This window comes from Citrifermentans bremense, from assembly GCF_014218275.1.
Classification (GTDB): domain Bacteria; phylum Desulfobacterota; class Desulfuromonadia; order Geobacterales; family Geobacteraceae; genus Geomonas; species Geomonas pelophila.
This window is the reverse complement of record NZ_AP023213.1, coordinates 3,827,501-3,942,843: the sequence shown is the minus strand read 5'-3', so window position 1 is coordinate 3,942,843 and position 115,343 is coordinate 3,827,501. Positions and strand designations below refer to the sequence as shown.

Genomic DNA, 115,343 nt, shown 5'->3' with positions numbered 1-115,343 from the left:
GCCGACAACCAGCCCGCCGTCAGCATCCACGTGCTGCAGGGCGAGCGCGAGATGGCGACCGACAACAAGACGCTGGGGAACTTCGAGCTCTCCGGCATCCCGGCGGCTCCCCGCGGCGTCCCGCAGATCGAGGTGACCTTCGACATCGACGCCAACGGCATCGTCCACGTCTCCGCCAAGGATCTCGGCACCGGCAAGGAGCAGTCCATCCGCATCACCGCCTCCTCGGGCCTTTCCAAGGAGGAGGTCGAGAAGATGGTGCGCGAGGCCGAGGCGCACGCGGCCGACGACAAGAAAAAGCGCGAGCTGATCGAGGCGAAGAACCAGGGGGACAACCTGATCTATCAGACCGAGAAGTCCCTGACCGAGTTCGGCGACAAGATCGACGCCTCCGAGAAGCAGAAGATCGAGGAAGGGGTCGCCGCCCTCAAGAAGGCCCTGGAAGGAAGCGACGCCGACGAGATCAAGAAGGCGAGCGACTCCCTGATGCAGGCTTCCCACAAGCTGGCCGAGGCGGTTTACGCGAAGACCCAGGCGGCAGGCGCCGAAGGCGGCGAGCAGCCGCACGCCGAGCAGGAGGCAGGCGGCGCGGCCAAGGGAGAGAAGGTCGTCGACGCCGACTTCGAGGAAGTGAAGGACGACAAGAAGTAAGAAAAGGTTGCAAACCCTGGGCGCTTTGGTAGAAGATGGCGCCTGCATGAAAATAAAAGCGCGCAACGGGCAGCGTCTCATTAGGGGACGCTGCTCTTTGTGTTACGAGGGTATACATTGGCAAACGGTGAAAAACAGGATTACTACGAACTCCTCGAAGTCAACAGGAACGCCTCCGAGACCGAGATCAAGAAGGCGTACCGTCGACTGGCCATCAAGTACCACCCGGACAAGAACCCGGGGGACAAGGCGAGCGAGGACAAATTCAAGGAGATCTCCGAGGCCTACGAGGTCCTCTCCGACGGCGAGAAGAGGGCGCGCTACGACCAGTTCGGGCATGCCGGCGTTAACGGTGGCGGCTTCTCTTCGGGGGGCTTCGGCGGTTTCGGCGCTTCCCCCTTCGGCGACATCTTCGGGGACATCTTCGGCGAGGTTTTCGGCGGCGGGAGACAGAAAGGGGCGCGCGGCAGAAGGGGCGACGACCTGCAGTACAACCTGGAGGTGACTTTCGAGGAGGCCGCCTTCGGGGCCGAGAAGAAGATCGACATTCCCTACTCCAAGCGTTGCGACGCCTGCGGCGGCTCCGGCGCGAAGCCGGGCACCACTCCCAAGACCTGCCCCACCTGCCAGGGCGCCGGGCAGATGCGTTTCCAGCAGGGGTTCTTCAGCGTGAGCAAGACCTGCTCCCATTGCAACGGCGAGGGGCGTGTGGTCGAGCATCCCTGTCCCACCTGCCGGGGCGCGGGGACCGTGCGGGACAAGAAGACCATCTCGGTCAAGGTCCCGGCGGGCGTTGAGACCGGCATCAGGCTGAAGCTCTCCGGAGAGGGGGGGCAGGGGGCCAAGGGGGGGGGCAACGGCGACCTGTACGTGGCGCTGACCGTGCGCGAGCACCCGCTTTTCAGGCGCGAGGACAACGACGTAATCTGCGAGATCCCGATCAGCTTCACCCAGGCGGCGCTTGGCTGCGAGATCGATGTGCCGACTCTCGACGGCAAGGTAGCCATGAAGATACCGGAAGGGACCCAGTCCGGCGCGGTCTTCAGGATGCGCAACAAGGGTGTCCCGGCGCTGCAGGGGTACGGGCGCGGCGACCACCTGGTGATCGCCAAGGTGGAGACCCCTACCAACCTGAACCGACAGCAGCGTGAGCTCCTGGAGGAGTTCGCCCGCATCAGCGGCGAGGACGTGAACCCCATGCGCAAGAACTTCTTCTCCAAGGTCATGGACATCTTCACTTGAGAAAGGCCCTGCATACGGGATCGGCGTGGGTGCTTTCGGCGCTTCTCTTTGCCGCCCATCCCGTCACTGCAGCACCCTTGGAGCCTGAGGGGGTAAAGGCAGCTCTTCTGGCTGACGCAGCTTACGACGGGGCGCTCATCAAGCGGGTCCGCGAGGCGAAAAGGCGCATCATCTGCGCCTTTTACCTTTTTAAGCTGGGGGAGCGCCGGGGCAACCTCCCGAAGGCTCTGGCGACCGAACTGGTAGAGGCCAGAAGGCGCGGGGTGGAGGTGACGGTGATCCTGGAAGGGGGGAAGCCGGTCGGCCGCGAGAACCTGGCTGCGGCGAGGGCGCTTGCCCGGGGCGGGGTCCGCGTGGTCATCCCCGACGGCAGGCGCGTCACCCATGTGAAGGCGGTGGTTGTCGACGGGCGCTACGTCATGATCGGGAGCCACAACCTGAGCCACGCGGCACTTGCCGGCAACCGCGAGCTCTCGCTCCTGGTGGACTCGCCGGAACTCGCCGTGCAGACCGTGAAATACCTGGAACAGATACGGTAATAAGGAGCAAACAACGTGCTTTCCGACAGGCACTCTTTCCTCAGGACCTTCAGGCACCTCATCCCCTGCGTCATCCTCCTGGCCATAAGCCTTTCTCTAGCCGCGCCCGCCCGGGCACAGATCGCCACCTACCCGCAGCTGCCGCGGGGCTACAGCTCGATACGGGTCTTCGACAACCAGCAGCGTTTCGTTGGGCGGATCATGCCGACCCAGCGCTACTGGGTGGGTATCGACCGCATCCCGGTCTTTCTCCGTAACGCGCTCATCGCCACCGAGGACGCCCGCTTCTACCAGCACCAGGGGATCGACGTGCGCGGCATCGCGCGTGCCCTGGTGAAGGACGTGGTAAAGGGAAGGCTCGCCGAGGGTGGCTCGACCATCACCCAGCAGCTGATCAAGAACAAGTTCCTCTCCGGCGAGAAATCGATTGACCGCAAGGTCAAGGAGGTGCAGCTCGCCATGGATTTCGAGAAGAAGTACACCAAGGACCAGATCCTGGAGATGTACTTCAACGAGATCTATTTCGGCAACGGCGCCTGGGGGATAGCGCAGGCGGCGCGCCTTTATTTCGACAAGAACCCGGAGGAGCTGACCGAGGCGGAGTGCTCGCTTCTGGCTGGGGTCCCGAAGAATCCGGGGCGCTACAACCCCCTGGGGGACACGGCCAAGGTGAGCGCGCGCCGCAGCACGGTTTTGAAGAGGATGCTGGACGTCAAGATGATCACCGCCGCGCAGAAACGCGCCATCGAGGCGCACCCTGCGACGGTGATCAGGGCAGGGCAGGCCCAGGGGTACCTCGACCTGGTGCGCCGGCAGCTGATGGAGCGCTACGGCGCGAAGGTGGTAGAACAGGGGGGGCTGGACGTCATCGCCGCGCTCGACCTCGACCTGCAAAAGCAAGCCGAGCAGATGCTGCGCGAGGGGGTGAAGAAGGTGAACCCAGGCCTGCAGGGGGCCCTTTTGAGCCTCGACCTCAAAACGGGCGACGTCCTGGCCGCCGTGGGTGGAACCGACGGCAAGGGAGGGTTCAACCGCGCCTTCTCGGCGAAGCGGCAGCCGGGTTCCGCGATCAAGCCGCTTATCTTCGCCGATGCACTGGAAAACGGCTTCACCGCCGGTAGCATCCTGGACGATCACCCGGTCGCCTACAACCGCGGCAACGGGCAGCTCTGGAAACCGCAGAACTACGAGCGGAAGTCATACGGCGAGCTGTCGCTTCGGCAGGCGCTGGCGCACTCCAACAACGTCATCACCGTGAAGCTCCTCGACGCCATCGGAGTCAACAACTTCGTCGGCTTCGCTGGAAGCCTAGGGCTGACCCTCCGTTCGCCCAACGACCTCTCGCTTGGGCTTGGGACGGACGAGGTTACACTGAAAGATCTCGTTTCCGCCTACACCCCGTTTGCCAACGGAGGTTTCCGCTCCGAGGCCCGGACCATCATCCGCATCTTCGACCGCAGCCGCCGTGCCTGGACCGAGAACCCGCCTGTTGTGGAGCCGGTGCTCCCGCCGGTCACGGCGTTTGTCACCACCGAGATGATGAAGGACGTGCTGGATTACGGGACCGCGAAGGGGTTGAAGAAGTTCGCAAGGCAGCGCCCCTCTGCCGGGAAGACCGGTACCACCGACGACTATCGCGACGCCTGGTTCGTCGGCTACACCCCGCAGATCATCACCGGCGTCTGGGTCGGTTACGACAAGCCGAAGCCAGTGGGGAGAGGGTTCACCGGCGGCGCCGTTTCGGCGCCGATCTGGGAGAAGTTCATGCGCGTCGCCACGGCCGGCAAGCCAGCGGTTGATTTCCCCAAGCCCGATGGCGTGGTGACTGCCACCATCGACCCGACGACCGGGGAGCTTGCCACCCCCGACTGCCCGGCCACCAGGGACGAGTTCTACATCGTCGGGACCGAGCCGACCAAGTACTGCTCCAAGCACGGCGGAGGTACCCTGGAGCATGTGGCGCCGGAGCCGCAGCCCCAACCGGAGCAAGTGACCCCGCCGGAGCAGCCTGAGCCTGCAGCCACGGAACCCGAGGCGCCGACCGAGGAGCCCGCGACACCGCCGCTGGAGCCCGGGGAGACCGCGCCCCAGGAGTAACTTCGGTTCGGGGTCGGTCTCTTTAGGGGCGAAAGATGCTGTTACAAGCAAAAGAAAAGGGGATAAGCCCATTGGGACTTATCCCCTTTTTTTGACCGATGGGTGGAGCTACCCATCCTGTGCCAGGTCTTTCAGGTAGTAATGGCGGATAGGTTTCAGATCGTGGTCCAGTTGGTACACCAGCGGGCTTCCCGTCGGGATCTCCAGCCCCACGATGCCGTCGTCGGACACCTGGTCCAGGTACTTGATCAGCCCCCGCAGGCTGTTGCCGTGCGCCACGATCAGGATGCGCTCTCCTTGCCGAAGCGCCGGGACCGCCTGCTGCTCCCAGAAGGGAAGCACGCGCTCCACCGTGTCCTTTAGGCACTCCGTGTCGGGTAGGAGCTCTTTGTGGAGGGACCGGTAACGCGGATCGAACGACGGGTGCCGCGGATCTCCCTCGGGAAGCGCCGGCGGCCGCACCTCGTAGCTGCGCCTCCAAAGTTTTACCTGCTCGTCCCCGTACTTTTCAGCCGTCTGGGCCTTGTTCAACCCCTGCAGAGCGCCGTAGTGTCTCTCGTTCAGGCGCCACTCCTTGTGCTCCGGAATCCACATCTGGTCCATCTGTTCCAGCATGATCCAGAGGGTCTTTACCGCACGCTTGAGAAGCGAGGTGAAGGCGACGTCGAAGACGAAGCCGTGCTCCTTCATGAGCCGCCCCGCGTCGCGGCTCTCCTCTTCGCCCCGCTCGGAGAGCTCCACGTCGGTCCAGCCGGTGAAGAGGTTCTCCTTGTTCCAGGCGCTCTCGCCATGCCGCACCAGCACCAGTTGATGCATCTTTACCTCCACCTATCCTGATCGTCGCTACTTCGCCCTACTTCCCGGTTCCGGCAGCCGCAGCCGCGGCGTCCCTTGCCTCCTGCAGCTTGTCCGTCACGTTGTTCTTGATCCAGGACGGGTCCCACCACTCGATCGGGTTCACCTCCTGCCCCGACACCACCACGCCGAAATGCAAGTGGTCTCCTCCGGCAAGCCCGGTGTCCCCGGTGTCGCCGATGGTGTCCCCCTTTTTCACCTCGTCCCCTTCCTTCACGCCGATCCGGCTCAGGTGGCCGTAAAGGGTCTGCAGCCCCATCCCATGTTCGATGATGACGCACTGACCGTAGATCCCCAGGTCGTCGGCATACACCACCTTGCCGCGGTTGGCCGCGGGGACCCTGGCGTGGGACAGGGACGCCAGGTCGATCCCCAGGTGGTGTTGCTGGTCGACCTCTTTCCCCTTGTAGTAGTAGCTGCGCAACTGGTTGAAGGTGCCGCGCGGGGCCGAATTGGGCAGGCGCAGGAAGTCCCCTTCCCAAAGAGGGGTGGGGGAGGTTTTCAGGCCGCACTGCTGCAGGATCTTCGCATCGCTTTGCCGCACCTCGCGGTTCACCTTCAGGTACAGCTCCAGCGGGTTCGTCACCTGGGGGAAGCGGTCCTTGAATTCCGAGAAGATCTTCTCCAGGAAGGCGTCGCTCAACTCTATGCGGTCCCTGGGGAAGGCCTTGGCCAGGACCCGGTAATAGATCCCCGTCAGCCGCTCGTTCCCCGCCTGGTCCACCGCGGTGATTTTTGGTATGAAACGCTCCGGGGGGACGTCGTAGGGGAACGGGAACAGGGAGGCGTAAAAACCCTCGGGCTGCTTATAGCCGGGATAGAAACGGTCCGCGAAGGTGACGCCGGTTTTCACGACGTCCCGGTTCAGCGCATAGACGGCGAGAGCGGAGCCTCCCGGAGAGACGTTATGCGCTGTGCTGATTACGGTGACGACAGGTGGCTTGTTCTGCACCACGAACTGAAGCGCGACCGCGGTGCTGTTGCCCGAGCCGAACCTGACCAGGGACCGGTCAACGGCAGCTATCTGCAGTGTCACCGGCCCCTCCTTGAGCCCGGGCGGCGGCGGGAGCCGGAAGACCTCTTTCGCGTCCGTGGTCCCCGCCGGGTATTCCTTATTCAGAAGCGGAAAGCTCTTTTCTCCCTGCACCGCCGCGACATTCAAGGATTTGAGGCCCGAAGCGCTGTCCCGCAGGGTCAGAACGAGGTCCGCCCTGGAGGCGATGGGACCCGGGCGACGGGAGAGCGCCAGGGCGGGGCCTGAGGTGTCGACGAAGTAGTAGATCCCGATTCCCGCTGCGATTGCTACTAAGAGGATAAATATCCCGAGGATTGCCGAGGTTCTCATTTGGGCTCCCGCTCTCAACGCTGTAGTTGCCACCCCGGTGCATCCGCCCTTGCTGTGGCAGCTTTTCCGGGATCACTGCCGGAGTATAAGTCCCGGCTAATGCACCAACGGATTTTAGCATCCACATCTTCAAAGTCCAGTCTCCACGCCGCAGTTGGGCGATGTCTTCTCAAGCAGGGAGGGTAGTTTTGAGTCATAGCGATGATGCACATGCTCAAGAAAAAAATTGACACTCTCTGTGAAAACCCTCGATAGGTGGTATAGTTAAGCACAGCTAGCTAGCTGTAACAGGATCTCGGAAAAAGGAGGTAGCAATATCGAAGGAGACTCCACCGAAGAGAATTCCCATTACAAGACAGAAGTAACCAATCCGGTGCGAGAAGCACTGGAGTGACCCCTGCAACGAGGGATCGAACAAACAAAAGGAGGCCCGCGCATAAGAGCAGGCCTCTTTTCTTTGTACCTCGCCGCACAAATGTGATAGCAGTGACTATTACCGGAAATCGGTAACGGTTTTCATAGAGAGGTTTTCCCCGCAGTGGGGGTAACCTTCACCCGTCTGCTCTTCTTCTAAAGAGGAGGATGGCATGGGAACAATTAAATGCAAAAGGAGGGAATCATGAAAAGAGTAACAGCAACGGTACTTGCCATGGTAATCGCCATGGCTTCGCTCCAGGGGTGCTACGGGAAGATGGCCTTGACCAAAAAGGTGTACCGGGTCAACGGCGAGGTGCACGACAAGTTCCTGCGCAGTCTTGTCACCTGGGTCTTCATAATCGTGCCGGTGTACGGCATAGCCGCGCTCGTCGACTTCGTCCTCTTCAACACCATCGAGTTCTGGAGCGGCAACAACCCCGTGGCGCAGGGAGAGAAGAATTTCCAGTACGCGGAAAACGGGGAACGCTTCCAGGTGAACGCCCGCAAAAACGGGGACACGGTCACCTATACCTTCAACCATTACCGGGGCGACACCCATCTCGATACGCTCTCCATCGACTGGAACGTCAAGAGCGGCAACTCGGTTGCCTCATTCAACGATCACGGCAACGTGACACAGTACCAGGCACAGCGGAGCAAAGGTGGCGTCGAGGTAACCAGCACGGGCGTCGGGGCCATGAACAACACTTCCAGAACGGCTGCACTGTACAATTGATTGAGACTCTGGAACGTCGTGGCCGAGCTGTGAGTGCAGCTGGACAGCCACAGAGAGTCCGCAGGTGGTTCAGGTACTGCATGGGCAGGTTAGCGTTTGCTCATAGACAAAGGCAGGGCTTTTGGAGGGGGCAACTGGAGCAGTATACAGGCAAAAAAAAAATTTAAACAGACTGTTTCTTTGGTGCGCCCGATGATACTGTAACACTCAGCTAGCTAGCTAAGAGAAATCTCGAAGAAGGAGGCAACCGACCATAGAGGAAACTCCACCGATCAGGATTCTCAAAACTTGAAAGCTGTAGCTGTCCGGTCCGTATAGGCACCGGCATCCACCCTTGAAAAGGGTTCCCAAATGTAGACGCTACAACCAGAGGCCCGCCGAACCCGGCGGGCCTTTCAATTTTTTAGCCCCCCCTTGCAGGAAAAGGAAAAGCCCCCTCGGGTTGAGGGGGCTTTTTTGTGGAGCCGAAGAGCGGACTCGAACCGCCGACTTGCTGATTACGAATCAGCTACTCTACCAACTGAGTTACTCCGGCCTTTTATCTGGTCCTGCGCCCACCGGGCGAGCTAACCTGCTGGTATCCTTGCCACAACCGGGGGTGAAGCCGGTGGTTTGCAGAGCTACCTTTTACCGTAAAATCCTCTATCCGTCAATTACATTCTGGCAGGCGCTAAATGAGCTTACAGGCAAACAAGAGGCAGGGTTTGGTAAAACATGAGGATGGCTGCCGAAGACTGCGGTTCGCAGGCCCTGGTTCGCAGGTGGCAGCAGGGGCGGGGGGGGCTTCCACAGGCCGAAACTATGCATGTTGTCATGAGAATAATTTGGGTTGCTGCTGATTGCTATCTTCATTAGAGTGAATCTACTTCGCTGATTCCTTGGTAGATTCTCTGAAAGCTAACAGGTGGCTGATGCTCGACCCGAAGTTCAAGCGGAAGGTTTGGTGCTGCGTCGGGGGCGCGGCGCTGGCACTTCTATTGGCGCTCTTTTGGCTGGTGCGGGTGGAGGTCACCCGCCATTACCAGGGAGTCTACCTGCTGCGCCAGGGGCCTTACCGCCTGGTGCTGACAGACGAGATCCTGCTGGGGCAGGAGGACCGGCTCCTGTTCGCCCTGCACTGGGACAAGGTCGCTAAAACCCTGCGCTTTCGGAAGTCGCACGCCGCGAGGGATGCCCATCTCCAGTACGACTGGTTCAAGTCCGACGGCAGCGGCTTCGTCAGGAACGTCCTTCCCGACGGGACCATGCTTCTCACCTGCTTCAGCCGGTTCGTGGACGCCGGCAACGCCATCCCGCGGGGGCTCTTCGTGGGGGGGAACGTGCCGTACGAGTCAGGAAACGCCTCGCCGCAGGAGGGCGAGTCGGGGATGGCGTTTTTCGACGGCAAGAAGTGGCGCCATCTTTGGGGCAACGCCAGCGAGGCGATCGCCCTTGGAGAGAGCTCGCGTCAGCTCTCCCCTTCCAAGTGGGAGTTCCTGGGGAGCCGGGTGCTGGTCTCCAGCCGGGAGAAGATGGTGCTCTCAAGCTCCCACCGCGTCGCAGGCCAGGGGATGGTGCTGCACATTGACCGCTTCGCCGTGTTCAAGGCGGGGGAGCCGTATTTCGTCCTGGTGAACAGGGTCCGCAACGAGGGGAAGGCCCCGGCGCTCTACTTCTACGTCTACGGTGACGAGCCCTCGGTCGGGGAGTACGGCGGCTCCACGGGGAACGTGGGGTGGGGCGACGGGCGGCTCTTCCAGTACGAGACGGGGCTCGACCCCGCGCGCGACTCCTATTTCGGCATGTACGACCACGGCAACAGCGCCGCCGGCGAGACCAAGGGGTACACCAACCTGGCTAACTTCATCGAGTCGCTGGGCGTGCGCCCGGACCTGATTTACTTCTCGAACCGGCGCGGCTCTTTCGCCAGCGAAAAGGAGAGGGTGCCGCTGCAAAGCCCCACCAGCAGGTTCCTTTTCATGCAGTGGGGGCCCAGGCAGCTGGCGCCGGGGGATGCCGACGTCTATGTGCTGGCGATTGGCATGGCCGGCAGCAGGCCGGGGTACGACATCCCGGTGAAGCCGTCCATCTCTTTCAAGGACCGGGACATCTCGGACCTCCTTGCCCGTCACGGCAAGGATTGATATTCCCATTCTCCAAGCCACGACCCCGGGGCTCCTCCAATGCACCTGCGCATCCTGAAAAATTCCATCCTGAAGCGCCCCAAGCCGGTGCTGCTGGTGCGCCTCTCCATCGTGATGGGATCCGCCGTCGCCACCTCCTTCCTGGGAATTTCCGCGGAGCTCTCGCACAAGATGGCGCTGGAGCTGCGAAGCTACGGCGCCAACATCGTCCTGGAACCGGCGGCGGGAGAGGCGGGATCCCTCAACTCCGAAGACCTCCCCAAGATCAAGACCATCTTCTGGAAGCACAACATCGTGGGGTTCGCCCCCTTCCTCTTCGCGCAGGCGGAGTTTTCCGCCCCCGGCGGCCGGGAGCGCGGCATCATCGCCGGCACCTGGTTCGGCAGGCCGCTGCAGGTCGAGGGGGAGCCGGAGAGCATCCAGGGGGTCAAGGTGACCGCTCCCTGGTGGGAGCTTTCCGGCCGCTGGCCGGAGACCCCGGACGAGGCCGTGGTGGGGGCGTAGCTCGCCAAGAGACTGAAGCTTTCCGAAGGCTCGGACATCGTCGCCGCCGCTGCCGGCAGAACCCGCAGCTTCAAGGTTGTGGGGATCGCAGCCACCGGCGGCTTCGAGGAGGAAGAGCCCTTCGCCCCGCTGGCCGAGGTGCAGGCGCTGACGGGAAAGCCGGGGAAGCCGGGGAAGCCGGGGAAGCTCTCGCGCGTCCTGGTGAGCGCGCTCACCGTCCCCATGGATGACTTCGGCCGCAAGGATCCCGCCTCCATGAGCAAGGAGGCGTACGAGAAGTGGTACTGCACAGCCTATGTCACCTCGGTGGCCAAGGGGGTGGAAGAGGTGATGGCGGGGAGCCGGGCCAAGCCGATCTGGCAGATCGCCAGCGCCGAAGGCCCGCTTCTTAAGAAGCTGAACAGCCTGATGCTGCTCCTCACCTCTGCTGGCGCTTTCTTCCGCCGCCATCGCCGCCTCGTCGAGCCTCATGGCAACCATGGCCGAGAGAAGCGGCGAGATCGCCCTGATGAAGGCGATGGGCGCCGACCGCTTCCAGATCGCCGCCGTCTTCCTGGGCGAGACCCTGGCCATAGCGCTCTTGGGCGGGGTGATCGGGTACCTGGCGGGCGACCGGCTCGCCGTCGTCGTCAGCAGTGCCGTCTTCGATTCCGCCGTAGCTCCCCCGCTTGGCTTTTCCCTACCGCCCTCGGCTCCTCCTTCCTGGTGGCGCTCATCGGCGGCCTCGCGCCGCTGAAAAGGGCGCTCGGGGAAAGCCGCCGCACCCGGTCGAACTCTTTGTCGACCTGAATGAGCTGCAGGGGGCGGCGGGACATCCGGGAGAGGTGAGCCTCGCGCGATTGCTGGTCGACCCGAGCCGGTGGAGCGTCAAGGCCGGGGCCCAGTCGCTGCAACGCCTGCTCCCCGGCGCGGTGGTGAAGGAACTGCGCCAGGTGGGGCGGACCAGCGAGGAACTCCTTGCCAAGGTGCAACTTCTGGTGCTGCTGGTGACGGCGGTGGTGGTGATCTGCGCCGGGAGCAGCGTCGCCGGGACCATGAGCACCACCGTACTGGAGCGTGGCAAGGAGATCGGGCTTGTGAAGGCGATGGGGGGGACCCGCTGGCATCTCCTGCGCGTCTTCAGCGCCGAGGCCCTTCTTCTGGTGCTGGCCGCAGGGGTGAGCGGCTACCTGTTGGGGAGCGACATCTTTAGCCCCTCCCACTCCGGGGGCGGGGACTTGAAAGGCGCTTCCAGGTCGAAAGGCTCTGAAAGAAATCGTGGAACAGAAAGGCATCTGAAATGGCTGCTGCAATCGTAGAAACCGCGGACTCACCCGGAGCTACGGCGAAATCTGCGCACTGAACCCCCCCGGTCCTCGTGGTTGCCGAAGGGGAATGGCTCACCGCGATGGGACATTCCGGCTCCGGCAAGAGCACGCTTTTGAACCTCGTGGGGGGGCTGGACCGCCCCAGCGGCGGAGCGCTGAGCGTCGGGGGGACGGACCTCCTCGCGCTCTCGGAGGATGGCCTTGCGCGCTTTCGCCGCGATTTCGTCGGCATCATTTTCCAGCAGCACCACCTGATCCCCTACCCCACTGCGCTGGAAAACGTGATGATGTCGCAGTTCTTCCACAGCGTTTCCGACGAGGCGGAGGCAAGGCTCGCCCTGGAGCGGGTTGGGCTCGGGCACCGTCTCAAAAACCGCCCCTCGGAGCTCTCGGGGGGAGAGCAGCAGCGCGTCTGCATTGCGCGCGCCATCATCAACAGCCCGAAGCTCCTCTTGGGAGACGAGCCGACCGGGAACCTGGACCACAAGAGCACCGCCATGGTGCTGGAGCTTTTGCAGGAGCTGCGCGACGAGGAGCGCTTTTCCATCGTCATGGTGACGCACAACCAGGAGGTGGCCTCCTGGGGGGACCGCACCATCCACATGGACGACGGCTGCGTGGTGCGCGAAGAGAGGAAGCGCTCTTGATGACGGCTTCGAAGCTCGCTCCCCTGCTCTTCTGGATGATGCTGGCGCTCATCTTTTATACCTGGGCCGTCAGCGGCCGCAAAAAGGGCTGCGCGCCAAGCACCTGGCCATCTTCGGCATAGGGCTGTTCTGTGACTACCTGGGAATCCGCGAGATGAGCCATTACGCCCAGTTTTTCGGCAAGGTGCCCGAGTGGCACAACATCGCAGGCACCGCTTCGCTCGCAGGGGATGCTGAGGGTGAAATTGTAATTCCGGGGGTGCAGGTATCGGTGGGTATGGTTAATGCTATCGTTACCACGACATTACCATTTTGGGTGTCCCGAAACCTCACTGCCGGGCGGCTGGATTGCATGCTTTCTAAGCCTCAATGCGGAGCCCAAGCTTGGGTGCGGAGAGAGTCTTGTGGTTGGTTTCCTCTAATATATTTGTTGTCATTGCGTTACTGTGGTGCGGCGATATGCCCGCATTTCCCCGTGAACACACGGACCGGTGCAGGGCGCGGAACCGGCAAAAACGCTTCCCGCGCCTAGTCAACCCCTCCCGCTTACACTTTTCCTCTGGGTTTCTTCACTTCGAGGCCCCTTTCTGTTTTTAATTTTGCCGTTGCTTTTGCGTTACCTTTCATGCCTGCTGTCGCCTGGACGGCTCTTCTCTCAACCGAGTTTTTGCCAGCTACTCCTGCCGTTTTTTTCTTTAGCTATTCAGACTTATCCCTCCGCGCGGTTCCCTTGACAGGCCAGTTCACCTTCGGATGGATGATTGTTGCTTGTGAGGGGTCCTGAAGAAATTTAGTGCGACTTCCTGATCAGGCTGAGAACTCCGGCAGGTGGCTGAGTTAGTCACGATATCCGTGGTTGCGTCTGTTGTTGATGTGGTATGTTTTTTGCTGCTTGCGTGCACCTGCATTGAGGATGAGAAACGAAGAGGCATGCGACTTCGATGTCCAGATGGGAGTCTGTCTTCTTGTAAATAGGTTCAACCGAGTTATTGAGGGGGGATGGCATGAAATTGAATAGACAGCGGGATCTACGAACCACATTGAAAAAGGTCACTGCCGTTGCTTTGACTGCTTCGGCCATGTTTTTGCTGCTCGGTTCAATAGCCTTGGTTACACCACTAGCCGCTTTGGCTGCAGAAAAACAGTATCTGCCAAGCGCTCCAGGTAATCCAACAATACATCAGGTCTACTATAACACCACTGTTAAACGCGAGTACATTTACAATGGGCAGGAATGGGTCCCGCATGATGCTTCTATCAATGGCTATGTTTTAAAAAAGTATAAGAAGCCCAATCCCCCTCAAAAATAATCCGACGGCAGCCGGCAATTCAGTCCATAAATTAGCAGGGAGTATTACATGAAAGGACTAATTACAATATCGCTTTGTTCAGCGGCCCTTTTCCTGGCTGGGCTTAATTCTGCGGGCCACGCAGCGAACTATTGTCTTGACGCGAATAACAACGATCTGTGCCCTAACAGCATTCATACAAAGCACCAGGCATTTATGAATGACTGCAAGGGGTGCCATGATCTTGGCAGCTCATTTGTCGCGTCGGACACATTCTTCAAGGATAGTTCCAAACCAGCTTATCAGCCCGGAGGTCCTGCCCCGGTTTATGTCCCGTCCGGTGCGTGGAGTTCGCCTCAGACAAGTAACGCGGCGACTTGCTCAAACATAGCGTGTCACAACATACCGGCAGGTACTTTCACATACTACATATGGGACTGGGGCATTGATGCGTCAGTGCCTGTAACAGTCACTTACGGCGGCATGAGCAATGCGACTGCCCTATGGCAGGATGACCCTGCAACCAACTGCAGCAGTTGCCACGGCAACCCGCCCCAGGCGGGGCATGAATGGCATAGCGGCATGCATGGCAACGGCATACCGGGGGCGAACAATTGTGAGACATGTCACCCCGATGCAAAATCGAATCCGTCACCTGATGGGAGCTATATAGTTTCCAATTACATCACCGCGCCAAGTCAACACCAGAATGGAACTGTGGACGTGGTTGCGAACTACACTTCAGCGTGTTTCGGCTGTCACTGATGCGGATTTGCACTACTAACTGGATATACCGGTGACCCTATGATGAAAAGACTGATACTTATAGCACTGTACATTGGTATGCTGGGCATTATAAGCAATAATGCCGGAGCAGTTGATGCTCCTCATGTCAGCTCCTGCATAACGTGTCATAACTCGACGGCGCCTCCGGACAGTAACCTGTTCAACGGCACCTGTCTGAACTGTCACAGTGCGACCGGTTCCTCTGTTTACAAGTTCAGCGATGCCGACCAGGCCAACACCTCGCACCGGTGGGGGGGGAGTATCGTGAATCCCGGTGCCGGCGCCCAACCGCCATCTGCAGGGGCTATGGTTCAGGTACAGGGCTACACCGGGACCCAGCTCTCCTGTGCGAACTGTCACAACCCGCATCTGAATACCAACAAGAGGTTCCTCCGTATCGCCAATTACGCTGACCAGATGTGTCTGGATTGCCACCGGTCACGTGCTGCAACAACCGCCGCAACAGGCACCCACCCTGTTTTCATCGGATATAGCGCCGCAGTGAAAGCTTCCCCTGCGAACTTTGTCGGCATGACCCCGGTGAACGCGAATCCCGCCAATCCGACCTCTGACCTCGGAAGCAGGTTCAGCGCCGACGGCAAAATCCTTTGTTCGACCTGTCACGGAGTGCACTCCGCGGATTCACGCAGCTCCAACTACGTGAACGGCTTCAAGAACCTCAGTTCCGGGGACGGCAATCTCCTGCGCACCAACCCGCGCGGAGCAAAAGTTGACCCCGGAGCCCCTGATTCCATAAACATCTGCACTAACTGTCACACAGGCAAGATGAATCACAACGGGAAGGGCCAGGACATCCAGTGCCTCGACTGCCATGGCGCCCACGTTGAGTACGATCCCAAGGACCCGACTGCTGCGCAGGGTCGCAACATCAAACTTATCCGTCGCTATATGCCCGGGAGCACTAGCCAAGTATTCTTCCGCTATACCGGCAGCCGCCTGGAGTACAAGAACGGTTCCGGTAACGGTGTCTGTGAGGGTTGCCACACCCCGCCTGCTTCCGTTCCGGAGCACGCAAGCACAGATCCCAAGGTTTGCAACAAATGCCATGCCCACAATAGCCCCAGAGCTTCCTTTACGGCGTCCTGCGATAGCTGTCACGGGTACCCGCCGACTGTTACTCAGTGGTTCAATCCCGGTAATACACACAGCAGCAGCACCGACTGCAGTAAGTGCCACAACACGAGCCCCTCGGTGCACATGAACAACGTTCTTGATCTACGGTGCGACGGTTGTCATGGTTTCCCCCCGAACTACCCCAACGGCAGCCCCAAGGCGAACAGCCACGGCAGCCATAATTTCAGTTGTGACAAATGCCACTTCGGGACGACCTCGACCGGAACCACCGTTACCAACACGGCCAACCACGAGAATGGGGTGTATGACGTCACCGCCGGGCCGGGTGCATCCTTCACCTACCAGTACCTCTCCACCGGCGGGACCTGCTCTAACATCAACTGCCACAGCGGCAGCGGTATCCTCAGCAACGCGGCGCCGGTCAGTTGGGGGACCGCCCTCGGCTGCATCGGGTGCCACGGCGACTCCTCCACCCTCGCCTCCGGGTCGCATGCCAAGCACCTTCAAAAAGGAGCAGGCTGCGCCGATTGCCACTCCGCCACGGCACAAAGCAATACAACTTTGGTTGCAAACGGGGCGCACATGGACAGCGCCGTGGAAGTGAGCGGCTCAAGGCTTGCCGTGATGAGCAGCAACAAGACCTGCACCACCGCCTGCCACCTCGCAGCCACTCCGCAGTGGGGCGTAGCCAGCACCGGCGCCTGCGGTACCTGCCACGCCACCTTGCCGTCTTCGGGGAGCGCCCTTATTGCCAGCGGCGCCCACTTTGCACACTTCTCAAGTTCGGCCACCTCCTACGGGCCGATGCTAACGCAGACCTCCGTGACGAGCTGCCAGGCCTGCCATAGCTACAGCGGGGACCTCAGTGCGGCCCACGCAAACGGCCTCGTCGATATCAATACCGGTCTTGGTTACTTGAGCTCCGGGACCGGCAGCTGCACCCCATGCCATCAGCAGCGGGTAAGCTGGACCTCCGGCGCGGTGACATGCGAGAGCTGCCATACAGGCGCCCTCTCGGTGATCAATGGCAAAACCGCCCAGGACAAGGGGCTCGCCGCCACCAGCGGCCACGGCGCTGCAGGGAAGGGATGTCTCTCCTGCCACGATAGGAACCAGCGCCACATCGGCGGCGCCGGCAGGCTGATAGCTCCGCTCACCGTCAGCCCCAACGCTCAGTGCAGCTATTGCCACAACGACGCCGCGGTGGTGCAGGAAAACCACCTCAACATGGCCAGCCACGTGACCGTTAAGGGCGGAGATGCCACCATGGCGTGTACCACCTGCCACGATCCGCACGGCACCAGCAACCTCTCCCAGATCAGGACCGTGATCAACGGCAAGAGCATCACCTATACCGACGCCGGCACCGGTTTCGTCGACCTGACCACCAACATGGGTCTTTGTCAGGTGTGCCACACCAAGACCGCGCACTACCAGGCAGGAGTACCGGAAAGTGGGGGGCACCCCACCACCGGCTGCCTCACGTGTCACAAGCATGATGCCACCCGTGCCGCCTTCGTGCCGCTTGGCACCTGCGACGCCTGCCACGGCTACCCGCCGGCACCGAAGCGCACCGCTAGCGCCGTGCTCTTTGGCAGGATGAACAACTGGTCCAGCGCTCGTTTCGAGGACTACTCCGGCGGCGGCGGGGCCCACTTGGTGGCTGCGCACATCTCGCCGTTCGCCAAGGCGTCGGAAGGGTGGACCAACTGTACGGTGTGCCACAACGCGGGTGCCACCGGCTCCACGCCGTACCATAAGATGACCACACCGGTTAAAGACCACATCGACAACGTCACCGTGCTGGTGGACAACAGCCTGCGCTTTGCCGACAGCTTCACGGTGTACACCGGCGCGAAGCTCACCAACGCCGAGCCGAACGCCACCGGAAGCTGCTTCAACATCGCCTGCCACATGAGCCCGTCGGTCAGGTGGAGCAGCGAAAGATAGGTCAAGTTTCTGGATCTGATGCCGATTCAGCTTGAACAATAAAACTAGCAACAAAGGAACGCATCCTTACAGAGGAGGAAAAGATGTTATCTAAGTATGGAGGACGATGTTTATCGGTGCTGGCACTTCTGGTGCTGACACTGATGGCGCTTGGTGCCGGACAGGCACAGGCTGCCTCGCAGTACAGCTATGACTGTACCTTCTGCCACCAGATGCCGCCGCTTGATTCCGGCACCGCCAAGAAGAACCCCTACACGGGCGCCATCCCCGGCAACCACCAGGGGCACGCTTCGGCAGCGGTCAATTCCTGCGCCAAGTGCCACGGCGACGCGAGTGGCTACGCCATGGGTCACAGGAACAAGACCATCGAGCTTGCCGACGGCATCGGCTATTCCAGGAAGATCGCGGCCGGTTTCGTGAACCAGACCTCGGTGCCGCCGAACCCGATGGGTACCTGCTCCACCGTGGCCTGCCACAGTGACGGCAAGGGCAACCTGAAGGCGACCCCGGCCTGGGGTTCCGCACCGTTCCAGGCCCCGGGCGACTGCTCCGCCTGCCACGACGTCGCTCCCGCCTCCGGCAACCACCCGACGCTGGGGAGCAAGCACGCCGCCTACTTCGGCACCGGCACCGGCTCCTGCGTCAACTGCCATACCGACCACACCGCGCAGGCCAAGCCGTTCAGCCACGCAACCAGCGCCGGCCGCGCGATCGAAGTCAGCTTCACCGACGGCGGCTCCTTCGCCGGCAACAAGTGCTCCAACGTCTACTGCCACAGCAACGGCCAGGGTAGCTACACCCCGCCGACCTGGGGCGCTGCCCTTGACTGCGCCGGCTGCCACGGCGACGCGACCAGCAACACCCTCTCCGGCAAGCACGCGAAGCACGTGAACAACGCCGGCTTCCTCGGGACCAACTACGGCTGCGTGGAGTGCCACTCCGCCACCGTGACCGACAACAGCACCATCGGCACCTTCGCAAACCACGCCAACAGGAACAAGGACGTGGCGGGCGCCCACGTGGGTACCCCGGTTGCGGGGACCTGCTCCACCTCCTACTGCCACAGCGACGGCAAGGGGACCCAGAAGAGCGTGACCTGGACCCAGACCGAGGCGCTCAGCTGCAAAAGCTGCCACGGTTCCGACGCGGCGCCTGCCTTCGCTTCTATCGCGGGCGAGCCTAACTACGCGAACGCCGGGGCGGACCAGCCGCGCGCGAACAGCCACGCAAACCACGTCTTCGGGGCGGAAAGCTGCCAGAACTGCCACGTCGACACCACCACCGACGGCCTGAGCATCAAGGCCGGGGCTCCGCACACCGACGGCACCCGCAGCGTAGCGGCCGGCAACGGCAAGAGCTTCAGCATCGTAGGGAACAGCTGCTCCGCGGTATCCTGCCACGACGGCGGCGGCAAAATCGCCGGCGTAGGCGCCGCAAAATGGGGTCAGTCTCTTGGCTGCGCCGGCTGCCACGGCGACGCCGCAACCCTTACCACCAACGCCCACGCGGCTCACGTCGCCAGCAAGGGTTACTCCTGCGACACCTGCCACGCGCAGACCGTCACCGGGAGCAGCACCTTAGCCAACAAGGCCCTGCACGGCGACGCAATCGTCGAGGTTGCCGGCGTGAAGGTGAACAGCTTCGCGACCGACACCAAGAACTGCGCCACCTCCTGCCACCTTACCGGGACCCCGAAATGGACCGACGCCGCTTCCGGCGCCTGCGGTACCTGCCACAAGGCCCTTTCCACCACGGTGAACGGCCTGGTTTCCAGCAACGCCCACTCCGCCCACTTCACGGCTAGCTACGGCCCGGGGATGAACGGCGCCGCGGCCACCTCCTGCTCCGGCTGCCATACGCCTAACACCGCGGCAAGCCACGCCGACGGCCTGGTCAACCTCGCCATCGGCTACAACAAGGTCGGCACCTGCTCCAGCTGCCACAAGCAGAGCACCAACTGGACCGCAGGGCGCGTTTCCTGCGAAAGCTGCCACAGCACCGCAGGCGGCGAGCTCTCCGTCATCGGCACGCTCACCGCTCCTGACAAGACCCTGGCAGCGACCAAGGGTCACGGCAAGGCCGGCGTCTCCTGCTCCTCTTGCCACGACGCCAACTCCGGCCACATCAACGGCGTAGCCGGCGACAAGCGCCTGCTTGCCACCCTGACCGGTTCCGAGAACCAGGAATGTAACTACTGCCACACCGACGCAGGGAAGGTCACCGGCTTCAAGCTCGGCGTTAAAGTGCACCAGGCTTCCGGCCTGGGTTCCAAGTGCGCCGACTGCCACAACGCGCACGGTACCGCCAACAACATGATGGTGAACGGCACGATCAACGGCACCGCAGTGAGCTTCACCGGCAACAACACCTTCGCCAACGGCGCCAACACCGGCGTCTGCCAGGTCTGCCACACCGCGACCCAGTACTTCAAGAAGGACGGCACCGGCGCAACCCACGTCGAATCCACCAAAAACTGCCTCGACTGCCACGCCCACAACCCGTCCACCGGCCTCGCGTTTATGGCCAACGGCGCTTGCGACGCCTGCCACGGCTACCCGCCGGCTCCGAGGAAGACCAACTTCGCGGTCTCCTTCGCGGTACAGGGTAACTGGTCTTCCGCCAAGTTCGAAGACTACTCCGGCGGCGGCGGTGCGCACGTGGTTGCGGCGCACATCAAGAAGGACGCCAACCCCTCCGAGGGTTGGGCCAACTGCCTCCCCTGCCACTTCGAGGGACAGGCCGGCCACAACAGGGCGCTTCCGGTCAGGGATTTCGTCCAGAACGTGACCGTGAAGGTCGACCCGCAGTACCGCTTCAGCGACGAGGCCCTGGTAAGCTACACCTCCGCCCAGCTTGTTTCCGGCGGGGTGAACAAGTCCGGCAGCTGCTTCAACGTGAGCTGCCACTTCAGGCCGAGCCCGCAGTGGAGCATCGAAAGGTAGTAACTGCCTGCATCAGGCGGTAAGAAGACGCTTTACCCAGCAGAACGAAACATGTTACAGGCTTCCGGCGGGGGGATTTCCCCCCCCGCCGGAAATAAGCTGGTTCAGTTATAGATCCGAGGGTTAGAGAAGGAGCTTAAAATGAAGAGCTACCGCAGACATGGATATGGCAACCTCCGAACGATCCTTGCTTTGGTGCTGTTCGGTGTTGTGATGTTCACTGCATCGCTGGCGCTGGCCGCGCCGCAATACGATCTTAAATGCGACGATTGCCATACCATGCCTCCGCTCGACTCTCTGACGGGGCAGCGCGATCCGGAGAGCGGCGCGTTTCGGGGCAACCACCAGACCCATGCAGGGGGCACGGCCGACAGTTGCGCCAAGTGTCACGGGGCGCAGGTGACCAGCACCGGGCATCGCGACGGCGTCATCCAGGTGCAGCAGAACCTGAACGGCCACCCCGGCGCGAGCTACAGCAGGGGGTTCTTCAATCAGACCTCCGTTCCCCCGGCAACCCTCGGGACCTGCTCCAACGTCAACTGCCACTTCGAGACGGCGACCCCGGAATGGGCCTCGCCGGTTCTGGATCAGCCTTCCGGCACCTCCTGCGGGACCTGCCACAAGGCCGTTCCCGACAGTTACGCACATACTAAGCACCTGGAGCTGTACGGCAGCGAGCTCTCCGTCTGCGCCAAGTGCCATACCGACCACACCCAGGAAGCGAAGCCGTTCCAGCACGCCACCAGCGCAGGGCGGAACATCATGGTGACCGTCGGCTCCTATGCCGGGTCCAACTTCGCCTACCTCCCCAGCCAGTCCGCCACGAGGGTCGTGGGGAGCTGCTCCAACCTGTACTGCCACAGCTCCGGGCAAAGCACCACGGGCGGCCCGCTTACAGCCGGCGACTACACCTCGCCGGCCTGGAGCGACCAGGCCAGCGGCGCATGCAACACCTGCCACAAGACGAGCGCGCTTTCCTCCGGCAGCCACGCCCGCCACCTCGCTTCCAACAGCGACTGCGGCGCCTGCCACGCGAGCGCCTCGGCGACGAGCTACAGTGCTAGCACCCACGTGGACGGCAGCATCGACGTGGCCCTTGGGGGCTACGACAAGGCCGGCACCCCGGGCAACGGCTACGGCAGTTGCTCCAACGCCTCCTGCCACGCGAGCCCCTACGGCACGCAGTCCACTCCGTCCCCGCAGTGGGGGCAAAGCGCCGGCTGCGGCGCCTGCCACAACAACGCCGGCACCTTCCTGGCCAGCGGCGCGCCCGACACGGGGAGCCACGGCAAGCACATGGCGCTGGCCGGCTCGGCCTGCAACCAGTGCCACGACGGTGCGGTGAAAAACGCAAGCGGCGGGCTCACCCACGCCAACGGGACCGTAGAGGTCGCCAACGACTACTCCGGCTCGCCGGTGCAAAAGCACGCGCCGGGAACCTACACCGGGACATGCTCCTCCGCCTCCTGCCACGCCGACCCCTACGGTCCGCTGCCGATCCAGTCGCCGGTTTGGGGCAACAACTCCGGCTGCGCCTCCTGCCACCGCGGCGCCGGCGCCTTCACCGCCACCGGCGCCCCCGCGACCGGCAGCCACGACAAGCACCTGGGCCTCCCCGGGACCGGCTGCGACGCGTGCCACGCCGGCGCGGTCAGCGGCGTTTCCGGCGGCCTCTCCCACGCCAACACCAAGGTGGACGTTTCCAACTATTCGCTCTCTCCGCTGGAGAAGCACCCGATCGGGACCTACGGCGGCACCTGCTCCAACTCCTGCCATAGCAACGGAAACGGCCAGCAGACCGCGACCCCGGTGTGGGGCGGGAGCATGCCGGAAAACTGCAGCGGCTGCCACGGCGGCCCGGCAGGGCTCGGCACGGTCGCCATCTCGACCGGGAAACACTCAGCCCACATGGACAACGACACGACCATGGGACGCGGCAACAACCTCATGTGCGCCGAGTGCCACGCGAAGACCGTTTCGCTTGCCAGCAACACCGCGATCACCGGCACCGTCCACTCCAACAGCTTCAAGGACTACTCCGGCGTGAAGGCTGGGGGAAGCGCCAACTACGTGACCTCTTCCGGCATCTGCTCCAACGTCTACTGCCACAGCTCCGGCCAGGCCACACCGGTCTTCGCCAGCATGACCGGCTCGAAGAACTGGCGCGGCGACGCCAAGCTCTCCTGCAACGGCTGCCACGGCAGAACCGCCGATGCTACCTGGACGAGCGCCGCAGGGGCGCCTAACTACGCCAACAAGTACGACGGCACCCTGAAGACTGCCAACAGCCACGAGAAGCACACCGCCTCTATGACCGACTCGACCGGTTGCGCCAACTGCCACAACTCGACCGTCGACAGCGGTGTTGCAGCCAAGATGCGCGACTACTCCTCGAACCACCTGAACCGCGTCCGCGAGGTCGAGTTCAAGGTCGGTGGCAGCTACAGCGAGGCGGACAAAAGCTGCGCCACCTACTGCCACAGCAACGTCCAGGGGGCAAGCGGCAACGGCCAGGCCACCGTGTTCGGAAATCCCGCCTGGGGCGCCAACGGCACGCTTAGCTGCGGCAGCTGCCACAGCAACATGGCAGCCCTGCAGGAGACCGAGGCCGACCTGAACCTGGGAAGCCACAAGCGGCACACGGTCGACAGCGTCTACAGCTGCTCGGTCTGCCACGGCGCCGGCAACACGGCAAGCAGCACCGGCACCTCCCACGCCAACGGGACCATCAACCTGGCCTTCACCGAAAAGGGGGCCGGCACCACCTACTCACAGCCCCTGGAGAACGCCCCGGGCGAAGGGTACGGCACCTGCTCCACCAGCGCCTGCCACGGGCGCGCGACGCGCAACTGGGGGGTCTCCACCACGCTCCCCACCTGCGAGAAGTGCCACGGCTCGGCCAACAGCGCGCTGACCAGCGCTACCTTCAAGGACACAGCGGGTAGCCCGGCAAGCCCCTACGTCGGGACCCACGTCTCGCACCTCGCGGGGACGCACAACTACTCCAACCCGATCACCTGCGACCAGTGCCATGCGGTTCCGGCCACGGTCGATGCGGCAGGGCACATGGACGGCCTCCCCGCCACGCTTACCTGGGGCTCCACCGCCACCCACCCGAGCTATGCAGGCGGGGTGGAAGGCGCTGCCATGGTCCCCGAGTACGTGCCGGCGACCCGCACCTGCAACAACACCTACTGCCACGCCGGGATCAGGAAAACCTCCGACGGCACGGCCCAGGGGACCGGCTCCAGCCCCTCCTGGAACGACCCTGCCTACTTAGGCGGCACCGGCTGCGCCAAGTGCCACATGAACCCGCCGGCATACCCGCACTCGGCCAGCACGAACTGCTCCGCCTGCCACAACCACGTGGCTCAGTCCAACGTCGCCTTCGTCGACAAGAGCAAGCACCTCAACGGCAAGGTAGAGGTTACCGTCGACGACTGCCTCGGCTGCCACTCCTCGGTCACCGCCTGCAACCCGAGCGACCCGACCTGCATCAACAAGGAGCTGATCGGGGCGCACAAGTTCCACACCGACGCCGAACTGTTCCTCGCGGGCAAGAAGCTCTCCGCCGGCGACTTCATCGACACCTCGTGGATCTACGGGATCGAGTACAAGGACGGCTTCCCTAAATACGGCTGCGGCTTCTGCCACCCGATGGATTCCGGCACCCACAAAAACGCCACCGTCGAGCTCGACCTCGACCCGAGCCACAGCCTCGCCGGCACCGTCAAGACCAAGAACAAGGCGGGCGGCCCGTGGGTGACGAGCTACACCATGGGAAGCAGCGTGGTCTGTTCCAACGTCTACTGCCACTCCAACGGCTTCGTCTCCGAGACGACGCAGCAGTACCAGTTCCAGACCACCCCCGACTGGTACGCGGTCGACCCGTGGGCCGGCGTAGACAAGTGCGCCCAGTGCCACGGCAACTCGCCCAACACCGGCGGCAAGGAAGGCTCGGCCGCCCACGCGCGGCACGTGGTGGGCAACCACTACAACGACATCTTCGACGGCTACAGCGCCAGGATAGCGGTCGCAGGCGCCCCGGGCTCAGGCGCCGCCCACGGCGACCCGGCAACCTCGACCACCTTCAACTGCAACCTGTGCCACAACGCGACCGTCGCGGTCTCCTACAACGACAAGGGGAGCGTCTGCTCCAGCTGCCACGTGACCGCGGGCTCGGCTCCGCTAAAGGGGAACATGCAGGTCCTGGCCACCAGCCAGAGCCACATAAACGGCGACGTCGACGTGGTATTCATGAGTCCGTTCAACGTGAAGTCCAAGGCGCAGCTCAGGATGGGCGTCGAGGCCGTCCAGTCGGTGTACACCAGCTGGACCCGCGTGAACGGTTACAAGACCGCCACTTCCTACGACCTGGCCCGGAGCACTCCGAGCTACGTCGGCGGTACCTGCTCCACCGTCGCCTGCCACAACGGCACGCAGATGGAGTGGCGCACCAAGGGACCGCTGGCCTGTGCAGCCTGCCACACCGGGCTGCCGCAATAGGGGGGCATGACTGTGTACCGAAACGAAGCGATAAACCATGACACATCGAGTGCAAAGGCAGGTGAATCAGCATGGGAAAAGTGATCGTTAAAAATATCAAGGGCATGGGGTGGGGCGCGAGAGCCTGCCTGGTCGCGTTGTTCACCATCTTGGCGACCGTGCTCTGCCTGCAGATGCGGGAAGCCAAAGACGCCCAGGCTGCGGTCGCGGTCCAGACCCAGTGGGCGATCCTGGGGACCGGGACCACCTCCACCCTGCCGACCATGACGCTCCCCAAGGGGGCGGGGAATAACCGCCTGCTGGTGGTGAAGGTGGTTGCCGAATACGGCTCGGCCATCACCACCTTCACCCCGACGGTCAGCTATGGCGGGCAGGCCCTGACCAAGATCGTGGCGACCGACACCTCGAGCCGCATGAAGGTCTGGTTCGGGTACCTGAACGAGGCGAAGATCGCGGCGGCTACGGGAACCACCCCGAGCATCACGGTCACCTGGAACTCGACCCCGTCGGCTGGCGTAGGCCTTTCCGCGGCCTTCTACTCAAACGTGAACCAGGCGACGCCAACCACCGGTTCCCGCGCCGTGGCCTCGGATACCTCCGCGACCACCCCGACCAGCGGCACCATAAACGTCACCGCAGGGGGCACGGCCATCTACGGCTCCAACCTGAACGGCGCCCTGGCAGCGAGCCTGCCGACCGGCTACACCGAGCACTTCGACACGCCCAACGGCAGCCTGTACCAAGACGCGGTCGGCTCCAAGCCGATCACTGCGAGCGGCACGGAAAACCCGCGCCCCACCTGGACCTCCGCACGCTACGGCTTCGCGGTGATCGGGCTTAACCCCGCCACCACGACCCTTGGCAACGGCACCGCAGGGAGTTCCGCCAACGTCGCTCCCGGGGCGGCGGCGCAGAAGCTGGACGGCTTCTCGCTGGTGACCGGCTCGGCCGCGACCACCGACTCGGTGACGGGCCTCACCGTCACCACCACCAACGGTTCGGCCATCGCCAGCCTCTCGATCCAGAACGAGGCGGGAACCACCACCTACTTCACCGCGGTCAACAACCCCGGCTCCGACACCTGGAACTTCAGCGGCGGCACACCGATCCCGGTGACCAACACCTCCGCGAACTACAAGATCGTCGCGACCTACAAGAGCCGCGCCGCTGGCGCGCCTGCCGGGCTTACCGCCACCACTGCCAGGGTGACCACCATCACCAGCGGCAACGTCTTTGCCGGAAGCGACACGGCCGACACCACGCTCACCCTCTCCAACGTGCATGCGCCCTCCACCTGGGGAAGCAACAGCGTCGGCAACGCGAGCGTCACCCTGAACTGGAGCTACGGCACCGCAGGGCAGAGCGTGATCATCGTCCGCTACACCGCGAGCAGCGACACGACGAAGCCTGTCGACGGCACCACCTACGCCACGGGTAACCCCCTGGGCAGCGGCACCGTGCGCTACGTGGGGAACCTCTCCACCTTCACCGACAGCGTCGGGCTCGTGAACGGGACCGCCTACTACTACAAGATCTTCGAATACGACAGCTACGTTAACTACTACAACGCGAGCGACGTCTGGACCGGACCTCTCACCCCGATCAGCCCCGACGCCATCGCGCCGACCGTGAACGCCGGCTTCGCAGCCAAAACACCGGGGAACACGCTCGCCGTCCCGATCACCGCAGGTTCCTTCGCCGGCACCGACAACGTGGGGGGAAGCGGCATCTCCGGCTACCTGATCACCACGAGCGCCACCCAGCCTGCCGCCGGCGACGCGGGGTGGACCACCTCCGCGCCTGCGACCTTCACCGTCGCAGCGGCGGGGAGCTACACCCTCTACCCCTGGGTCAAGGACGGCGGCGGGAACGTCTCGACCGTTTACGCCACCCCCGTAACCGTCGTGGTCGACATGACCGCGCCGACGGTAGGAAGCTTCACCGTCAACACCCAGACCAACAGCCGCAACATCCCCATCGGCGGGATCACCGGCACCGACGTCGGCACCACGGTCGCGGCCTACCTCATCACCAGCAGCAGCACCCAGCCCGCCGCCAACGCTGCCGGCTGGAGTGCCACGGCGCCTGCCACCTTCCTGGTCGCCGCTGACGGCAGCTACACCCTCTACCCGTGGGTCAAAGATGCCGCGGGGAACGTCTCCGCGCTCTCCGGGCTCACACGCTCCGTGCAGGTCGATACCGTCGCCCCGACTGGCCTTACGGCTGTTTTCCCCGCCGACGCCTCCACCGACCAGGCGATGAACACGACGCTGCAGTCGAGCGCCGCGACCGACGCCGGTGTCGGCAACGTCAGCTACTACTTCGAGATCAACGACGGCGCCTCGTACAGCACCAACAGCGGCTGGATCGCATCCACCTCCTGGGCCCCCGCCGGACTGATCGCCGGGACCACCTACACCTGGACCGTCAAGGCGCGCGACGGCGTGGGGAACCAGAGCTCCGCGACACCGAGGACCTTCACCACCGCCGCGGCCTGCGTGCGCAACGACCCGACCCTGACCCTGCTGACACCGACCGGCGGCGTAGCCTCCACCATCACCGTCGACGGCGGGACTTCGGTCTACAACCTCAAGGTGGTCAACAACGACTACGGCGGGTGCGGCTCCACCACCTTCAACCTCGGCGTGTCCGACACCGACGTCGGTGACGTCTTCGACCCGCCGACCCTCGCGGTTCCCTCGGTCACCCTCGCCCCGGGCGCGCAGACCACCACCACCGTGACCGTGAAGGCCACCGTGGACCACCTGGGCGGCGCCGGCAAAACTCGCGCCTTCACCGCGGCCGACGCGAGTCACGCGGTGGTCACCACGGGCGACGTGCAGACCACCCTCAACGTGGTGAGCTGCACCAAGAAGACCCCGCTCCTCATCGTGGGGCCGGATTCCGGATACCTGAACCGCGGCGGGAGCATGAAGTACACGGTCTCCATCAAGAACACCGACTCGGGGACCGGCTGCACCCCGGTCACCTACAACCTGGCGATCCCGTCGGAGACCAACAGCACGGACTTCAACGCCTCGTCGTTCAGCGCCCCGAGCATCGTCCTCAACTCCGGCCAGATCGGCTCGGTGACCCTCACCGTCTCCGCCAAGGCGACGGCGGCGAAGAACGTGGTCAACAAGACGACCGTGGCCGCCTCGGCGTCGCTCCACGGCTCGCCGGCGAACGTCGCGGTCTCCTCGACCGTGAACAACCCGATGCTGCACAACTCCGACAGCACCAGCTCCGCCAAGTGGAGCGCCAACGGCGGATGGGGGATCCCGAACGCCCGCTACGGCGAGTTCGACTGCTCCACCTGCCACGTGCAGGGTGGCGCGGCCACGAGGAACGTGAACCGCATCCGCGAAACGGTCGCCGCCCCCGACGCCAGCAAAGGGGAGCTCCCCGGCGCAGGGCAGCCGATCAACTACAGAAGGACGACGGGCACCAGCGCGACGCAGCCGGTACCGGGATGGGATTCCGGGGCAACCCCCAGGGCCTCCTCGCAAAAGATCTGCGAGGTCTGCCACACCTATGACGCCACCGGCGCCAACGGCACCAAGGCGCACCCCTTCGCCACCACGGCGACCTTGGGGAACCACTTCGGCACCGACGGCCGCGACTGCATCGACTGCCACAAGCACGGCAAGGGCTTCAGCGTGAACGGCATGGGGTGCACCGGGTGCCACGGCACCGAGACCGAGACCATCACCCCCGATAACCGCTACGTGGTGGCTCCGCCGAGAAACGCCTCGGGCCTTACCGGAACCGTTTCCGGCGCGGGTAACGTGAGCAACGATCCGAAGGTCGGCGCGCACCAGACCCACTTGAGGGGAACCATCGGCTTCAGCAACTACTCGACGGTCGATTACCGCTGCGAGGCCTGCCATGGTCCGATCCCGACCAACTTCGCACACATAAACTCCAGCTCCACCCCGGCGTTCCAGGGGCTGGCAACCAAAAACGGCGCCATGAGCGCGAGCTACAGCGGCACCAAGTGCAACAACACCTATTGCCACAACCCGGCAGGGACCGGCGGCACGCTTTTAGCGGCCAACGTCGGGACCGCGGTGTTCCCATCCTGGACCAGCGCAAGCTACGTCGCCGGCGGCTCCAAGTCGGTCGCCAACTGCAACGTCTGCCACAAGGTCCCGGGCGACACCGGCTTCCAGCCTGCCGGTACCCACGCGGGTATGAACACCAACGTCACCGACTGCTCCGGGTGCCACGGCCATAACGGCGATGCAACCGGCACCTTGGCCGGACGCAGGCACATGGACGGCGTCAAGTGGGGCGTCGGCAACTGCGACAGCTGCCACGGCTACGGCCCTGGAACCTGGGCGGACAAGCTGGAGCGCTCCGGCGTAGCAGAGGGGAAGGGGGCGCACGAGAAGCACATCGCCTACCTGGTGCAGCGTAACAACGCCACCCTGACCGCTACCAGCGATGCTTTCGGTTCAGGTACTTCGTGGACGGCGGTGTGCGGTGTGTGCCATAATGGCGCCGCTCACGACATGGGCGAGGCCATCCCCGGCACCGGGCGCACCATCTCCATCACGCCTGCCCGCAACTTCGGCGGGACCGCCGTGTACAACGGCATCGTGGGCCAGTCTTCGCAGTTCAAGGCCAAGACCTGCTCCAACGTCGATTGCCACTATAAAGAAACGCCAGTCTGGTCGTCGTACTAAACCGGGGAGAGATAGTTAATGGGAAAGATAATCAGGAATAAAATCCATGGGATGAGCTGGTGGACGAAGACCAGCCTTGTTCTCCTCTTCACCTTGGTGACATCGGTCTTCATGTACCAGGGGTGGTATAAGCCGATCCAGGCTGCTGCTGGTGTTTCCTATCTCGGCATGTCGTCCGCCACCGGAACCTCCACGACCCTTTCGGTCGCGGCGCCGGCCGGTCTGCAAGTCGGCGACCTTATGGTTATCAGCGTCACCAGCCGGACCACTGCCACGACGCTTCCCACCATGGGAAGCACCGGGTGGACCACGCTTTACCCGCTGACTCTCAGGACCACCTCGACCTACAGGTACAGCACCAGCGCCTACAAGGTCGCCACCTCGGGTGACATCGGCGCCAACTTCACCGTCAACTGCGGCACGGGCACCGTCGCGGCCAACATCTACGCCTTCCGCGGCGTGGACCCGGCGAACCCGATAGACGCAAGCAGCGGCAAGGCCAACACCACGGCATCTACGACTTTGTCGGCCAATACCATCACCACCACGTCGGACAACGACACCATCGTCTTCCTTGGGCAGGTTTCCGAAACTACCTCGGTCAATTTCAGCAATTGGGCGACCGCCAATATCGCCGCCGCCAACTGGACTGCCATCGACAACACCGGCACGACCAGCGGCTCGAACGGCGCCGCATATGCGGTGAAGGCCACTGCGGGAGCGGTGGGCGCGGGAACGGCTACGCTCAGCACCAGCTACATAAACGGCGGCGTCCTGATCGCACTGAGGCCCATCTCCATCGTAAACCCGACGGTCACCGGCCTCTCGACCACCAGCATGGCCCAAGGGAGCGGACCTAGCACGGTCACCATCACCGGTACCGGCTTCCAAAACGGCGCGACCGTCGATGTCAGCGGCACGGGGGTCACCGCGGGGACAGTCTCCTACGTAAACGCCACCACCCTTACCGTCCCTGTGACCGTCGCGGCCGACGCCGCCGCAGGGGCGAGGACTCTGACAGTCACCAACCCCGACACAGGGTTTGCGACGACCACGTTCACGGTGAACAACGCCCCGGCCCCGACCGTCGTCTCTACGGCCCCGGCCTTCATGATCCAGGGGGCGGGACCTGCCATGGTCACCATCACCGGTTCCAACTTCCAAAGCGGCTCGACGGTCGCCTTCAGCGGCACCGGCATAACGCTCGGCGCGGTCACCTACGTGGACTCCACCACGCTTACCGTTCCGGTAACCGTTGCCGTCGGAGCAACCCTCGGCGGGCGCGACGTGACGGTAACCCTGCCGGGCGGGGTGAGCGGCAGCGGAAGCGCCCTGTTCACCGTCAACTCGCCCTGCGCGGCCGGCCAGCCCACGGCTCTTGCCCACGGCACCGAGACCACGACCTCGGTTCCCCTTACCTGGACCCCGGGCGCCAATACCAACTACTCCATCGTCTTCCGCGACGGAGTGCAGATAGCGACGAACATCCTGACCGGCTCCTACACGGACAACACGGCGCAGCCTGGAACCTCCTACAACTACACCGTCACCGGCTACAACACGGCCGGGAGCTGCCAGAGCGCGCCTTCCACGGCGACCACGGCCGTCACCCTGGCACAGGCTCCGGTGGCACCCGCAGTGAGCAACATCGGGACCGGAACCCAGCTGAGCGTGGCGGTCAACTCCGACGCCAACTCCGCAGCCGCCCAGTACGCCATCAGGATCAACGGTGGGGCCTACACCAACCAGTACATCCAGTCCGGCGGCACCATCGGTGCGACCGCCGCCTGGCTTACCAAATCCGGCTGGGGCATCAAGACCATTTCCGGCCTGACCAGCGGCACCCCCTATACCTTCGACGTCAAGGCACGCAACGGCGCCCTCGTGGAAACCGGGTTCGGCCCTAGTTCCACCGTCACGCCGAAGATCGCGCTCTCCTCGGCCATCACCAACTGCGGCGGTTGCCACGGCAATCCTCCCGCGGACGGTACCGGCCGCAACGTTCCCGCCGGGCAGTTCAAGGGCTCGCACGCGAAACACACGGGGATCGCCACCTGCGCCGCCTGCCACAAGGACAACGGCGTTGCGCCTGCCGGCAACAAGCACTCCGACGGCATCATAGACATCGCGAGCCCGCTGCGCCAGATAGCGGGTGAAAGCTACGGCCAGGCGTCACACGCCGTCTCCGAGACCCCGACCTTCGCCTCCTGCACCACCTACTGCCACAGCCAGGGGACCAGCAAAACCTCACAGTCGGGCGAGAGCCGCACCACGCTCTCCGCGCCCGCGACCAACCTGGTCTGGGGAACCGGGACCAGCACCTGCACTTCGTGCCATGCCTCGCCCCCGAACTACGCAGCAGGAACTACTACCTGGGGTACGGCCAAGGCCAACGCCCATGGCGGAGCAACGCATGCCTCCAAGACCTGCGACTACTGCCATACCAGCGTGACCTACAGCGGCGGCGTGTACACCACCAACGCTCAGCACGCAAACGGCGCTTACGACATCCAGCCTTCCTTCGGCTACACCTACGCCGCCACCGGCGGCACCTGCGCCACCTCCGGCTGCCACGGCAGCGTAGCCTGGAACGGAACTCTCGGCTGCATCGATTGCCACTCCTCCCCCATCACGCGCAAATACGGGCGCCCGGGAGTCCAGTTGTCGGCAGTAAAGACAGAGTTCGGCCTTACCTGGGGGCATAAGAAGAGCGGGCGCGGCGCAGTGACCGACGCCGACTGCATCGTCTGCCACCTCGAAGGTGAATCCGCTACCGGCAAATCGAGCGCCACCTACCACCAAAACGGCAACATCGACCTGCGCGACCCTGACGTGCAAGGGGAGAGCCTGATCACCAACATCGCTGGGACCGCTTCCTTCACCTTCCAGCGCTTCAGTACCTCTTTCGTTTCCGGGAGCAGGACCTCCAGCGCAAGCGTGGACACCATCGCCAACGTCATCACCCAGAAGTTCTGCCTGAAATGCCACGATGCCGACGGCGCCAAGAACACCACGGCGTGGACCGCTGGCGGCAACGCATTCATGCCCTTTGGCGGCGTGAACCTCGGCACCGATTACAGCACGGCCAACGGCGCGGCCGCGCAAGGGGGGCTCGTCAACGTAGCTGCACAGTTCGCGCTGGCCAACTCTTCCAAGCACCCCGTCCTCGGACCGCTTAACCGCGACTTCCCGGCAGCCACCAGGATGAACGTCCCCTACAAGCCTACCGGCACCAGGGGGACCTCGGGAACGCTGTCCCAGGGCGTGGTCATCAACTGCTTCGATTGCCACAACACCCCGGTAACGCCTCTGACACTGCGTACTGTGACCGCACACGGCAACAACAACACCCTGCGCGGCGTCCCTGCCGTCAGCGGGACTGCAGCCGCCGGCACAAACGAATCGACCCTTTGCAAAGTCTGCCATGCAGGGTATGACACGAACACCACTGCCGACCATGGCGCAGGCTCCGCAGCCGGGACCAGCGCTACCTTTGACAAGACTGAGAAGCTGCCCTACATCCGCTACGGCTGCAACCTCTGCCACAGCAGCAAGTACGCTTCCACTGTCGCGGCCGGCGCTGTGCGCCCGGTCAGGGCTGCCGACGTCCACGGTTCCAACGTGGTGCCTACCGGCGTAGTGACGAAGCTCTCCGGAAGCAGATGGGCAGGAACCGTCAATAACGGGCCGATCGCCTTCATCCGCAACAGCAACCAGTTCAGTAACCACAACCCCAAGAAGATCGGGGCTACTACCTACACTCCTCAGTGCATGGGTGGCGGCAGCGGTTCATTCAGCACATGTAACCGTAGTAGTAACGAAACCTACGCACCTGGCGGTACCTATTAGGACTTGATGGATCAGTAAAACCTCAAAAAGCCCCGTCAGAATTGGCGGGGCTTTTTGAGGCCAGGATTAAAAGAACTGCTGTCAGATTGGACTTTGTCTCAGCGTTTCAAACTGTTATAATCGGGGCCGTCTTGTGACAGTCGACGGCCAGCTAAAGCAGATACCGCAACAAAGCAGTACTCGATGAGGTCTCAATGAAATACATTGCAGTTTACGGCTCCCTATTCTTCCTGCTGGTTTCTGGAACCGCCTGCGACAAGACCCCTGCCAACTCCTCACAATCAGCATTCAACGACAAATCGGCAAAGCTGGCTGTGGCGCCGGAAGGTTATGAACTGGGCGAAAAGTACTTCAGCCCGGACGGCCGGCACGTTGCCATGCTGGCGAGCAAGGCCGGCCAATCCTTCGTCATCCTGGATTCCGAGATAAACGGCGGCTATGCAGCAATAAACGATCAGTTGTTCAGCAAGTACCGGGGCGATTTCGCTTTCGTCGCTACCGAGGGTAATAAGCAGCGCGTGATCGCCAACGGGAAGGCCGGCAAGGCCTTTGACGGCATAGGAAGGCCTTTTTTCACCCCTGACGGGCGGATCATCTACGATGCGAAGGCGGGAGGGAAATGGTTGATCGTGGCCGGAGACCGGGAGAGCGCTCCCTTTGACTCCGCCAATCCGACCCCGATTCTCAGCGACGACGGCAAGAGGCTCGCATACACCGAACAAAACGGCGCCACCAGGAAAATCTTTCTGCGGCTTTGCTCTAGCGATCTTTCTGGCTGCGCCAGCAGGGGAGACTATGACGCTGTCGGCGAACTGGCCGCTGATGCCTCCCGTACGCGTCTTTGCTACACCGTCACCAAGGACGGCAAAAATGCGGTGGTCACCGTTGACTTGAAGCAGCCTGGCCTGACTGAGAAACCGGGGGGGTGGTACGACGAGATACTGGCGGCCAAACTCTCGGAAGGGGGGGAGCACCTGGCCTACCTGGCGCGGAGAGGCAAAAGCACCGTATTGGTCAAGGACGGCGCGGAAATGCCGGTAAGCCCTGTCGAAACGGTATTCGATCTGGTAGTCGCAAAGAACGGCCGTACCCTCTACACAGCCATGCTGAAGGAGAAGGTCGCGGCCTTTGTCGACGGCAAGCAGGCCGAAAAAGTCTATGACGAGATCAGCGGGGTTAGCTTCAGCCCGGACGGAACCCTCCATGCTTATGCTGCCACGAGCGGCCAGAATGCATTCGTAGTTGTCAATGGAGTGGAGGGGCCGAAGTACGACAAGGTCGTCTCGCCGCGGTTTACCCCCGACGGCAGCCGGCTTGTCTACCGCGCCCGCAAGGCCGGGGAGCGTTTCGCTGTCACCGCAGACCCAAAAGGGCAGACCATCAAGGAACATCCGCATTACGAGGCGGTTTGGGATCTTGCCTTCTCACCCGACGGCAAATCGGTCGGCTACGGGGTCAAGATAGGCCAGGAATTTTGGTGGAAGGTTGAGAAACTGTGACTTTATTTAGGACTGCATGATGAGTGAGCTTGACCGCATTGCCGATTCAGAAAACGAACACTTTCCTCTTGAGCCCCGATACCATCCCGTACACAAGATCCCGCGGAAAATCTACGACTTTCTGGCCTCCGCGAAGCTGGCCATGTTCCTGCTTGTCGCCATCCTGGCCTGCTGCGTAACTGGTGTTACCGTTTTTCGCGAGAAGCGCGCCTGGGACCTGATCTTCAGCACGCTCTGGTTCAACGGCTTGCTGGTGCTGCTGGTGATCAACGTCGCCTGCTGCTTTTTCGGGAGGATCTGGCACCGAAAACTGACCACCATCTCCTTCGGCATGATCCTTTTTCACCTGAGTTTCGTGGCCATGTTCGGCGCCATAGTCTATGACAGCCTGTTCTTCTTTGAAGGCTCCATGCGGCTCACGGAAGGGGAAACGCTGGTCAACAGCTCTCTGGAAAGCTACGACACGGTGAGGCAAGGGCGCTTCTTCAAGTTCTCCCAGCTGAAGGGGGAGACGACCCTGGTCAAGATGCACACCGGGTACCGCGTCGATGGCGACGACAAAAGGGCTGCCTACGAAGTGGAGGTGGGAGAGCCTGGCGCCAAGAAGAAGTCGATCGTCTACATCGGACACAACCTGGACTACAACGGCTTCAAGTATCTACCTGAAAAGGAAGGGTACTCGACGGCGGTGTACCTCTACGACAAAGGGGGGGCTAACCTTTACGGAGCCCACGTGCCGCTGCAGAGCTACAGGCAGAAAGACAAGTCCTTCATGTACTCCACCGGCGAGAAGGAATCTCCAGGCGTCTTCCCCTTTCCCCAGGGCGCGGCCGATCCACTTTTCTACCTCCAGGTCGTCTACCGTCCGTCACCTGTGACGGAAAGGGGAGGGGAGGCTTACTTCCAGGTGTGGCCGTACGGCAAGGCAGACACCATGCCGGGCGACAAGCCGCTGGCGTCCGGGAAGGGCGCGATTGGCGAGAAAGTCGCAGCAGGAGATTATTCCCTATCCGTTAATGAAATTCGCTACTGGGTCGGCATGAACATCCGACATAACCCGGCCAAGCCGGTGATCCTCGGGAGCCTCTGGGTGGGGTTGGCCGGCATGATCATCACCACCTTCGGCAGGATGAAGCAGGGGGGGCGCGCCGGAAAGGGCGCCTGAATCCTGGCAGGACGCAGGCTTCTTCTTTGCAACGGGCTTCACTTGGTGTAACATACGCCCCCGTTATTAAAATTAAATTTGAGGTGACCTAATGAAACCCGAACTTGTCTGCTTTTGGATTGCCGTCGGCCTGTACGGCGTGAGCACATTCAGTTACATCTTCGGTCTCATAGCGAAGTACGACAAGCTCTTCCTTGTCGGCCTGCTCAGCGCCCTTGTCGGGTTCATCCCGCATACCGCCAGCATCGCCCTGCGCTGGATGGCTGGCGGGGTAGAGCCTTTCATCACCATCTCGGAGTCGCTCACCTTCGGGATCTTCGTGACGATCCTGATCTTCCTGATCGTTCAGTTCACCGTGAAAAGGGTGCAACTGCTGGGCGTGCTCGTCATGCCGATATCCTTTGTCCTCCTGGGCTGGGCCGGCACACTGATGAAGGAGGTGGCAAGCTCCATTGCACCCGCGCTGCAAAGCTACTGGCTCTGGGTCCACATCGTCGGCGCCGCGGTAGGTTTCGCCTCGGTGCTGATCGCCGCGGCGCTCGGGCTCATGTACCTGCTCAAGGAGAGGAACTCCGGCGGCATCTACGACAGGCTCCCGGAACTGGGCGCCGTGGACAGGCTCTCCTATCGCTTCGTCGCCGCCGGCTTCATCATGTACGGGCTCATGATCATCTCGGGCGCCTACTGGTCCAACTCGGTGAAAGGTAACTACTGGGCCTGGGATCCGGTCGAGGTCTGGTCCCTTATCTCCTGGCTGATGTACGGGATCTACCTGCACCTGAGGGTCACCTTCGGTTGGCGTGGCAGCAGGCTCGCGTGGTACTCGCTGATCGCCTTGGTGGTTATGATCGTGAGTTACTGGGGCATCCCCTTCGGCGTGGAGACATTCCACTCCGGGTTCAGGATAGAGCACTGATTTTTCAGCAGGAGATGTCAAATGCGCATCATGTTTTGCCTAGTTCTTTTTGCGGCGCTGTCGCTGCAGGTGGCCCATGCGTTGCCTGCTCCGGAAGCGATGAAGAAGCCGTCCAGGATCAACCCGCACGGCGCCCCCGGTGGCACCGGTTCGGCTGCCACCGGCGTGGGCATGGTCGCCATCGTCAAGGGCGCCACCCTTCCCGGGTATGCCAAGGTGAAGATAGGAGAGGCCTTCGAGAACTACCGCCACTTCAAGCAGAAGAGTTGGCGCGAAACCAGCACCGCAGCCGGTACCGTCTACGTAGACTTTACCGGTTCGGCCCCCGCCCGCTGGCTCGACTTCAAGGCCAAGCGCGAGGGGATCTCCGCCAGCGGCATCGAGGTGAAGTTCGCCGTCTACCCAAACGGCGAGTACGGCGTGGTGATGGTGTCCCGCACCGTGGTGAAGAGCGACGGCAAGACCAACCGGTACCCGCTGCCTGACGTGAAAAGCGTGCTCGATGCCATCTACAGCAACAGGAAAATCGACCTGTGACCCGGCGGGGAACGCGCACTAAGGTAGCCGATACATGAAACTTTGCATCATCTTCCCCCCCCTGCCCTTTGGCTGGACCCCGGTGGCCCCCCCGATCCTCGAGTACCTGGCCGCCCTGACCAGGAAGGCCGACCCCTCGATCGAGATCCAGCTCATAAGCGGGAGCGCGACGCCGGACGCCTTCGACAAACTCGACTGCGACCTGGCGGCGATCAGCATCCTCACCCCGACCTCGGTCCCCGGGTACCGGATCGCGGACAGCCTGAGGGCGCGCGGCATCAAGGTCGTTTTCGGGGGGATGCACGCCTCGGCCATGCCCGAGGAGGCCAAGGAACACGGCGACGCAGTGGTCATCGGCGAGGCCGAGAGCGCCTGGCCGCAGGTGCTCAAGGACTTCCGCGCCGGGACCCTGCAGCCCTTCTACCGCGGCGAACAGGTCGAGCTCTCCGATCTGCCGACCCCTCTCTACGGGACCCTCGGGGGGGGGCACCAGTTCCGTATCGTGAACACCTCGCGCGGCTGCCCCTTCAACTGCACCTTCTGCTCGGTGAAGCCGTTCTTCGGAGGGAAGATCCGCTTCCGCCCGATCGAGCACGTGGTGCGCGACGTGGCGGCGATACCCGAGAAGATGTACATAAACGGGGACGAGAACATCTGGTGGCCCGGCACGGCGAACATGCAGCGCGCCATCGACCTCTTCACCGCACTCAGGGGGACCGGGAAAAAGTGGATGGGGTTCGGCAGCCTGGGCCCCGTTCTCGCCCCCCTGGGGTCGAAGATGCTCAACGCCGCGCGTGACTGCGGCATGCTCACCGTGTGGGTCGGGTGGGACGCCATGACCGACGAGGGGCTCAAGGCCTACGCGGCCAACGGCAAGATCGGCGTGGACCGGGAGCGGGCGGTGCGCACGCTCAGGGACCACGGCATCGACGTGTCGCTTTTCTACATGCTCGGCAGCAGGGACGATTCCCTCGACGACTTCAAACGCTCCATCGAACTCGCGGACCGGCTCGGGGTCTCCATGCACCCTTCGCTGGTGGTCCCCTACCCCGGGACCGAACTCGCCCGCCAGTACGAGCCTTACATCTTCAAGGAACTGGGATGGGAGTACTACAACGGCTCCTACGCCGTTTTCGAGCACCCGGATCCTGCCATGACCCCGGAGGCCCGCGAGGAGCAGTTCTACGAAAGCTCGCTCGAACTGCTGAGCCTGCCGCGCGTGCTGCGCCACATGTTCAAGGTGCCGCTGCGCGGCTTCCCCTACGCCCACGTGCTTTCCCTCATGAACCAGCTTCCGGTCAGAAAGGGGATGAAGATCGCCTACCGCAAGTGGCGGGAAGAGAAGGGGCTGGTGCGGGATAAGCAGGTGCTGGAGCGGGGGTAGGGCGCAGGCAAGGAAAGGCCCGTGCTGCAGGGAGCCTGCACGGGCCGTCTTCGCCTACTTCTTTTGAGTTTTGGCGCGTTCCGATTGCAGCCCCGCCGGGTGGTCCGTGAGCTTTTGCTTCTCCGCCTCGGCCACGAACCAGTCGAGCGGGCGCTCGGTCTGGTCCTTGAAGGTGCCGAGGGCCCGGTCCCTAAGCTCCGCCGCTTCCTGGTCCGCCTGCGAGGTGAGGATCTCGTCCACCACCTGCGGGCAGGAGGCGACCGAACCGGGCCTCGCCTCGATCTCCTCGCGGGGGCTCGGGGCCACCTTCGGGTCCTTGGCGAGCCGCATCTTAAGGTCGATGGAGAAGTTGGTGTAGGTCTCCAGCATGCGGAAGATGGCGGAGTCCCCCATCGGCCCCATGGTCCGCTCCTCGTCGGGAAGCGGCGACACCTTGCCGTTCTCGATCTTCGCGCGTCCCACCATCTCGCAGCTCTTGCCGTCGTCGGTGGTGTAGCCCAGGTTGTCGGTGATGACGGCCAGGACGGTCGGGACGTTGGCGAGGTCCCAGTGGGCCAGAAGCCCGACCTCGCCGTCGGGAAGGGGCGAGAGGTCGTCGATGTTCATGGCCAGGACCCGGGACCACGGCGGGACCGGGCGGGCGAGCTTCTTCTCGGGAAGCCCCTTCACGTGGCGCCTGAGAGCGTCGTCGAAGAGGTTGGTGGCGGTCTCCGCCTCCCCCAGCACGTTGACGCAGTGGTTGCGGGGGACGTCCAGGATCTCCTGGACCATGTCGTAGTAGTCGTTCCGGGTGACGACGCCGAAGCGCCCCCGGTAGCCGCCGCCGTCGCAGACGCGGCTGCCGGCGGGAAGCTTGAAGCTGATCTTTCGGCGGCGGCAGGCCTGGAAGAAGTATACGTAGGCGGCCGTCGCGCCGATGAGGGCCACGGGAACCCCGCTTGCCTCCGACTCGCGCAGCGCCTTCAGAAGGTTCTTTATGTCTATGCCGCTTTTGCCCAAAAGGAACATGCTGTCCGGGGTGCCGAAGGCCTTGCGGGTCTGGTCCATGCCGATCGCCATCCCCATCGAGGGGGCCATCTCCGGGCTCGGGGCGAGGATCAGGATGCGGCAGCGCTTACCTTCCTCGAAGTCGGGGAAGAGGTAGGAGCCGGTCATCATCTTGTTGGCGCCGAAGACGAGCTTCTTGCCGTCCTCGTCGCGGAAGATGCGGCCGCGCTGGGTCAGGCTGGTGGTCCCCCCGGTCAGGCAGGCCATGACCGACTGCTCCAGCGGAAAGGAAGCGACCAGGTGGGTCTTGAAGACGTCGTTGTAGACCATGGGGACGTCCTGCCACCTTGAGATGTCCTCCGGGCGGACCTTCTTCACGTCGCAGAACTCGCGGAAGATGGCGTTGGTTTGGTACTGCAGGCTGAAGAGCTGCATGCAGTAGTCGTTGAACCTCTCATCGGAGAGATCGGCATCGACGCCAGCTTCGATGATGGCGAGGATCTCTTCGGTCAGAGCGTGACTGACGCTTCCCGGTGCGGACATGGCGAAACTCCTTTGCAACGGCTGGCTATAAAAACACGTTAGCGCACATACTACTTACAGGCTTTGTGCCAGTCAAGATTATAATAAAACTGTGTGAGTATTAAAGTTGTTTGAACTATCTCCGCATTAAGGTAACTGTTTGGTTACATTATGGTTAAAAAAGCTCTGTCGGCGGGAAAAGTGTATTAGATTAGTTCGGCCATGAGCTGTCAACAAGGCTTTCACTTTTCTTTTATATCCTGTCTGTGAGATGATATGGACAATACCGCTTTGCAACGCACTTCAATAACTACAGTTTTAAGACCTGGAAGGGGTAGGATATGACTATAAAGAGGGTCGCACTGATAACGCCGCCGTACCACTCCGGCGTCGTCGAGTCCGCTGGGACTTGGCTCAATGTGGGGTTCGTCTACATCGCCGGGTCGTTGCGCGCCGCAGGTTACGAGGTTGACTACTACGACGCGATGAGCCTGTGGCACAAGTGGCCCGAGATAGAGGCGCGCATCAGGGCCTTCAGGCCGGACGTGGTCGCCACGACCTCGTTCACCGCTTCCATAGGGCACGCGCTGGAGTTGACGGCGCTGGCCAAGAAGATCAACCCGGACGTGGTGACGGTGCACGGCAACGTCCACGCCACCTTCTGCTATGACGAGATCCTCGAGGCGGAGCACGACACGGTCGACTTCATCGTCAGGGGGGAGGGGGAGGTTACCCTTGTGAAGCTTCTGGACTGCCTGAACCAGGGGGGCGATCCCGCAGAGGTGCCGGGGCTTTCCTTCTGGCGCGACGGCGCCGTGGTCTCGACCCCGAAGGCCGCAGCCATCCAGGACCTCGACGCGCTCCCCATGGCCTGGGACCTGGTGGAGTGGCCCATCTACACCTACCGCGCGAAGAACAACGCCCGACTGGCCATCGTCTCCTCGTCGCGCGGCTGCATGGAGAAATGCTCCTTCTGCTCGCAGCAGCTCTTCTGGGAGCGCTCCTGGCGCGCCAGAAGCGCCGAGAACTTCGTGGCCGAGCTGGAGCTTCTGCGCGACAGCTACGGCGTCGAGGTGGCGATGCTCTCCGACGAGATCCCCACCTTCGACCGCGAGCGCTGGGTGCGCATCCTGGACCTGATGATCGAGCGCAAGGTCGGGGTGAAGCTCCTGATGGAAACCCGCGTGGACGACATCCTGCGCGACGCGGACATCATGGGCAAGTACCGCGAGGCCGGCGTCGAGCACATCTACGTCGGGGTGGAGGCGGGAGACCAGGCGACGCTCGACCTCTTCAACAAGAACACCAAGGTGGAGCAGTCCAAGGCCGCCATCGACATCATCAACAACGCCGACATCGTGTCGGAGACCTCATTCGTCCTGGGGATGCCGGACGATACGCCCGAGAGCATCGCGGCGACCATCGAGCTCGCCAAGCACTACAACCCGGACATGGCGTTCTTCCTCGCCATAGCCCCCTGGCCCTACGCCGAGCTCTACCCTGAGCTGGAGCCGTACGTGGCGACCAGGGACTACCGCAAGTACAACCTCGTGGAGCCGGTGATAAAGCCCAAGGCGATGACGGTGGAGGAACTGGAGCGGGAACTTGGGCGTGCCAGCCAGAAGTTCTACATGCACAAGTTCCAGAAGCTGCATGACCTCTCCCCCTGGAAGCAGACCTTCATGGTCGCGGTGCTGGACATTCTCATCAACAACTCGTACCTCGCCGGACAGATGAGGGCGATGATGAAGGAAGGAAAAGAGATGCCGCCCGAGGTGCAGGCGCTATTGAGAAGCATCAAGACCGCCCGCGGCGATGCCGGTGCCGGCGTCCACCCGCACACCTTCGCGCCCATCCCATAGGCGGCGGGAAACAGGAGCAACATGGATTCCATCAAGAAGGCAGCCATCGTGCTGAACGGCTTCATCCACGATTTCGCCACGGGCTACTGGCTCTCGGCTCTGATAGCGATCTACCTGCTGCACGGCTTCCGGGGGGGCTTGCCCGAGGTGACCGCGATCCTCTCGGGGATCGAGCGCTTTTTCTTCTGGAACACGGTGGGAGCCGCCGCCACCATCTTTGCCACCGGCGGGATGCGGAGCTTCACCTACGTCAACAACTTTTACGGCCCCGAAGCGGAACGGACGCGGCGCAGGATGCTGGTGATCAAGCACGTCCTGCTCCTATTGGTGGTCGGCGCCGGGAGCTACTGGGGCTATTCGCTGTCGTTCAGCTAGAACCGGCAAACGCCCCCTGAGGGATTTTGAGCTTATGTATTTTTTGATCGTGGAAGACGCGGAAAAAACCGCGGAGCAGTTGCGCAAGGGGTTGTCGGAGATGTCGATAACGGTGGACGTCGCCTCCGACGGGCTCAAGGGGCTGGCGATGGCCCGGGAGAGGGAGTACGACCTGATCGTCCTGGACCTGATGCTGCCGGGAATCGACGGCTTCGAGGTGGTGAAGAGGCTCCGCGAGGGAGGATCCACCACTCCGGTCATGATCCTCACCGCCCGCGACGAGGTGCACGACCGCATCACCGGGCTGCAGCTTGGGGCGGACGACTACCTGGTCAAGCCCTACTCCTTCGCCGAACTCTGCGCCCGGATCCAGGCGCTTTTGCGCCGCGGCCAGGTAGTGCAGCAGGACGAGATACGGGTGGCCGATCTTACCGTCAACTTCTTCGCCCACAAGGCGACCCGCGCCGGCAAGACGCTGGAGCTGACCCCGAAGGAGTTCGCCCTGCTCTCCCTGCTGATCCGCCGGGCAGGCGAGGTGCAGTCCCGGCTGAGGATCGCCGAAAGGGTCTGGAACCTCGGCTTCGAGGCCAACCTGAAGATCGTCGACGTGAAGGTGGCGGCCCTGAGGGCAAAGGTGGACGGGCCGTTCGAGAAGAAGCTGATACACACGGTGCGGGGGCTGGGGTACATACTTGAAGATCGCTAGACTGAAGCGGTTTTTGCGCAAGGGGATCCTGGTTGACCGCCCCGGGGCGTTTTCCATCGCCCACAACCTGGCCATGGTCCATATCATCACCATCGTGGCCGCCTTCTCAGTCTGCGCCGTTTTCCTCTACTTCAAGATCGTAGAACAGCTGGACCTGTCCGCCAACAACGAGCTGAGGTCGGAGATCGCCTCGATCAGGACCCTTCTTTTCGCCCCGAACGGCGTGGACGTACTCCGGGAGGCGATGGAGAACGAGACCGAGAGCGAGGAACCCGGGCGCCACTGTATCCTGGTCCGCATCCTCGACAAAAGCGGTAACGCGGTCGTTCAGTGCAAGAACATCAGGGCGCTCCCGGCGTCGTCCTTCCCGCGGGATGGAGTCTGCCAGGTCAGGAAAGTAAAGGGCAATAACGGCAAGCCTTACCTGATGCGGAACGTCTCGCTGCACGACCCCTTCTCCCAGGCCAACGGGTGGCGCATGCAGATCGCCATCGACCTCACCGAGCACGAAAGGCTCGTCGCGAGCTACCGCACCTATCTGATCCTTTTCGGCTTCGGAGGGCTACTCTTCGCCATACCGACGTCGCTGCTCGTGGTGCGGCACGGCCTGAAGCCGCTCAACGAACTGTCGGACACCATCGCGCAGATCACCGACGACGAACTCGGCACCAGGCTCAACCCCGCCCAGTTCCCCGTCGAGATGCAGTCCCTGGTAAACTCCTTCAACACCATGATGGACACCCTGGAGGGCTCCTTCCAGCGCCTTTCGCACTACTCGGGGAACCTGGCCCACGAGCTGCGCACCCCGATAAACAACCTGATGCTGCAGACCGAAATCGCCCTGTCCAAGGAAAGGACGCCGGAGGCTTACCGCGAGGTGATGGCTTCGGCCGTCGAAGAGTACACACAGCTCTCACTGATCATAGACCGGCTGCTCTTTCTGGCCCGCGCCGACAGCAACAACAACGACCTTTTGCCGCAGAGGCTGTCCGTGGAGCAGGAGGCCGCCGAGGTGATCGACTACTTCTCAGAGGAAGCGGCAGAAGCCGGCATCACCCTCGAGTGCCGCGGCGCCGGCGTCATCGCTGCCGACCGGACCCTCTTTCGCCGCGCGCTCAGCAACCTGGTCTCCAACGCCATCTCCCATACCCCCCGCGGTGGGGTAGTTTCCGTCTCCATCCGCCCCCGCAACGACGGCAGCGTCGATGTGGACGTAAGCGATACCGGATGCGGCGTGGAGCCCAAGCATCTGCCGATGCTGTTTGACCGTTTCTACCGCGTCGACCAGGAGGTGGGCGGGGAGCCCCGAGTCGGGAACGGGCTTGGGCTCGCCATCGTCAAGGCGATCATGACCATGCATCGCGGCCGGGTGCTGGCGTGGAGCAAGCTGGGGAAAGGGACCACCATCACCCTGCGCTTCAGCCGACGCCAGCAATCCTAAAAAGAGCGGAAGAGACAAACAGAATTGCCCTTCCCCATTTTCGGACGCCGTTACGTTCCCCGCTTTGCGAAGGGGGACACAAAAAAAGCCATGCCGGCTGTGTGCCGGGCATGGCTTTTTTGATTTCAGCGCAGGGTAGCGCCCTGGGTCAGGCGGCGCTGGCCGCGTTCGCCTTTTCGCGCTCGGTGGCGTCGTCCATCACCTTGTAGGCGCAGAACTCGCCGCACATGGTGCATGCGCCGTGGTCGGCGACGCCGGACTCCTCCCTCAGGCGGCGCGCTTTCACCGGGTCGATGGCGAGGGCGAACTGCCCCTCCCAGTCGAGCTTCTTGCGGCAGCGGGCCATCTCGTTGTCCTTCTCCATGGCCCCCTTGACCCCCTTCACGATGTCGGCTGCGTGGGCCGCGATCCGGCTCGCCATGACACCCTCGCGCACGTCTTCCACGCTGGGGAGCTTCAGGTGCTCCGAAGGGGTGACGTAGCAGAGGAAATCGGCCCCGGCGGCAGCGGCTATGGTGCCGCCGATGGCCGAGGTGATGTGGTCGTAGCCCGGCGCGATGTCGGTTACCAGCGGCCCGAGCACGTAGAAGGGTGCCCCGTGGCAGAGCCTCTTCTGCAGCAGGATGTTCGCCTCGATCTGGTTCAGCGGCATGTGCCCCGGACCCTCGATCATCACCTGCACCCCGTACTCCTGCGCCCTCTGGGTGAGCTCTCCCAGGAGGATCAACTCGTGGATCTGGGCCCGGTCGGTCGCGTCGGCCAGGCAGCCGGGGCGGAAGCCGTCACCAAGCGACAGGGTCATGTCGTAGGCCTTGGTGATCTCCAGCAGGCGGTCGAAGTGCTCGTAAAGCGGGTTCTCCGCGTTGTTGTGCGCCATCCATTCGATGGTGAAGGCGCCGCCGCGGGAGACGACGTCCATGATGCGCCCTTCCTTGCGCATCCGCTCCACCGTGGAGCGGGTCACGCCGCAGTGCACGGTGATGAAGTCGACTCCGTCCTCGGCGTGCTTGATCACCCCCTGGAAGATGTCCTCGACCGTCATCTCCACGATCGCCTTCTTGTGCTTTCTGACCGCGTCGAGTGCAGCCTGGTACAGCGGCACGGTGCCGATGCAGGCGCTGGTCTCGGCGATGACGGCGCGGCGGATCTCGTCCACCGGGCCGCCGGTGGAGAGGTCCATGATGGCGTCGGCGCCGCTGGCGACCGCCACGCGCACCTTCTCCAGCTCCTTCTGGAAGTCGAGGTCGTCGGCGGAGGAGCCGATGTTGGCGTTGACCTTTGTCCTCAGCCCCTTGCCGACGGCGAGCGGGGTGCCGTTTGTGTGCTTGTTGTTGTGGCAGATGATGATGTTGCCCGCGGCGATCCCGGCGCGGATGAACTCGGCGTCCACCCCTTCGGCGAGGGCCGCAGTCTTCATCTTGTCGGTGATGATCCCCTTGCGGGCGTATTCGAGCTGGGTCATGGCTGCTCCTTTATTGGTAAAGTCCCCCTTTGCGAAGGGGGATTTAGGGGGATTTGCTTTGGTTGGGGAGAAGCAAATCCCCCCTGTCCCCCCTTCGCAAAGGGGGGGACGCAATAGCCTCGTCTACTCTTCGAGGAAACAGCATCCTCGCTCCACGGAATCCCCCGATGAACCTTCGCAAAGTGGGGAGAGTGCGGTGAACAACTGGTGTCAAGTTTCGGCTTGGTCTCTTGCGGCCAGGAAATGGTTCACCGGGCCGTGTCCTTTTCCCAGCGGCTGCGCGTACTTGATGGCCCGGGTCACGAACAGCTTCGCCCTCAATACGGCTCCGGGGAGCGGTTCCCCCTGGGCCAGGTAGCTTGCGATGGCGGAAGCGAGCGTGCAGCCGGTGCCGTGGGTGTTGCGGGTGAGGACGCGCGGGGCCGTGAAGCGGGTGAAGCCGGTGCCGTCGAAGAGGATGTCGGTGACGACCCCCTCGGTCAGGTGCCCCCCCTTGATCAGCACGTGTCTCGCCCCCATGAGGTGCAGGGCGCGTGCGGCGAGCTCCATCCCGGCGGCATCGGTGATGGAGAGCCCGGTGAGCGCCTCTGCCTCGGGGATGTTGGGCGTGAGCAGGTAGCAAAGCGGGATCAGCCTCTGTTTCAGCACGCCGAGCGCCTCGTTCTCCATGAGCGCGACCCCCCCCTTGGCGCTCATCACCGGGTCGAGCACAACCATCCTCATGCCGTGGGCGCTGAGCCTGTCGGCGAGGGTGGCGGCGTTTGCTGCCGAGGAGAGCATCCCCACCTTGACCACGTCGATCGGGATGTCCGAGAGGACCGCGTCGATCTGCTGCGCCAGGAATTCTGGGGGGACCGGGTGTATCGCGGTGACGCCGCGGGTGTTCTGGGCGGTAAGCGCGGTGATGGCCGAGGCGCCGTAGCTTCCTAAAAGCGTCACCGTCTTCAGGTCCGCCTGGATGCCGGCGCCCCCTCCCGAGTCGCTTCCCGCTACGGTGAGGACGCCGCCGCGCGGCTGCAGCCCCTTCCTGTTGAACAAAAGCGCCAGTTCGGTCGCCGCGAGCGCGGGGGATCTGGCCGAAAGGACCGCCGAGATAACCGCGATGGCGTCGGCTCCGGCGTCTATCACCGCGCAGGCGTTGTCCCTGGCGATGCCGCCGATGGCGACCACCGGGATCCTCAGCTTCCCCTTTAAAAGCGCCAGCTGCTCCGGCCCCTGGATATGCTCGACCTCTTTGCTGGCGGTGGGGTAGAGGGCGCCGAAGCCTATGTAGTCGGCGCCCGCGTCCTGCGCCTCGAGCGCTTCCGCAAGCGAGTGGGTGGAGATCCCTATGATCTTTTTCGGACCCAGCGCCTCGCGCGCCGCGGCCGGGTCACCGTCATCCTGCCCCAGGTGGACGCCGTCGGCGTCGAGCTCCAGGGCCAGTTGCACGTCGTCGTTGACGATGAACTTCGCCTCGAACTCGGCACAGAGGTGTTTCAGCTCCTGCCCCAGGTCCAGTCGTTCCTCGTAGCTGCGGACCTTGTCCCGGTACTGCAGGACGGCGACGTATCCTGAGGAGAGCGCCTCGCGCACGCGGTGGACCAGGCGCTCCGCTTGATCCGTGATGAGGTAGAGCCCCTCGATGCGCCGCTCCTTGCCGCTGTGATCCACCACGAGTCTTAACACGTTAACCTCTGGGCAAAGCTGAAAAGCAAACCTTTGGCAAGGAGAACATCTGAGAAAATCGCATCTCCCAGGGGGGGCATCTTTACTCAGACGTCCCCAGTTTTCTCCTTGCCGGCGGTTTCGGGTTTTCTGGTTGGAAACAAAAAGAGCCGTGACGGAATAGGTCACGGCTCCGCAGATGAACAGGTCGGAGTTCGCGCCGCTTCCCTACGCCGGTGTCAACCGGATCAGGTTCAAAGGGTTCAGGCCGCGCCTGTCTCAGTTCCTGCGAACTCCCCTAGCTGGCTCAGTGGCTGCGCGTAAACATAAAGGAATCCTCTTGATAAGTCAATCGGTTTCGGGTTTTTGCCTTTACAGCCAACGGCAGAAGTGGTAGAAAATTCACTGGCCGGGACATCCCGGCCTGATTTCATTCACCTCTATGGATACGGGCCTTTTATGGACAGTCGTCCTACAGTCGTCGAGATAGATCTCGCCGCCCTGCGGCACAATTTCTCCCTGGTGCAAAAGCGGGTCCCCGAAGGGTGCGGCCTTCTGGCCGTGGTCAAGGCGGACGCCTACGGGCACGGCTTTCAATACGTTTCGGAAGAGCTGGAAAAGCTCGGCGTTGACGCCTTCGCGGTCGCCTTCCTTGCAGAAGGGGTGCAGCTGCGCATGAGCGGCATCACTCGTCCGGTGCTGATTCTGGGAGGGATCTACCCCGGCGAGGAGAGGCGCTGCATCGGCCTGAACATCTCCACTGCGCTCTTCTCCCTGGAGCAGGCAGCGGCCTTGGACCGGGCTGCGCTGGAGATCAAGTGCTACCGCAAGGCGCACATCCATCTCAAGGTGGACACCGGGATGGGGCGGCTCGGGGTCCCGTATCACGAGGTCCCGGAATTCCTGGCCCAGCTGAAACAGTTCAAGAACCTGGAGCTTGAGGGTATCTTCTCCCATTTCGCCAGCGCCGACGAACTCGACCCGGACGGGATCGCCTTCACGAAGCTTCAGGCCGAGCGTTTCAACGCCGCCGTCGAAGAGGCGCGCCGTCAGGGGTACGCGCCTGCCTACGTGCACGTCGCCAACAGCGCCGCCATACTTGCCCAGGATCTCCCTTACTGCAACCTGGCCCGCCCCGGCATCATCCTCTACGGCGCGCTTCCCTCAGGCGACTTCGAGGGGCAGGTTCCGTCGCAGCCGGTGATGCGCCTGAAAAGCCGGGTGGCGATGCTCAAATGGGTGGAGCCCGGCACCAGCATCAGCTACGGCAGGCGCTACGTGGCCAGTCAGCGCGCCCTGATCGCGAGCGTGCCCGTAGGTTATGCCGACGGCTATTGCCGCAGCCTCACCAACAAGGGCGAGGCGCTGATCCGGGGGCAGCGGGCAAGGGTGGCCGGCACAGTCTGCATGGACTGGATCATGCTGGACGTCACCAACGTGGAGGGAGTCGCGGTAGGGGACGACGTGACGCTTCTCGGGCCCGATCCCATGGGGGACTGCATCAGCGCCGAGGAGATGGCCGAGAAAGCCGGAACCATACCGTACGAGGTACTCTGCGGCATAGCCACCCGCCGCGTGCGCAGGGTGTATCTTGGGTAAAAACAGGGGCTAGGGACTAGGGGCTAGGAACTGGTAAAGAACCAGGGACTAGGGACTGGTAGACAAAACAGGGACTAGGGAGCAGGGGTTAGCGGCTGGCAAAGGCAAAAAGGTGTTACGGATCAGGGACGAGAAAAGGGTTTGCTAGCCTCTAGCCCCCAGCCCCTAGCCCCAGATTTTAGCCCCTAGCCCCAGATTTTAAGGAGTGGTCATGACTGACAAAGTACGGCTCACCACGATGGTGCAGGCGGCCGGTTGAGCTGCCAAGCTGGGCCCGGCGGGCCTGGAAGAAGCCATTCATGACATAACGCGCTCGGACGACCCCAACCTCATCGTGGGGGTGGAAGGGGCGGAGGACGCCGGCATCTACCGGATTGGGGAGAGCCTCGCCCTGGTGGAGACCACCGACATCATAACGCCGCTGGTGGACGATCCCTTCACCTTCGGCCGCATCGCCGCGGCCAACGCCCTCTCGGACGTCTACGCCATGGGGGGAAGACCGGTGACGGCGATGAACCTCGCGTTTTTCCCGGCCTGCTCGCTCCCCACGTCGGTCCTGGCCGCAATCCTCGCCGGTGGCTCGGACGCGCTCAAGGAGGCCGGCGCCTGCCTCGTCGGGGGACACACGGTGGAGGACAACGAGCTCAAGTTCGGGCTCGCGGTGACCGGCCTCATCGACCCGGGGCGCGTGGTCAGAAACTGCACCGCCCGCCCCGGCGACCTCATCGTCCTCACGAAGCCGCTGGGAACCGGCATCGTCTCCACGGCGATCAAGGCGGAGATGATCGAGCCGGAAGTGGCGGCGGAGGCAACCCGCTGGATGACCACCTTGAACGCGCAGGCCGCAGAGCTCATGGTCGCTTGCCGCGCCACGGCCGCAACGGACGTGACCGGGTTCGGCTTCATCGGCCACGCCTGCGAGATGGCTCTCGGCGCCAAGGTGAGCTTCAAGGTCGAGCTGGCGCGGGTGCCGGTCATCCCGGGGGTAGCGGCTCTCATCGATGACGGTCTCGTCCCCGCGGGGTGCTACCGCAATCGTCAGCACTACGAAACACACGTCTCAGGAAACAGCGGCGACCCTCTGCTGCCGCTCTTCGATCCCCAGACCTCGGGGGGGCTTTTGATAACCTTCGCCCCCGACGACGCCCGCGACTTCCTCTCCCGCGCCGCTGCGCAGGGGCTTTTCGCCGCCTGCATCGGCGAGGTCGAGCCCGCCGGAGGAACCCCCATTGTCTTCATCTAGAAGACTCGCCGCGGCTTTCGACCTGGGGACCACCACCATCGCCGCGTCCCTGGTTGATCCCGCCTCTGGGGAGCGCCTGGCGCGCACCGGAGCGCTCAACCCGCAGCGCGCTTTCGGCGCCGACGTACTCACCCGCCTCACCGCCGCGGCCGACAGCGAAAGGCTGCGGGCCATGCAGGGATGCCTCGCGCTCGAGATGGAGCGCCTGACCGATGAACTCCTGGCGCTTGCCGGCGCCGCACCCGCAGAGCTCGCCCAGGTCGCGGTGGCAGGGAACCCTGCCATGGAACACATCGCCCTCGCCCTGCCGGTCGCCTCGCTCGCCTATCCCCCCTTTCGCCCTCTCTTCACTGCCGGCAAGACCGTCACCACCCTCGATCTCGGCTGGAAACGGGAGCTCCCGGCTTATCTGCTCCCTCTTCCCGGCGGCTTCGTCGGCGGCGACCTGGTGGCCTTCCTCTTCGGCCTTGCCGAAGAACCGGCGAGGGGGACGCTCTATCTTGACATGGGTACCAACGCCGAGATCGCTCTTTTCGACGGCGAACATTTCCTCGCCACCTCGGCCGCCGCCGGTCCCGCCTTCGAAGGGGGGAACCTCCGCTGCGGCATGTCTGCGCTTCCCGGCGCCGTCAGCGGAGTCAGCATCGACGGCGACCGTCTGCTCTTGAGCACCATAGCCGGCGCCACCCCCCGCGGCATCTGCGGGTCCGGCGTGCTGGAGACGGTGGCGGCGCTTTTAGAGGCCGGCATCATCGAGCCTAGCGGCAGGATCCGTCCCGCCGCCGAGATCGATTCCAACCTGGGGAACCGGGTTCAGGAGGTGAACGGCATCCCGGCTTTCGTACTGCACCGCGACGCCTCGGGGTCCGTCTTTCTGGACCAGGAGGATGTTCGCGCGCTGCAGCTCGCCAAGGGTGCGCTGCGGGGGGGGATGGAGATCCTTATGGGGAAGGCGGGGCTTTCTGCGGACGATCTTTCCCGCGTGGTGCTGACCGGTTCCTTCGGAGCGGTGCTGTCGCCGGAGGTGCTAAAAAAGGTTGGAATTTTCAACGAAAAGATGGTAAGAATCACCGGATTCATTAAGGAAGGGGCCCTGGCCGGAGTGGAGCGGATGCTGCTCTTGAATGATGGCCGGGACCAGATGGAGGACCTGGCGCAAAAGGTCCGGGTGATACCCCTTTCCGGCACTCCGCTCTTCGAAAAACACTTCCTGGCGAACGTAGACTTTCCAAAGACCTAAAGCTTTACCACAGAGGACGCAGCGGTACACGGAGGTCCCGGAGGAAAGGCGTTGAAACTGAAGTTTTGACCCGTAACCCGGTTATCCTCCGTGTCCCCGGTGAACCTCTGTGTCTCTGTGGCGAGCTTTCGCTTTTAGTTTCTAGAATCGACATCAAAAGCCGCAAAAGGAGTTAAACATGGCAAAGATTGGGCGCGCGCTGATCAGCGTGTCGGAGAAGACTGGTGTGGTGGAATTTTCCCGGGCGCTGGCGGGTTACGGCGTGGAGATCCTCTCCACCGGCGGTACCGCGAAGCTTCTGCGTGAGGCGGGCATCGCCGTCAAGGACGTCTCCGAGTTCACCGGTTTCCCCGAGATGCTGGACGGCCGGGTGAAGACCCTGCACCCGAAGGTTCACGGCGGCATCCTCGGCATGCGCGAGAATCCGGCCCACGTGGCCAAGATGCAGGAGCACGGCATCGAGCCCATCGACATGGTGGTAGTGAACCTCTACCCCTTCGAGGCGACCGTCGCCAAGGAGGACTGCACCATGGAGGACGCCATCGAGAACATCGACATCGGCGGCCCGACCATGCTCCGCTCCGCGGCCAAGAACAACCGCGACGTCACCGTGGTCGTTGACCACGCCGACTACCAGGTGGTCCTGGACGAGATGAAAAACTCCGGCGGCAGCGTGTCGCGCGAGACCAATTTCCGGCTGGCGGTCAAGGTATACCAGCACACCGCAGCCTACGACGGCGCCATCTCCAACTGGCTCGGCGCCCGTACCGGCGAGGGGGTCGCTGCTTTCCCGGACACCCTCACCATGCAGTACAAGCTGGCCCAAGGGATGCGCTACGGCGAGAACCCGCACCAGTCCGGCGCCTTCTACGTCGAGAAGGGGTCCAAAGAAGCCTCCATCTCCACGGCGCGCCAGATCCAGGGGAAGGAACTCTCCTACAACAACATCGGCGACACCGATGCGGCGCTGGAATGCGTGAAGCAGTTCACCGAGCCGGCCTGCGTAATCGTGAAGCATGCCAATCCCTGCGGCGTGGCGCTCGGCGCGAACATCATGGAAGCCTATGACAAGGCGTACAAGACCGACCCCGAGTCCGCCTTCGGCGGCATCATCGCCTTCAACCGCGAACTGGACGAGTCCACCGCCCGCGCCATCGTCGAGCGCCAGTTCGTCGAAGTGATCATCGCTCCCAAGGTGACCGAGGCCGCAAGCGAAGTGGTCGCGGCCAAGAAGAACGTCCGCCTCATGGAGTGCGGCTTCTGGCCCGAGAACCCCGCGCCGCGTTTCGATTACAAGAGGGTGAACGGGGGCATGCTGGTCCAGGACGCCGACCTCGAGCTCTTCACCGAGCTGAAGGTGGTGACCAAGAGGGCGCCGACCGACAAGGAGATGGAAGACCTCCTCTTCACCTGGCGCGTGGCGAAGTTCGTCAAATCCAACGCCATCGTCTACGGCCGCGACAACTCCACCGTCGGCGTGGGCGCGGGCCAGATGAGCCGCGTCAACTCCGCCCGCATCGCCGCCATCAAGGCGGAGCATGCCGGCATCCCGGTCCAGGGCGCGGTCATGGCGTCCGACGCCTTCTTCCCGTTCAGGGACGGCCTCGACAATGCCGCCTCCGTGGGTGTCACCGCGGTGATCCAGCCTGGCGGCAGCATGCGTGACGCCGAGGTCATCGCCGCAGCAGACGAGCACGGCATCGCCATGGTCTTCACCAGCATGAGGCACTTCAGGCACTAAAACCTCAATTGACAATTGACAATGGACAATTGACAACGCTTTGTTGCCATTGTCCATTGTCTCTTTCATGCCGTCCGCACCAGGTTGTGCTGCAACTGGACGGGGAGGCCAGGTTTTCATCGTCAATTGTCAATTATCCATTGTTAATTGGTTTAAGGAGTTTGCTTATGAAGGTTTTGGTAGTAGGTAGCGGAGGGCGCGAGCACGCGCTGGTCTGGAAGATCGCCCAGTCCCCGCTGGTAAGCCAGGTGTTCTGCGCGCCGGGGAATCCGGGAACGGCCACCCTGGCGCAAAACGTGGACATAGCGGTGGACAACCTCCAGGGGCTCCTCGACTTCGCCCGCAAGGAAGGGGTCGAACTCACCGTGGTAGGCCCGGAGCTTCCGCTTTCCCTGGGTCTCGTCGATCTGTTCGAGGAGAACGGCCTGAAGGCGTTCGGCGCCAGGAAAAACGCCGCCATCATAGAGGCGAGCAAGGCGTTCTCGAAGGACCTGATGCACAAGTACAACGTCCCCACCGCGGCCTACGGCGTCTTCACCGAAGTCGAGCCCGCCGTCTCCTTCATCGACCGTACTGGGATCCCCATCGTCATCAAGGCGGACGGGCTTGCCGCAGGCAAAGGGGTGATCATCGCCCAGACCCGCGACGAGGCGGTTGCGGCCGTGACCGACATGCTCTCCGGCAACGCCTTCGGCGCGGCAGGCTCCAGGGTGGTCATCGAGGAGTTCCTGAAAGGGGAGGAAGCCTCCTTCCTCGCCTTCACCGACGGCGAAAGGATCATCCCGCTTGCTAGCGCCCAGGACCACAAGGCCGTCTTTGACGGCGACCAGGGGCCCAATACCGGCGGGATGGGAGCCTACTCCCCGGCACCGGTGGTCACCCCCGCCATCCACGACAAGGCCATGGCCGAGGTGATGCGCCGCACCGTGGACGGGATGAAGGCCGAGGGGCGTACCTACCGCGGCGTCCTCTACGCTGGACTCATGATCGACGGCGACTCGGTGAAGACCCTGGAGTTCAACGCCCGCTTCGGCGACCCCGAATGCCAGCCTCTTTTGATGCGGATGAAGTCCGACATAGTCCCCATTCTCATGGCCGTCGCCTCCGGTAGCCTGGAGGGGGTGGAGATAGAGTGGCACGACAAGGCGGCGGTCTGCGTGGTCATGGCGGCCGAGGGGTACCCGGCGGACTACCGCAAGGGGGACCTCATCGCCGGGCTCGACGCCGCAGGGCGGATAGAGGACCTCGTCGTGTTCCACGCCGGAACCAAGGCGACCGGCGAGGGGGTGGTCACCAGCGGCGGCCGCGTGCTTGGCGTGACCGCTTTGGGCACAACGGTCAAGGAAGCGATCGAGCGCGCCTACCAGGGAGTTAAAGAGATCTCCTGGCCCGGCGTTCATTACAGGAAGGACATCGGCGCCAAGGCGATGAAGCGCTAAAACCACAAGCTCTAGCCACGGAGAATTCTGAGAGAAGAAAAATGGCTAGGGGTGAAAAACGAAAGGTTTCCCGGAGATTGAAAAATGACTGAACCGACCGTACTGATTCTGATGGGAAGCGATTCCGATCTCTCCACCATGGAAGAGACCACCAAGGTCCTTTCGGAGTTCGGCGTCCCCTACGAAATCCACGTCTCTTCGGCCCACCGCTCGCCGGTGAAAACCGCGAAACTTGCCTCTGAGGCTGCCGGGCGCGGCATCCAGGTGATCATCGCCGCAGCCGGCATGGCCGCGCACCTGGCCGGCGTCATCGCCGCCGAAACCACTCTCCCGGTGATCGGCGTACCGATGACGGGCGGAGCGCTCAACGGCGTCGACGCGCTCTACGCCATGGTACAGATGCCTGGCGGCATACCGGTCGGCACCATGGCCATAGGCAAAGCGGGCGCCAAGAACGCCGGGCTCTTCGCCGTGCAGATCCTCTCCCTGGCCGCTCCGGAGCTGCGCGCGAAGCTCGTTTCCTACAAGACGAAAATGGCCGAAGAGGTCGAGCAGAAGGACCAGGCTCTTCAGGTGTCAAGGCGGGGCTAGAGCGGCCTTCTCAGTGATTTTGCTTGACAGAAGGGCCGGGGTTGTATACTTTCGAGCCGCACATATTTTAAATTTATGGAGGGACTCCTAATGAAGAAGATTGTCGCTGCAGTAGCTCTGACTCTCGCATTTGCTGTTTCCGCAATGGCCGCAGACAGCGTCGTTTACCCCGCCAAAAACGGCAACGTAACCTTCAACCACAAGGCTCACCAGGGTAAAAACGAGTGCAAAGTATGTCACGGCGACGGCGCACCGGCGAAGATCGCTATCAACAAGGAAGCGGCTCACGGCAAGGCATGCAAAGAGTGCCACGCAGCCAAGGGCGGCCCGACCAAGTGCGGCGATTGCCACAAGAAGTAATGCTCCTCTAAGAGGATGATTGCTGGATTTAGGGGCGACAGGTATCCTGTCGCCCCTTTTTTGTTACCCCCCCCATTGTATTCGCAATTTTTATTTTGCGCTTATTGTCAATTTGACTATAATGGCTCGCCTGACTATAACCAAGCTGTACGATCACCTTTCCGGGAGACGGCCTTGACAACGAACAAACGCGGATTTGCACAAGAGGTTTGGGATTTTTTCTGTTCCTTGAAACTTTCGATTTTCCTGCTGATTGGCCTGGCACTGGTCTCGATCATCGGTACGGTGATACCGCAGGGACCTCAACGTGAATACCTTGCCACTTTGAGTGAGACCAAGATCAAACTCTACAGTTCCCTTGGCTTCTTTGACATGTACCACTCATGGTGGTTCATCCTGCTTCTGTACCTCCTCACGCTGAACCTGATCTGCTGCTCCATCAAGAGGCTGCCGCGCGTATGGAAGGTCGTTTCCGAGCCGGTCAAGGTGATGGACGACAACTTCGAGAAGAGCCTCTCCAACGTGAAGGAGTTCAAGCTCAAGGGGTCGAAGGAGGAGCTGAAGGACAGGATGGTCTCCTTCCTCAAGGCGGAGTTCGCAGAACCCGTGATCACGGAGCAGGGAGGCGAGTACCACCTCTTCGCCCAGAAGCACCCGTGGTGCCGGCTTGGCGTCTACGTGGTGCATCTCTCCATCATCATCGTCTTCATCGGAGCGCTGGTCGGCTCCTTCTTCGGATACAAGGCCTACGTTAACATCCCTGAGGGTGGTTCCGTGTCGCAGGTGCAGACCAACAGCGGCAAGGTGATCGACCTCGGCTTTGACGTGCGCTGCGAGAAGTTCTCGGTCAGCTTCTACGACACCGGCGCTCCCAAGGAGTTCAAGAGCATCCTGAGCGTCACCGACAAGGGGCAGCCTGTCCCGGGCCTGCAGCACGTTCCCATCATCGTGAACGACCCGCTTACCTACAAGGGGATCACCTTCTACCAGTCCAGCTACGGCCAGTCCGACGAGGGTGTCTCCTACTACCTCACCGTGCGTAACCGCAACGGCGGCCAGCCGGTAAAACTCAAAGCGCGCCAGGGCGAGCGGCTGGCACTTCCGGGCGGCGCCTTCGTTTCCGTCATGGAAGCGACCATGGACGTGCGTCCCTTCATGAGGGGTTTCGACGGCCCCGGCGCACAGGTTGAATTCACCCCTGCCGGTGGCAACCCGCAGCCGTTCGTGATCCTCTCCGACAAGTACGAGTCTTTCAACGCCCAGCACGGCGGCGACCTGGTGCTGACCTTCGACGGGATGGACCAGAAGTTCTTCACCGGGCTGCAGGTCGCCAAGGACCCCGGCGTATGGGTGGTCTGGCTCGGCTGCTTCCTGATGGTGGTCGGCATCTGCATGGCCTTCTTCATGTCGCACAAGAGGGTCTGGGCTCGCGTTTCCGATGCGGGCGTCACCCTGGGGGGCTCCGCCAGCAAGAACCCCACCGGTTTCGAGATCGCTTTCGACGAACTGGTGGAAAAACTCAATAAATTATAGTCTAGGGGGGAATGCCCCCATCACCGCGCTAACAGAATGATGACCGGAGGGTAATACCGATGTCCAGTTCCTCGCTGTTCAACGTCACCATGATCGTTTATATGGTTTCAACCTGCATATTCTTCGCGTTCCTTGCCTCGCGCAACAAGACGGTCGGGGCGCTCGGCACCTACGCTGCTTTGTTCGGGTTCGCGGTACAGACCGCGGCCATCGGCATGCGCTGGAAGGAATCCTACGACATGGGGCATGGCCACGCGCCTTTGTCCAACCTGTTCGAGTCGGTGGTCTTCTTCTCCTGGACCATCGTGATGATCTTCCTGTTAATCGACTTCAAGTACAAGTACCGCGCCATCGGCTTCTTCGTCATGCCTTTTGCGCTGTTCGGCATGGCCTGGGCCCAGTTGAGCCTGGACAGCAACATCGAGCCGCTGGTCCCCGCGCTGCAGAGTAATTGGCTTGTGTACCACGTCATCACCTGCTTCCTCGGCTATGCCGCCTTCGCGGTCGCCTGCGGCATCTCCATCATGTACCTGATCCGGGAGCGGATGGAGCAGGGTGGGGGCAACGCCCAGGCCGGCGGGCTTCTTTCCATGTTCCCTTCTATCAAGATCCTGGACGACCTGAACTACAAGGCGATCATGATCGGTTTCCCGCTTTTGACCCTGGGGATCGTCACCGGCGCCGCCTGGGCCAACTACGCCTGGGGCACCTATTGGAGTTGGGACCCGAAAGAGACCTGGTCCCTGATCGTCTGGTTCGTTTACGCAGCCTTCCTGCACGCACGCATCACCCGCGGTTGGGTCGGCCGTCGCGCCGCCATCCTTTCCGTCATCGGCTTCGCGGCAACCATCTTCTGCTACCTGGGCGTAAACCTGTTCCTTTCGGGTCTGCACAGCTACGGCAAATAAAAAGGGCAAACTGAGGCCATGCGACACTCCCTCTGGACACGTCCTGCAGAAGCTCCGGTAATGTTCGTTCTTGGCGCCATCCTGATGCCGGATGCCGCCCGGGCCGATTTTACCTGCAGCATCTGCCACAAGGACCTGGTCCAGGGGAGTGTGCCGCACAAGCCGGTCGCGGCGGGGCGTTGCATGGACTGCCACAAGCAGTTCAACGACAACCACCCGCTCGGCAAGGACAGCATGGAGTTCAAGGTCCCCAAGCAAAACCTCTGCGCCGGGTGCCACCCCCACGTCGTGAAGAAGAAGTTCCTGCATAAGCCGGTGGGAACCGGCGAGTGCACCGGGTGCCACATGGCCCACAGCGCCGATGTGAAGTACCTCCTGAAGGACCGCTCCCCCGAGCTTTGCTTCCGTTGCCACGCCCGCGAGCGTTACACCGGTGTCTTCACACATGCGTCGGTCGCCAACGGTGAATGTCTGGCCTGCCACGACGCACACCAGGCCGACGGCAGAAGCCTTCTCAGAAAGCCCGGCTCCGAGCTCTGCTTCCTGTGCCATGACGCGAAGCTTTTTACGGGGAAATCGGTGCACAATCCGGTTGTCGCGGGGGAATGTGTCAACTGCCATGCCATCCACGGCTCCCCCTGCCGTAAGCTGCTCAAAGGGGACTACCCGACGGAGCTGTACCGTCCGTTCAACAGCGACGCCTTCCCGCTTTGCTTTACCTGCCACGATCCCGCTCTTGCCGAAGCGCCCAAGACGGACCGGATCACCAAGTTTAGAAACGGCGACCGCAACCTGCATGCCGTCCACGTGAACAAGCCCGGGAAAGGTCGCTCCTGCAAGATGTGCCACAACCCTCACGCTGAGGTCCAGGACCGGCTCATCTACCCGAAAGCCTACGGCTTCGGCAGCTGGGAGATCCCGATCAAGTTCGAGGCGACTCAAACCGGCGGCGGCTGTTCCGTCGGCTGCCACAGGACACTCCGCTACGACAGGGTGAACCCCGTTGTCCAATAGCCCCCCCCCCGACGTTCCTCTACCCGGGGGAGATCTTCAGCCGGCCCTGCGGTCCGACCCTGCGGCGCTCCCCAAGTTCTCCATCATCATACCGGTGAAGCCGGGGGGCGAGGTGCGTGCCCTGGCCGGCGTGCGAGAGGCGGCCTATCCGGACGACCTTTTCGAAGTGCTGGTCGCCTACGGCTGTCAGCCCAGCGTGCAGAGAAACGTCGCCGCCCGCGAGGCCAGGGGAGAGCTCCTCTATTTCCTGGACGACGATTCCCTGGTCGCACCTGACTTTCTTGTCCGGGCGGCGGCCCACTACCGGGAGGCGAAGGTCGCGGCGGTAGGAGGTCCCTCACTCACCCCTGCCACCGATTCGCCGCTGCAAAGGGCGATAGGGATCGCCTTCACCTCTCCGGTTGGCGGCGGCGGGGTGCGCAACCGATATCGGAAGAGCGGGAGCGCCCGGTACAGCAACGACAGCGAGCTGATCCTCTGCAATCTAAGCTTCAGACGCGACATCTTCCTCTCCCACGAGGGGCTGGACGAGCGGCTCTACCCGAACGAGGAGAACGAGCTGATGGACCGGCTGCAGCAGGAGGGAAACCTGCTGGTGCACGACCCTGAACTTGCCGTGGTGCGCAGCCAGCGCAGGACCTATCGCGCGTACGTCAGGCAGATGTACGGTTACGGCCGGGGACGCGGCGAGCAGACCCTGATCTCGGGCAAGGTGAAGCCGGTCTCCCTCGCGCCGTCGTTGTTTCTAATCTACCTCCTGTCGCTCCCGTTCCTCGTAGCGGGCTTGGGAGGGGGCTTTTATTTGTTGCCGCTTCTTTGCTACCTGATCTTGGTTGCCACAGCCTCAGTTGCCGCTACCTTCACCCAGGGCGACCTGTCGCTGCTCCCCAGGCTGTTGCTGGTGTTTCCGACGCTTCACTTGGTCTACGGCGCAGGCGTTTTGCGCGGCCTTGCCCGTCCCCGTTACCGGGGTGGCAAGCAGACCCACTGGGATGTCGAAGTGAGGCGGGTGAAGGCCTTCGCGGATAGCGAGATTTGTAATTGAAGGTCGAACGTTGAACCTTGAACGGATTTGAACGTTGAACGCAGAACGTTGAACGGATTCTATGAACGTTGAACCTTGAACCTTGAACTGGTTCTTTGGATTTTTTAGGAGAAACCTGTGGATCTCAGCATCGTAGTCCCGATTTACAACGAGGAAGACAACATCCCGATTCTGCATGAGCGGGTCACCGAGGCGCTGGGGGATACCAACCTCGAGTACGAGCTGATACTCGTGGATGATGGCTCTTCAGACAATTCCTATTCCGGTTTGAAGCGCCTGGCCGCGAAGGACGACCGGGTCAGGGTGATCCGCCTGCGCCGCAATTTCGGGCAGACCGCAGCCATGGCAGCCGGCTTCGATTCCGCCTCAGGGCGCGTGGTCATTCCCATGGACGGGGACCTGCAGAACGATCCCTTGGACATCCCGCTGCTTTTGGCGCGCATCGACGAGGGGTATGACGTGGTCTCCGGGTGGCGCAAGGACCGCAAAGACACCTTCGTGAACCGCAAGCTCCCTTCCATGCTTGCCAACGGCATGATCTCCAGGATGACCGGCGTGCATCTGCACGACTACGGCTGCACCCTGAAGGCCTACCGCCGCGACGTGCTGGACGATGTGAACCTTTACGGGGAGATGCACCGCTTCGTTCCCGCGCTCGCCCACCAGGTCGGCGCCCGGGTGACCGAGATGCCGGTGCGGCACCATGAAAGGCTGCACGGCAAGAGCAAGTACGGCATCTCCCGCACCATGAAGGTCATCCTCGACCTGATGACGGTCAAATTCCTCCTAAGCTACTCCACCAAGCCGATCCAGCTCTTCGGCCGCTGGGGGATCTACACCCTCGCCGCAGGGTGCCTGAGCGGCGCGGCCACCGTCTACATGAAGTTCTTCGAAGGCATGAGCATGAACCGCAACCCGCTCCTGATTCTGACCGCGTTCCTCCTCTTCATGGGGGTGCAGTTCATCGTCCTTGGGCTTTTGGCCGAACTCTCCGCCCGGACCTATTACGAGGCGCAGGGAAAGCCGATCTACAACATCAAGGACAAGCTCAACTTTGGCTGAGCGGCCTTTGCGCGTACTGGTGCTGGCGCCTACCCCGTTCTTCGCCGACCGGGGGTGCCACGTCCGCATCCTCGAGGAGGCGAGAGCCGCCATGGCCTGCGACGTTGAGATGCGCCTGGTCACCTACCACATCGGCAACGACGTCCCCGGCATCCCCACGGAGAGGATCTCAGGGTTCTCCTGGTACAAGAAGCTCGAAGCCGGTCCATCCTGGGTCAAGCCATTCCTCGATCTGCAGCTCCTTTTCAAGGCCCTCAAGGTAGCGCGTCAGTTCAAGCCGCACCTGATTCACGCCCACCTTCACGAAGGCGCCTTCTTCGGCGCCTTTCTCAAGATGCTGATCCGAGTCCCTATGCTCTTCGACTGCCAGGGAAGCCTCACCGCCGAGATCACCGACCACGGCTTCGTCAAGCCCGGTTCCCTGCTGCAGCGCTTCTTCGCCACCCTGGAGCATTGGATCAACCGCAGCTCCGATTTCATCGTCACCAGCGCTACCCCGACCGTGGATCTGCTCTTGTTCGACGGCGTACCGAAGGAGCGGGTCCGGGCGCTCATCGACGGCGTCGACACCGGCGTCTTCGCTCCCCAGCCCAAAGAAGAGATCCGTGCCCGGCTCGGGCTGCCGCAGAAGCGTCCCGTCGTCGTCTACCTGGGGCTGATGAACAGCTACCAGGGGGTCGACCTGCTCCTGGAGGCCGCGGCGAACCTGAAAGGGCAGGGGGCGAAACTGCATTACCTTATCATGGGGTTCCCTGAGGCTGCGTACCGGGAGAAGGCCGAGGAGATGGGGGTCGACGACATCATCACCTTCACCGGCAGGATCCCGTACAGCGAAGCGCCTCTTTATCTATCTGCAGGAGATTTGGCGGTCTCGCCCAAGGTCTCGCTCACCGAGGCGAACGGCAAGCTGTTCAACTACATCGCCTGCGGGCTTCCCACCGTCGTCTTCGACACCCCAGTCAACCGCGAGATATTGGGAGATGCGGCGTTGTACGCCAAGTTCGGCGATGCGGCGGACCTGGCCGGCGCCATAGGTCGGCTGGCAGGCGACCGGGAGTTGAGGGAAGTGCTGGGAAAGGAAGGGCGCGAGCGCGCCATAGCCCTCCATTCATGGCAGGCAAGGGGGAAGGAGCTCGTTGAGATCTATGAATCCCTTCGCAAGGACATCTGAGACACCTGATGACGGAGAGCGACTTAAGGGGTGTGCAGGTATGCTGCGGCGGTGATCCGAATTCGTCATATCTGAATCCAATTCGTCACATCCGAATTCAATTCGTCACATCCAAATCCAATTCGTCACATCCAAATCCAATTCGTCACATCTGAATCCGAATTCGCCATATCCAAATCCAATTCATCAAATTGAAATCCAATTCGTCACATCTGAATCCGAATTCGTCATATCCAAATCCAATTCGTCAAATTGAAATTCAATTCGTCACATCCAAATTCAATTCGTCACATCTGAAAAAAATATGACGCCTTCGACTTCGCTGCAAAATCAGGGGAGGTGAGAAGCCCCCAGGTTTTCTCGGCGGCTGATGGTCTTAGTTTTTGATTGAAAATCCGCTCATTCTATACTACTGTTCAGCCCATGAACGGTGACGACGAAAAGGTTTTAGACACTTATCGCTCTTTCCTCCTCCTCTCGGAGATCTCCGGCGATCAGCAACTCTCCCAGCGCGAATTGGCCAAACGCCTCGGCATCGCCCTCGGCCTGGTCAACTCCTACCTGAAGAACCTGGTAGCCAAGGGGTTCATCCGGGTCAACAACTTCCCCAAGAACCGTTACGCCTACCTACTCACCCCCAAAGGTTTCGCCGAAAAAAGCCGCCTCGCTTACCAGCACTTGAGCTACTTCTCCGGGCTTTACACCGTGGCGCGCCAGGACTACCTGAAGCTGTTCAAGGGGATGGCGGCCCAGGGAGTGAAAAGCGTGGCCTTCTGCGGCATAGATGAGGTCGCCGAGATCGCCTATCTCTCCCTTAAAGAGGCGGGTATGAAAATGGTGCTGGCCATGGACACCGAGAATGCCGGCGCGAAGTTCTTCGACCGGGCCGTGGTCACTCCGGCCATCGCCCTTTTGTCAGGCAACCACAACATCGTGATAACTTCCTTGAAACGCGGCGAAGCCCTGCGCGAGGAACTTCTCAGGATGGGAGTCGAGCCCGGGCGGATCTTTCAGGCGGCGCAAAAGTAACCTCATAGTCAGGAGTGTGAAATGAAAAAGGAGCACTTTGAAATACTGCTTGAGGAGATGAACAGCAAGTTCAACCTGGTTCTCGAAGGTCACGCCGCGCTGGACAAGAAGTTAGACGCCAAGTTCGACGAACTGAACGAGAAGATAGAGCAAAACACGTTCATGATCGGAGTGGTCAACGACAGCTTGAGCAAACGGATCGATGAGCTCGATGGACGCCTAGGCAATCGCATCGATGAACTCGATGAGCGACTTAGCACCAAGCTCGATGCCGTCGCAGCTGATTTGTCTGAGCATCGCGCTGACACTGAAGCGCATCATGGGATGTACCGCGTGAAGGAAGACGATCCGGAATACAAATAGCGGCAGGTCGAGAAGAGAAAGGAACAGATGAATCAGGGATGGGTCAGCTATCTTCCGGCGTTCCTCAGAAAGAAGGTCGAGGGAAGGCAGGAACTGCAAAAAGTACTAACCAATACCGGCTGGCTCTTTGGCGACCGCCTGCTCCGAATGGGGGTGGGGCTCTTCGTCGGCATCTGGATCGCGCGCTATCTCGGCCCCACTCAGTATGGCCTGTTGAGCTACGCGTCGTCCATGTGCGCCGTATTCTCTGCAATAGCGATACTTGGGCTGGACGCAATAGTCGTCCGCGAAGTGGTGAGAGAGCCCGAGAGGGAACAGGAGATACTGGGAACGGTCATGACCCTGCGGCTGGCCGCAAGTCTAGCCGCGTACCTCCTTACCGTAGGTGCAACCTTCTACCTGCGCCCCGATGATCGTCTCTCACAGGTGTTGGTAGCGGTCATGGGATGGACCCTGATTTTCGGCTCCTTCGACACCATCGACCTCTGGTTCCAGTCGAAAGTCCAATCGAAGTACGTCGTCTACGCCAAAAACTCGGCTTTCATCATCTCCTCCGCTGTCCGGGGGGGGCTGGTTCTCGCCAAGGCCCCCTTGGTCGCTTTCGCGGCCGCTAACTCGCTCGAATTCGGGCTGGCAGCTGTGGGGCTTTGCTGCATGTACCGGCACAACGGCCAGTTCATCAGCAGGTGGCGGGTCAGGCTGCAACTTGCTTGGAAGCTGCTTTCGGACTCCTGGCCGCTGCTTTTGTCCGGCATAGTCTTCATGGTGTACCTGCGGATCGACCAGATCATGCTCGGGCAGATGTCCACTTCTCATGAACTTGGCGTCTACGCCTCAGCTGTGAAGATTGCGGAGATCTGGTTTTTTATACCCACCGCCATAGTGTCCTCCGTGTTCCCCAATATCATCAGGGCGAGAGAGACAGACGAGAAAGAGTTCTACGGCCGGCTGCAAAAGCTTTACAACCTGCTCGCGTTCCTGGGTTATGTCATCGCCATTCCCACGACGTTTTTGGCCGGCATTGTCGTCTCGCTCTTCTACGGTGAAGCATACTCATCCGCAGCGCCGATGCTGGTTCTCCTTATTTGGAGCGACGTCTTCGCCAACCTCGCCGTTGCAAGGAACGCTTTCCTGATGGCGATGAACTGGACCAGGGTTCTCCTTGTCATGACCTTCCTGGGGGCTTTGGCAAACATCGCTTTAAACTATTTACTGGTGCCGAAGTACGGCGGGGTTGGGGCCGCCGCCGCCTCGGTCATTTCTTACTGGGTAGCCGGGCACGGCGCCTGCTATCTCTATAAGCCGCTGCGCAGAACAGCCGGCATGATGACGCGGGCTTTTGTTTATCCCAGATTTTGGTAACACTTCCGAGGACGCTTAAATGAACGAAAAACCTGTAACAGCGGCTTGGTCACCAGAGAGCATCAGGAGGTTCTGGAACTACCAGGGGCAAAAAACCCAAGTCGAAACGGAATATTTTTCCTTCCAGGTAGTTGATGCCCTTGCGAACCTGCTGCAGCGCGCTCATGCCACCCCGCGCCAGGGAAACATCCTGGATTTCGGCTGTGGGCCGGGTTTCCTGCTGGAGCGACTGCTGACTTCGGGGGCGGATTGTTACGGGTTCGATTTCTCGAATGCGACGGTAGACAGGGTCAACGCAAAGTTTGCGGCCATCAGGAACTGGAAAGGGGCGATCTCATCTACCCAGCTTCCGGTGGGGTACCAGGACAACTTCTTCGATTTCATCTCCTGCATCGAGACTTTGGAGCATTTGCTCGACGAGATGCTGCCGGATACGCTGACGGAGTTGTCCCGTCTCTTGAAGCAGGACGGAATTGCCTTTTTTACCACGCCCTTCAACGAAAACCTCTCCGAAAGCTTGATTTACTGTCCCTTTTGCAATCACGAATTTCACAAGGTGCAGCATGTGAGGCGGTTCACCCGCGAAAGCATCACGGATCTTCTGAAGCAGTACGGGTTCGAGGTTCTTTACTGCGAGGCAATCGATCTGCTGGCGTTGCAGGGCGAGAAGAAGATTACCCGGCACTCTTTCAAGAGGGCCGGGAAGTTTTTCGTCAACACGCTTCTCGACCTGGTAGCTCCAGTAGCGGCAAAGGATGGCAGGCTCTACCTCCCACGATGTGCCCCCGGCCCGAACCTTTGTGTTCTCGCCAGGAAGTTGTGAGGCCCCTATGCTAGAGAGCTACGTTGCTGTAAGAAAAGCGCCTGCAGAGTCACTTGCCTCTCCTTATGCGGACCTGGAATCCCTGCAGGAGATGATTCGCGGGCTGATTCGGGACGCAGGCTTCGGTGCTGACGACGGCAGTGACCCCTTCAAAAGGATCATAGAGCCGGGGATGACCGTGCTTCTGAAGCCAAACTGGGTGCTGCACAAGAACTACAGCGGGCAGGGAAATGACTGCCTGGTAACGCATCCAAACCTGATCCTTGCGCTGCTGACGGAAATCGAAAAGGCGAAGCCCGGCCGTGTCATCATCGCTGACGCGCCTATCCAGGGGTGCGATTTCGATCTGCTGGTGCCTGCCGGGTGGCGGGAGCAGGCAAAAGGCCTTCTGTCCTGCCCCGTGGACATAATAGATCTCCGCCGCACCGTCTTGCGCAGCGAGGGCTTCACTGCAGGTCAGGACCAGGATCTCCGCTCCGAGGATCGCTACACGCTGTTCGATCTTGGCGCAGACAGCCTGCTGGAACCGGTTTCTACTTCCGACAACAAGTTCCGCATCACCTGTTACGATCCCGATCTCCTGGCAAGGCATCACCGTCCGGGCACGCATCAGTACCTGTTGGCCAGGGAGCCCTTCGAAGCGGATGTCGTCATCAACCTTCCGAAGATGAAGTGCCACAAGAAGGCCGGGATCACCGGGGCCTTGAAGAACATCGTCGGGCTGAACGGCAATAAGGAGTTTCTCCCGCATCACAGGGTTGGAGGCCATGGCGTCGGAGGGGATTGCTATCCCGGCAGGTCGGTCCTGAAATCCATGGCTGAGCGCTGCTACGATGAAGCCAACCGTGCCATAGGGACGCCGGAATGCGAGCGGTGGTTGAAGCGCTCCGGCCGGCTGGTGCGTCTGCAAAGCATCGTAGGAAACCCCGAGATCGAGGGGGGGTGGCACGGCAACGACACGGTGTGGAGGATGACGCTGGATCTCAACCGTTTGCTCCTGTACGGCCGTGCGGACGGCACTATGTCGGAAACCCCGCTGCGCAGGATATATTCGCTGACCGATGCCATCGTCGCCGGCGAAGGGGAAGGACCTCTGGCTCCCCGCCCGGTTCAGATGGGAGTGCTTACCTTCGCGACTTCATCTGTCTTCGCGGATATGGTCAGCTCGGCGCTGATGAATTTCGACTGGCGCAAGGTTCCGACGCTGCGTGAGGCTTTCGGCGACTTCCGCTACCCCCTCACCTCGCTAGATCCCGGCTCTTGCCGGGTCATCTGCGATGGCGAGGAACTTACCCCAGAAGAGGCCGGAAGGCGCTTCGGAAGGGAATTCCAACCGGCGGCCGGATGGCGTGGTCACATCGAGCGGAGCGGCAAATGAGAATCGGGATTAATCCGGACCGAGACCGGGCATTTTCGGAAAAATGGCAGCAGTTTCTTGTCGAGCAGGGTGTGGAAGCGGTCCTTTTGGACCTGCTCGCCCCTGATGCCATAGAGCAGGCGAGGTCGTGTGACGGTGTCATGTGGCGCTGGTTCCATATCCAGGACGACAAGCAGTCCGCGAAGGTCATACTGCAGGCCATCGAGAGCTGTCTGAACCTCCCAGTTTTTCCCTCGATAGCCACTTCTTGGCATTTCGACGACAAGGTTGCTCAAACCTACCTTTTGGATGCGCTGGGGGCGCCCCAGCCGCAAGCATGGGTCTGGTGGGAGAAAGAGCGTGCCGTCGAGTGGGCCAAAAGCGCCGACTACCCGGTCATCTTCAAGCTTGCCACTGGCGCCGGCTCATCCAATGTGCTGAAGCTGGAGAGCGCTGCTGAGGCTGAAGAAATCATCGAGCTGATGTTCGGCCGTGGGACCTTTCCTATGACGATGAACGAGTACCGCCCCTCGTTCCTCCCCAAGACACGGCGTCAAGCGAAGGAGCGGGTGCGGCGTTTCATCGACGCAGCCAGGCACGTCGTCACCGGCGAGTTCCCGGCCCTGCCGGACCAGTGGTGGAAACCGGAGAAGGGGTACGCCTTTTTTCAGGAGTTTCTGCCTCATAACGAATTCGACACCAGGGTTACCGTCATTGGCGACCGCGCCTTCGCCTTCCGGCGCATGAACCGTCCCGGCGATTTCCGCGCCTCTGGAAGCGGCAACATCGATTGGAGCCCTGAGGCTATCGACCCCGCCTGCCTGGAGATCGCACTGGAGGTTTCCTCTAAGGCCAACTTCCAGACCATGGCCTACGACTTTCTTTACAAGGACGGCAAACCTGTCATCTGCGAAATCAGCTACACCTTCATCGATGCCGCCGTTCACAAGTGTCCCGGACATTGGGACCGCGATCTGAAATGGCACGAGGGGCAGATGTGGCCTCAGCAGGCACAGGTGGAGGATTTTATCGCGGAGGTAGCAAAGCGGGGCAACGCCGGCTCTGCTAATGGGGCGGCCGGGTCAGCGAAGGGGTGAGAGCGTGGTGACCTCTTCACAAGAGATGCTCCGGGGGAAGAAGGTCGTCTTCGTCTTTGGCAGCCTCGACCTGGGTGGCTCCGAGCGCCGCGGCCTGCTGTTGGCGGAGTACCTCCAGGCGCAGGTGGGGGCCGCGGTGCAGGTGGTCGGCCTCAACCGCACCCCGGGGAAACTCTCCGCCCTCTGCGACGGGCTGGGGATTCCCTGGCGCGGCGTTTCGTTTCATTGGGGGCTCAGGCGGCGCATCCCTTCCTTTTTGAGGGCGGTGCTGGCTCTGCGCGCTGCTGCCCCTGACATCGTCTTGTCGTACACGCGCGTGCCGAACCTTGTCTGCGCCTGGGGAGCGAGATGGATCGGAGCGAAGCTGTTGATCTGGAATCAGGCCGACGAGGGGCTGCTGTTGAACGGCTCCCTGCCGTTTCGCCTTGCCGCCTGCGTTCCGCACTGCTTCATCTCCAACTCGACCAGGGGGCGCGATTTCCTCTTGGAGACCTACGGTATTGCCGCCGAGCGCGTGCACCTGGTTCACAACGGCATAGCCCTCCCCGCCGCCAGGACCTCGCGCGATCAGTGGCTCAGGGAATGGGAAATCCCTCCTGGCGCGCCGGTCGTCGGCATGGTGGCGAACCTCAGCGTGTACAAGGATCATGAAACGCTGCTGAAGGCGTGGGCTCGCGTCGTTTCTTCCGCCTGGGAGCATCCACCGGTGCTGGTATTGGCCGGGCGTGGCGACGGGGCCGAGCAAGGGTTGCAAAAGCTCGCGGCGGAACTTGGCATCACGGCGCAGGTGAGGTTCGTCGGTCCAGTTGACGATGTGGCTGGTGTGCTTCAGGCGCTGGATCTCTTCGCCTATTCCTCCCGCAGCGAGGGGGTCCCGAACGGGGTGTTGGAGGCGATGGCTTCCGAAGTGGCCGTCGTGGGGACCGACATCCCCGGGATAAGGGAAGCCGTGGGCCCGGAAGGGGGTCTGCGCCTGGCGCCGGTAGCGGATAGCGGGAAACTGGCGGAACTGATCGTCGAGCTTTTGCGGGACGAGGTAAAGCGGCGGCAGCTGGGCGCGGCGTTGCGGCAAAGGGCGGAACAGAGTTTCTCCCTGGAAAAGATGTGCCGCAGATCGACCGATATCATAGCCGGTGCTCTTGCCGAGAGCCTGGGTGAGAAGTGATGCAAGGGAGTGCCGGATGGCGATGACTGCTTCCGAAAAAGACATGCTGGCGATGCGTATCAACGGCAGCGCCGCTGTTCGATACGGTGTGGCGCTGGGAAAACTGATCGGGCGGATGCTGCCGGTACGCTCCGGGTCGCCCCTGTTCTTTTTCTTCCCTTTCTTTCATGTAGGGGGGGCGGAGAAGGTGCATGCCGCCATCGTCAACTGCTTTGCCGCGGAGCGCCCCTGGGTCTTCTTCACCAAAAAGTCGGCCAACGACGGGTTCCTGCGGCTCTTTGGAAAACAGGCGCGGCTGTGCAATTTCTGGTCGCTCCTTAAGTACGGTTACCCCCTGAGCGTCGGCGTGATGGCCGGATTCATCAACAGGCAGCCGCGGCCGGTGGTATTCGGCAGCAACAGTCTCTTCTTCTACCTGCTGGTCCCGTTCCTGAAGCCAGAGGCGCGCTGCATCGACCTGATGCACGCCTTTGGCGGCGGCTCCGAAAATTTCAGTCTCCCCGTTGCTGAGCGGCTCGCTGCCAGGGTGGCCATCAACGGGAAAACAGCCGCCGACCTGAAGGAGCAGTGCCGCAAGCAGGGACTGCCGGAAAACCTGGCAGGCCGCGTGACCCTCATAGAGAACTCGGTGACGGTGCCGGACTCGCACCCCGCAAGGGCGACACGATTACCTTTGAAGGCCTTGTACGTCGGAAGGGGATCCGAGGAGAAACGGGTTCACCTGGTGGGACGCATCGCTGTGAGCTGCAAAGAGCAGGGACTTCCGATCGAGGTCGTCGTTGTAGGAGACGCCTTGCACGCTGTGGCCGAAGAGGATCGGGGCTTTTGCACCTTCCTAGGCGAGATCGCCGCGGAGGACGAACTGCGGAGCATCTACCGGGACTGCGACCTGCTGCTTTTGACCTCCACCCGGGAAGGGTTTCCCATGGTGATCATGGAGGCGATGGCGCAAGGTGTGGTTCCGGTTTCCACCGACGTCGGCGGCATCCCGGTCCATGTCTCCTCGGGGCGCAACGGCTGGCTCGTCTCCGCGGGGCAGGGCGAAGACGAGATCGTCGAGGAGATGGTTGGCATCATAGCCAGGATGTGCCGGGAGAGGGAGTTGTTGAACACGATGTCAGCCGCAGCCTACGAATACGCCCGTAAAAACTTCGGCGGCGAGCGGTTCTGCTCCTCGTACCGCTCTTTGCTTCTTGCTGCCGGGGGGCAGTGACATGACCGGAACTTCGCGTCTGCAGATGTCGATCCTGATCCCGGTCTTTAACTGGGACCTGTCCCTGCTGCTGCCGAGCCTCGTGTCCGAGATAGACCAGTTCCAGTTGGGTGAAAAGCTGGAGGTGATCGTGATCGACGACCATTCCAGCGACGGTTCGCTGCGCTCTTGCAATGAAACCCTCCTCGCCGGTCTGGCAAAGCCCTATCTTAGGCACAGCATCCTGGAGCGTAACCTGGGGCGGGCTGCCATACGGAACCTCCTTGCTGCCGAGGCCTCCGGGGAGTTCCTGCTGTTTCTCGACTGTGACGTCCTTCCCGACGCTCCGGACTTCATCCGGAGCTACCTCTCCTTTGCCGATTCCGGCGACTTCGACGTGGTGACCGGGGGTATCAGCTACCGCACCAGGGTCCTTGACGGCCATGAGTTCGACTACCACGCCTACCTCGGAGGGAGGAAGGAAGTGAAGCCTGCGGCGGTGAGGAACCTAGAGCCGTGGCGGCATATCCTCACCTCGAACATCATGGTCAGGAAGAGTGTTTTCATGGCGACCCCCTTCGACGAGCGGTTCACCGGCTACGGCTATGAAGATGTCGAGTGGGGGGCGCGGTTGGCGGAGAGGTTCAAGATCCTGCACGTCGACAATACAGCCTCCCACCTGGGGCTGGTCACCAAGGCGCGGACCTGCGAGAAGATGCGCAATTCGGTCTCCAATTACCTGCTTTTGAAGTCGCTTCGCCCCGAGGCGTTCCACGCCTCTTCCATCAGCAAAGTGGTCCGCTTGCTGGAGTCCGTGCCCGCGCCGCTATTGGCCGGGATGGACCGGCTGCTGAAAAAACTGTTCCTTTATAGCGGCAGCAACCGCCTCTCCTTTCTCTTTTTTCAGCTCGATTTTGCGGTATTGCTCGCGTCTGCACGTAGGGGGCGGCAGTCTGACTTGCCATCCTCAAAGCCTTCGCAAGGGAGGAAACCTTGAAGATCGTCTTTCTGGCGCCTTTCGGCATCCGCCCCAAAGGAACCCTCATCGCCCGCATGCTTCCGCTTGCCGTCGAACTGCAGAGGGTGGGGCACGAGGTCGTAATCGTGGCGCCTCCCTACACCAACCCCGAGGATTCGGGAAAGAGCGAAGTTGTGCGGGGTGTGCGGCTGGTGAACGTCCTCCTCGGGCCGAAGCACAAGGCGCTCGCCGCCCCCTTCCTCGCCTGGCGCATGCTGCGAGCGGCACTGGCCGAGAAGCCGGACCTGGTTCACCTCTTCAAGCCCAAGGGGTACGGCGGCATCGCGGGGATGCTCCTCATCTCGCTGCAGCGCCTGGGAATCAGGATGCCGCCGCTTTTCCTCGATACCGACGACTGGGAAGGCGAGGGGGGAATGAACGACCTGCACGACTACTCCGGGGTCGAGAAGCGCTTTTACCGCTTCCAGGAGCAGTGGATCAGTAAAAATGCCGTTGGGGTGACGGTCGCGAGCCGGGAACTGGAGCGGCTGGTAGCAGGGATGGGGATACCCGGGGAGAGGACGCTTTACCTGCCCAACTGCGTCGCGGCGGCGCCCGCAGTCGACGGGGCAGGGGCCCGGGCCAGGCTCGGCATCGCTTCCGACGCGCCGGTTGTCCTTCTCTACACCCGGTTCTTCGAGTTCAGCCAGGAGAAGCTGCACTACCTCTTTGGGGAACTGTTCAGGCAGATGCCGCAGGTCCGCTTCCTGGTGGTGGGGAAGGGACGCCACGGCGAAGAGGACCTGCTGGTGAAGGCGGCAAGGGAATCCGGTTTCGAAGCAGCTCTTGCAATGGCCGGATGGGTGGTCCCTGAGTCGATACCGGACCTGCTGGCGGCCGGGAACGTCGCCATCTACCCCTTCGCCCAGACCCTGGTGAACCGCACCAAGTGCCCGGCAAAGCTTACCGAGATACTTCTGGCCGGGACCCCCGTGGTCGGCGACCGCGTCGGTCAGTTGGCAGAATACATCGACGACGGGCGCTCCGGCATCCTGTGCGACCCGGACGACTGGCGGCAGATGGCGGATGAGACCCTGGCGCTTTTGCGCTCGCCGGAAAGGCAGCGGCAGATGGGGGAAAAGGCGCGCCTTTACCTGCAGGAAAACTTCAACTGGAAGGATGCGGCGCTGCGCCTCGACGCTTTCTATGGGAGGGGCGCCGGCGTCTCGACGAAGTAACCACCCCCCTTCAGTCGCGGGGCAGCTTACCGTTGCACAAATCTGTAAATATGTGGATAATGCGGCGCTGGAATGATTTGTGCCCCCGCTTCAGGGGGATTCTTTTTGATTTTTCCGCAGTTAAAGGAGTTGTCTCCCGATGACCGAGCGCAAAAAAGACCTGCTGATACTGTCCGGCCTGCTGGCAGTGCTCTTGATACTTTTTTCCAAAATACTATTTACCTCGCAGATCATCCGCGCCCCTGACATCATCAACGAGTTCTACTGGGGCATCAAGGGCTTCGGGAGCAGGCCGTTTCTTTCACTGTTCAAGGTCGACTTCTCCAGCGCGGGGTGGAACCCCTTGCTGAACTCCGGGCACACCAACGAGGGGGGGATGGTTTCGGAGCAGTTCCTCATCATCCGAAACCTGATCTTCTGGATCTTCCCCGCGCCGGCAAGCGTCGCGTGGTACATCGTGGCGCAGCTTTTCTTCGGCGCGGCCGGCACCTACTGCCTCTGCCGGCTCATCGGCGCGGGCAGGCCCGCCTCTTTCCTGGCGGGCCTCGTCTTCGCCGTCGCCCCCGAAAATGCTTCCCTGATCAACGCCGGGCACGTGATGAAGATCGCCACCATCACTTTTGCGCCCTGGGCCTTTTACTTCCTGGAGAAGGGGTTCATCACCAGGCGCCTGATCTTTTTCCTGACCACCGCAGTCGTGCTTGCCTTCCAATTCTTTCACACCCACTGGCAGATCGCCTACTACACCTGTCTCGCCGTCGGCGTCTACGGCATCGCCCGCTCGCTGGCGATCGTGATGGGGGAACCGGAGGGGAAGAAGGAGTTCCGCCGCTTGTTCGGGCTGAACCTTGCGCTCCTGGCGTTCTTCCTCACCACCGTCGCCATCTCGCTGGTACCTCTGGCCAACTGGTCCAAGGACACCAACCGCGGCGTGAACAGCGGCGCCAATGTGTCCACGGCTTCCGGCAGCTCTGAGGCGAAAGGCGGCCTGGCCCGCGAGGAGGCAATGTCTTGGTCCATGCCGCCGGAGGAAGCCGCCGCCTTCATCATTCCCGGCATGTTCGGGTTCTCCCGCCAGGAAGCTGGGGAAAACCCCGACAACATAGACGCCTACTACTGGGGGCGGATGCACTTCACCCAGACGGTGAGCTACATGGGACTTCTCCCCTGGCTCCTGTTGCCGTTGCCGCTCATCTTCCGGCGCGACCGCTACACCTGGCTCGCCCTTTCCGCGGTCGTGGTCGGGATCTTCTTCTCAATGGGGAAATACACCCTTTTCTACAACCTCCTCTTCGACTACTTCCCCGGGATCAACCGCTTCAGGGTCCCGAAGATGATGATGTTTATCCCAGTGCTGGGTCTTGGCGTGCTCTCCGCACTGGGGCTCGACCTGCTGCTGGACCCGGTCGTCCGCGCCACCCGCGCCTTCAAGCGCTACATCCTGGGGGTCGTGCTGTTGCCGGTGCTTCTCCTGGCGCTGGTCGGGACCGAGATCGCGACCGGGCAGTTCTGGGTCAACCAGTTCATCGACATGCTCGCCCAGCCGACCCGCTACCAGCCCCAAAGCGAGCAGCTCGTGCTTGAGCGCTGGAACAACCTGGTGGCCGAAACGGCAATCGCTGCAGGGCTTGCCGCTCTTTTCGCCGCGGCGTTCGCCCTGTACCACCGCGGGAAGCTGGCGGCGAAGCTGGTTCCCCTGGTGCTGACCGCGCTTTTCCTGCTGGACGTGGGGCGCGTCAATTCCAAGTTCCTTTTCCTCGTTGACGAGCCGCACAAGGCAGCGGGCGTGAAGCCCCCCGAGATCGCTTTTCTCGCCAACCAGCCCAAGGAGTACCGGACCCTTCCCCTGGGGGGCGACCCGATGCCGTACGCGGATTCAGGAATTCCAGTGATGTTCACCTCGAACGCGGTGCAGCAGCGTCGCTGGCAGGAATTGCTGGACAATTTCAACCTCCTCTCCAGCATGCCTGACATGCTCAACGTAAGGTACCTGGTGCTGGGGAGGGACCAGTACCGTCAGGATCAGGCGAGTTTGGCCGGCAAGTACCGCCCCGTCTTCACCACCCCTGACGGCGGTGCCGTCATCCTCGAAAATCAGAACGTGCTTCCCAAGGCGTGGCTGGTGCCTGTCGCGTTGAAGGCCACCTCCGCGCAGGAATCTCTCGTGGCGCTGCAAAACCCCGCTTTCGACCCGAGGCTCATGGCTGTGGTGGAGTCGGACCCCCCCATCCCGCTGGCTGCGCCGAACGCCCGGATCGCTACGACGCCGGGGCAGGTGCGCGTGGTGCGCTATGAAGGGGAGCGGATCGACCTGGATGCATCGGTCGCCATGAACTCCCTGCTGGTCATGGGAGAGAAATACTACCGGGGCTGGCGTGCTACGGTGGACGGGAAGCTCACCGAGATCTACCCGGTAAACCACGTGCTGCGCGGGGTCTACCTAACCCCGGGAACGCACAAGGTCGAGTTCGTCTTCGACCCGCTTCCCTTCAAGATCGGCAAGTACCTGACCCTGGCCTCCTTTGCTGTCTTCGCCGTCTTCCTGGGAAGGGAAGCGTGGCAGAGGAAGAGGCAATTGGCAGTGGAGAATTGACAGTTGAGTATCACTTGTGGCCAATCAAGCACCTGTGGGGCAGGGGTGGACAACTTGGAACCGCCGCCTTGCTGCCAGGAATCGGAAACTCTCGACCAACTCTCAGGCTATGACCTGCGTATCATTCAGCCGCGGCACGGCTACCGTTTCTCGGTGGACCCGCTGCTTCTGGCCGACTTCGCCGGAGTGCGGGCGGGGGAAAGCTGCGTCGATCTCGGGACCGGCTGCGGGGTGATCGCGCTGCTGTTGGCCCGGCTGTGCGAGGACTGCTCCGTCGCCGCCATCGAGTTCCAGCAGGCGGTGGCGCGGATCGCTGAGCGGAACGTCGTGCTGAACGGGCTTTCCGGCCGCGTCGAGGTGGTCGAGGAGGATGTGGTCTCTGTCAAGTCCCGTTTCCCGGTGGACAGCTTCGATCTCGTCGTGTCCAACCCTCCTTACCGCAGGCCCGGCACTGGCAAGGTGAGTCCCCGGGCAGGGCGCGACGATTCCCGGCACGAGAGCACCGCGGCCCTGGCCGATTTCCTGGCGGCGGCGAAGTACCTCGTGAAGCCTTCCGGGCGGATCTGTCTCATCTATCACACCAGCCGTCTGGCCGAGCTGATGGCGCAGGCCGCCCAGCAGAAGCTGGCACCGTTAAGGCTCAGGATGGTGCACGGCAACAGCCGGATGGAAGCCCGGATGTTCATGATCGAATTGGCGAAGGGGAGAAGCGGAGAGCTGCGTGTGGAGCCCCCCATGATGGTGAGAGGCGAAGACGGCGGCTACAGCGAGGAGAAGCTGAGGATCTATAGAGGCAGGGGCTAGGGACTGGGGACTGGGGGCTAAAAAGGCAGAGGCGGGACTAGGCTGGGGCTAAAAGGCAGAGGCAGGGGGACGGCATGGAGATTCACAGTTACCGCGACCTGAAGGTTTGGCAGCTTGGCGTTGATCTGGCTGCAGAGGTGTACGACGTGACTCGTCTGTTCCCGAAATCAGAGATCTTTGGGTTGTCCAGCCAACTTCAAAGGGCTGCTGTGTCCGTACCGTCAAATATTGCGGAAGGGCATGCCCGAGGAAGTACTAAGGACTTCATTCATTTTCTTAACATCAGCTTGGGTTCTGTTGCGGAAGTTGAGACACAGCTTTTGATCGGGCAAAGGATTGAGTACGTGGGGAGCGACACTGTCGACCAGCTGTTGCATAAGTACGTAGAACTAGGCAAGATGCTTCGGGCGCTGCAGAGATCATTGGAGGCAAGAGCTTAGGTTGTAGCCCCTAACCCCCAGCCCCTAGCCCCTGCTTTCCTTGTCTTTTCGGATGAGGCTTTCGAATACGGCACGCAGTTCCGGGTCGGCGACGGATTCTGCCTGTTCCTCGATCCACTGCCTTTCTTCGTCGCTCAAATCCCGGCGCTTGGGAGGGGCGGGGGACTTTATTGCGGAGGAGGGATTCACCTTACCCCCCTTGAACTGCAGCTCCGTTACGAGCTCTTCTTCGAGCGCGTCGTTGACCTTGCCGATCAGTTCTTTCTTCAGATAGTTGAGCTGCTGCAACCACGGGGAGCTGTCCACGCTGATGGTGAGGGCGCCCGCCCTGAAGGACGAGGGCTGGGCATGGGAGGCGATGCGGCTTCCCACTGCTTCATCCCAGACCAGCCAGATGCGCCCCTCCTTCAGCCTCTGCTCGGCCGGGGTGCCGTGCAGCATCTGGCTCAGAAGGTCGGAGACTGGAGCCGGCCTGCGCATCCTGGGGCGCTTGTCAGTCGGTTTTTTCAACCTTGTTTCTCTTTCTGTGCATCCTGCCGCCGATCACCTGTCCGATAATAGCACTGGTGATGCTGAAGGGGATAAATCCCCAGCCAAGCCCCGTCTTGATCCTGAAGTAGACGATGGCGGGAATGGAAATGTGGACGTAGAAATACCAGCCGAAAGAAAACTTCGGGTAGTACTGCCGGCGGTACCCGAGCGGTATGTTGACTGCAGTAGCCAAAATGATCAGAGCCGCTGCCTTGAGCGCTGTATCCATGTAATGCCCTCTTGGGTCGATAATACTATGGATTTGACCGCTCTTTGTCAATGTGCTTCTATTAGCAGTTGTCCTGGTTCGATAAAGGAGTTGTTGTGATAAAAGACGGCGATTACGTTGCCATATTCAACTCGATACACCGGGTCATGGAGGCGGAGCGGCTCTTGAAGGACAAGAGCCTGAAGATCCTCCTCATCCCGGCCCCCCGTGCCCTGGCTGCAGACTGCGGTCTCGCCATCCGTTACGCCGAAGAGATCCGGAGCGAGGTGGAGGGCGCACTTGCCGACGCGGGGTTGCTCCCCCGGGACCTGTACCGAAAAAACGGAGAAGAGTTCGTCAAGATAGGAGAAGAAAAATGAAGAGTTTGGATGTCAGGGGCATGGCCTGCCCGCTGCCGGTCGTATCAGTGAAAAGGGCGCTGGAGTCTGCTGAAGGTGAACTGCGCGTGCTCTTGGACGACGGCGCTCCCCGGGAGAACGTGAAGCGCTTCGTGCAGGGGCGTGGCTACCAGGTGCAGGAAGAGCAGATCGAAGGCGGTTTCGCCTTCACCATCACCGGGGCCGGCTCCGGCTCCGCCAAGCGTGAAGCCGCTCCCACCGAACGCAGCGGCGCTACCGTGATGCTGATCGGGAGCGACCGGCTGGGAGACGGCGCGGAAGAACTGGGGCGGCTTTTGATGAAGAACTTCATCATCACCCTGCTCGATATGTCCGAGCTTCCGGACCGCATCTTCTTCGTCAACAGCGGTGTGCTCCTGGCAGCGCAGGGGTCCGAGGTGATCGAGGCGCTCGAGGAACTGGGAAACCGCGGGGTGGAAGTCCTCTCCTGCGGCATCTGCCTCGACTTCTACAAGAAGAAGGAACTGCTGGCGGCGGGCGGGGTGACCAACATGTTCACCATCGCCGAAAGCATGCTGCAGGCGCGTTCGGTGGTGCGGCTGTAGCGTTTCGTCACCGCCGTTAACTTGCGCTGTAGTGGATAATTTAGCTTGACAATAAGAGAGTTTATCCACTAAAGTGACTCTCTTGCCGCGGGATACCTGTGCGCTTTTGCCGTCACGCGACGCGGCCCTGTTAAAAATAACGAGCGTTCTCGCTAACTTATAGGTTTGAGATGTTTGCAACACTTTCCGACAAGCTTGACCTGGTTTTCAAGAAGCTGCGCGGCCAGGGGGTCATGACTGAAGAAAACGTCAAGGACGCCCTGCGTGAAGTGCGCCTGGCGCTCCTTGAAGCGGACGTCAATTTCAAGGTTGTCAAGGAGTTCGTCGAGAAGGTTCGCGGCCGCGCCGTCGGCACCGAGGTGCTGCAAAGCCTTGCCCCCGGGCAGCAGGTAATCAAGATCGTCCATGACGAGCTGGTGCTGCTCATGGGTGGCGGGGAGGACAACTCCCTCGACCTCGCGGCCAAGCCGCCGGTGGCGATCATGCTGGTCGGCCTGCAGGGTGCGGGTAAGACCACCTCCTGCGGCAAACTGGCGAAGTTCCTCAAGGCGCAAAGGAAAAAGCCGCTGCTGGTCCCGGCCGACGTCTACCGCCCTGCCGCCATCGAGCAGCTCAAGGTGCTGGGGCGTCAGCTCGACATCGAGGTGTTCGGCTCGGAGGCGACCCAGAAGCCTTTGGATATCTGCCGCGCCGCTAACCACTACGCGACCCTGAACGGCTTCGACGTCGTCATCTTCGATACCGCCGGCCGCCACCAGATAGACGACTACCTGATGGAAGAGCTGGAAGGTATCCGCGACGAGCTGGCTCCGCGCGAGATCCTGTTCGTGGCCGACGCCATGACCGGCCAGGAAGCGGTCAACGTCGCAACCGGCTTCAACGACCGCCTCGGCATCACCGGGGTGATCCTGACCAAGCTCGACGGCGACGCCAAGGGGGGCGCAGCGCTTTCCATCAAGGCCGTCACCGGCAAGCCGGTCAAGTTCGTCGGCCTGGGCGAGAAGCTCGACGCGCTGGACGTGTTCCACGCCGACCGCCTGGTCTCCCGCATCCTCGGCATGGGTGACGTGCTCACCCTGATCGAGAAGGCGCAGGCGACCATGGACGAGAAGGAAGCGGTCCGCCTACAGGACAAGATGAAGAAATCCGGCCAGTTCGATCTGGAGGATTTCAGAAACCAGCTGCAGCAGATCAAGAAGATGGGCTCGCTCGAATCCATCATGAACATGATCCCCGGGATGGGGAAGGCGATGAAGCAGATGCAGGGGGCTCAGCCTTCGGAGAAGGAGCTGAAGCGGATCGAGGCGATCATCGACTCCATGACCGCGAAGGAGCGCGCCAACCACACCATCATCAACGGCAGCCGCCGTTTGAGGATCGCCAAGGGGAGCGGCACCAGCGTTCAGGAAGTGAACCAGTTGCTCAAGCGCTTCAGTGAGGCGCAGAAGGTGGTGAAGCAGTTGCAGAAGATGGGTCCCAAGGGGCTTTTGAAGGGAATGAAGGGTATGGGAAAAGGGATGCTCCCCTTTTAACCGTGCCTTTGACGATAGCAGCCGATACAGGTACAGTTAGCAGTTCGAAACACCACTTACACAAAATGGCGGATCTAAAGGATCCGAGAACACCAGGAGGAAGAAATGGCTATAAAGATCAGACTTGCACGTGCGGGCGCTAAGAAGAAACCCTTTTACCAGGTAGTAGTTGCTGACTGCCGTTGCCGCAGGGACGGGCGTTTCATCGAGAACGTCGGTACCTACGACCCGAACAAGAACCCGGCGGTGTACAACCTGGAAGAAGGGAAGACTCTTGAGTGGCTCGGTAAAGGCGCACAGCCTACCGACACGGTCAAGCAGATCCTGAAGAAGGTCGGTATCTGGGAGAAGTTTGTCTCTCCGGCCGCTTAATTCCTGTTAGTTCCGGTCAGCCGGATATCCCACACTACAGAGGATAGCGACATGAAAGAGCTTGTTGAGACCATCGCCAAGGCACTTGTTGATGACCCGAGCCAGGTGCGAGCCACCGAGGAGTTGGAAGAAGAAACCAACGTAATCAAGCTGACCGTCGCAAAAGAGGACATGGGCCGTATCATCGGCAAGGAAGGACGCACTGCAAAGGCGATCCGCACCCTGTTGAATGCTGTTTCCACAAAGGACAACAAGAAAGCGATCCTGAAAATTGTAGAGTGATAGATGTCCGGTAGTAAAAAATTATTGATTGGCAAGATCCAGGGGACGCAGGGGATCAAGGGACAGTTGCGGGTCATTCCCTTCGCGGGGGATGCTTCCAGTATCTCGCAACTGAACGAGGTCTTCCTGAAGTCTCCGACAGGCGCCTTGGAGCCGTTCGCGGTGGTTTCCGCCAAGGCGCACGGCAAAAGGGTGATCCTGACCCTCAGGCCGTTTGACAACATAAACCAGGTGCTGCACCTGGTCGGCCGAGAGATCTATGCCGACCGGGTGTCGCTTCCGGAACTCCCCGACGACGAGTTCTACTGGTCCGACCTCCTGGGGCTCCAGGTTGCAACTTCGGACGGGGAAGAGCTGGGAGAGCTGGTCGACATCATCGAGACCGGCAGCAACGACGTTTACGTGGTGAAGAAGGACGGGCGCGAGGTGCTTATTCCCGCGCTCGAGGATGTCGTATTGTCGATCGACCTGGCTGAAGGGCGCATGACGGTCTCTCTCCCGGAGGGGCTGCTCGATCTATGAAATTCGACATCCTGACCCTGTTCCCGGCCATGTTCGAAGGGCCGCTGACGGAGAGCATCCTGAAGCGGGCCAGCGAGAAGGGGCTCATAGAGGTCGCGCTGCACAACATCCGCGACTGGGCCTTCGACAAGCATGCCACGGCCGACGACTCCCCCTACGGCGGCGGCGCCGGGATGGTGATGAAGGTCGAGCCGATAGCCGGCGCCATCGAGGCGGTGAAGGCGAAGCACCCCAACTCGAAGGTGATACTGACCACTCCCTGCGGGCGTCCTTTCAACCACCAGGTTGCCGAGGAGCTTTCCCGCGAGGAAGGTGTCATCATCATCTGCGGCCGCTACGAAGGAGTCGACGAGCGGGTGCGCACCCTGTTCGTGGACGACGAGATCTCCCTGGGGGATTTCGTGCTGACCGGCGGGGAGATCGCCGCCATGGTCATCGTCGATGCCGTTTCCCGGCTGGTGCCGGGCGTTTTGGGCTCCGAGGAATCGGCGCAGTACGATTCATTTGCAGACGGGCTTCTGGAGTACCCGCAGTACACGAGGCCCCCCGAATTCAGGGGTGAGAAGGTTCCCGACATCCTCCTTTCCGGCAACCACGCCGAGATCGCCAAGTGGCGGCGCAAGGAGCAGATGAAGAGGACGCTCGCCTCCCGTCCCGAGCTCCTCGATGGGATCGAGTGGAGCAAGGCGGACAAGAAACTACTGGCAGAGGTCGGCATAGGCACCTCGGAGAAGGTGACTAAATGACCTCAGCAGAAAACTTCAGCATCGCGCTGGTTCATTACCCGGTGTACGACAAACACAAGGACGTGGTCGCCACCTCGGTGACCAACCTGGATATCCACGACATGTCACGGCTGGCCCGGACCTTCGGGCTGGATCGCTACTACATCGTGACCCCGGTCGAGGAACAGCAAAAGCTCGTTGAAAAGGTGAGGGAGCACTGGCTTACCGGCTGGGGTTCCACCTACAACCCGAAGCGCAAGATGGCGCTCGAAACGCTGCAGCTGGAAGTGTCGGTCGATACAGCCGTCGCCGACATCGAGCAGCGGACCGGCCGCAGGCCGAAGGTCGTTGTCACCGGCGCCACCGGCCGCGACAACAGTGTGACCTTTGCAGAACTCAAGGCGCTCATCGACGCAGACCCGCAGCAGCCCTATTTGCTGCTGCTCGGGACCGGATGGGGGCTGATCGAGCAGGTCTTCAACAAGAGCGACCTGGTGCTGGAGCCGATCAGGGGGGCTGGTGATTACAACCACCTCTCGGTGCGCTCCGCGGCGTCGATCATGTTGGATCGGCTGTTCGGGCGGTAGAGAAACAGGGGCTAGAGGCTGGGGGCTAGGGGCTGGATGACTGGCCGCCCGGTTGGTTTTCGTAGCAAAGCGGCACGGCTTTACGCCAAAATGTATTAAAAATCTTGCAAGACTAGAGGTTACAGATAAGGGAGGAAGTACGATGAACAAGATTGACATGATTGAAATGGCACAGATGAAGAAGAACATTCCCAAATTCATTCCTGGCGACACCATCAAGGTGCAGGTGAAAATCGTTGAGGGCGACAAGAGCCGTATCCAGGCTTTCCAGGGCGTCTGCCTTGGCCGTCAGAACGGCGGGATCCGCGAGTCCTTCACCGTTCGCAAGATCTCCAACGGCGTCGGCGTTGAGAGGGTGTTCCCGCTGCACTCCCCGTCCATCGAGGCGATCGAAGTAGTGACCCGCGGCCAGGTCCGTCGCGCGAAGCTCTACTACCTGCGCAAGCTGCGCGGCAAGGCTTCCAGGATCAAAGAGCGGAAATACGTCGCCGGCCAATAACAAGGCTCACAGCAAAAAAGCCCCGGTCACGTATGCGGCCGGGGCTTTTTTTGTTGAAATGCTTGCCACGGGCAACCTTCCACGAGATCGCGTGCGGTCACGTTCCCACCCCCAGGAAGGGGAGGGACAGGGAGGGGGCGCGTAGCGACTCGCTCGGGCAAGGCTCCCCCCCTTTCCCGAACTCCACCCTCCGGGGGAGGAGTGAGCGCGGCGGGGCTATACGCGTATGTTTCTCTGCGGCAAGGGATTGCTATGACAGGTCTTTTCCCCGACAACCCGGGTGCTCCCATCGACATGCTAGCCCTCGAGGCGCAGGCGCTTCGTCGCGGCTACTGCCGGATAGCGGGGATTGACGAGGCCGGCCGAGGACCGCTGGCGGGGCCGGTCGTGGCCGCCGCAGTTGTACTTCCCTCCGGAATGCTCCTCCCCGGGGTCAACGACTCCAAGCAGCTCACCGAAGAAAAAAGGGAGGAGCTCTTCGATGTCATTCACCGCGAGGCGCTCGCGGTCGGTGTCGGCATCGGCGATCATGCCCTCGTCGACAGCATCAATATCCTACAGGCGACCCTCAGCGCCATGCGCGACGCGGTCCGGGCCTTGAGCCTAACCCCCGATTTCCTCCTCATCGACGGCATCTCCAACGTCCCTATGAACATCCCGCAGCGCACCGTGAAAAAGGGAGATTCCCTGAGCCTCTCGATTGCGGCCGCCTCGATTATCGCCAAGGTCACCCGTGACCGGATGATGGTGCAGTACGACGTAGAGTACCCTGGCTACGGGTTCGCGAGCCACAAGGGGTACGGCGCCGCTTCGCATCTGGCCGCCATCACAGAGCTGGGACCCTGCCCCATCCACCGCAAAACCTTCAGCGGCGTGAAGGAGCACCTTCCTCCCCTGCCCGGCAGTGACACTGCGGGACCCTCCACTGGCTTATTCTCTTTCTGATCAAGAGCTCGCTAAAAGAATCTACAGTTTATTCATGTGCCGGCTGAACTAGCTGCTACACTGTTGTGATGCTTTGCCGTACAGTGACATTTCATCAGGGGTGGCCATGTCGGATAAAAGCAGCAACAGCTCTCTCGGCGGAATAGGGGAATCCATTGCGGTCACCTACCTGAGGGGGCAGGGCTTCAAGATAGTGGAGTGCAACTTTCGCAGCGTCTGCGGTGAGGTCGACATTATCGCCAGAGACGGCCGCGAACTCGTCTTTGTAGAAGTGAAGTGCCGCAAGAACTATAACTACGGTGTGCCGCAGCTGGCGGTGACGCAGTTCAAACAGCGCCAGATCTCCAAGGCAGCCCTGGTTTGGCTTTCCAAGAAGAAGCTGTTTGACGCCGAGGCGCGCTTCGACGTGGTCGCCATCGTGCTGCGCGAGCATGAGCTGCCGGTGATAGAGCACATAAGAAACGCGTTCGAGCTGGCTTACTAGTCACAGACTGGCGTTTGACTGAAATGTTATCAACAGGAGGAAGCGAGATGCAGGCAGTACACGTAATCTACCGGTTGGCGATTTCACTTTGGCTCGGGGGTGCAGCCCTCTTCACCTTCGTGCTCACCCCAATCTTGTTCCGCTCTGAGAGCAGGGACGTGGCGGGGCGCATCGTCGGACTTTTCTTCCCCGGCTACTTCCGCTGGGGGCTTGCCTGCGGCGTCATTGCCCTGATCTGCCGGATCATCATCACAAGCAAATCCAAATACCTGGCAGCCGCCATCATAGTGGCGATGCTGCTCCTCTCCTCCTTCCAGGCTTTCTACATCGAGCCCAAAGCGGCCGAGCTGAAGCGTCAGATCGTCTCCTTCGAAACGACCTCCAAGGACGATCCCTTGCGCCGCGAGTTCGCCAAGCTCCACGGCGTCTCAGCCGTCTGCAACCTCTCGGTCATCGCCGGAGGAGTGGTGCTGGTGATCCTGCTTTAGCCTCCTTGAGTGGAGAGCAAAGGTGAGCGCTGCACCAATGAATAAAGCCTCTCCTAGAATCTTTCAGATTTTGTCAGTGGCTAAGTGGTTTTAGCCATTGACGTTTGCAAAGACTCTCCCGCTGTGCTAGTAATGAGAAAAAAATTGCGGAGAAGCTCATGGATTTCACCGTTGCCCTGGCCCAGATCAAGCCGAAGTTGGGCTGTCTGGACGACAACATGGCCCTGGTAGAGGCCGCCATAGAAAAGGGGATTGCCGCAGGAGCCGACCTGATCGTGTTCCCGGAGCTCGCGCTCACCGGGTACTTCCTGAAGGACCTGGTCCCCGAGGTGGCGCTGCGTCTCGACGCCCCCCAGATAGAAAAACTCAAAACCCTGTCAAAGCGGATCTCCATCGCCATCGGCTTCGTCGAGGTCTCCTCCGATTTCCGGTTTTTCAATTCTGCCCTTTACCTGGAAGAGGGGGAAATCCGCCACGTGCACAGGAAGGTGTACCTGCCGACCTACGGGCTGTTCGACGAGCAGCGCTACATGGCGCGCGGCGAGCGGTTGCGCGCCTTCGACACCCGCTTCGGCCGGGTCGGGATGCTCATCTGCGAGGACATGTGGCACCTTTCGGCCCCTTACGTCCTTGCCATGGACGGCGCCATGACGCTCCTCTGCCTGTCGTCGAGCCCCGGGCGCGGCGTGAGCGGCACCGAGGGTTTGGGATCGGCCGCCGCCTGGCAGAAGCTCACTTCCACCACGGCGATGTTCCTCAACTGCCGCGTCTTCTACTGCAACCGCGTGGGGTACGAGGACGGCATCAACTTCTGGGGAGGCTCCGAGGCTATTTCCCCTTCGGGCGAGGTCACCGACCGGGGAGCGATCCTTGAAGAGGACCTGGTGATCGCCAAGGTGGACGGCGGCGCGCTCAGGCGCGAGCGGATCTTTTCCCCGATTATGCGCGACGAGAACCTCGCCATCACCGTGAAGGAGCTCAAAAGAATCGACAGGGAGAAAGAGTACTGATGGGTGCCCTTAGTGTTAATACGGCGCTCTTGCGCCAGATCCTGGTCGGCTTCGTGCGCGACGAGGTTTGCAAGGTAGGACTTAAGAAGGGTGTGCTGGGGCTTTCGGGCGGGATCGATTCCGCGCTGGTCGCCTACATCGCCGCCGAGGCGCTGGGCCCGGAGAACGTCTACGCCTACTGCATGCCGTATCGCACCAGCAACCCGGAGAGCGAGGCGCACGCCCGCCTGGTCGCCGAGAGCCTCGGCATAAACTTCAAGGTGATCGAGATCACCGGGATGGTCGACGCCTATTTCGACCTCTACCCCGAGGCGAGCAACATGAGGCGCGGCAACAAGATGGCGCGCGAGCGGATGACCATCCTCTACGACCACAGCGCCGAAGTGGCGGGACTGGTGCTCGGGACCAGCAACAAGACCGAGCTTCTGCTGGGCTATGGTACGCTCCACGGCGACATGGCGAGCGCGCTCAACCCCATCGGCGACATCTACAAGAGCCAGGTGTGGGAGCTTTCCGAGGCGATGGGGGTGCCGCACGAGGTGATCGAGAAGAAGCCTTCGGCGGACCTGTGGGCCGGGCAGACCGACGAGCAGGAACTGGGTTTCACCTATCGCGACGCCGATGAGCTCCTCTACCGGATGGTGGACCAGCGCATGAGCCGCGAAGAGTTGATTGCCGCCGGTTTCGACGCGCAGTTCATCGACAACGTGCACAGGAAGGTGCAGGGCTCCCACTTCAAGCGGCGTCTTCCCATCATCGCCAAGGTCTCCAACCGGACCATCGACCGCGACTTCCGTTACGCCAGGGATTGGGGGAAGTAGAACCGGGGCTAGGGACTAGGGGCTAGGGACTGGTAAAACCAGCCCCCCCTTGGCCCCTAGCCCCGACTTTGGTTCACTAGCCCCTGGTCCCCCGCCCCTAGCCCCGCTTTGCAGGTTTCATATGTCCGGAACTCTTTACATCGTAGCCACGCCGATCGGCAATCTCGAGGACATCACCTTGCGCGCCCTGCGCATCCTGAAGGAGGTGGACCTGGTCGCGGCCGAGGATACCCGCCACTCCAGGAAGCTCCTCACCCATTTCGGCATTTCCAAGCCGCTCACCTCCTACTTCGACCACAACAAGGACCTGAAGGGGGACCAGATCCTGGACCGGCTCCGAGAGGGACAGAGCGTCGCCCTCATCACCGATGCCGGGACACCCTGCATCTCGGACCCGGGCTACCAGCTCGTGCGCGACGCGGTCGCGGGCGGGATCTCCGTGGTTCCCATTCCCGGCGCCTGTGCCGCCATCACCGCACTCTCGGCCTCGGGGCTTCCCACCGACCACTTCAGCTTCGCGGGTTTTCTTCCCAATAAGCAGGGGAAAAGGCGCGAGCGGCTGCAGTCGCTTGCCGGCGACAGGGCGGTGCTGATCTTCTACGAGTCGCCCAAGCGCCTCCTGGCGACCCTGCAGGACATGCTGGAAACCATGGGGGATCGAGAGGTCGTGGTGGCGCGGGAACTCACCAAGATGTACGAGGAGTTCCTGCGGGGGAGGCTTTCCGCACTGGTCATGCAGGTGCAGGAAAGGGAGATCCGGGGGGAGGTGGCGATCCTGGTCACCCCCGCGGAGGAGCCGGAGGCAACGGACGCGCCAGGGATGGAAGAGTTGCTGCAGAAGTATCTTTCTTCCGGGGAGATGACGTTGAAGGACGCCGTGAAGAGGGTGACTTTGGAAACGGGCCTCCACAAGAGCGAGGTCTATGCGGAGGCCCTGAGAATCAGGGGGTAGGTCAGCAGAGCTTGCTGCCGTTTGGGACTGTACGCTCGGGGACGGCGAGGACGATGTCGCCGTTTGCGTCGGCAAAGCCGGTGATGAGCACCTCCGAGAAGAAGCGCCCGATCTGTTTCCTGGGGAAGTTGCAGACCCCGATCACCTGCTTTCCCACCAGCTCTTCCCTCTGGTAGTGCTTCGTGATCTGAGCGCTCGACCTGCGCACCCCAGCCTCGCCGAAATCCACCAGCAGCTTGTAAGCCGGCTTCCGTGCCTCCGGGAACTCCTCCACTTCCAGCACGGTCCCCACCCGCAGCTCCACCTTTTCGAAATCGTCCCAGTTTATCTCGGCCACGTCACTTTCCCCCTGCCGCAAAGAAGCGTTTGAAGGCAGCAACGGTGCGCTCCACGTCCGCGCTGGTCACGTCCAAATGCGTTGCCAGTCGTATCTGGTCCCCACCGCCAAGGATTATCCCTTCCGCGGCTAGCGCCTTGCGCAGGGAATCGGCCCTGCCGGCCGGTGGGGTGACGAAGAGGATGTTGGTGCGCGCAGGGCTCACCAAAAGCTCCTCGATGTGGCCAAGGCCCGCGGCCAGAAGTTCCGCGTTCTCGTGGTCCTCGGCAAGGCGCTGCACGTTGTTCTCGAGTGCGTGGATGCCGGCCGCGGCCAGGATACCCGCCTGGCGCATGCCGCCGCCGGCCACCTTGCGCCAGCGGCGCGCGCGGCCGACGAGCTCACGGCTGGCGCAAAGGACCGTGCCGGCAGGGGCGCCCAGCCCCTTTGAGAGGCAGACCGAGACCGAGTCGAAACGGGCGGCGATGGTGCCGACCGGGACCCCAAGGTACACGGCCGCGTTGAAGACACGGGCACCGTCCAGGTGCAGGGAAAGCCCGAGGCTTTTCGCCAGTTCCGCAGCCTTCTCCAGGTAGTCGAGGGGCAACACCTTCCCCCCTTGGGTGTTCTCGAGGCAGAGGAGCCTCGTCACCGGGTGATGGTAGTCCGACGGCTTCACGGCGCGTCGCACCTTGTCGAGGTCGAGGGTTCCGTCCTCTTCGAACTCGATCGGCTGCGGCTGAATCCCGCCGAAGATGGCCCCGCCGCCCCCCTCCCACCGGTAGATGTGCGCGTCCTGCCCAGCGATGTACTCGTCGCCGCGGCCGCAGTGGGACAAAAGGGCAAGGAGGTTCCCCATGGTCCCGGTCGGGACGAAGAGCGCCGCCTCCTTACCCAGCAGTTCTGCAGCCATCGATTCCAGCCGGTTTACCGTCGGGTCCTCCCCGTAGACGTCGTCCCCCACCGGGGCTGCTGCCAGTACCTGGCGCATCGCCTGAGAGGGCAATGTCACCGTGTCGCTTCTCAAATCCACTTTCTTCATCTGCTCCCCTATCAGCGCTGCTAATCTTTGCTGCGGTACTTGTTTTCCCAGATCTTGTCTTTAACGGTGACGGCCACCCCGTGGTCGCCGTTGGCGGCCATGTGCCTAAGGATCATGAAGGTGGTTTCCACCTCCTCCGGGCGCGCCAGGGCCATCGCCATTTCCTCGCAGGTGAATTCGCGGTTGGGTTGGCGCCTCAGCATCTCGACGATTTCACCCTGCAGCTTGAGCACGGCTCCGGCAGCCTTTTTCCCCGCCTCGACTCCGGGCTGGTGGTAGGCGTTCACGTTGACGAGCGAGGCGTACAGCCCCACCGCGCGCTCGTACAGGGCGATGAGGGCTCCGATGCCGGCCGGGGAGATCTCGCGGACGGTGATAGTAACCGATTCCCGCCCTTTTTCATAGAGGGCGGACCGGGTCCCCTGGAAAAAACCGGACAGGTAGTCGCCGGAGGTGGCACCGGGCTCCACTTCCATGGACGGTCCCTCGCGGTCCTTGAGCACCTCGATGAAGGTGACGAAGAAGTTGTGCACCCCTTCCCGCAACTGCTGCACGTAAGCGTGCTGGTCGGTGGACCCCTTGTTGCCGTAGACGGCGACCCCCTGCAGAACCTGCTTGCCGTCGCGGTCCAACTCTTTTCCCAGGGACTCCATGATGAGCTGCTGCAGGTAGCGGGAAAACAGAAGCAGCCTGTCCTTGTAGGGGAGCAGCACCATGTCGCGTGCGCCCTTTCCCTGGGTGGCATGGAACCACGTCAGGGCCAGGAGGGCGGCGGGGTTGTCACGGGTGACCCGGGAGCGCGTCTTTTCGTCGCAGGCGCGGGCTCCGGCTAGCAGCCGGTCCACGTCGATCCCCTGAAGCGCTGCGGGAAGAAGCCCGACCGCCGAGGTGACGGAGGTGCGCCCGCCGACCCAGTCCCACATCGGGAAGACCCCGAGCCAGCTCTCCCCGGAGGCTGTTGCGTCCAGCTCGCTGCCGCTGCCGGTCACGGCCACGGCATGCGCCGCGAAGTTGAGGCCGGCGCGCTCGAACCCTTGGCGCGCCTCCAGCATCCCGTTGCGGGTTTCCTTGGTGCCGCCGCTCTTGGAGATGACCACCACCAGCGTCTGCTTGAGCGCCGCGCCGATCCCGGAGATGACCTTGTCCATCCCGTCCGGGTCGGTGTTGTCGAAGAACCAGATCCGCAGCAGATCCCGAGATCCGCCCAGGCTGTCAGCGACGAACTGCGGTCCCAACGCAGAGCCGCCGATGCCGATGATCAGGAGGTCGGTGAAGCGGTGGCCGTCGGGTGCTGCGATGTTCCCCTGGTGCACCGAGGCGGCGAACGCCTTGATCGCGGCCAGCGTCGAGACGATTTCCTCGGTGAGGGCCGGCTCCGGGGCCAGTTCCGGAGCCCGGAGCCAGTAGTGACCCACCATGCGGTTTTCGTCCGGGTTGGCAATGGCGCCCTGTTCCAGCGCCTCCATCTCCTGGTAGGCCTGTTGCAGACGCGGCTCCATCTCCTCGAAGAACCCGTCCGGGAAGTTGATACGGCTGGTGTCGACGCTTAGCTCCAGTTCGGGGTCGTGGTAGAGCAGGTTCTTGTACCGCTGCCAAAGCTGCTGTTTCTGCATATGGCCTCCGCTGCTTTTGTTAGTCTGGTGGAAGGTCAGCTCTCATGTGCGTCGGGGCATGATAGCATGGATTAAATTTTATTCAAGTATGAGCAGCGCCGGCGCTGTCACTGGAAGGGCGGGTTTTGCACATGTAACAGCCGGCTGTGCAAGGTGTGAACAGGAAACCGGTCGGCCGCCCTCCTTTTCCCGGCGCCTCTTTCCATAAAAGACATGCTACGACGGCACTTTAGCCGGAAGGGGGCGGCAGCGCTGAACTTGGTACGGCTTATGTAACGGATAAGCCTACCAAACGGCAGCCCTGCCTGGCGCAGGTGCGGCTGGCGCCGGTCTGGAACCGATCGGACTGGTATGCGGAGGTGAGGCATGGAAGGCAGATTTGCAGGTGCGAGCGCGGACTGCAGCAGCAACGGGTTCGGCGCCATGGAGGTGGTGCTGGTGAAAAAGCAGCCCAAGGATTCCGCGGAACGCATGGCGGTCGTGTTGACCCTAGGCAACGATCCCGACATCTGGCGCCTGGTGAATGAGGATATGGACAGTATCGCGAACAATCTGGTGAGGGTGAAGCAGATGAACAGACAAAACCCGGTGCATGTGGACGAGAGCGCGCAGCTTTTCAAGAAGAGCCTGGAGCCGTTGTTCACGCTCATTTCGGCGACCTCGCAGCAGCACGTCATGGACAAGTTGTCGCTGTCGCTTAGAAAGGCACTGCTTTTAATGGCGATGGAGCGCTACCACTGCAACACCGACAAGATCTGCCGGGCGCTTGGGCTCAGCAAGAGCAAGCTCGAGAAGGAACTGAAGCGCTGCGGGCTCTGGAACCGCGAAAAAGAGGCGGCCTGAGCGGGGGGTGCAAAAAGTTGCCGGCAGTAAAAGGGGGGGCGTCAGCCCCCTTTTCCGTTCTCTGCCGCGGGCTAGGCGTGTTTCCGCCCATGAAATGCCTTGAATAATGAGAAAGGATTTGCTATGGTGATCCGTCTTTCCAAAGCGAACCCACCTTGGAAAATCCGGCGTAATTTCGAAGTGTTAAGATCTTTTAAGCGTGTCGATCCTGTCGCGCGCGCATAGTACCGAGGCCTCTTATGGATGCAGCGCTTGCCCTTATCGGCGATGACCTGAAAAACGTGGAACTGCAGTTCAAGAAGGACCTGCAGTCGGATGTCCCCCTGATTCGCAAGGTGGGTGAGTATGTCCTATCCAGCGGCGGCAAGCGTATCCGCCCCGCCCTGGTGCTGCTGGCTTCCAGGCTTTGCGGCTACGGCGGCGATCGCAGCGTCCCTCTGGCAAGCGTCGTGGAGTTCATTCACACGGCAACCCTTTTGCACGACGACGTCGTCGACAACGCCAACCTGCGCCGCGGGCTCGCCTCGGCCAACACGCTTTGGGGGAACGAAGCTTCGGTGCTGGTCGGCGACTTCCTCTTCTCCAAGTCGTTTTCGCTCATGGTGGCTGACGGCGACCTGCGCATACTGAAGGTGCTGGCGGACGCCACCACGATCATCGCCGAGGGGGAAGTCCTGCAGCTGGTCTGCACCAGCGACCTCGACATCACCATTGAGCGCTACATCGAGGTGGTCCGGAGCAAGACCGCGATCCTGCTCTCCGCTGCCTGCGAGGTGGGGGCCATCCTCGGGGAGGCCGACCCGAAACACAGGCAGGCACTGGCGGATTACGGCATGGATCTCGGCATCGCCTTCCAGTTGATGGACGATACCCTCGACTACACTGCGAGCGAGGAGCAGTTCGGCAAAAGCATCGGCCACGACCTTGAGGAAGGGAAGATAACTCTCCCCCTGATCCACACCCTCAAGAAGTGTACGGAACAGGAACGAGACCTGATCGCTTCGGTGGTGGAAAAGGAACTCCTCTCCGACGAGGACTTCGCCCTGGTGCTGGAGCTGGTGCAGCGCTACGGCGGCATCGAGCACACCGTGGCCTCGGCCGGGGAGCACGTACTCCTTTGCAAACAGCACCTGGAGAAATTCCCCCCCTCCGCCACCCGCGACGCGCTGGCCGAACTGGCCGAGTACGTCGTCACCCGCGTCAAATAACCGTCACGCCGAGCCGTCATTTAACGGCGTCACATCCCGCAGGGTACGAAAAATAACCTAGTTTAACAATTGAATCGATCCATTAATGAGCACCGTTTAATCGGTGCTCATTTTGTTTAACCTGAGTAGTGCTGACTGTTTGCCTCTTGTCCGGGCGCATAGGCGCTCTTGCCAGCTTCCTTGGTCCGCTTTTTGCTGATGAAAATTCATTCAATAGGAATGAGTAAGATCGGGGGGGACCGTGGACGAAGAGATGCTGCTACACTCAACTGAGTTGGAAGTCAACGGCGAGACTTTTAGCATCAACATTTTCTGCAGCTCAGCGGGAAGGTTCTTCGCCAAGACCTGCCTGGGTGAGGACGACTACATCATCACCGACGGCTCTTCACTTCCCGAAACCTTACAAAAACACGAGAACCTGCTCCCGCTGGCGATCGGTACCCGCGAGCTTACCCAGAGCTACCTGGGGTACCCGCGCAGACCCAGGGGGCGCCGGGTCTAGCACCGCCTGGGTCGTTTCTCGGCTGCGCCGTTTCCTGATGCATCTTTGCCGCATCGGTTGGGAACGTGCGCGCCTTGGTTTCAACCTCCCAGGCTCAGCTTGCTGGTCCGCTCGCTGCCAATCCCCCCCAAGAAAGAAACGCTTCTCCCTGAAACAAGCTCTCCGGCCGTCCCCCAATGACCCGCTTCGCCCCCCGTGTTCCTCCCTGTTCATTATAAAAAGGTTGCCCTGAACCTTTAAATCAGTTAAAAATTGACACTGGCGCCCGCTCCAGTCTCAGGCGCCCTTCCAGGACCTATGCCCGCAAAAATACTAGTCATAGACGATGACAGTTCATTAAGACGCGTGCTCGAGTACAACCTGCAGCAGGAGGGGTACGACGTCTACACCGCCGCCGACGGCGAAGCCGGGCTGCGGCTCTTCGCCGAGAAGCTGCCGGCACTGGTCATCACCGACCTGAAGATGCCGGGCAAAAGCGGTTTCGAGGTCCTCTCCGCCATCAAGGAGAGCTCCCCCGCCACCGTGGTCATCGTGCTCACCGCTTTCGGCGCCATCGATACGGCTGTCGAGGCGATGAAGCTTGGGGCCTTTCACTACCTCACCAAGCCTTTCAACCGGGAGGAGCTGAAGGTTACCGTCCTGAAGGCGCTGCAACTGCAGGGGCTTTCAGAGGAGAACCGGCTGCTGAAGGAAGAACTTTCCGGGCGCGCCGAGTTCAAGAGCATCGTCGGTACCTCACGCGCCATGGAAGGCGTTTTTTCGGTGGTGCGCAAGGTGGCGGACACCGAGGCCACCGTTCTCATCACCGGGGAATCGGGAACTGGCAAGGAACTGGTGGCCCGCGCCATCCACTCCGGGAGCTCCCGCCGCGGCGCCCCCTTTATCGCCGTCAACTGCGCGGCCATCCCCAAGGACCTTCTGGAGAGCGAGCTCTTCGGCCATGTGAAGGGGGCCTTCACCGGGGCGATCCGCGACAAGGAGGGGAAGTTCCAGCTGGCCGACGGCGGCACCATCTTTCTGGACGAGGTGGGGGATCTTCCCCTGGAGCTGCAGCCCAAACTGCTGCGCGTCCTGCAGGAGCGCGTGGTCGAACCGGTCGGCGGCACCTCGCTGCAGAAGATTGACCTGCGCGTGGTGGCGGCGACTAACGCTGACCTTGAGCGCTGGATCGTGGAAGGGAAGTTCCGCGAGGACCTCTACTATCGTCTCTCTGTGATCCCGATCCAGCTCCCGCCTTTGAGGGAGCGGGTGGAGGATGTGCAGCTTTTGCTGCGCTACTTCTGCGCCAAGTTCGGGGCGGAAGGGGTGAGCTTCGACAAGGAGGCGCTGGAGCGGTTGCAGGCCTACAGCTGGCCGGGCAACGTGCGCGAACTGGAAAACACCGTCGAGCGCCTTTTGATCATGCGCGACAGCGACCGGATCGGGGTCGCCGAGCTCCCTGAGAAGATTTCGGCCACCTCCCCCCCCTCCGAGGGGGGAGTGCTCAGGCTGCCGCCTGGAGGATACTCGCTCGAACAACTGGAGCGGGAGGTGGTGCTGGAGGCGCTCACCAGGTGTGACTGGAACCAGACCGCGGCAGCCAGGTTTCTGCGCATACCGCGCCATACCCTGATTTACAGAATGGAAAAATACAATATAGTGCAACCGGGGAGAAAGTCATGAAACGTATCTTTTGGGTACTGTTGCTTGTAATCGCTGTGGCGGTTTCCGGCTGCTCCAAGAAGGAGGTCCCGGCGCAGGAAGGTGCCGCCGCCCCCGACTTCACCCTGCAGGACCTATCGGGAAAGCAGGTGCAGCTTTCTTCGCTCAAGGGGAAGGTGGTGCTGGTTAACTTCTGGGCCACCTGGTGCCCCCCCTGCCGCGAGGAAATCCCTTCCATGGTGAAACTGAACCAGGTCATGCAGGGGAAGAACTTCCAGATGCTCGCCATCTCCGTGGACGAGGGTGGCAAGCAGGCGGTGCAGGAGTTCTTCCGGCAAAACGGCGTCTCCCTCCCGGCGCTCTTCGACACCGACGGCAGCGTGTCCAGGCGCTACGGCACCACCGGCGTTCCCGAAACCTTCATAGTCGACGGCAAGGGGATAATCAGGAAGAAGGTGATCGGCGGTGTCGACTGGAGTGCGCCGGAGGTGCTCCAGTATCTCGAAGGGCTGATGCAGGGTAAATAGAGCACCAAGCGGCGCCGGGGGCAGGCGGGCGTTGCACCAAAGCCAGGAGGTACAGCCATGCAAGCGCAGAACATCAGCATAATAGGCGCCTTCGTCGCAGGGTTGTTGTCGTTTCTTTCCCCCTGCGTCTTGCCGCTTATCCCCTCCTACATCACCTACATAACCGGGCTGTCCTTCGCGGACCTGCAGGCCGAGCACCCCTCCCACAAGGTGCGCCAGCAGACCATCATCCACTCGCTGCTCTTCATCGCGGGCTTCACCTGCGTTTTCGTGCTCCTCGGGGCCTCGGCTACCTTTCTGGGGGACTTCCTGCAGGAGCACAAGACGGCGATCAGGCGCATCGGCGGGGCCTTGATCGTCATCTTCGGCGTCCACGTTTCCGGCCTGTTCGACATCGGGCTGCTCCTGGGTGAGAAGAAGCTGACCCTGCACCGAAAGCCCGCCGGCTACCTCGGGAGCTTCGTGGTCGGCGTGGTCTTCGCCGCTGGGTGGACCCCCTGCATCGGCCCCATCCTAGCCACCATTCTGGCCGTGGCCGCAACCGAGGGGCGCGGCGTATGGCTGCTCCTTGCCTACTCGATGGGGCTCGCGATCCCGTTTTTCCTCGCTTCCCTCGCCCTGCACCAGTTCCTGGTGTTCTTCAAGCGTTTCAAACGGCACATACGTCTGTTCGAGATCATCACGGGGGGCTTCATGGTGATAGTCGGCATCCTCATCTTCACCAACTCCCTGGTGGTGATCAGCAGGTACACCAGCGCCTGGTTCGGAGAGTAGCAGGCCCAGCCTGCGGCAAACGACCGGGCCGAAGGAGATGTCGTGGCCTCTCCCTTTTCCATTCAACTCTCCGTTGCCGACCTGGGAACCACGGAGGCCTTTTACGCGGGGATCATCGGGCTGCCGGTGCACCGGGCGCTTACCGCGGTGGGGGCTCCTGAGCACCTGGTGCTGACGCTGGACGGCTGCAAGGTCTACTTCGTGGAGGATGACGCGGTGGGGCAGCTGCACCCGATTCTGGAGGCACGCCTGGAAGGGTTCCCCAAGGGAGTCGGCATGACGCTTCATCTGAGCGTCACGGGGATAGAAGAGGTGTACCAGGAGCTTCTGGAGGAGGATCTGGAGATACTCTACCCGTTGCAGCAAAAGCCCTACGGCACCATGGAACTGTGGTGCTTCGACCCTGACGGCTACCTCGTGGTTCTGGAGGAATCGCTGCGCTAGTGCGGGGTCAGGGCGCGCTGATGGTGAAGAGGCCGCTCTCCTCTCCGTTCGGGTTCACCACCTGCAGCCGTATTTCTTTCGGTGTCGGGTCGTAGGGGTGGCGCTCGTAGACCATCTGGTTGCAGCCGAGGTAAATCAGCCGCTCCCTTTCCGTAGCCATCTGCTCTCCCGTTGCGACCCGCTTGCCGTCGGCCACCAGCACCGAACTCTGCTGGAAATTCTTCCCCGTCAGGACCAACTCGTAAGCGCTCACGAACTCACGCCCTATGGAGACGCTGGCTATTTCGGGCTTGGCGTCGATGAAAAGTGCCAGCACCCCGGACCCTGCGTCGGAGGGGTTCTTTACCTGCACCTGGTGCAGCCCGGCGGCGACGGCGGGTGCGGTGAAGGAGAGCGCGGTCGGGGAGATGAAGCGGGTGGTGAGGGCTGCTCCGTCCAGAAAGACGCGGGCCCCGCTCTGGAACTTCGAACCGGTCACCACTACCTCCCGCTCCCTTCCGGTTGAGCAGGCGGTGACCGTGTCGGGGGAGAGTGAGAGCGCAACCGGTTTCTGAGGCTGCAGCGCGAAGTTGAAAGCCCTGCTGGTGCTGCCGTCCTCCCGCTTCAGGTAGAGCGCGTAGACGCCTGGGGGGAGGTCGGGAAGCTCCACGGTGAGCAGCCGGTTTCCCACCAGCGTCGCCGGGAGCTGGCGGCTGCCGAGGAAAACGCCCGTACCACTGGTGAAGCCGGTCCCGTTAAGGGTGACGGTGGTGCCGGGCTCGCCCTGTGCCGGGATGATGGACAGGACGCTGAGCGGCGGGGAAGTGACAGGCGCCGGCTTCTTGGGCGCGGGGCCCTGCGCGGCGGATATTAAAGGCAGGAGCAAGGGGACCAGCAGTATGAGCAACGATTTGCGAAGCATGCGACCCTCCAATGAATCGATTTGACCACACACCACATTGTCGATTCCCGCCCGTCAGTTGTCAATCGTAAGCGACAGCCACGCGCCAGCCACGAAGAAGATGAAGTTGGTCGCCCACGCCGCCACCACGGGCGGCAGCAGCCCCACCTGCCCCACCGAGATGATCACGGAGTTGACGATGACGTAGAGAAAGCCGACCCCGATGGAGAGGCCGACGCCGAAGGCGATCCCGCTCGACCTCCCGCCGCGCAAGGCGAAAGGAATCCCCAGAAACGCCATCACCGCGCAGCCGAAGGGCATCGAGATCCTGCTGTGCATCTGGGTGACGTACCTGGTGGGGTCGTAGCCGCTGGCTCTGAGCTTCCTGCAGTAGCGGGCAAGCTCCACAAGCGACATGCTGTCGGAAAATTTCCCCAGCGTCTTCAGGTCGGCGGGCTTCAGCTGGAGCTGGACCGGCAGCTCGCGGTACTTCTGCGTTGCCGTGATCTCCCCGCCGCTGAACTGCCGCACCGTCACGTCCCGGAACACCCACCCCTTGGGTCCCAGAAGCGCCATGTCCGCTTCGGTCCGCTTGAGCGGCTCCCCGGTCTGAGGCTGGAGCTCCCAAAGGGTGATCCCCTTCAGTTCGTTTCTCGCCGGCTCGAAAAGGCTCGCCCTGAGCACCGTCCCTTCCTCTCTGAACCAGATGTTCTGCTGCCGGAAAAAGGCGCTGGGGCTTTTCTTCTGGATCAGCACCTCCTGTATGTAGGTGCGCTGCGCGAAGCTCTTGGGGAGCACGAACTCACCTATGGCCAGCACCCCGAGGCTCATCAGCACTGAGATGACCAGGATAGGGAGGCTGATGCGGAAGAGACTCACCCCGCAGCTGCGTATCGCGGTGAGCTCGGAAGTGAGCGACAGGGTCCCCAGGGTGAGCAGCGTCGCCATCAGGACGGCAAGGGGCGCCGCGTCGATGATCATCTCCGGGATCTTGGTGATGAAGAAGAGGGCCAGGTGCTTCCAGCTTGCGCCGGCGCGCGTGAAGCGGGAGACCTTCTCCATGAAGTCGACTACCAGGTAGATGGTGAGGAACGAGCCCAGGCAGAGCGAGAGCATCTTCAGGTAGGCCTTCGCTATGTAGCGGGTGAGGATGGTCATCGTTTCCCCCCCTTGCCCAGGCGTCCCCGCAACGCCTCCTTCAGGCGCGGGTAGAGGTAGAAGATGGGAAGACGTTCTTCGTCGGCCGTTTTCTTGAACAGGTAGATACCCGCCAGGAGGAATACGAGGTTCGGGCCCCATCCGGCTGCAAGCGGCGGCAGCATGCCCCGCTCCCCGAGCGTCTTGAAGGCGGAGAGGGCGACGTAGTAAAGGAGTATGACGCCGATGCTAAGGGAGAACCCGGAGGCCTTCCCCGAGCGGCGGTTCTGGATCCCCAGAGGTATGGCCAAAAGCGTGAAGACGAAACAGGAGAAGGGGAGTGCCAGGCGGCCGTGGTATTCGAGGCCCCTGGAGAGGATCTCCTTTTGCTGTGCTCCCTTTGGGGGGTGAAGCAGCTCGTCGAGCGTCATCTCGCTCGCCTTCCTGGGGGCCTTGCTCCCCCCCTCGGCGAGCGACACCCTCAGGTTGTATTCCTGGAACTGCACCATCCGGTACCCCCCCTTTTCCTCGGCGCGGTGGATGGATCCGTTACGCAGCTGGAACTCCATGGAGTTCGATTTGGGGTCGGAGACCAGCGCGCCGGTGGAGGCGAAGATGGTGGTCGGGGTGCGGGGATCCCGCTCGTCGTGAACGATCACCCCACCCATGGTCTGAGCCTTGGTATCCAGGGTCTGGGTGTAGATGACCATGTCGGGGAAGGCGTTGTTGAAGACCTTCTCCTTGATGGCGATCCCCGCGCTGCTCTGGGCGATCTCCACCATGAGCTTCTTGAAGCCGGAGTTCCCCCAGGGGACGGCGTAGACGGTGACCCAGAGGCAGGCTAGGGTGGCGCAGGCGGCGAAAACCAGGGGGGGCGGGAGGAGCCCGTAGAGACTGATGCCGCAACTCTTCATGGCGGTGATTTCGCTGTCGCCGGAAAGGCGGCCGAAGGCAAGCAGCATGGCGAGCAAAAGCGCCATCGGGATGGTGAAGAGCCAGAACGGCGGGAGGAGGTATGCCACCATCCGGACCACGTCGCCGAAGGGGACCCCCTTCTCCACCACCATCTCCGCCAGCTTGAGGAAGCGTCCCATGAGGAGCACGAAGGTGAAGGTCACCATGCCGACCAGGAAAGGGGGGGGGATTTCCTTGAAGATGTAAGCGTAAAGGGTCTTTTTCATGAAGTTCGGCATGATACCGCAGATGGCGCGCGAAGTAAAGGAAGGACAGGGGCCTTGAGGATCTTCTGGATCCTATTGGAGCTTGACCTTTGTTTTCGCTTTGGGTAAAAGGGGGACATGGAAAATAAAGACATAATCAAGAAGGCGTTGCTGTTTTCGGGGCTGGACGACGAGTACCTGGCGGAGGTTGCCGCCATCGCCGTACGCCGCGCCTTTGCCAAGGGAGAGACCCTGTTCACCGAGGGGGAGAAGGCGGAAGGGTTCTACCTCCTCGCCTCGGGCGCCCTCAAACTCTGCAAGATCTCCCCGGACGGCAGAGAAAAGGTGCTGCACATGGTGCACCCCATCGAGACCTTCGCCGAGGCCGCCTTTTTCGGCGACGGCAAGTACCCCGCCGAGGCGCGCGGCGTCGAGAAGGGGGAGGTGTTCTTCTTCTCCAGAGGCGCCTTCATGGGGCTGTTGGAGCGAAACCCGCGTTTCTCGATGAACCTGATCGCCTCGCTCTCCATGCTGCTGCGCCGCTTCGCGCACCAGATCGAGGAACTCTCCTTCGCCGACGCTCCCGCGAGGGTCGCCTCCTACCTCATCGAGCTCGCCGCCAGGAAGAGCACCAGTTACCAGGGAAAGACCTACTTGGAGCTGGACATGCGCAAGGGGGAGCTCGCCTCCCGCCTGGGGACCGTGAGCGAGACCCTCTCCCGCACCTTCAAGAAGATGAAGGACGAGGGGGTCATCGAGATGGACGGCAACAAGGTGACCATTATGCAGATGGAAAAACTGAGGATGATCGCGGGCAAATAAGACCCGCATTCCCTAATCGCCGCCCCGCATCGCGCGGCGACAAAGTTCGCAACGGCACGTTTCCTTGTAGGAGGGAACGTGCCGTTTTTGTTGATTCCAATTTATTAGTTCCGGTCCCCGTCCCCTCCCTTCAGCACCCCCTCCTTCCCAGGTCCGCCGCCTCTCACGGCGCAACCGGCGCCCCCGGCACGGAAGCCGCGCTTCAAGCGTTTGAATCTAAAATATTAATTAACATTTTTATCGAAAAGCGCAGAATGCGCTTGATATGACGAAAGAGGCTGCTATAATTTGCCCGTTTCCGCGGTGTCCAGATCATGAAGTTGGTTTCCTGGAGGTAGCTTGGATTGGGAATGTTGCTGGAGCAGGGAAGAGGTCGAGCCGGAGAACTGCCCCTATGTGGGGGAGGGGGAGGAGGATCTTTACACATCGCACCGCCGCAGGGTGGTGGAGAAGTGTGTGGAGTGCCCCCGCTTCAAAAACGACCTGGCCCGGATGAAAGGCTCCGGTTCCCCGCTCTCTGACGTCCTTCCTTTCATACTGACCGAGTTTCAGGAACAAAAGGCGCAGATGGAAGCGATGCTGAGCTTTTTGAACAGCAAGACCCGCGAGATCAAGTTTCTGCGCGAGGTCGGCATCGTGCTGCAGACCTCCCTCGACCTCGACGAGGTACTCTCCATCGCCATGACGGCGATCACGGCGGGAAAGGGGTTCGGCATGAACCGCGCCTTCCTGCTCATGACAGACAAGGAGCGCCGCCACATCCGGGGCTACCTCGGCGTCGGGCCCCGCGACTACGAGGAGGCGTGGCGGACCTGGGAGGACATCGGCCGCAGCAACTTCACCCTCAAGGAACTGGCGCGCGACTTCCAGAAGACCAAGCTCAGCTACGAAAAGGTGAAGTTCCACGACATCCTGAGCCAGCTCACCGTGCCGCTGGCCGACCAGGGGCACATCTTCAACCGCGCCCTGCAGGGGAAAAAGCCCATCCTGGTGGAGAACGCGCTGAACAACCCGGACCTCGACCGGGGGCTGGCCCGCATACTGGGCGTCGACTGCTTCCTCATCATGCCCCTCATTTCCCGTAACCGCCGCATCGGCGTGATCATCGCCGACAACTGCATCACGCAAAAGCCGATCACCCTGCAGGACATGCAGTCCCTGGAAACCTTCGCCTTCCCGGTCGCCTTCGCGCTGGAGCGCGCCTCGCTCTACGAGCGGCTCCAGGAGGAAGTCGCCAAGCAGAAGTCGGCGAATCTGAAGCTGCGCGAGCAGCAGGAACTGATAGTGAAGATGGAGAAGATGGCGCTGGTGGGGAAGATCACCTCCAGCATCGCGCACTCGATCCGCAACCCGCTCATGGTGATCGGCGGCTTCGCCCGCACCCTTTTGAAGGGAAGCGCCGAGGACGACGAGAAAAGGAGCTACCTCGAATCGATCGTGCGCGAGACCCGGCAGCTGGAAGACGTCCTGTCCGAAGTGCTGGATTACTCGGAGTCGCTCTTCCCGGTCACCGACTTCTGGGACCTGAACGAGCTTGTGACCAAGGCCCTGGCCGAGCTGGAAGGGGCCATGGAGCAGGCGGAGGTGGTTTGCCGCCAGGAGCTCTCCTCCGACCTTCCCATGGTGCGCATCGACTACAAGCAGATCAGCTACTGCCTGAAGACCATCACGTCTACGGCGCTGGCGTGCATGGAGCAGGGGGGGGAGCTCACCGTGGAGAGCTTGAACGACGGCGACGGCGTGATGCTGCGGATCAGCGACAGCGGCAAGCCCCTGACCCAGACCGCCCAGGAGGCGCTCACCGCACCGTTTTTCCAGACCCAGGAGCTGGGGGAGGGGGGGGGGCTTTCCCTTTGCAAGTCGATCCTGGAGCGCCAGGGGAATTCCCTGACCATATATAGCCGTCCCGGCGGCGGCAATACCTATAGCATCAGGCTCTTGACGAGAAAGGAGAATATCTGACATGGCAAAACTGCTGGTGGTCGATGACGAGGCGAATATCAGGCTTTTGTACGCGCAGGAGTTAAGCGACGAAGGTTATTCCGTGGTGACTGCCGCCTCGGCCCTGGAGGCGGTGGAGAAACTCGAATCTGACAGCTTCGACCTGGCCGTCATCGATATCAAGTTGAAAAACGAAAGCGGCATCGAGCTTTTGCAGCGCATCGTCAAGGAGCGGCACACCCTCCCGGTGATCCTTTGCACCGCCTTTTCCTGTTACAAGGATGACTTCTCCGCCTGGCTTGCCGACGGTTACGTGGTGAAGTCGAGCGACCTGCAGGAGTTGAAGGACGAGATCTCCCGGGTTCTTGCCAAGAGGCAGAAGGCGGCGTTTACCTGACCCGCGATCCTGCCCGGCCCTTAAGCTCAATCTTAATCTGACTTTGCGGTTATCTCTGGAGGGTTTCTATGAAGGCAGTCATTATGGCGGGAGGATTTGGCACCCGCATGCAGCCGCTTACCTGCAACATCCCCAAGCCGATGGTTCCGCTGATGAACCGTCCCATCATGCTTCACATCGTGGAACTTTTGAAGAAATACCAGATCACCGACCTCGTCATGCTGCTCTACCACCAGCCTAGCGTGATCAAGAACTTCTTCCGGGACGGCGCCGACCTTGGCGTCAGGATCACCTACGTCACCCCCCTTGAGGACATGGGTACCGCGGGGGCGGTGAAATGCGCGGAGAAGTACCTGGACGAGCGCTTCCTGATCATAAGCGGCGACCTGCTAACCGACTTCAACCTGCAGAAGGTGATCGACTTCCACGAGAGCAACAAGGCCCTTGCCACCATCACCCTCACCTCGGTGAAGGACCCGCTGCAGTTCGGCGTGGTGATCACGGACAAGGAGAAGCGGATCACCCAGTTCCTGGAGAAGCCGGGGTGGGGCGAGGTGATCTCGGACACCATCAACACCGGGATCTACGTGCTCGAGCCCGAGATCTTCAAGTACATCCCCGAGGGGGAGAACTTCGACTTCTCGCAGGACCTCTTCCCGCTCCTCTTGAAGAAGAAGTCGGCGCTCTTCGGCTTCCCGGTCAAGGGGTACTGGCGCGACATCGGCAATACCGACTCCTACCGCGAGGCGCACCACGACATACTGAAGGGGAAGGTCAGCGTCAAGGTGGACGAGTCCCGGCGGGAGATGGCGGGGGCGGACCTGCGCCTTGGGCTCGACGTGAAGCTCGGTGAGGGGACGGCGGTCGAGGGGACCGTGGTGGTGGGGGACAACTCCCAGGTCAAGGGGGGCAGCCAGATCAAGGACAGCGTGATCGGACGCAACTGCACCATCGAGCCGGGGGTGAAGCTCTCCCGCGCCGTCATCTGGGACAACGTCTACATCAAGAAGGGGGCTAAGATCACCGACTGCGTCATCTGCAACAACGTGAGCGTAGGCCCCGCCACCACCATGGAAGAGGGTGGGGTAGTCGCAGACGACACCTCCATAGGCGAGGAAAGCTACATCAAAAGGGACGTGAAGATCTGGCCCCGCAAGGTGATCGAGTCCGGCTCCACCGTGACCGGCAACCTCATCTGGGGGGAGCGCTGGAAGAAGTCGCTCTTCGAGGGGGAGATGATCAAGGGGCTCACCAACATCGAGCTCACACCGGAGTTCGTGGCCAAGCTCGGCTGCGCGTACGGCACCTCGCTCCCCAAGGGGAGCCACGTCCTCGTCGGCCGTGACGCCACCCTCTCCTCCCGCATGCTGAAGCGAAGCTTTTTGGGGGGGATCCTCTCCGCCGGGGTCAATGTGCGCGACATCAAGATGGTTTCGCTCCCGATCCTGCGCTACAAGCTGCGCACCTTCGGCGAGGTGGGGGGGGTGCATTTCCGCCAGTCCACCGATGATCCGGCCACCACCGAGATCGTCTTTCTGGACGCGGACGGGCTCGATTTCTCCTCCTCCATGGGGAAAAACGTGGAGAGGATCTTCTACAAGGAAAACTTCAGGCGCGCCCATTACATGGAGCCGGGGGGGATCACCGAGCTGCCGCAGGTGATGGATTTCTACCGCGAGGGGTTCTTCCGCGGCCTGGACCAGCAGGTGATCAGGGGGGCAGGCGCCAAGGTGGTGATCGACTTCAACCACTCCCCGGCGGGGCAGATTCTGCCGCAGATACTGAACGATCTGGGGTGCGAGGTGATCGGGCTCAACACCTACCTGGACGAGCAGCGCGGCGCGAAGACGCTGGACGAGAAGCCGAATTCCCTGCAGCAGCTCGCGAAGATCGTGGTGACGCTGGAGGCAAGGGCCGGCTTCTGGCTCGACCCGACCGCCGAGGAAATCGTCCTCGTGGACGAGACCGGCAGGATCTACGCGCCGGAGGAGCTCCTCTGTCTCATGACCGCGCTCATGCTGAAAAGCGGCGCCCGGGGCGCCCTTGCCGTCCCGGTCTCGGCACCTTCGGTCATCGAGCAGCTGGCTCAGGAAAACGGCTCTTCTGTGCGCCGCACGAAGAGCATGGAGCGCTCCATGATCGAGGCGTCCATCTCGCCGGAGGTGATCATGGCCGGATCGATGGGGGGGCGTTTCGCCTTCCCGAAGTTCCAGGCGGCCTTCGACGGCATGTTCACCGTGGCGAAGACCATCGAGCTTTCCACCGCCGTCGGCCTACCCCTATCCAGTGTCCTGAAGGAAGTGCCGCGCAGCTCCTTTTTGCAGGGAAAGGTCCCCTGCGTCTGGGAGAAGAAGGGCGGGATCATGCGCAAGATGAGCGAGGACAGCCTCGACAAGGAGGCGAGCTTCATCGACGGCATCAAGGTCTCCTTCGTCAACGACTGGGTTCTGGTGCTGCCGGACCAGTACCAGCCCGTGATCCACGTGGTCGCCGAAGCGAAGGAGCAGAGGCGGGCGGAGAAGCTCCTCGCTGAGTACATGCAGAAAGTGGAAAACTGGAAGAAGGAGCTGGGCCAATAGCGTGCTTGGGGGCGGGGCGGCAGGGGCGCCAGCCGCCGCAAAGGGGTGATGATGACCGAGCCACTGTACGTGTCGTTTCTCTGGCACATGCACCAGCCTTTCTACAAGGATCCGGTCCGGGGGGAGTACGTCCTCCCCTGGGCCTACCTGCATGCGGTGAAGGACTACTACGACATGCCGGCCATCGTCGATGCGGTCGAAGGCGCCAAGGTGGTGTTCAACCTGGTCCCCTCGCTTTTGGAGCAGATCCTCGACTACGCCCAGGGGAAGGCGGTGGACCCGTTCCTGGCCCGCGCCCGCCGCTCGCCCGCCGAGCTCGACGCGGCCGATCGGCTCTTCATCCTGGAGAACTTCTTCTCCGCCAACCGGCGGCGCATGATCGAGCCGCACCCCCGCTACCGGGAGCTTTTCGCGCGGGCCGGGGAGGGCGCCCCGGGGGCGGCCGCTCTGCGCCTTGACTCCTTTTCCGACCAGGACCTCCTGGACCTCCAGGTCTGGTTCTACCTCACCTGGACCGGCGAGGCGGCGAGGCGGCGCTTCCCCGTCTTCAGGGAGCTGATCCGCAAGGGGGGCAGTTTCACCCAGGAGGACAAGGACCTGCTCTTCGAGGCGCAGCGCGAGCTGATCTCCCAGGTGATACCCCTTTACAAGAAGCTGCACCAGGAAGGGAAGGTCGAGCTTTCGGTCACCCCCTACTTTCACCCGATCCTGCCGCTTCTTTGCGACTCGGGGATCGCGCGGGTCGCCCTTCCCAAGGCGAAGCTCCCCAGTATCCCCTTCTGCTACCCTGAGGACGCAAGGGCCCAGTTGCTGCACGCGATCGCCAGCTTCGAGCGCCTCTTCGGCTTCCCCCCCACGGGGATCTGGCCCTCGGAAGGGTCGGTGAGCGACGAGGCGCTCGGCATCATGGCGCAGACGGGGCTTTCCTGGACCGCTTCAGACGAATGGGTGCTGGCCCACACCCTGCCGGGTGGGCTCGCGCGTGAGCGGGAGCCGTTGTACCACCCCTACACCTTCAGTGAGGATGGCCGCGAGATCGCTCTCTTTTTCCGGGACCAGGGGCTGTCGGACCTGATCGGTTTCAGCTATTCCCAGTGGGAGACGGAAAGGGCGGTTGCGGACTTCGTGGGGCGGGTGAAGGAGGTCAGGCAGCGCAGCCGCCAGGCGCAGGTGGTGCCGGTGATCCTCGATGGCGAGAACGCCTGGGAGCACTACCAGGACAACGGCTTTCCCTTCCTCTCCCGGCTCTACGCGGCCCTGGCGCAGACCACCGGGGTGAAGCTCGCGACCTTCTCGGAGGTGTTGCGGCACAGCGGCGAGCGGCGCGTCCTGGAGCACGTCCATCCTGGCTCCTGGATCAACGCCGACTACGGCATCTGGATCGGGAAACCCGAGGAGAACCTCGGCTGGGAGTACATCGCCAAGGCGCGTGCCGCGGCGGTACAGAAAAGCCCGGCGGTGGCGACGCTTCTGGCCGGGGGGGAGAGCGGCGACGAGGCCGCGCGCCAGGCCTGCATGGCCCTTTACGCGGCGCAGGGGAGCGACTGGTTCTGGTGGTACGGCGACGACCACTTCTCCCCCCACGCCGGAAGGTTCGACCTGCTGTTTCGCAGCCACCTGATGAGCGTCTACCAGCTGCTGGCACTCGAGGTCCCCGACGAACTGCACCGGCCGATAAAGAAGGAGCGCCCGCCAGGGTTCGTGCGCGCTCCCGCGGGGCTGGTCACCCCGTCCATATCCGAGGTGGGGAACGACTACTTCGAGTGGCTCTCGGCGGGGCTCTACGACCTGACCCGGCAGGGGGGAGCGATGCACCACAGCGACAACCTGTTGCAGTCCTTCTACTACGCCTACGATCTGGAGTACTTCTATTTCCGCATCGAGGGAGTGCAGCCGCTGGAGACAGTATTGCGCCCCGAGGACTCGCTCTCGCTGCACCTGCTCGGCGCCGGGGAGTGGCGCCTGGACGTGCAGTTGGGGGAGGGGGAGGGGGAGTTGCAGGTGCTCAAGGACGGGACCTGGCAGGGAAGCGGAAGCATCGGCCGTTATTTCCTTGGGCGCAGCGCAGGCGCGCGAGTTCCGCTCTTCCCCCTGTGCCCCGGGGGGGAGGGGACGGTGCTTTGCTACCTCTGCGTTACCCGCGCCGGGACCGAAGTCGGGCGCTGGCCCGCCGATGCGGCGCTGCCCCTGGTCTGCACCTCCCCGGAGTCGGGATGCGAGGCTCATTATAATCATTAACAGAAAAACCTTTACCTAATGGAACTATTAATCTAACATATCCCTTATAATTTCAGGGTCTTAGAGGTTTTACATGAAGATTTTGTTTGTGGCGTCGGAGGTCACCCCCTTTGCCAAAACCGGCGGTTTAGCCGACGTGGCCAGCGCCCTTCCCAAGACGCTAAAAAATCTCGGCCATGACATCCGCATCATGATGCCCTTCTACACGGTGGTGGAGCGCGGCGGTATGGCGGTGCGCAAAGGGAGAAAGAGCGCGTCGGTCATGGTTGACGGCGTCGAGAAAAAGGGCTTCCTGCGTCAGGCCTCCCTGGGGGAGATACCGGTATACCTGATCGAGAACAAGGAGTACTTCTCCCGCGAAGAACTCTACGGAACCCCCAGCGGCGATTATCCCGACAACGCCGAGCGCTTCTCCTTCTTCTGCCGCTGCGTGCTCGAGCTCTTGAAGAAGATGGATTTCCGTCCGGACATCATACACTGCCATGACTGGCAGACCGCGCTGATACCGCACTACCTGAAGCACGAGAGGAAGAACGACCCATTCTTCGCCAGAACCGGGATCGTCTTCACCATCCACAACCTGGCCTACCAGGGGCTCTTCCCCAAGGAGGAACTCAACTCCATGGGGCTCTCCAGGGAGTGCTTCACCATCGACGGCCTGGAGTTCTACGGCAAGGTGAACCTCTTGAAGGGGGGGATACTGAGCGCCGACCTGGTCACCACCGTCTCCGAGGCATACTGCCGGGAAATCCAGACCCCTGAAATGGGGTGCGGTCTGCATGGCGTGCTGCAGACCCGCAAGGAAGACCTGGTCGGGATCCTGAACGGGCTGGACTACGACGAATGGAACCCGGCCATGGACAAGGAGATCATGAAGAATTACAGCCATGCCTCCCTTTCCGGCAAGATGGTGGACAAGATCGGGCTGCAAAGACTGGTGGGGCTTCCCAGCTCCCCGGAGATTCCGCTCTTCGGCATGGTGTCGCGCATGGTGGCGCAGAAGGGGTTCGACCTGATCGCGGAGCTCCTTCCGGTCATGGCCAAGGCGCCGATGCAACTGGTTCTTCTGGGCAACGGCGAGGAGCGCTACACCAAGGCGTTCAACGAGATAAAGGCGGCCGGCGCGCGCAACATAGCCTTCACCAGCGGCTTTGACCATGCCTTGGCGCCCAAGATCTACGCCGGGGCCGACATGTTCCTCATGCCTTCCTTCTTCGAGCCATGCGGACTCGGGCAACTGATCGCCATGCGGTACGGGACGGTGCCGGTCGTGCGCCGCACCGGGGGGCTCGCCGACAGCGTATTCGACCCGCAGGACAACGACAAGACCCCGAACGGGTTCGTCTTCGAGGAGTACACCGCCGACGCGCTTTGGGAGGCGATGAGCCGGGCCATGACCGCCTACAAGGACAAGGTGTTCTGGAAAAAGTTGATGCGCCGCGGCATGAGCAGCGACTACTCCTGGCAGCACTCGGTGCATAAATACCTGGAGCTCTACAAGAGGGCTCTGCAGCGCAAGGGGGGCGAAGCGTGAGTTTGGGGCACGACGACCTGGATGAGCTTGCCAACGAGGTTCGCAGGCTGATCGAAAGCAACAAGGCCTTTTTGGAGCGGGTAACAGACGAGGATTACGACGACGAGGAAGAGGCGGAGCTCGCGACCGATGAGGCCGAAGATCCGGAGGATTACGAGGAACTTTGATAGTTGGGGCAGCTGCCCCGGTACAATATGAAAAGGCGGCGCCGGGATTGTCCGGTGCCGCCTTTTTTTTCCTTGTCCCCCGCAGCCTTGGCGTCAGGGGATGGCGAGGGGGATTACTTCGCCGGCGGCTCCTCCGGGACGATTTCGCCCGGCGCAAGTTGCACCGGGGCGGTCTTAAGCGGCGCGGGTGCCGGTGCGGCCGGTGCGGCCGGTGCGGCGGGAGCAGGCGCAGCTGCGGTCGGGGCCTGCGGCGCTGCGGGCGCTGTCACCGGGGACAGTGCCTTGGCCGGGGCATAGCCTGCGGGAACGCTCACCGGAGCTGGAACTTCCTTCTCCTTCTCCTTGGCGAAAAGTGGCTTGTAGGTCTTCAGGAGCGCGAGCATCTCGTCGAACTGGCGCGCGTAGAGGACGGAAACCTCCGGCGCGTTGGCGATGGCGGAGGCCTCGGTCTTGGCGAAGGCGGCGTTGACGCCGGCGACGGTCTTGAACTTCACGTCCACCTTCTCGCTCAGGTTGGCAGCGGCCTCGTCGAAGTCGGGGTACTGCAGCGGGAAGAACAGGGGGAACGACAGCGATGCCCTCCTGAAGTTGGGGTACTCCCAGACGGTGTTCCCTTCGCGGTCGATCATCTGCGCGGTCATGATCAGGTAGTTGAAGTCCGTGTCCAGGTAGGAGAGGTAATTGCTGGAGAAGACCTTACCCTGCCTGGTTAGCCCGCTCACGGCGACGAAGAGGATGGCGTCGAGCCCGTTGTCCGTCATCAGCTGCGTCAACTCGTCCTTCTTGTAGAAGTACTTGTTGTAGATGATCCCCGCGTCGTCCCGTCTCTCCTTGTTCCAGGTGAGAGTGGAGAAGAGCCGCGCCGGGTCCCCGTCAACCTGCCTGACCGCGTAGAATATGCCGGTCCCCCGCAGTCGAGCGATAAGCTCCTTCTCGTTCCTGGCGTTGTAGGTCCGCACCAGCGAGACTATCGCGTCCTTGTTCGGGTGCCTGATGTCGGAGTCGGGGTCGACGAAGATCGGGGCCACCCCGATGGTCTTCACCTTCTTCTCAAGCGTCTCCTGCGGGATGTTGTAATAGTTGTGCGCGCAGCCAAACATGGTGCAGATCGCTACGGCCAACAGGGCCAGCTTAAAAAAAGTCCGCATCTGGATGAAGCCCTCCTCTAACTGGTTCTAACTTCCATGCCGTCTTATATCAGAACCTTACCGTAAGTGCCACAGCTTATTGCTCTTCCTCCAGCATGATGAATCCCACCTGCCTGCCGGTATCCCCTCCGTCGCGGCGGTAGGAGAAGAAGAGCTCCTGGTTGCAGCTGACGCAGAGGTCGCTGGACTGGATCTGGTCGGCGCGAAGCCCGGCATCCTTGAGCAGCAGCCGGTTCGCTTCTCCCAAATCGAGCAGCCATTTGCCGTCTCCCTGCTCCTTGGCGGCCAGGTCCCAGGCGGCGCCCGCTTTCTTGAAGGCGTCGCGGACCGGCTGGTCCACTTCGTAGCAGCAGCCGGAGATGTGCGGGCCGATGGCTGCGCGGATGTCCTTGCGCTCGCAGCCAAACAGCGTGGTCATAGCCTCCACCCCTTTGCCGACTATGTTCCCCACAGTTCCCTGCCATCCGGCGTGCAGGGCCGCCACCACGCGCTTAACCGGGTCGTGCAGAAGGATCGGGACGCAGTCGGCGACGCAGATGGCGATCATGATCCCCGGCTGGTTGGTGACGATGCCGTCGCATTCGAGCTTCAGGAAGTGGGAGAGCTCAGGGTTGGGGGCGTCGATCACCAGCAGATCGGTCCCGTGCACCTGGCTCACCGTAAGGAAGCGGTCCAGGGTGGAGCCGAGGCTTCGGGCCAGAAGGCTGCGGTTTCCTTCGACGTTGTGGGAGGAGTCGAGGGTGTTGCTCCCGAGGTTCAGCGAGTTGTACGGCGGGCGTGAAACACCCTCGTGGCGGGTGGTGAAGCCGGCCACGGCTCCGCCTGCGCTGAGGGCGGGTTTCAGGTACTGGATCTTTCCTGCCTTTTGCATTTCCATGTATGACACCTCTTTTTATGTATATAAGGGGTGATGCCAGGGAGCCGGGTCCAGGAGGCGGTTGGTTTTACCAGCCCCCAGTCCCTAGCCCCTAGCCCCTGTTCTTTTCTTCCAGGTAAGCGACGATGCCGGCCATGTCCGCGGGAAGCTCCGTGTCGAACTCCAGGTACTCCCCGGAGACCGGGTGCAGAAAGCCTAGCGTCTTCGCGTGCAGCGCCTGCCGTCCCATCGACTTGATCATCTGTTTGAGCACCGGGTCCTGCACGCCGGACAGACGTCCCGTGCCGCCGTACACCTCGTCCGCCAGAAGCGGGTGCCCGGCCTCGGACATATGCACCCTGATCTGGTGGGTGCGGCCGGTCTCGAGCCTAAGCCGTATCAAGGTGATGCCGGGATAGCGGGCCACCACCTTCCAGTGGGTCACCGCCGTCTTGCCGTGGCGCGCCTTGGCGGACATCTTCTTGCGGTCGGTGGGATGGCGGCCGATGGTGGACTCGATTTTCCCCTTGTCCTCTTTGGGCGAGCCGTAGACGAGGGCCAGGTACACCCTTTTGATGGTGTGCTCCTTGAACTGTTCGGCGAGGGCGTTGTGGGCCCGGTCGCTCTTGGCCACCACCAGAGTCCCCGATGTGTCCTTGTCGATGCGGTGCACTATGCCGGGACGCAGTTCCCCGCCTATGCCGGAGAGGTCCTTGCAGTGGGCCAATAGCGCGTTCACCAGGGTCCCTTCCGGGTTGCCGGCACCGGGATGCACCACCATCCCCGCCCCCTTGTTCACCACCACCAGCTCGGCATCCTCGTAGAGCACCTCGATGGGGATCTCCTCGGGCTGGGGCTCTGCCGGCACCGGAGGCGGTATCACCACCTGGACCACCTCGCCCCCCTTCAGTTTCAGGGCGGGTTTTTGTTTTGCGCCGTTGACGGTAGCAAAGCCTGTCTCGATCAGCCTTAGCGCCGCCGAGCGGGTCACTTCGGGGATACTGCGGGATATGAAGCTGTCCAGCCGCTCCGGATCGGAGTCGCTGGGGAAGGTGAGTTCAATCGGTTCCATTGCCTGTCGGTTCTCCAGGGAGTAGGACTCCCGTTAAAAAAAACGAGGGCGCGTTTCTAAAGGAAGCGCGCCCGGGGTTATAGCTGCACTGGGTAAATTGCTGCTTGCCTACCAGATGGTGGATTCGATCTTCCCTGCCCGCTTGATCAGCACATCGACGACAGCTATGTCGAATATGTTGGATTGCGCCAGTTCGGTACTGACCCGGGACTCAAAATGTTCCCGCCCCTCGGCCAGCTGGTCGTTCAGCACTTCGAAGATGTTGTCGTCCTTGATCCCCTGCTCCACTTTCTCACGGTTGTAGAGGGCCACATCCGAAACGATGGCTCTGGCGAGTCTTCTGGCATGGTCTGGATTTTCAATGAGACTCATTGGATCGCTCCCCGGTGCTGAATGTCAGCAACGCACTATACGCAGTTTTTCCCCAAGATTCTATCTTAATTTTAGGGCGAAGTAGATGCTGGCCGAGCCTCTCCTGACCAATAGCGCCACGGCGCCGCGTTTGCTGGCGTCTGCCATTGCCCTTTGGTACTCGGCGAGGTTCTTCACCTTGCGCTGGTTCACAGAGACGATGATGTCGCCGCGCTGGATGCCGCTCTCCTCCGCGATCCCCCCTGGTTCGAGGTCGCTTACCACCACGCCCGTAATGCCGCGGGAACGCATCTCCGCCCCCAGTTCCTCGACCGAGAGCCCCAGTGCCCCAGCTTCCCGATCGGCCGGTCTCTGCGCCTGGGCCTGGGCGCTGTCGGCAGGAGCGGTGATTATCTGGACGTTGATCTTCTTGCCGTCGCGATACAGTTCCACCGGGACCTTCTTGCCGATGGGGGTTTCGGCGACGAGGCGCTGCAACTGGCGGACGTCCTTCACCGTTGTCCCGGCAAAGCCCGTGATGACGTCGCCCTGCAGGACGCCGGCCTTCGCTGCGGGGCCGCCAGGCACTACATCGTTCACCAAGGCTCCGTATGCCTTGGGAAGCCCGAAGGAACTCGCCATCTCCTCGGTGACCGACTGGATCGAGACTCCGAGCCAGCCGCGGCTCACGTTCCCCTTACTGATCAACTGCGTCACCACCTGCTTCGCCATGTTGACGGGAATGGCGAAGCCGATACCCTGGCCGGCGGCGACAATGGCGGTGTTGATCCCGATCACCTCGCCGTAGATGTTGAGCAGCGGACCCCCGGAGTTGCCCGGGTTGATGGAGGCGTCGGTCTGGATGAAATCCTCGTAGGTCTCTATTCCCATGTTGGACCTGCCGGTCGCGGAGACAACGCCTACGGTCACGGTCCGGTCCAGCCCGAAGGGGTTACCGATGGCTATGGCCCACTGGCCTACCTGCAGCTTGCTGGAGTCCCCGAGTACTGCTGCCGGCAAAGGCTCCTTGGCGTCGATCTTGATCACCGCGATGTCCGTCTTCGGGTCCGACCCGATCACCTTTCCCTTGTAGACGCTTTCGTTGGAGAGTTTGACCTGTATGGTTTCAGCGTCTCGCACCACGTGGTCGTTGGTTACGATATACCCTTCCTTGTTGAGGATGAAGCCGGAGCCTAAGCTGTGCTCCCTGCGGTACTGCGGACGGACGCTTTCACCGAAGAACTCGTCGAAGAAAGGCGACGACTCGAAGAATGGGCGTACCAGCTTTTTCTTGCCTATGGTGGAGATGTTCACCACAGAGGGGGTTACGGTCTTCACCAGCGTGGTGAAGGCCTGCTGAGTGATCAGTATGTCCTTGGGGACTTCCTGGACCGGCGCCGGGACGGTTTCCTTGCGGCCGGATTCGTAGAAGGAAGCCTGCTCCTTTTTTTTGCAGGCAATCATTAACGTGGAGACGATGAGGCAGACAGCGAGGAGTCTGATGCTTTTCATTTGTCGCTCCTTGGGATGGTGCTCGGGCAGGAAGTGTAAAGGCTAGCCAAAAAAAGGATTGATGTCAACCCCTTCCGCCGCTTCGGAGGTGAGAGGGGGTGGCTGCAAATACCCCTTGACGCCAGATGGCGTTTTGCATATATATTCATGAGGGTCATATCCGGGAGGGGGAGCCGTGCAAGAGAAGATAAAGCAGGAAATCAGAGAGATGAAGCTCGGTGAGAAGGTGCGTGGTCTGCGCCAGGAACAGCGGCTGACGCTCCAGGCCCTTGCCGACAT

At 61.9% G+C, this 115,343-nt stretch carries 100 protein-coding genes, 1 tRNA gene, 1 pseudogene and 1 riboswitch (2 of these 103 running past the window's edge); of the genes and pseudogenes, 83 read left to right on the top strand and 19 right to left on the bottom strand.

Features of this window, described 5'->3' with window-relative positions:
* The 4 genes from dnaK to GEOBRER4_RS17435 form a co-directional block, all read left to right on the top strand.
* Nucleotides 1-651 carry the 3' portion of a molecular chaperone DnaK gene (gene dnaK, locus GEOBRER4_RS17450; RefSeq protein WP_185243329.1) on the top strand. Its footprint begins 1,272 nt before the window's first position, so 651 of the gene's 1,923 nt are visible here — the last part of the coding sequence; its start codon lies beyond the left edge, outside the window; the stop codon is at nucleotides 649-651.
* Nucleotides 652-768: 117 nt separating this feature from the next.
* Entirely contained in the window at nucleotides 769-1,893 is a 1,125-nt protein-coding gene (gene dnaJ / locus GEOBRER4_RS17445; RefSeq protein WP_185243328.1) for a molecular chaperone DnaJ, read from the top strand.
* On the top strand, nucleotides 1,890-2,432 hold the full coding sequence (locus tag GEOBRER4_RS17440) for a phospholipase D-like domain-containing protein (protein WP_185243327.1): 543 nt from the start codon (nucleotides 1,890-1,892) through the stop codon (nucleotides 2,430-2,432). Before dnaJ ends, GEOBRER4_RS17440 begins: the two co-directional genes overlap by 4 nt.
* A 15-nt stretch (nucleotides 2,433-2,447) precedes the next feature.
* Nucleotides 2,448-4,529: a PBP1A family penicillin-binding protein gene (locus GEOBRER4_RS17435; protein ID WP_185243326.1), complete on the top strand. Its 2,082-nt coding sequence runs from the start codon at nucleotides 2,448-2,450 to the stop codon at nucleotides 4,527-4,529.
* Nucleotides 4,530-4,637: 108 nt separating this feature from the next.
* On the opposite strand, the gene gpmA is transcribed toward GEOBRER4_RS17435, so the two are convergent.
* Together gpmA and GEOBRER4_RS17425 are read right to left on the bottom strand one after the other, a co-directional pair.
* Nucleotides 4,638-5,345, bottom strand: coding sequence for a 2,3-diphosphoglycerate-dependent phosphoglycerate mutase (gene gpmA / locus GEOBRER4_RS17430; RefSeq protein WP_185243325.1), 708 nt, complete (start codon nucleotides 5,343-5,345; stop codon nucleotides 4,638-4,640).
* Between the two features lie 37 nt (nucleotides 5,346-5,382).
* Nucleotides 5,383-6,729 (bottom strand): M23 family metallopeptidase, encoded by a 1,347-nt coding sequence (locus GEOBRER4_RS17425; protein ID WP_185243324.1) that lies wholly within the window; start codon nucleotides 6,727-6,729, stop codon nucleotides 5,383-5,385.
* 619 nt (nucleotides 6,730-7,348) lie between these two features.
* On the opposite strand from GEOBRER4_RS17425, the gene GEOBRER4_RS17420 reads away from it, so the two are divergent.
* The gene (locus tag GEOBRER4_RS17420; RefSeq protein WP_185243323.1) at nucleotides 7,349-7,882 is read left to right on the top strand and encodes a DUF3332 domain-containing protein; all 534 of its coding nucleotides are present in this window, start codon (nucleotides 7,349-7,351) and stop codon (nucleotides 7,880-7,882) included.
* Nucleotides 7,883-8,341: 459 nt separating this feature from the next.
* Here GEOBRER4_RS17420 and GEOBRER4_RS17415 read toward each other — a convergent pair.
* Nucleotides 8,342-8,417 (bottom strand) — tRNA-Thr (locus GEOBRER4_RS17415).
* A gap of 376 nt (nucleotides 8,418-8,793) precedes the next feature.
* Between GEOBRER4_RS17415 and GEOBRER4_RS17410 the strand changes: the two genes are divergently transcribed.
* The 18 genes and pseudogenes from GEOBRER4_RS17410 (at nucleotide 8,794) to GEOBRER4_RS17335 (ending at nucleotide 39,069) form a co-directional block, all read left to right on the top strand.
* The gene (locus GEOBRER4_RS17410; RefSeq protein WP_185243322.1) at nucleotides 8,794-10,005 is read left to right on the top strand and encodes a hypothetical protein; all 1,212 of its coding nucleotides are present in this window, start codon (nucleotides 8,794-8,796) and stop codon (nucleotides 10,003-10,005) included.
* A gap of 39 nt (nucleotides 10,006-10,044) precedes the next feature.
* A complete protein-coding gene (locus tag GEOBRER4_RS20165; RefSeq protein ID WP_226377828.1) occupies nucleotides 10,045-10,509 on the top strand; it encodes a hypothetical protein in 465 nt (154 codons plus the stop codon).
* 78 nt (nucleotides 10,510-10,587) lie between these two features.
* The gene (locus GEOBRER4_RS20460; protein WP_449727632.1) at nucleotides 10,588-11,298 is read left to right on the top strand and encodes a hypothetical protein; all 711 of its coding nucleotides are present in this window, start codon (nucleotides 10,588-10,590) and stop codon (nucleotides 11,296-11,298) included.
* Nucleotides 11,299-11,333: 35 nt separating this feature from the next.
* Nucleotides 11,334-11,807 carry an FtsX-like permease family protein gene (locus GEOBRER4_RS17400; RefSeq protein ID WP_226377827.1) on the top strand — a complete coding sequence of 158 codons (474 nt, stop codon included), beginning with the start codon at nucleotides 11,334-11,336 and terminating at the stop codon, nucleotides 11,805-11,807.
* Between the two features lie 89 nt (nucleotides 11,808-11,896).
* Nucleotides 11,897-12,463, top strand: coding sequence for an ABC transporter ATP-binding protein (locus GEOBRER4_RS17395; protein WP_264177092.1), 567 nt, complete (start codon nucleotides 11,897-11,899; stop codon nucleotides 12,461-12,463).
* A gap of 1,004 nt (nucleotides 12,464-13,467) precedes the next feature.
* Nucleotides 13,468-13,773 (top strand): hypothetical protein, encoded by a 306-nt coding sequence (locus GEOBRER4_RS17390; RefSeq protein WP_185243321.1) that lies wholly within the window; start codon nucleotides 13,468-13,470, stop codon nucleotides 13,771-13,773.
* 48 nt (nucleotides 13,774-13,821) lie between these two features.
* Nucleotides 13,822-14,517, top strand: a complete 696-nt coding sequence (locus GEOBRER4_RS20455; protein WP_185243320.1) for a CxxxxCH/CxxCH domain c-type cytochrome — start codon at nucleotides 13,822-13,824, stop codon at nucleotides 14,515-14,517.
* 39 nt (nucleotides 14,518-14,556) lie between these two features.
* Nucleotides 14,557-14,970 (top strand): annotated as a pseudogene (locus GEOBRER4_RS20295) (cytochrome c3 family protein); the annotation flags it as partial.
* A 786-nt stretch (nucleotides 14,971-15,756) separates the two neighbouring features.
* Nucleotides 15,757-17,583 (top strand): CxxxxCH/CxxCH domain c-type cytochrome, encoded by a 1,827-nt coding sequence (locus GEOBRER4_RS20145; protein ID WP_226377963.1) that lies wholly within the window; start codon nucleotides 15,757-15,759, stop codon nucleotides 17,581-17,583.
* An 83-nt stretch (nucleotides 17,584-17,666) separates the two neighbouring features.
* On the top strand, nucleotides 17,667-20,525 hold the full coding sequence (locus GEOBRER4_RS17375; protein ID WP_185243318.1) for a CxxxxCH/CxxCH domain c-type cytochrome: 2,859 nt from the start codon (nucleotides 17,667-17,669) through the stop codon (nucleotides 20,523-20,525).
* A 141-nt stretch (nucleotides 20,526-20,666) separates the two neighbouring features.
* On the top strand, nucleotides 20,667-25,031 hold the full coding sequence (locus GEOBRER4_RS17370) for a CxxxxCH/CxxCH domain c-type cytochrome (RefSeq protein ID WP_185243317.1): 4,365 nt from the start codon (nucleotides 20,667-20,669) through the stop codon (nucleotides 25,029-25,031).
* Between the two features lie 71 nt (nucleotides 25,032-25,102).
* Nucleotides 25,103-29,719: a CxxxxCH/CxxCH domain-containing protein gene (locus tag GEOBRER4_RS17365; protein ID WP_185243316.1), complete on the top strand. Its 4,617-nt coding sequence runs from the start codon at nucleotides 25,103-25,105 to the stop codon at nucleotides 29,717-29,719.
* Nucleotides 29,720-29,737: 18 nt separating this feature from the next.
* The gene (locus GEOBRER4_RS17360) at nucleotides 29,738-33,568 is read left to right on the top strand and encodes a hypothetical protein (RefSeq protein WP_185243315.1); all 3,831 of its coding nucleotides are present in this window, start codon (nucleotides 29,738-29,740) and stop codon (nucleotides 33,566-33,568) included.
* Between the two features lie 194 nt (nucleotides 33,569-33,762).
* Entirely contained in the window at nucleotides 33,763-35,067 is a 1,305-nt protein-coding gene (locus GEOBRER4_RS17355) for a WD40 repeat domain-containing protein (RefSeq protein WP_185243314.1), read from the top strand.
* 142 nt (nucleotides 35,068-35,209) lie between these two features.
* Entirely contained in the window at nucleotides 35,210-36,232 is a 1,023-nt protein-coding gene (locus tag GEOBRER4_RS17350; protein ID WP_226377825.1) for a cytochrome c biogenesis protein ResB, read from the top strand.
* Nucleotides 36,233-36,323: 91 nt separating this feature from the next.
* On the top strand, nucleotides 36,324-37,148 hold the full coding sequence (gene ccsA, locus GEOBRER4_RS17345) for a cytochrome c biogenesis protein CcsA (RefSeq protein WP_185243312.1): 825 nt from the start codon (nucleotides 36,324-36,326) through the stop codon (nucleotides 37,146-37,148).
* 21 nt (nucleotides 37,149-37,169) lie between these two features.
* Nucleotides 37,170-37,685 carry a hypothetical protein gene (locus GEOBRER4_RS17340; RefSeq protein WP_185243311.1) on the top strand — a complete coding sequence of 172 codons (516 nt, stop codon included), beginning with the start codon at nucleotides 37,170-37,172 and terminating at the stop codon, nucleotides 37,683-37,685.
* A 34-nt stretch (nucleotides 37,686-37,719) separates the two neighbouring features.
* Entirely contained in the window at nucleotides 37,720-39,069 is a 1,350-nt protein-coding gene (locus tag GEOBRER4_RS17335) for a B12-binding domain-containing radical SAM protein (RefSeq protein ID WP_185243310.1), read from the top strand.
* A gap of 54 nt (nucleotides 39,070-39,123) precedes the next feature.
* On the opposite strand, the gene GEOBRER4_RS17330 is transcribed toward GEOBRER4_RS17335, so the two are convergent.
* Nucleotides 39,124-40,599, bottom strand: coding sequence for a LuxE/PaaK family acyltransferase (locus tag GEOBRER4_RS17330; protein WP_185243309.1), 1,476 nt, complete (start codon nucleotides 40,597-40,599; stop codon nucleotides 39,124-39,126).
* A 320-nt stretch (nucleotides 40,600-40,919) separates the two neighbouring features.
* On the opposite strand from GEOBRER4_RS17330, the gene GEOBRER4_RS17325 reads away from it, so the two are divergent.
* The 4 genes from GEOBRER4_RS17325 to GEOBRER4_RS17310 are packed head-to-tail and all read left to right on the top strand — an operon-like array spanning nucleotide 40,920 to nucleotide 44,962.
* Entirely contained in the window at nucleotides 40,920-42,440 is a 1,521-nt protein-coding gene (locus tag GEOBRER4_RS17325) for a B12-binding domain-containing radical SAM protein (RefSeq protein ID WP_185243308.1), read from the top strand.
* 21 nt (nucleotides 42,441-42,461) lie between these two features.
* Complete coding sequence (locus GEOBRER4_RS17320) at nucleotides 42,462-42,815, top strand: hypothetical protein (protein WP_085814996.1); 354 nt, start codon at nucleotides 42,462-42,464, stop codon at nucleotides 42,813-42,815.
* A gap of 34 nt (nucleotides 42,816-42,849) precedes the next feature.
* Complete coding sequence (locus tag GEOBRER4_RS17315) at nucleotides 42,850-43,521, top strand: heavy metal response regulator transcription factor (RefSeq protein ID WP_185243307.1); 672 nt, start codon at nucleotides 42,850-42,852, stop codon at nucleotides 43,519-43,521.
* On the top strand, nucleotides 43,508-44,962 hold the full coding sequence (locus tag GEOBRER4_RS17310) for a heavy metal sensor histidine kinase (RefSeq protein WP_185243306.1): 1,455 nt from the start codon (nucleotides 43,508-43,510) through the stop codon (nucleotides 44,960-44,962). The genes GEOBRER4_RS17315 and GEOBRER4_RS17310 overlap by 14 nt, the downstream gene beginning before the upstream one ends.
* Nucleotides 44,963-45,110: 148 nt before the next feature.
* On the opposite strand, the gene thiC is transcribed toward GEOBRER4_RS17310, so the two are convergent.
* Both thiC and thiD read right to left on the bottom strand, forming a co-directional pair.
* Nucleotides 45,111-46,424, bottom strand: a complete 1,314-nt coding sequence (thiC, locus tag GEOBRER4_RS17305; protein WP_085814999.1) for a phosphomethylpyrimidine synthase ThiC — start codon at nucleotides 46,422-46,424, stop codon at nucleotides 45,111-45,113.
* Between the two features lie 210 nt (nucleotides 46,425-46,634).
* Nucleotides 46,635-48,092 carry a bifunctional hydroxymethylpyrimidine kinase/phosphomethylpyrimidine kinase gene (gene thiD / locus GEOBRER4_RS17300; RefSeq protein WP_185243305.1) on the bottom strand — a complete coding sequence of 486 codons (1,458 nt, stop codon included), beginning with the start codon at nucleotides 48,090-48,092 and terminating at the stop codon, nucleotides 46,635-46,637.
* Between the two features lie 187 nt (nucleotides 48,093-48,279).
* Nucleotides 48,280-48,381: riboswitch (TPP riboswitch) on the bottom strand.
* Between the two features lie 149 nt (nucleotides 48,382-48,530).
* Here thiD and alr point away from each other — a divergent pair.
* From alr to GEOBRER4_RS17170, 26 genes are all read left to right on the top strand, one after another.
* Nucleotides 48,531-49,670 (top strand): alanine racemase, encoded by a 1,140-nt coding sequence (alr, locus tag GEOBRER4_RS17295; RefSeq protein ID WP_185243304.1) that lies wholly within the window; start codon nucleotides 48,531-48,533, stop codon nucleotides 49,668-49,670.
* Between the two features lie 211 nt (nucleotides 49,671-49,881).
* Nucleotides 49,882-50,913 carry a selenide, water dikinase SelD gene (selD, locus tag GEOBRER4_RS17290; protein WP_185243303.1) on the top strand — a complete coding sequence of 344 codons (1,032 nt, stop codon included), beginning with the start codon at nucleotides 49,882-49,884 and terminating at the stop codon, nucleotides 50,911-50,913.
* Nucleotides 50,900-52,153 (top strand): ASKHA domain-containing protein, encoded by a 1,254-nt coding sequence (locus GEOBRER4_RS17285; RefSeq protein ID WP_185243302.1) that lies wholly within the window; start codon nucleotides 50,900-50,902, stop codon nucleotides 52,151-52,153. Before selD ends, GEOBRER4_RS17285 begins: the two co-directional genes overlap by 14 nt.
* 178 nt (nucleotides 52,154-52,331) lie before the next feature.
* Nucleotides 52,332-53,894, top strand: a complete 1,563-nt coding sequence (purH, locus tag GEOBRER4_RS17280) for a bifunctional phosphoribosylaminoimidazolecarboxamide formyltransferase/IMP cyclohydrolase (RefSeq protein ID WP_085815004.1) — start codon at nucleotides 52,332-52,334, stop codon at nucleotides 53,892-53,894.
* Between the two features lie 167 nt (nucleotides 53,895-54,061).
* Nucleotides 54,062-55,333, top strand: a complete 1,272-nt coding sequence (gene purD / locus GEOBRER4_RS17275) for a phosphoribosylamine--glycine ligase (RefSeq protein ID WP_185243301.1) — start codon at nucleotides 54,062-54,064, stop codon at nucleotides 55,331-55,333.
* Between the two features lie 84 nt (nucleotides 55,334-55,417).
* A complete protein-coding gene (gene purE / locus GEOBRER4_RS17270) occupies nucleotides 55,418-55,924 on the top strand; it encodes a 5-(carboxyamino)imidazole ribonucleotide mutase (protein WP_185243300.1) in 507 nt (168 codons plus the stop codon).
* Between the two features lie 90 nt (nucleotides 55,925-56,014).
* Complete coding sequence (locus GEOBRER4_RS17265) at nucleotides 56,015-56,284, top strand: cytochrome c3 family protein (RefSeq protein WP_026842143.1); 270 nt, start codon at nucleotides 56,015-56,017, stop codon at nucleotides 56,282-56,284.
* Nucleotides 56,285-56,458: 174 nt separating this feature from the next.
* Nucleotides 56,459-57,817: a cytochrome c biogenesis protein ResB gene (gene resB / locus GEOBRER4_RS17260; RefSeq protein WP_185243299.1), complete on the top strand. Its 1,359-nt coding sequence runs from the start codon at nucleotides 56,459-56,461 to the stop codon at nucleotides 57,815-57,817.
* 59 nt (nucleotides 57,818-57,876) lie between these two features.
* On the top strand, nucleotides 57,877-58,725 hold the full coding sequence (ccsB, locus tag GEOBRER4_RS17255) for a c-type cytochrome biogenesis protein CcsB (protein WP_185243298.1): 849 nt from the start codon (nucleotides 57,877-57,879) through the stop codon (nucleotides 58,723-58,725).
* Between the two features lie 60 nt (nucleotides 58,726-58,785).
* On the top strand, nucleotides 58,786-59,739 hold the full coding sequence (locus tag GEOBRER4_RS17250; protein WP_226377824.1) for a cytochrome c3 family protein: 954 nt from the start codon (nucleotides 58,786-58,788) through the stop codon (nucleotides 59,737-59,739).
* Complete coding sequence (locus GEOBRER4_RS17245; protein WP_226377823.1) at nucleotides 59,729-60,784, top strand: glycosyltransferase family 2 protein; 1,056 nt, start codon at nucleotides 59,729-59,731, stop codon at nucleotides 60,782-60,784. The genes GEOBRER4_RS17250 and GEOBRER4_RS17245 overlap by 11 nt, the downstream gene beginning before the upstream one ends.
* Nucleotides 60,785-60,901: 117 nt before the next feature.
* Entirely contained in the window at nucleotides 60,902-61,846 is a 945-nt protein-coding gene (locus tag GEOBRER4_RS17240) for a glycosyltransferase family 2 protein (RefSeq protein WP_085815011.1), read from the top strand.
* Nucleotides 61,839-63,017: a glycosyltransferase family 4 protein gene (locus GEOBRER4_RS17235; protein ID WP_185243296.1), complete on the top strand. Its 1,179-nt coding sequence runs from the start codon at nucleotides 61,839-61,841 to the stop codon at nucleotides 63,015-63,017. Before GEOBRER4_RS17240 ends, GEOBRER4_RS17235 begins: the two co-directional genes overlap by 8 nt.
* Before the next feature lie 423 nt (nucleotides 63,018-63,440).
* Entirely contained in the window at nucleotides 63,441-64,046 is a 606-nt protein-coding gene (locus GEOBRER4_RS17230) for a winged helix-turn-helix transcriptional regulator (RefSeq protein WP_185243295.1), read from the top strand.
* 21 nt (nucleotides 64,047-64,067) lie between these two features.
* A complete protein-coding gene (locus GEOBRER4_RS17225; RefSeq protein ID WP_185243294.1) occupies nucleotides 64,068-64,409 on the top strand; it encodes a hypothetical protein in 342 nt (113 codons plus the stop codon).
* Nucleotides 64,410-64,436: 27 nt separating this feature from the next.
* Entirely contained in the window at nucleotides 64,437-65,771 is a 1,335-nt protein-coding gene (locus GEOBRER4_RS17220) for a flippase (RefSeq protein ID WP_185243293.1), read from the top strand.
* Between the two features lie 19 nt (nucleotides 65,772-65,790).
* On the top strand, nucleotides 65,791-66,594 hold the full coding sequence (locus tag GEOBRER4_RS17215; RefSeq protein ID WP_185243292.1) for a class I SAM-dependent methyltransferase: 804 nt from the start codon (nucleotides 65,791-65,793) through the stop codon (nucleotides 66,592-66,594).
* 7 nt (nucleotides 66,595-66,601) lie between these two features.
* On the top strand, nucleotides 66,602-67,972 hold the full coding sequence (locus GEOBRER4_RS17210) for a DUF362 domain-containing protein (protein WP_185243291.1): 1,371 nt from the start codon (nucleotides 66,602-66,604) through the stop codon (nucleotides 67,970-67,972).
* Nucleotides 67,969-69,048 carry an ATP-grasp domain-containing protein gene (locus GEOBRER4_RS17205; RefSeq protein ID WP_185243290.1) on the top strand — a complete coding sequence of 360 codons (1,080 nt, stop codon included), beginning with the start codon at nucleotides 67,969-67,971 and terminating at the stop codon, nucleotides 69,046-69,048. The genes GEOBRER4_RS17210 and GEOBRER4_RS17205 overlap by 4 nt, the downstream gene beginning before the upstream one ends.
* Nucleotides 69,049-69,055: 7 nt before the next feature.
* On the top strand, nucleotides 69,056-70,213 hold the full coding sequence (locus GEOBRER4_RS17200; protein ID WP_226377822.1) for a glycosyltransferase family 4 protein: 1,158 nt from the start codon (nucleotides 69,056-69,058) through the stop codon (nucleotides 70,211-70,213).
* A gap of 16 nt (nucleotides 70,214-70,229) precedes the next feature.
* On the top strand, nucleotides 70,230-71,426 hold the full coding sequence (locus tag GEOBRER4_RS17195) for a glycosyltransferase family 4 protein (protein ID WP_226377821.1): 1,197 nt from the start codon (nucleotides 70,230-70,232) through the stop codon (nucleotides 71,424-71,426).
* Nucleotide 71,427: 1 nt separating this feature from the next.
* Nucleotides 71,428-72,402, top strand: a complete 975-nt coding sequence (locus GEOBRER4_RS17190) for a glycosyltransferase family 2 protein (protein WP_185243288.1) — start codon at nucleotides 71,428-71,430, stop codon at nucleotides 72,400-72,402.
* Nucleotides 72,399-73,601: a glycosyltransferase family 4 protein gene (locus tag GEOBRER4_RS17185; RefSeq protein ID WP_185243287.1), complete on the top strand. Its 1,203-nt coding sequence runs from the start codon at nucleotides 72,399-72,401 to the stop codon at nucleotides 73,599-73,601. The genes GEOBRER4_RS17190 and GEOBRER4_RS17185 overlap by 4 nt, the downstream gene beginning before the upstream one ends.
* Before the next feature lie 139 nt (nucleotides 73,602-73,740).
* Nucleotides 73,741-76,194 (top strand): YfhO family protein, encoded by a 2,454-nt coding sequence (locus tag GEOBRER4_RS17180; RefSeq protein ID WP_185243286.1) that lies wholly within the window; start codon nucleotides 73,741-73,743, stop codon nucleotides 76,192-76,194.
* 45 nt (nucleotides 76,195-76,239) lie between these two features.
* A complete protein-coding gene (locus tag GEOBRER4_RS17175; protein WP_185243285.1) occupies nucleotides 76,240-76,998 on the top strand; it encodes a tRNA1(Val) (adenine(37)-N6)-methyltransferase in 759 nt (252 codons plus the stop codon).
* Nucleotides 76,999-77,072: 74 nt separating this feature from the next.
* Nucleotides 77,073-77,438, top strand: coding sequence for a four helix bundle protein (locus tag GEOBRER4_RS17170; protein ID WP_185243284.1), 366 nt, complete (start codon nucleotides 77,073-77,075; stop codon nucleotides 77,436-77,438).
* A gap of 24 nt (nucleotides 77,439-77,462) precedes the next feature.
* Here GEOBRER4_RS17170 and GEOBRER4_RS17165 read toward each other — a convergent pair whose 3' ends face one another.
* Nucleotides 77,463-77,948, bottom strand: coding sequence for a DUF721 domain-containing protein (locus GEOBRER4_RS17165; protein WP_226377820.1), 486 nt, complete (start codon nucleotides 77,946-77,948; stop codon nucleotides 77,463-77,465).
* Nucleotides 77,932-78,198, bottom strand: coding sequence for a hypothetical protein (locus tag GEOBRER4_RS17160; protein ID WP_185243283.1), 267 nt, complete (start codon nucleotides 78,196-78,198; stop codon nucleotides 77,932-77,934). The genes GEOBRER4_RS17165 and GEOBRER4_RS17160 overlap by 17 nt, the downstream gene beginning before the upstream one ends.
* Nucleotides 78,199-78,293: 95 nt before the next feature.
* On the opposite strand from GEOBRER4_RS17160, the gene GEOBRER4_RS17155 reads away from it, so the two are divergent.
* The 15 genes from GEOBRER4_RS17155 (at nucleotide 78,294) to rsmI (ending at nucleotide 88,360) form a co-directional block, all read left to right on the top strand.
* On the top strand, nucleotides 78,294-78,557 hold the full coding sequence (locus tag GEOBRER4_RS17155; protein WP_185243282.1) for a DUF3343 domain-containing protein: 264 nt from the start codon (nucleotides 78,294-78,296) through the stop codon (nucleotides 78,555-78,557).
* The gene (gene yedF, locus GEOBRER4_RS17150) at nucleotides 78,554-79,141 is read left to right on the top strand and encodes a sulfurtransferase-like selenium metabolism protein YedF (protein ID WP_185243281.1); all 588 of its coding nucleotides are present in this window, start codon (nucleotides 78,554-78,556) and stop codon (nucleotides 79,139-79,141) included. The genes GEOBRER4_RS17155 and yedF overlap by 4 nt, the downstream gene beginning before the upstream one ends.
* A 170-nt stretch (nucleotides 79,142-79,311) precedes the next feature.
* On the top strand, nucleotides 79,312-80,673 hold the full coding sequence (gene ffh, locus GEOBRER4_RS17145) for a signal recognition particle protein (RefSeq protein WP_185243280.1): 1,362 nt from the start codon (nucleotides 79,312-79,314) through the stop codon (nucleotides 80,671-80,673).
* Between the two features lie 105 nt (nucleotides 80,674-80,778).
* Nucleotides 80,779-81,045, top strand: a complete 267-nt coding sequence (rpsP, locus tag GEOBRER4_RS17140; protein WP_012531857.1) for a 30S ribosomal protein S16 — start codon at nucleotides 80,779-80,781, stop codon at nucleotides 81,043-81,045.
* A gap of 51 nt (nucleotides 81,046-81,096) precedes the next feature.
* On the top strand, nucleotides 81,097-81,327 hold the full coding sequence (locus tag GEOBRER4_RS17135) for a KH domain-containing protein (protein ID WP_012531856.1): 231 nt from the start codon (nucleotides 81,097-81,099) through the stop codon (nucleotides 81,325-81,327).
* Nucleotides 81,328-81,330: 3 nt separating this feature from the next.
* Nucleotides 81,331-81,849, top strand: a complete 519-nt coding sequence (rimM, locus tag GEOBRER4_RS17130; protein ID WP_185243279.1) for a ribosome maturation factor RimM — start codon at nucleotides 81,331-81,333, stop codon at nucleotides 81,847-81,849.
* Nucleotides 81,846-82,595, top strand: coding sequence for a tRNA (guanosine(37)-N1)-methyltransferase TrmD (gene trmD, locus GEOBRER4_RS17125; protein WP_085815028.1), 750 nt, complete (start codon nucleotides 81,846-81,848; stop codon nucleotides 82,593-82,595). Before rimM ends, trmD begins: the two co-directional genes overlap by 4 nt.
* Nucleotides 82,592-83,161, top strand: coding sequence for an RNA methyltransferase (locus GEOBRER4_RS17120; protein WP_185243278.1), 570 nt, complete (start codon nucleotides 82,592-82,594; stop codon nucleotides 83,159-83,161). Before trmD ends, GEOBRER4_RS17120 begins: the two co-directional genes overlap by 4 nt.
* A gap of 142 nt (nucleotides 83,162-83,303) precedes the next feature.
* Nucleotides 83,304-83,660, top strand: coding sequence for a 50S ribosomal protein L19 (rplS, locus tag GEOBRER4_RS17115; protein ID WP_085815030.1), 357 nt, complete (start codon nucleotides 83,304-83,306; stop codon nucleotides 83,658-83,660).
* A 252-nt stretch (nucleotides 83,661-83,912) separates the two neighbouring features.
* Nucleotides 83,913-84,605 (top strand): ribonuclease HII, encoded by a 693-nt coding sequence (locus tag GEOBRER4_RS17110; protein WP_185243277.1) that lies wholly within the window; start codon nucleotides 83,913-83,915, stop codon nucleotides 84,603-84,605.
* Between the two features lie 106 nt (nucleotides 84,606-84,711).
* The gene (locus tag GEOBRER4_RS17105) at nucleotides 84,712-85,089 is read left to right on the top strand and encodes a YraN family protein (RefSeq protein WP_185243276.1); all 378 of its coding nucleotides are present in this window, start codon (nucleotides 84,712-84,714) and stop codon (nucleotides 85,087-85,089) included.
* A gap of 47 nt (nucleotides 85,090-85,136) precedes the next feature.
* On the top strand, nucleotides 85,137-85,577 hold the full coding sequence (locus tag GEOBRER4_RS17100; RefSeq protein WP_085815033.1) for a DUF4149 domain-containing protein: 441 nt from the start codon (nucleotides 85,137-85,139) through the stop codon (nucleotides 85,575-85,577).
* Nucleotides 85,578-85,735: 158 nt separating this feature from the next.
* Entirely contained in the window at nucleotides 85,736-86,587 is an 852-nt protein-coding gene (locus GEOBRER4_RS17095; protein WP_185243275.1) for a nitrilase-related carbon-nitrogen hydrolase, read from the top strand.
* Nucleotides 86,587-87,408 (top strand): NAD+ synthase, encoded by an 822-nt coding sequence (locus tag GEOBRER4_RS17090; protein WP_185243274.1) that lies wholly within the window; start codon nucleotides 86,587-86,589, stop codon nucleotides 87,406-87,408. The genes GEOBRER4_RS17095 and GEOBRER4_RS17090 overlap by 1 nt, the downstream gene beginning before the upstream one ends.
* A gap of 121 nt (nucleotides 87,409-87,529) precedes the next feature.
* Nucleotides 87,530-88,360 carry a 16S rRNA (cytidine(1402)-2'-O)-methyltransferase gene (rsmI, locus tag GEOBRER4_RS17085; protein ID WP_185243273.1) on the top strand — a complete coding sequence of 277 codons (831 nt, stop codon included), beginning with the start codon at nucleotides 87,530-87,532 and terminating at the stop codon, nucleotides 88,358-88,360.
* Nucleotide 88,361: 1 nt separating this feature from the next.
* Here the strand turns inward: rsmI and GEOBRER4_RS17080 are convergent, their stop codons facing one another.
* The 3 genes from GEOBRER4_RS17080 to GEOBRER4_RS17070 are packed head-to-tail and all read right to left on the bottom strand — an operon-like array spanning nucleotide 88,362 to nucleotide 91,331.
* A complete protein-coding gene (locus GEOBRER4_RS17080) occupies nucleotides 88,362-88,697 on the bottom strand; it encodes a tRNA-binding protein (protein WP_185243272.1) in 336 nt (111 codons plus the stop codon).
* Between the two features lies 1 nt (nucleotide 88,698).
* Nucleotides 88,699-89,718, bottom strand: coding sequence for a low-specificity L-threonine aldolase (ltaE, locus tag GEOBRER4_RS17075; RefSeq protein ID WP_185243271.1), 1,020 nt, complete (start codon nucleotides 89,716-89,718; stop codon nucleotides 88,699-88,701).
* Nucleotides 89,719-89,738: 20 nt separating this feature from the next.
* The gene (locus GEOBRER4_RS17070) at nucleotides 89,739-91,331 is read right to left on the bottom strand and encodes a glucose-6-phosphate isomerase (protein ID WP_185243270.1); all 1,593 of its coding nucleotides are present in this window, start codon (nucleotides 91,329-91,331) and stop codon (nucleotides 89,739-89,741) included.
* Between the two features lie 366 nt (nucleotides 91,332-91,697).
* Between GEOBRER4_RS17070 and GEOBRER4_RS17065 the strand changes: the two genes are divergently transcribed.
* From GEOBRER4_RS17065 to GEOBRER4_RS17035, 7 genes are all read left to right on the top strand, one after another.
* On the top strand, nucleotides 91,698-92,174 hold the full coding sequence (locus GEOBRER4_RS17065) for a hypothetical protein (protein WP_185243269.1): 477 nt from the start codon (nucleotides 91,698-91,700) through the stop codon (nucleotides 92,172-92,174).
* Nucleotides 92,175-92,413: 239 nt separating this feature from the next.
* Complete coding sequence (locus GEOBRER4_RS17060; RefSeq protein ID WP_185243268.1) at nucleotides 92,414-93,382, top strand: polyprenyl synthetase family protein; 969 nt, start codon at nucleotides 92,414-92,416, stop codon at nucleotides 93,380-93,382.
* 241 nt (nucleotides 93,383-93,623) lie between these two features.
* A complete protein-coding gene (locus GEOBRER4_RS17055; RefSeq protein ID WP_226377819.1) occupies nucleotides 93,624-93,884 on the top strand; it encodes a hypothetical protein in 261 nt (86 codons plus the stop codon).
* A 297-nt stretch (nucleotides 93,885-94,181) separates the two neighbouring features.
* Nucleotides 94,182-95,546 carry a sigma-54-dependent transcriptional regulator gene (locus tag GEOBRER4_RS17050; protein ID WP_185243267.1) on the top strand — a complete coding sequence of 455 codons (1,365 nt, stop codon included), beginning with the start codon at nucleotides 94,182-94,184 and terminating at the stop codon, nucleotides 95,544-95,546.
* Nucleotides 95,543-96,052 (top strand): TlpA disulfide reductase family protein, encoded by a 510-nt coding sequence (locus GEOBRER4_RS17045; protein ID WP_185243266.1) that lies wholly within the window; start codon nucleotides 95,543-95,545, stop codon nucleotides 96,050-96,052. The genes GEOBRER4_RS17050 and GEOBRER4_RS17045 overlap by 4 nt, the downstream gene beginning before the upstream one ends.
* Before the next feature lie 57 nt (nucleotides 96,053-96,109).
* Entirely contained in the window at nucleotides 96,110-96,826 is a 717-nt protein-coding gene (locus GEOBRER4_RS17040) for a cytochrome c biogenesis CcdA family protein (RefSeq protein WP_085815044.1), read from the top strand.
* A 42-nt stretch (nucleotides 96,827-96,868) separates the two neighbouring features.
* A complete protein-coding gene (locus GEOBRER4_RS17035) occupies nucleotides 96,869-97,270 on the top strand; it encodes a VOC family protein (RefSeq protein ID WP_085815045.1) in 402 nt (133 codons plus the stop codon).
* A gap of 7 nt (nucleotides 97,271-97,277) precedes the next feature.
* Here the strand turns inward: GEOBRER4_RS17035 and GEOBRER4_RS17030 are convergent, their stop codons facing one another.
* The 3 genes from GEOBRER4_RS17030 to lptF are packed head-to-tail and all read right to left on the bottom strand — an operon-like array spanning nucleotide 97,278 to nucleotide 100,480.
* Entirely contained in the window at nucleotides 97,278-98,171 is an 894-nt protein-coding gene (locus GEOBRER4_RS17030) for an IPT/TIG domain-containing protein (protein ID WP_185243265.1), read from the bottom strand.
* 54 nt (nucleotides 98,172-98,225) lie between these two features.
* Nucleotides 98,226-99,308, bottom strand: coding sequence for an LPS export ABC transporter permease LptG (lptG, locus tag GEOBRER4_RS17025; RefSeq protein ID WP_185243264.1), 1,083 nt, complete (start codon nucleotides 99,306-99,308; stop codon nucleotides 98,226-98,228).
* A complete protein-coding gene (gene lptF, locus GEOBRER4_RS17020) occupies nucleotides 99,305-100,480 on the bottom strand; it encodes an LPS export ABC transporter permease LptF (protein WP_185243263.1) in 1,176 nt (391 codons plus the stop codon). The genes lptG and lptF overlap by 4 nt, the downstream gene beginning before the upstream one ends.
* Nucleotides 100,481-100,585: 105 nt before the next feature.
* On the opposite strand from lptF, the gene GEOBRER4_RS17015 reads away from it, so the two are divergent.
* The 7 genes from GEOBRER4_RS17015 (at nucleotide 100,586) to GEOBRER4_RS16985 (ending at nucleotide 110,125) form a co-directional block, all read left to right on the top strand.
* Nucleotides 100,586-101,269, top strand: coding sequence for a Crp/Fnr family transcriptional regulator (locus tag GEOBRER4_RS17015; protein WP_185243262.1), 684 nt, complete (start codon nucleotides 100,586-100,588; stop codon nucleotides 101,267-101,269).
* A 339-nt stretch (nucleotides 101,270-101,608) separates the two neighbouring features.
* Nucleotides 101,609-103,231 carry a GAF domain-containing sensor histidine kinase gene (locus tag GEOBRER4_RS17010; RefSeq protein ID WP_185243261.1) on the top strand — a complete coding sequence of 541 codons (1,623 nt, stop codon included), beginning with the start codon at nucleotides 101,609-101,611 and terminating at the stop codon, nucleotides 103,229-103,231.
* A gap of 1 nt (nucleotide 103,232) precedes the next feature.
* A complete protein-coding gene (locus tag GEOBRER4_RS17005; protein WP_185243260.1) occupies nucleotides 103,233-103,607 on the top strand; it encodes a response regulator in 375 nt (124 codons plus the stop codon).
* Nucleotides 103,608-103,675: 68 nt separating this feature from the next.
* Nucleotides 103,676-106,186: a mannose-1-phosphate guanyltransferase gene (locus tag GEOBRER4_RS17000; protein WP_185243259.1), complete on the top strand. Its 2,511-nt coding sequence runs from the start codon at nucleotides 103,676-103,678 to the stop codon at nucleotides 106,184-106,186.
* Between the two features lie 51 nt (nucleotides 106,187-106,237).
* A complete protein-coding gene (locus GEOBRER4_RS16995; protein WP_185243258.1) occupies nucleotides 106,238-108,424 on the top strand; it encodes a glycoside hydrolase family 57 protein in 2,187 nt (728 codons plus the stop codon).
* 73 nt (nucleotides 108,425-108,497) lie between these two features.
* Nucleotides 108,498-109,958 carry a glycogen synthase GlgA gene (gene glgA / locus GEOBRER4_RS16990; protein ID WP_185243257.1) on the top strand — a complete coding sequence of 487 codons (1,461 nt, stop codon included), beginning with the start codon at nucleotides 108,498-108,500 and terminating at the stop codon, nucleotides 109,956-109,958.
* Entirely contained in the window at nucleotides 109,955-110,125 is a 171-nt protein-coding gene (locus tag GEOBRER4_RS16985) for a hypothetical protein (RefSeq protein ID WP_162843135.1), read from the top strand. Before glgA ends, GEOBRER4_RS16985 begins: the two co-directional genes overlap by 4 nt.
* A 113-nt stretch (nucleotides 110,126-110,238) precedes the next feature.
* Here GEOBRER4_RS16985 and GEOBRER4_RS16980 read toward each other — a convergent pair whose 3' ends face one another.
* The 5 genes from GEOBRER4_RS16980 to GEOBRER4_RS16960 form a co-directional block, all read right to left on the bottom strand.
* The gene (locus GEOBRER4_RS16980; RefSeq protein WP_185243256.1) at nucleotides 110,239-111,273 is read right to left on the bottom strand and encodes a hypothetical protein; all 1,035 of its coding nucleotides are present in this window, start codon (nucleotides 111,271-111,273) and stop codon (nucleotides 110,239-110,241) included.
* A 76-nt stretch (nucleotides 111,274-111,349) separates the two neighbouring features.
* A complete protein-coding gene (pgeF, locus tag GEOBRER4_RS16975; protein ID WP_185243255.1) occupies nucleotides 111,350-112,150 on the bottom strand; it encodes a peptidoglycan editing factor PgeF in 801 nt (266 codons plus the stop codon).
* A 91-nt stretch (nucleotides 112,151-112,241) separates the two neighbouring features.
* Nucleotides 112,242-113,201 carry an RluA family pseudouridine synthase gene (locus tag GEOBRER4_RS16970; protein WP_185243254.1) on the bottom strand — a complete coding sequence of 320 codons (960 nt, stop codon included), beginning with the start codon at nucleotides 113,199-113,201 and terminating at the stop codon, nucleotides 112,242-112,244.
* A 108-nt stretch (nucleotides 113,202-113,309) separates the two neighbouring features.
* Nucleotides 113,310-113,573, bottom strand: coding sequence for a hypothetical protein (locus tag GEOBRER4_RS16965; RefSeq protein WP_085815058.1), 264 nt, complete (start codon nucleotides 113,571-113,573; stop codon nucleotides 113,310-113,312).
* A 60-nt stretch (nucleotides 113,574-113,633) separates the two neighbouring features.
* Complete coding sequence (locus GEOBRER4_RS16960) at nucleotides 113,634-115,064, bottom strand: DegQ family serine endoprotease (RefSeq protein ID WP_185243253.1); 1,431 nt, start codon at nucleotides 115,062-115,064, stop codon at nucleotides 113,634-113,636.
* A gap of 175 nt (nucleotides 115,065-115,239) precedes the next feature.
* Here GEOBRER4_RS16960 and GEOBRER4_RS16955 point away from each other — a divergent pair, with 175 nt between their 5' ends.
* Nucleotides 115,240-115,343, top strand: the 5' portion of a protein-coding gene (locus GEOBRER4_RS16955) for a helix-turn-helix domain-containing protein (RefSeq protein ID WP_226377818.1). 496 nt of this gene lie beyond the right edge of the window; 104 of the gene's 600 nt are visible here — the first part of the coding sequence; the start codon lies at nucleotides 115,240-115,242; its stop codon lies off the right edge, out of view.

Bases quoted from the DNA above. Each gene is read 5' to 3' on its own strand.
- gpmA (WP_185243325.1), bottom strand. From the start codon at position 5,345: ATGCATCAACTGGTGCTGGTGCGGCATGGCGAGAGCGCCTGGAACAAG.
- GEOBRER4_RS17425 (WP_185243324.1), bottom strand. From the start codon at position 6,729: ATGAGAACCTCGGCAATCCTCGGGATATTTATCCTCTTAGTAGCAATC.
- GEOBRER4_RS17420 (WP_185243323.1), top strand. From the start codon at position 7,349: ATGAAAAGAGTAACAGCAACGGTACTTGCCATGGTAATCGCCATGGCT.
- GEOBRER4_RS17410 (WP_185243322.1), top strand. From the start codon at position 8,794: ATGCTCGACCCGAAGTTCAAGCGGAAGGTTTGGTGCTGCGTCGGGGGC.
- GEOBRER4_RS20165 (WP_226377828.1), top strand. From the start codon at position 10,045: ATGCACCTGCGCATCCTGAAAAATTCCATCCTGAAGCGCCCCAAGCCG.
- GEOBRER4_RS17395 (WP_264177092.1), top strand. From the start codon at position 11,897: ATGGGACATTCCGGCTCCGGCAAGAGCACGCTTTTGAACCTCGTGGGG.
- GEOBRER4_RS17390 (WP_185243321.1), top strand. From the start codon at position 13,468: ATGAAATTGAATAGACAGCGGGATCTACGAACCACATTGAAAAAGGTC.
- GEOBRER4_RS20455 (WP_185243320.1), top strand. From the start codon at position 13,822: ATGAAAGGACTAATTACAATATCGCTTTGTTCAGCGGCCCTTTTCCTG.
- GEOBRER4_RS20145 (WP_226377963.1), top strand. From the start codon at position 15,757: ATGAACAACGTTCTTGATCTACGGTGCGACGGTTGTCATGGTTTCCCC.
- GEOBRER4_RS17375 (WP_185243318.1), top strand. From the start codon at position 17,667: ATGTTATCTAAGTATGGAGGACGATGTTTATCGGTGCTGGCACTTCTG.
- GEOBRER4_RS17370 (WP_185243317.1), top strand. From the start codon at position 20,667: ATGAAGAGCTACCGCAGACATGGATATGGCAACCTCCGAACGATCCTT.
- GEOBRER4_RS17365 (WP_185243316.1), top strand. From the start codon at position 25,103: ATGGGAAAAGTGATCGTTAAAAATATCAAGGGCATGGGGTGGGGCGCG.
- GEOBRER4_RS17360 (WP_185243315.1), top strand. From the start codon at position 29,738: ATGGGAAAGATAATCAGGAATAAAATCCATGGGATGAGCTGGTGGACG.
- GEOBRER4_RS17355 (WP_185243314.1), top strand. From the start codon at position 33,763: ATGAAATACATTGCAGTTTACGGCTCCCTATTCTTCCTGCTGGTTTCT.
- GEOBRER4_RS17350 (WP_226377825.1), top strand. From the start codon at position 35,210: ATGTTCCTGCTTGTCGCCATCCTGGCCTGCTGCGTAACTGGTGTTACC.
- ccsA (WP_185243312.1), top strand. From the start codon at position 36,324: ATGAAACCCGAACTTGTCTGCTTTTGGATTGCCGTCGGCCTGTACGGC.
- GEOBRER4_RS17340 (WP_185243311.1), top strand. From the start codon at position 37,170: ATGCGCATCATGTTTTGCCTAGTTCTTTTTGCGGCGCTGTCGCTGCAG.
- GEOBRER4_RS17335 (WP_185243310.1), top strand. From the start codon at position 37,720: ATGAAACTTTGCATCATCTTCCCCCCCCTGCCCTTTGGCTGGACCCCG.
- GEOBRER4_RS17330 (WP_185243309.1), bottom strand. From the start codon at position 40,599: ATGTCCGCACCGGGAAGCGTCAGTCACGCTCTGACCGAAGAGATCCTC.
- GEOBRER4_RS17325 (WP_185243308.1), top strand. From the start codon at position 40,920: ATGACTATAAAGAGGGTCGCACTGATAACGCCGCCGTACCACTCCGGC.
- GEOBRER4_RS17320 (WP_085814996.1), top strand. From the start codon at position 42,462: ATGGATTCCATCAAGAAGGCAGCCATCGTGCTGAACGGCTTCATCCAC.
- GEOBRER4_RS17315 (WP_185243307.1), top strand. From the start codon at position 42,850: ATGTATTTTTTGATCGTGGAAGACGCGGAAAAAACCGCGGAGCAGTTG.
- thiC (WP_085814999.1), bottom strand. From the start codon at position 46,424: ATGACCCAGCTCGAATACGCCCGCAAGGGGATCATCACCGACAAGATG.
- alr (WP_185243304.1), top strand. From the start codon at position 48,531: ATGGACAGTCGTCCTACAGTCGTCGAGATAGATCTCGCCGCCCTGCGG.
- purH (WP_085815004.1), top strand. From the start codon at position 52,332: ATGGCAAAGATTGGGCGCGCGCTGATCAGCGTGTCGGAGAAGACTGGT.
- purD (WP_185243301.1), top strand. From the start codon at position 54,062: ATGAAGGTTTTGGTAGTAGGTAGCGGAGGGCGCGAGCACGCGCTGGTC.
- purE (WP_185243300.1), top strand. From the start codon at position 55,418: ATGACTGAACCGACCGTACTGATTCTGATGGGAAGCGATTCCGATCTC.
- GEOBRER4_RS17265 (WP_026842143.1), top strand. From the start codon at position 56,015: ATGAAGAAGATTGTCGCTGCAGTAGCTCTGACTCTCGCATTTGCTGTT.
- ccsB (WP_185243298.1), top strand. From the start codon at position 57,877: ATGTCCAGTTCCTCGCTGTTCAACGTCACCATGATCGTTTATATGGTT.
- GEOBRER4_RS17250 (WP_226377824.1), top strand. From the start codon at position 58,786: ATGTTCGTTCTTGGCGCCATCCTGATGCCGGATGCCGCCCGGGCCGAT.
- GEOBRER4_RS17230 (WP_185243295.1), top strand. From the start codon at position 63,441: ATGAACGGTGACGACGAAAAGGTTTTAGACACTTATCGCTCTTTCCTC.
- GEOBRER4_RS17225 (WP_185243294.1), top strand. From the start codon at position 64,068: ATGAAAAAGGAGCACTTTGAAATACTGCTTGAGGAGATGAACAGCAAG.
- GEOBRER4_RS17220 (WP_185243293.1), top strand. From the start codon at position 64,437: ATGAATCAGGGATGGGTCAGCTATCTTCCGGCGTTCCTCAGAAAGAAG.
- GEOBRER4_RS17215 (WP_185243292.1), top strand. From the start codon at position 65,791: ATGAACGAAAAACCTGTAACAGCGGCTTGGTCACCAGAGAGCATCAGG.
- GEOBRER4_RS17210 (WP_185243291.1), top strand. From the start codon at position 66,602: ATGCTAGAGAGCTACGTTGCTGTAAGAAAAGCGCCTGCAGAGTCACTT.
- GEOBRER4_RS17205 (WP_185243290.1), top strand. From the start codon at position 67,969: ATGAGAATCGGGATTAATCCGGACCGAGACCGGGCATTTTCGGAAAAA.
- GEOBRER4_RS17195 (WP_226377821.1), top strand. From the start codon at position 70,230: ATGGCGATGACTGCTTCCGAAAAAGACATGCTGGCGATGCGTATCAAC.
- GEOBRER4_RS17190 (WP_185243288.1), top strand. From the start codon at position 71,428: ATGACCGGAACTTCGCGTCTGCAGATGTCGATCCTGATCCCGGTCTTT.
- GEOBRER4_RS17180 (WP_185243286.1), top strand. From the start codon at position 73,741: ATGACCGAGCGCAAAAAAGACCTGCTGATACTGTCCGGCCTGCTGGCA.
- GEOBRER4_RS17170 (WP_185243284.1), top strand. From the start codon at position 77,073: ATGGAGATTCACAGTTACCGCGACCTGAAGGTTTGGCAGCTTGGCGTT.
- GEOBRER4_RS17160 (WP_185243283.1), bottom strand. From the start codon at position 78,198: ATGGATACAGCGCTCAAGGCAGCGGCTCTGATCATTTTGGCTACTGCA.
- yedF (WP_185243281.1), top strand. From the start codon at position 78,554: ATGAAGAGTTTGGATGTCAGGGGCATGGCCTGCCCGCTGCCGGTCGTA.
- ffh (WP_185243280.1), top strand. From the start codon at position 79,312: ATGTTTGCAACACTTTCCGACAAGCTTGACCTGGTTTTCAAGAAGCTG.
- rpsP (WP_012531857.1), top strand. From the start codon at position 80,779: ATGGCTATAAAGATCAGACTTGCACGTGCGGGCGCTAAGAAGAAACCC.
- GEOBRER4_RS17135 (WP_012531856.1), top strand. From the start codon at position 81,097: ATGAAAGAGCTTGTTGAGACCATCGCCAAGGCACTTGTTGATGACCCG.
- rimM (WP_185243279.1), top strand. From the start codon at position 81,331: ATGTCCGGTAGTAAAAAATTATTGATTGGCAAGATCCAGGGGACGCAG.
- trmD (WP_085815028.1), top strand. From the start codon at position 81,846: ATGAAATTCGACATCCTGACCCTGTTCCCGGCCATGTTCGAAGGGCCG.
- GEOBRER4_RS17120 (WP_185243278.1), top strand. From the start codon at position 82,592: ATGACCTCAGCAGAAAACTTCAGCATCGCGCTGGTTCATTACCCGGTG.
- rplS (WP_085815030.1), top strand. From the start codon at position 83,304: ATGAACAAGATTGACATGATTGAAATGGCACAGATGAAGAAGAACATT.
- GEOBRER4_RS17110 (WP_185243277.1), top strand. From the start codon at position 83,913: ATGACAGGTCTTTTCCCCGACAACCCGGGTGCTCCCATCGACATGCTA.
- GEOBRER4_RS17105 (WP_185243276.1), top strand. From the start codon at position 84,712: ATGTCGGATAAAAGCAGCAACAGCTCTCTCGGCGGAATAGGGGAATCC.
- GEOBRER4_RS17100 (WP_085815033.1), top strand. From the start codon at position 85,137: ATGCAGGCAGTACACGTAATCTACCGGTTGGCGATTTCACTTTGGCTC.
- GEOBRER4_RS17095 (WP_185243275.1), top strand. From the start codon at position 85,736: ATGGATTTCACCGTTGCCCTGGCCCAGATCAAGCCGAAGTTGGGCTGT.
- GEOBRER4_RS17090 (WP_185243274.1), top strand. From the start codon at position 86,587: ATGGGTGCCCTTAGTGTTAATACGGCGCTCTTGCGCCAGATCCTGGTC.
- rsmI (WP_185243273.1), top strand. From the start codon at position 87,530: ATGTCCGGAACTCTTTACATCGTAGCCACGCCGATCGGCAATCTCGAG.
- ltaE (WP_185243271.1), bottom strand. From the start codon at position 89,718: ATGAAGAAAGTGGATTTGAGAAGCGACACGGTGACATTGCCCTCTCAG.
- GEOBRER4_RS17070 (WP_185243270.1), bottom strand. From the start codon at position 91,331: ATGCAGAAACAGCAGCTTTGGCAGCGGTACAAGAACCTGCTCTACCAC.
- GEOBRER4_RS17065 (WP_185243269.1), top strand. From the start codon at position 91,698: ATGGAAGGCAGATTTGCAGGTGCGAGCGCGGACTGCAGCAGCAACGGG.
- GEOBRER4_RS17060 (WP_185243268.1), top strand. From the start codon at position 92,414: ATGGATGCAGCGCTTGCCCTTATCGGCGATGACCTGAAAAACGTGGAA.
- GEOBRER4_RS17050 (WP_185243267.1), top strand. From the start codon at position 94,182: ATGCCCGCAAAAATACTAGTCATAGACGATGACAGTTCATTAAGACGC.
- GEOBRER4_RS17045 (WP_185243266.1), top strand. From the start codon at position 95,543: ATGAAACGTATCTTTTGGGTACTGTTGCTTGTAATCGCTGTGGCGGTT.
- GEOBRER4_RS17040 (WP_085815044.1), top strand. From the start codon at position 96,110: ATGCAAGCGCAGAACATCAGCATAATAGGCGCCTTCGTCGCAGGGTTG.
- GEOBRER4_RS17030 (WP_185243265.1), bottom strand. From the start codon at position 98,171: ATGCTTCGCAAATCGTTGCTCATACTGCTGGTCCCCTTGCTCCTGCCT.
- lptG (WP_185243264.1), bottom strand. From the start codon at position 99,308: ATGACCATCCTCACCCGCTACATAGCGAAGGCCTACCTGAAGATGCTC.
- lptF (WP_185243263.1), bottom strand. From the start codon at position 100,480: ATGCCGAACTTCATGAAAAAGACCCTTTACGCTTACATCTTCAAGGAA.
- GEOBRER4_RS17015 (WP_185243262.1), top strand. From the start codon at position 100,586: ATGGAAAATAAAGACATAATCAAGAAGGCGTTGCTGTTTTCGGGGCTG.
- GEOBRER4_RS17005 (WP_185243260.1), top strand. From the start codon at position 103,233: ATGGCAAAACTGCTGGTGGTCGATGACGAGGCGAATATCAGGCTTTTG.
- GEOBRER4_RS17000 (WP_185243259.1), top strand. From the start codon at position 103,676: ATGAAGGCAGTCATTATGGCGGGAGGATTTGGCACCCGCATGCAGCCG.
- GEOBRER4_RS16995 (WP_185243258.1), top strand. From the start codon at position 106,238: ATGACCGAGCCACTGTACGTGTCGTTTCTCTGGCACATGCACCAGCCT.
- glgA (WP_185243257.1), top strand. From the start codon at position 108,498: ATGAAGATTTTGTTTGTGGCGTCGGAGGTCACCCCCTTTGCCAAAACC.
- GEOBRER4_RS16980 (WP_185243256.1), bottom strand. From the start codon at position 111,273: ATGCGGACTTTTTTTAAGCTGGCCCTGTTGGCCGTAGCGATCTGCACC.
- pgeF (WP_185243255.1), bottom strand. From the start codon at position 112,150: ATGGAAATGCAAAAGGCAGGAAAGATCCAGTACCTGAAACCCGCCCTC.
- GEOBRER4_RS16970 (WP_185243254.1), bottom strand. From the start codon at position 113,201: ATGGAACCGATTGAACTCACCTTCCCCAGCGACTCCGATCCGGAGCGG.
- GEOBRER4_RS16965 (WP_085815058.1), bottom strand. From the start codon at position 113,573: ATGAGTCTCATTGAAAATCCAGACCATGCCAGAAGACTCGCCAGAGCC.
- GEOBRER4_RS16960 (WP_185243253.1), bottom strand. From the start codon at position 115,064: ATGAAAAGCATCAGACTCCTCGCTGTCTGCCTCATCGTCTCCACGTTA.